Source organism: Aestuariivirga sp., assembly GCF_037139295.1.
Taxonomy (GTDB): Bacteria; Pseudomonadota; Alphaproteobacteria; order Rhizobiales; family Aestuariivirgaceae; genus Aestuariivirga.
Window position 1 is genome coordinate 1 of the sequence record NZ_JBAXGR010000005.1, and the last position, 112,415, is coordinate 112,415.

Consider the following 112,415-nt stretch of genomic DNA (forward strand, 5'->3'; position numbering starts at 1 on the left):
GAGAAAATGGTGGGTGGTACAGGGATCGAACCTGTGACCCCTACCATGTCAAGGTAGTGCTCTACCGCTGAGCTAACCACCCACGTCCGACGCGGTGGCGACCCTATAGCGGGGGCGGCCGGGCCGCGCAACCCCTAAACTCAGGCCGCCATCAGGCGTTCGACCTCGTTCACGAGATCACGAAGGTGGAAGGGCTTGGACAGCACCTTGGCATCCTTTGGCGCCTTGGAATCCGGGTGAAGTGCCACGGCCGCAAACCCCGTGATGAACATGATTTTCATTGTGGGATCGAGTTCCGCGGCGCGACGGGCCAATTCAATGCCATCCATCTCAGGCATCACGATGTCCGTCAGGAGCAGGTCGAAGCTACTGTGCTTGATTTCTTCGAAGGCGCTCAGGCCCTCTCCGAAGCTGGTCACCTCGTGGCCAGCCTTCTGCAGCGCCTTCACCAGAAAGTTCCGCATGTCGTCATCATCTTCCGCGAGGAGAATCTTGGCCATGGTCTTCATCGTCACAAATCGTCCTGAACCCCGAGCGCCACCATCGGAACGCCTTCTTAGCTTTCTAGCCTTGTGCCGGTAAACGGTGAATGAAGCCTTGCCGCCTACCGCCCCGTAGCGAATAATGGTCCGCGACCGCCAATGGAATGCCTGACCTGAATGCCGGACGCACGCCCGCCTTTCGAAATTCTGTCCCCCGAGGAATGGACGGCTCCCGCTGTCTTCAATTCCCCCCATAGCGGCCGGGACTTTCCGGAGGATTTCCTGCGCCAATCCCGCCTGGTCAAGCATACCCTTCGAAAGTCCGAGGATTGCTACGTTGACGAGTTGTTCATGTCCTGCGTAGCCCATGGGGCGCCCATGCTGCGAGCACGCATACCCCGGAGCTACATCGACCTGAACCGTGAACCCTACGAACTTGACCCCCGCATGTTCGTCGGCGAGTTGCCGGGCTATGCCAATACCAGTTCGCCCCGCGTGGCGGGAGGCCTGGGCACCATTCCGCGCATCGTGTCTGAGGGTGAAGAAATCTATCGTGGCCGTATCGATTTCGCAGAGGCGCGCAATCGGATTGAGCAGATCTACCTGCCCTATCACCGCACGCTCTCGGCCCTCACCAACGCCGTCCTTTCAAAAGCAGGCGAAGTTTTACTCATCGATTGCCATTCCATGCCAGCCAGCGCCAGCGCGCACGTGGCGCCGCAAGTGGCCGGTGCTGTGGATATCGTGTTGGGCGACCGTTTTGGCGCATCTTGCGCGGAGGATATTTCTGGTTTTGTGGAGGACGAGCTCAATCGCCATGGCCTTCGGGTGCTCCGCAACAAGCCATATGCCGGGGGGTTCATTACTCAAAACCATGGTTCACCCCACCGCGGCCAGCACGCACTGCAAATCGAGATCAACCGCAGCCTCTACATGAACGAAACCACGCTTGAGAAAAGCAGCGGATTTGAAGATCTGAGGTCCGTCCTGGCGAAACTTTCGAGCACCCTGCTGCCCTACCTCGAGCAGCGCTTTGCGCCACAACAGCTCGCGGCAGAGTAGGCCAGTCGCTGAAGTCCCTGACCATGCCCTATCAACGAAGTCCTAAGTAAAACAGTTATGGCGGAGCTGCCTGTGGGTCGCCCCTTATTTGAAACTCGCACAACAAAGCACAAAATGCGCTTTTAAGTCGCAGTTTGCTGCGGTATTCTATAAAGATTTTCAGTGTCAAATTTTTAACATTTCTCGACGTAAGAATTCTGTAGCGTCAAACGGGATTTTACTTAGTTGAGTTCTTCGCCCACATTTCGGCGGCTCTCGTTTATCGGGCTGGTTGCACTGGCGAGTGGCATTGTCTGGCTTGCGTCCTGGCAACTCGCACAACCGCTCTTGCATTTTATACAAGTAAAGGCGGGAATAACGCTTCTCTACATCCCGGCGGGCATTCGTCTCGTCATATTGCTGATCTCTGGGCTCTGGGGTGCTCTCGACATTGTCTTGGCTTTCCCATTTGCACTGGTCCAGCAGTTCCCCAATGCAACATGGCTTGAAATTTTCGTCTATTCCTGCATCGCGGGTATCGTTCCCTATGGCACTGTCCTGTGGACCTGCCAAACAGCCAAGGTTTCCCGGGACCTCGGCAGTCTGCGCGCCATTCACCTTCCACTTCTGGCCGCAACCGTATCTGTCACGGGGGCGCTCGCCTACTCTCTGGCGTTGATGGCATTCGGTCGCTTTGAGCGAGGGACATTTCTGCAGGACTTCACCGCCATGGCCGCAGGTGATTTTCTTGGCTGCTTCGCCGTGGTTCTGCTGGTCAGGCTGGGCGAAAGAGCAGAAACTGAGTTACTTGGCCCGGAGGGCACGCGACGCCTGCGAGGACATTCTTCCGAACACTTTTCTCGCATTCTCGGTCAGGCAAAGTCGCCTCGCCCGGGCGTCATCCTTGTCCTGTCGGCGTTCAATCCATCCGTCTGACTCGAGCGCGTTCAGCGCGCTGTAGACCGTAGGTGCCGTCCCCATATTGCCGGTGCGCGTGAGGTCACCGACGGTCAACGCGGACCCTTCGAAATCCCCATCTGCAATGAGCAGCAAGAGGGCCTTTGCTCTGGCATCCAGTCCGTCCAGACCAGCCTCCTGCTCAACCGCGCGCAATATACGATAGACTAGAAAGATGAAAGCCGATGTCTTCATATAGCGTTCCAATTCGAAACCCGGCGCAATACGGTAACCGCGAGAAAACAACAAGTTGGACAAAAAGGCAACTTTCACTTGCCTGTCGCCACCTAAAACTTTTTTCCTTTAATAATTATAAATCAGCCCCCACAGCGGAATCGGGCAGAGAACCCCGATTCAGCTGCATAACAGCGGAGGCGCATCCGGCCCGTCATCGGCGCAAGAGGCCGAAAACTCTAGCCTCAGGTGATCCAGAGAATTGGGGGCAGAGCAGAGAGGCTGAGACACCAAAGGCTGCTGCACGAGAGTTTTATGGCAGGTCAAGTCGAGTCCATGGACCCATCGAACATCGGGCCGAGCCTATCCCGCCCGGCCCCAAAGTCCGCATCCTGCTAGGCGTGGTTCCCCACCGCGGACCGGTCATCAAACGCCCGCACCCACATAGCGCAGATGCCGGACCGCACCACGTCATCGGTCGAGAATTCCACCACGGGAACTGGCAGATTGCGCTCCTTCACCAGTCGGATGGCGAGATGCAGACCGGAACCATGGGCGAGGTCACACTGGGCGATGTCGCCGTTGATCACGGTTACGCAGCCTTCTCCCGTGCGGGTCAGGAACATCTTGATCTCGGTCTCGGTGGTGTTTTGCGCCTCGTCCAGAAGGACGAAGGCATCGCGCCAGGAGCGACCGCGCATGACTTCGAACGGCACCACTTCGATGTCACCGTTCTTCACGGCGAGTTCGAACACGGCCTTGCCAAGACGATCCCGCATGGCATCGGTCACTGGAACGGTCCATGGCGCGAACTTCGACTCGATAGTACCGGGAAAGAAACCCAGCGAACGGCCGCAGGGTACGTTGGGACGCGTCAGGATGATCTTCTTGATGAGGCCGCTGCGGTAGAGATCGGCCGCATGAGACGCAGCGATCCAAGTCTTGCCGGTTCCTGCCGGGCCTAGCACGAAGACCTGGGGATGGGTCCTGAGGTAGGCGAGATATTCGGCCTGCCGCGCATTCATCGCGACGATCGGCGGCGCCTGTCGTTCCGCCTCGAATTTTCGCTTGAACGGAATGACCGTACCGTCATCCCGATCTTCATATTCACGCACGCGACGCTTTTCTCTGGCCTTCACTTTGGTCTTAGCCTTGCCCATCTGATTCTCCTTGAGGCACTCTAGCTGACGCAAAACTCAATTCGCGGCGCACGCCACTGGCCAACGCCAGACCATGCGTGTTGATTCATCCAGACTGTGTGGGAGGTCGCAGTAAAACCGCCTATGACGGTGAGCGGAACATCTCGCATGTGGCCAAGAGCGCTGATTCTCATGACAGTTTGACAACTGCCGAAGCCAACGAGCACACCGTTCTCGTCGTCCCGCAGTCGGCAAGGCGGGAAAGACCGCCTCATCACGCTGATATATCAAACCGTCGGTTTGGAGCTCAGCCAGCGTTGAGCACCACTCCGCACAGGTGGCGTTTGGTTCACTTCCAGAATTCGTCCTGTCGCTTGAAACTCTTCCACTTCTTCGCGAGATGTGAATCAGCGATCAGGGTGGCGTGGCGATACCAGCCCAGCAGATAGCCTGACGCAAAGTGCACTTCCTCGTCAGGTGGAAGACAAAGAGAGTCAATGAATGCCTTGGCGGTTACCGCGTCATTGTGCGCACCAAGGTCTTCCTGAAGGTCGGCAACCGTCCTGAGGTAGGACCGCAGCTCCCTCGGCTTGCCGAACAGACCGCCGAAGAACTCGACCGCATAGCGCAGGTTCTTGAGGGCGATGCGCAAATCATGGCGCTCCTCATCCGGCATGTCCGGCAGGTGCTTGCCGCGCTTCAGGGCCCGGCGCATCAGCCTCTCGAGAACCTCTGTTGCATATCCCTTGGCTTCTGACATGAGGAGGCCCAGGTTCTCGGGCGCCACCGCCGTGCGCCAGGCGCGGCGAGCAATGAAGCTCTGCACATCGAGCACGAACAGGCTGGTCTGCGGGTCATCGATCAGGCGGCGCACTGCAACATAGCTGTCATGGCGCCGCGTTTCGACGGCATCAAGGAGCGTCCGCGCGCCGCGCTGCCGGTCAGGACCATCGCCGAACGGGCCTGCAAGGGCATTGGCACGAAAGACGTCACTTTCGCGCGCTGGTCCCAGCGCCGAGGCGATGCGCCGCGCCTCAGACCTGATGTCCTCGAGTTCGGGTAACTGCAGCGTCCTTCGGAACACGCCAAGGGCACTGCGCAGCCGGCGCAGCGCCACACGCAGCTGGTGGACCGATTCAGGTGCATCCGATTCGCGTAATGATGCCCAATTGGCCGCGAAGTGGCCCAGTGCATTGGCAATGACAGCGGCCACGAGGTCATCGAAGGTTGCGGTCGGTGATATCTTGAGTGGTGTCGCCTTCTGAGGACGTGGCGCTTCGGACGCTACGAGACGATACCCGCGGCCGGCCTTTGGCTCGAATTGCAGGCTGAGACCGCAGTCACGCACGAGAGAAGCCGCACAACCGAAAAGGTCAGGCAAATTGCCGTTCTTCAGTTCCAGTTCCACCTCGGCTAGCGGCAGGTTGGCCTCTCCGGCAACGACGGCACCCTCATCCAGGGCGAGTTCAATGTCGGAATGACCATGGCGCAGCAGTGCCGTGCGCCGCCTGAATCGTGTTTCGAAGATGGGGGCCAGCGGCCGTCCAGCGACAACCGCCTTGAGCCGCTCCCGGATTACCGGCTCGAACAGGTCGAGGTTGGGGACCCCGTCCGGGCACCGCACTTCGATTTCACCGCGCGCAAAAACCACATCGTCACCGCCATCCCACTTTACCCCCATCAGGGGAATGGTCCGGCTCTTGCGTCTCACCCGCAAGGTCATTCCGGTGCGCTTCAGATCTTGCCCTGGCGTATCGAAATAGGTGGACGCAAGCTCCCGCGCCGCACCCACCGTGACGCCCTTGAGCAGCGGAGAGGACAGAACTGCCTCGATGGCGCGCCCATCTGCCCGGAACTTTACCTCGACCTCGCGAGGGGCCGGCTTCGCCGCCCCCTGAGGCCTGCCCGCAGACGCCGGCACGGACACCGAACTCACATTGCTCTCAGCCATCGACTTCTCCCTTATGCGGCCCACGTGGCGAATCGAACTCATCCGGAAGCAAAAAACGGTTCGCGAAACTGAAATATGACTGACACATGACAGAAATCATGCCGATAATCGCAGCGAATCACGATGAGTGCCTGAGTTCCCATGTATCGCCAGATTGCCGCCCTCCCCGTTCAGTTTACCGCAGATGGCAAACTCCACCTGTATCTGGTGACCAGTCGTGGCAGCGGCCAGTGGATCATACCCAAGGGAAATCCGATTCCGGGCCTCTCGGCGCATGAGGTCGCTGCTCAGGAGGCCCTCGAAGAGGCGGGCCTCGTAGGATCGGTCATGCCGGTATGCGTCGGCACCTTTGAATTCGAGCGCACGCGCCGCCTTTCCGGAAGCACATGCATCGTCGATGTCTATCCTATGCATGTCGAGAAGCAGGTGAGCAAATTCGATGAGCAGCGGCAGCGCAGGGTGCTTCGTTGTGATCTCGAGACAGCGCTTTCGGTCGTGAGTTCGAAGCCCTTGGCCGCCCTGATCGAACGCTACGGAAGGCAATGCGGTTCGACGCGGCGTGCCGTCGGATAGCAGGTCACGGATGCAGTCCACCCGCTCAATCCTCAACAGGTGATGACGTGTCATGATCGTCATCGGCAGGCAATCCTTGCCGGCTGCGCAGCATGTTGATCTTCCGATAGGGCGGCTCGGAGGTGACCTCATGGCCGATCCAGTCAGGAATCGCGATGGGCTGATCGAGGGAATCGAGTTCCACCTCGGCAAGAGATATCCCCTTGAGAAGCCCCTCGTATTCGTCCACTTCCCAAGTCAGGTCAGCTTGCGCAACATAGTGCCTGACCTTCTGGATTACGTCACTGCCGCAAAGGGCAAGTAGCCTTTCGGCGTCGCCGCGCGGGATATCATATTCGAATTCTTCGCGCTGACCGCGAATTCGCTTCGTTTTCACAGTGAGGGTCGACCGCTCACCGATGATCCGGATCCTGATTTTACGCTCGGCATTCAAGGCCAGCAATCCATCCCGGATATGTTCGCTTCGCTCAACCAGCAAGCGCCAGCGTTCAGACGCAAGTAGAAACTTGCGCTCGATTTCGACCTTCATAACAACCCTGTCATAACACCTTTTCAGGGAATATTTCACTCGATTGTCACAATCAACGATAATGAGCATTCCTGCACAATCACTGGTCTTGGTGCTGTTGCAGGGTCTTCGACAGACTTTGCCTCTGCTGACACCGGGACAGTATGGGAGACCGCAAATGAGCGCCGCGCCAACACTTGAAGAAGAATACGTTCGCCAGGACTGGCTCGACAGCCTCGACGAGGAACTCGAGCAGGAACTGGATGACGGTCGGCTCGACGCTTTGGTGGAGGAAGACCCGGACGGTACGCCGGATCTCAACCGCCGCTTCTATTACGAGGAACTCTTCCGCCTGCAGCGCGAACTGATCAAGCTGCAGGACTGGGTGGCCACCACCAAGCAGAAGGTCGTCGTGATCTTCGAGGGCCGTGATGCGGCCGGCAAGGGTGGCGTCATCAAGCGCATCACCCAGCGCCTCAATCCCCGCGTCTGCCGGGTCGTCGCCCTTCCTGCGCCGTCGGAACGCGAACGTGGACAGTGGTACTTTCAGCGCTATGTGCCCCACCTGCCGGGCCAGGGCGAGATCGTGCTGTTCGACCGCTCATGGTACAACCGCGCCGGTGTAGAGCGGGTCATGGGCTTCTGCACAGAAGAGGATGTGGCTGAGTTCTTCCGCAGTTGCCCGGAGTTCGAACGCATGCTGGTGCGCTCCGGCATCACGCTGGTCAAATACTGGTTCTCGATCACCGACAACGAACAGCACAAGCGCTTCCTCATGCGCATCCGCGATCCGTTGAAGCAGTGGAAGTTGAGCCCGATGGACTTGCAGTCCCGCGTGCGTTGGGAGGCCTATACCAAAGCCAAGGAAGCGATGTTGGAGCACACCAACATCAAGGAAGCACCATGGTGGGTGGTTGAGGCCGTCGACAAGAAGCGCGCCCGATTGAACTGCATTGCGCATCTCCTTAGCCAGTTTCCCTATGAGGAAATCGTCAGACCGGAAGTCGTACTGCCGGAGCGGGTGCACAACCCCGACTACCATCGTGGTCCGATCCCCAAGGACATGTACGTTCCCGCCGAATACTGAGATAGCCTAATCGAACGAGATATGGCGTGGCCACCGGAACTCGAGTTCCGGTGAGGGCGCATTGGGGGCACGAAGCGACAGGGTGCGACGGCGCAATTCCTGTGTGACCGCCTGGCGCGAGCCCAAATTCGCGAGCTCCTCTGCGCGTACTAGGGCTCCAATGGCCACCGATACGCTCGTACCCTGGCGGCGCCGCGACTCCCCGAACAACAGGGCCACACGAAGCGCATAATGAATGTGACTGGCAACCTGGAACAGTCGCGAGTTCTGGCCTTGAAAACACATCGGAACCACCGTCACGCTTGGAAGCTGTGCGAGTTTGGCGGCAAAGGAATGCCAAGCTGCATCGACGACCGGTCCCCGCAATGGCGTCGTCGCTGTCGACACGCTGCCCGCCGGAAACATCGCTACGGCATGGCCGTCGCGCAGCCACTCCACGCAGCGCCGCCGCGTCATCGCCGAGGTTTGCACCGCTTCAGCCGTGCCGCCGAAGTCCACCGGGAGCAGAAACTCGCGCGCCTCGGGTATCTGGCACAACAGGCTGTGTGTCATGATCTTCGTGTCCGGTCGCACGCGGGTCGCCAGGTGGCCCAACATGAGTCCGTCGATCACGCCGAAGGGATGGTTGGCAACGAACAGGACAGGCCCTGTGGAGGGCACGCGGGCCAGCGCCGCCTCGTCGACTTCGAGGCCGATGTTCAGCAGGCGCATCGCAGCCGCAAAGAAGTTTTCGCCATCCGGCGGGTTGGCCGCCCAGTCTCGATAGAGCCGCTCCAGACGTGGCAGACCGCTGAGGCGTTCGATGGCGCGGATAATGCTGCGGTTGAGCCAACGCTGCTCCGGGCGCGAATAGGAAAACCGGACGGCGCCGTGCCGCGCACGGTTTCGAAGATCGACATAGTCGAAGGTCTCGGTCATGCGTCCTGCCACAAAATCTTGGATCTTTTGTTTCGGCAAGATGACAGTCGTATGAACCCGTGAAGCCAGGGCAGGTATCTCATGCGCGGTCGAAAGGCAGGTGACACAGCACTGTCATGTGCCGCGCCTAACTCCGCCATGCCGCAGTAATCGGTGTCGCGCGGCGTGGCAACACAACAGGATATGATCATGAAATTCACAACCCGACTGCTGCATTCCACCATGGCTCTCGCCATGCTTGCATCGGTAGTGCCTGCCCATGCCGGCGCGATGGAAGACCTCGTGGCCGCCGCGCAGAAGGAAGGCGAACTGACCGTCATTGCGCTGCCGCATGACTGGTGCGGTTATGGCAAGGTGATTGAAGGCTTCAAGGCCAAGTATGGTCTCAAGGTCAACGAGCTCAACCCTGACGCCGGCTCGGCCGATGAGCTCGAGGCAATCCGCGCCAACAAGGACAATAAGGGCCCGCAGGCTCCTGACGTGATCGACGTCGGCCTCGCCTTTGGCCCGCAAGCCCAGCAGGAAGGACTCCTGCAGCCCTATAAGGTCATGACCTGGGACGAGATCCCGGCTGACGTGAAGGATGCCGACGGCTACTGGTATGGCGACTACTATGGCGTGATGGCCTTCGGCGTGAACAAGGACATCGTGAAGACGACGCCGGCCGACTGGTCAGACCTCCTGAAGTCCGACTACGCCGCGTCCGTCGCTCTGACCGGCGATCCGCGCGCCTCGAACCAGGCCATTCTGGCCATCATGTCGGCTGGCATTTCGCGTGGTGCCAAGCCCGGCACGGAATCGGGCGAGAAGGGCCTCGAGCTGATGGCCGAACTGAACAAGGCGGGCAACTTCGTTCCCGTCACCGGCAAGTCGGGCACCATCGCCCAGGGTCAGACGCCGATCGTCGTCGCCTGGGATTACAACCTGCTCGCCTGGCGTGACAGCCTGAAGGGCAATCCCCCGATGGACGTGGTGATCCCTGCCTCTTCGTCGCTCGCCGGCGTCTACGTGCAGGCGATCTCGGCTTTCGCGCCGCATCCGAACGCAGCCAAGCTGTGGATGGAATACATCTACTCGGATGAGGGCCAGACTGCCTGGCTCGAAGGCTACTGCCACCCGGCCCGCTTCAATGCCATGTCCGCCGCCGGCAAAATCCCGGCTGAGCTCCTGGCGAAGCTGCCCCCGGCAGAAGGCTATGCCAAGGCCGTGTTCCCGACTGTCGATCAGCAAGCAGCCAACAAGGCCGCTGTGACTGGCGGCTGGGACAAGGTCGTCGGCGCCAATGTTCAGTAAGTAGCGGAACGCTCCCTAAACTAGCTCCGTCCCGCACTTCCCGGGACGGAGCCTTCACTTGGAACATCGAACATGACCGCGAATGCCCGCCCGCGGCGCAGCGAAGTGAACCTCCTCAAGTGGTTCGGCGTGGTACCCTTCGCGGTTTTCGCACTTCTGTTCCTCATCCTGCCGACGATCCGAATCGTCATCGCCTCCTTCCAGACGCCTGAGGGGCTCTTCACGCTCGGCAACATTGCAGGGCTCGCCGCTCCGAACATCTTGGACGCGACAATACTGTCGCTGAAGCTTAGTCTCCTTACCGCCTTCTTCGGCTGTCTCATCGGCCTCGGCATCGCCATCGCCGTTACCCGCGGGGGACTCCCGGATTGGCTGCGCGGGGGCATGCTGACTTTCTCGGGGGTTGCCTCCAACTTCGCCGGCGTGCCACTGGCCTTCGCCTTCATCGCCACATTGGGCCGGTTGGGTCTCATCACCGTGTTGCTGCGCGACTGGTTCGGCATCAACCTTGCAGCGCTCGGTTTCAACCTCATCAGCTTCACCGGCCTCGCGCTCACCTATCTCTACTTCCAGATTCCGCTGATGATCCTGATCATTACCCCGGCCATTGACGGTCTCAAGCGTGAATGGAATGAGGCGGCGCAGACGTTGGGAGCCAGTGACCTGCAATACTGGCGCATGGTCGCCCTGCCGGTCTTGTGGCCGGCACTACTTGGCTCCTTCGCGTTGCTCTTCGCCAATGCATTCGGTGCCGTGGCGACTGCCATGGCACTCACGGGCTCTGCGTTGTCGATCGTTCCCATCATTCTGTTCGCCCAGATCCGGGGCGACGTACTGAATGATCCGCACCTCGGCTACGCGCTTGCCTTCGGCATGATCGTCGTCACTGGCATCGCCAATCTCATCTATATCCTGCTGCGCGTGCGGGCTGAAAGGTGGCTCAAGTGAAGTCGGGAAAGCACTGGGCATGGGTTGCCGCCATTTTCGGCATTGTGTATTTTCTGCTTCCGCTGGTCGGCACCTTCGAGTTTTCGCTGCGCGCCAGGCGTGGGGTCTATTCCTTCGATGCCTACAGAAGCGTGCTGTTCGATCCGCAGTTCCAGGAAACCTTCCTCTATTCGGTCGTCATGGCACTTCTGACCATCGTCATGGGTGTTCTGATCGTGACGCCCACCGCCTTTTGGGTGAGGCTCAAGCTTCCCGCAATCCGGCCCATCGTTGAGTTCGTGACACTGCTGCCGCTGGTGATTCCGCCCATCGTGCTCGTCTTCGGCTATATCCGCCTCTATAACACCTCGAGCTTCCTGCCGCTCACCGGCTCAGCCATGGGCACCAACCTGCTGCTGATGCTGGGCTACACAACGCTGGCATTGCCCTATATGTACCGCGCCGTCGACACTGGGCTCCGCACCCTCGATGTTCGCACCATCACGGAAGCAGCCCAGATGCTGGGTGCCGGATGGATCACCATCCTGGGCCGGCTGATCCTGCCCAATGTGCTGGTCGCCGTGCTGTCAGGGGCCTTCCTCACATTCGCGATCGTCATCGGTGAGTATGTGCTGGCTGCCCTCCTCAATCGCCCGGCCTTCGGGCCCTACATGGTGTGGATGGGCTCCAACCGCGCCTATGAACCGGCAGCCCTTGCCGTCATTGCCTTTGCCGTCACCTGGGGCTGTCTGGGGTTGATCCAGCTCGCAACGCGCCTTGCCCCGCATACGAGAGCCAAACGCTAATGTCCTTTATCCAACTCGACCGTCTCGCCAAGCAGTTTGGATCAACGAAGGTGGTCAATGACTTCTCCCTGTCGATCCCGAAGGGCGCATTCGTGTCGCTGTTGGGCCCCTCCGGTTGCGGCAAGACCACCGTGCTGCGCATGCTTGCGGGCCTTGAGACACCGACTGCTGGGTCAATCATCATTGACGGCAAGGACGTAACGAACCTCAAAGCCAACCAACGCCAGATTGGCATGGTGTTCCAGGCCTATGCCCTGTTCCCCAACCTGACGGTCGCCCAGAACGTCGCCTTCGGCTTGCGGGTCGTTAACAAGCCACGCGCCGAGATCGACAAGCGCGTGGCCGAGATGCTGGAACTCATCGGTCTGCCGGACCTCGGTACCCGCTATCCGTTCCAGCTGTCGGGCGGCCAGCAGCAGCGCGTGGCGCTAGCCCGCGCCATCGCACCCCGACCCCGGGTGCTGCTGCTCGACGAGCCGTTATCGGCGCTCGACGCCAAGATTCGTGTTAGCCTACGCAGCGAAATTCGTGCAATCCAGCGCGAACTCGGCATCACCACCGTCTTCGTGACTCATGATCAGGAAGAAGCGCTGAGCATCTCCGATCAAGTGGTGGTCATGTATAAAGGCATCGCCGAGCAGGCCGGAACGCCGTTCGAAATCTACAATGCGCCGAAGACGAAGTTCGTCGCCACCTTCGTAGGTACGCTCAACGTGCTGAACGGCAAGGTCTCCAATGCCGCGCGTGGCGAGGTTGAGGTCGACGGCACTGCGCTTACGCTTTCCACGCCCATTGCGGCAGCAGGTGGGAGCAGCGTGTCATTGGCGATCCGACCCGAGAGCATCCGGCTCAATGGTGCTGAAGCATGTGACACTCACGTAGCAGCCGAGATCGGGGAGGTTTCATTCCTCGGCTCCGTCATTCGGATCAGGGCCAAGATGCTCGGCGCTGATGTGGAATTTGACATGTTCAATCAGCCGGATCTGCCGCCACCACTTCCGGGGTCAAAGGTCACCGTGGGACTCAATCGCCGAGACTTCCTGCTACTCGACACTTGAAAAGCTGGCGATTGCCGCTGACTTCGACCCGGCCACTGCGTCCACTCTTCAGATGATCGCGTCCTGCTGGGACGCCGTTGTGTCCTTCTTCGGCCGTGTGCCGGAGGGAGCCTTCCCATCCACGAGGTAGCAAATGTCCTCGGCGATGTTCGTCGCATGATCACCGATGCGTTCCATGTTCTTCGCAGCGAATAGCAAGTGCGTACACGTGCCAATGGTGCGAGGGTTCTCGAGCATGTAGGTCAGGAGTTGGCGAAACACTGAGTTGTAAAGCTCGTCAAGTTCCTCGTCACGCTCCCATACGGCAAATGCTGCGGCGGAGTCATTGTCGTTGAAGCCTGCCAGGACTTTGCGCAACGCCTCTCTGGCCATGTCCCAGATGGGAAGAACCACATCGGCGAGATACGAATTACGATCTGCCATGGCAGCACTTCGCTTCGCAGTATTCTTCGCCAGGTCCCCAATGCGCTCGAGATCGGCAGCGATCTTGATGGAGGCCATGATCGCACGAAGGTCAGCGGCAACCGGCTGCCGCTTGGCGATCATGCGGATCGCCTTTTCTTCGATGTCTCTGAAAAATTCGTCGACGGTGAGATCCTTCTGGATCGCTTGCTCCGCCTGTCTGGCATCAAACTGATGCAAGGCCTCTCCGGCCAGTTCGACCTGCGCCAACACAACAGCGCCCATGCCGTTGATCAGCGACCGGAGTTCTCCAAGTTCGTCATCATAGGCTCTAACGATATGTTCCGACATGACAACCTACAAGCCAAACGAGGTCACTGTGCCATCCGGGTGGGGCGACAACGATGTTTTCTAGCATTCTTGTCGCACCGCAGCAATGCTGCGAAGCGCTGTCCGAGCGAGCAATTTCTCCATGCGCGGGCTGTCATCCACCTGCAATCTCGCTGTCACGTAGCTGTTGTTGCCTTGGGATTAACGGAACCTCCTGAAGGAAGGGCGCACATGCTCCGTATCGAAAATCTCGGCAAGCGTTTCGGTGGCAAGCCAGCACTTTCGGGCGTTTCTGCCGAAATCATCGATGGTTCCTTTGTTGGCGTCATCGGGCGCTCGGGCGCCGGCAAGTCAACCCTTCTTCGTTGCATCAACCGCCTCGTCGACCCGTCGGAAGGCCGCATCACCTTTCAGGGCAAGGATGTCACCAGCCTGCGCGGCCGGGCGCTGCGCGACTGGCGTTCCTCCTGCGGCATGATCTTCCAGCAGTTTAACCTTGCCGGGCGGCTTGACGTCCTGACCAATGTGCTGATGGGGCGCATCAATCACATCTCACTGGTTCCCGCACTGCTCAAGGCCTGGCCTGATGACGAGAAGCTCCGTGCGCTCCGCGCCCTCGATCGGCTTGATCTCGCCGATCTTGCAGGCCAGCGCGCCGAGAGCCTGTCAGGCGGACAGCAGCAGCGCGTCGCCATCGCCCGCACGCTAGTACAGGACCCGCGCATCATCCTTGCCGACGAACCGGTCGCCTCGCTCGATCCGCGCAACACCAAGATCGTCATGGACTCGCTCAGGAACCTTCACCGCGAGTCTGGCATCACTGTCATGTGCAATCTCCACTCCCTCGATCTGGCGCGCGAATATTGCACGCGGCTCGTGGGCATGAAGGCTGGACGCGTTGTCTTCGACGGAACACCCGCGGCACTCACCGAAGACATCGTCATCGATCTCTACGGCCTTGAAGCAAACGACGTGCTGGACCTCCCGGAGGCGGCAGCACGACAGTCCAACGGGTCCGCGGCGTTATCCAGCGCGGCCTGATCTCGCCTCCCCATTCACGACCAAACAAACAGGAGTTCTACCTATGATGAACCGTCGTCACATCCTGCAGGCCGCTGCAGGCCTCGCCGCCCTGCCGGTCCTTTCCACCGCCGCCCGCGCCGACTGGAAGGCCGATTATCCCGAGCTCGTTTTCGCCACCATCCCGGACGAGAATGCCACCGGCGTCGAGAAGCGCTACGAGCCCTTCATCCAGTACCTGACCAAGCAGCTGGGCGTTCCCGTGAAGCTCCGCATTGCCAATGATTATGCCGCCGTGATCGAGGGCCAGATTGCCGAAAACATCGACATTGCCCTTTACGGTCCGTCGTCCTTCGCCCGCGCTCTGATGAATGGTGCCAAGATCGACGCCTTCGCCATGCAGGTGAACCAGGATGGCACCAAGGCCTATTACTCGGTCATGTATGTAAAGGCCGACGCGCCCTACACCAAGCTTGAAGACCTCAAGGGCAAGAACCTCGGTCTCGTCGATCCGAACTCCACCTCGGGAAACAATGTGCCGCGCTTCGAGATGAACAAGCTGGGCATCAAGCCGGAAGAGTTCTTCTCCAACGTTGTCTACACCGGCAGCCACGAGAACGCGATCATCGCCCTGCAGCAGGGCCAGGTGGACGCCGTGTTCAACGCCTGGAACGACGAAAACGAATCGAACCTGCGCCGCATGGAGCGCAAGGGCATGGCCAAGTACGACGACTTCAAGATCATCTTCAAGTCGGAGCCGATCGTGAACTCGCCCTTCGCCATGCTGACCAAGCTGCCGGCCGAACTGCAGACCGCCATCAAGGACGCCTTCTTCTCGATCGAAAAGAACGATCCGGAAGCTTTCCAGGTGATGACCGACGGCAAGCAGCAGCTGTGGGTGCCCACCAACAACGAAGCCTACGCCGGCATCGTCGAACTGAACAAGTTCGTCGACACGCTTCGCAAGTCGTAAGCAGCGATCAGGGTCCGCGCCTATGCGGCGCGGACCCATCATTCCCCGCAGGAGCGCCGCATGACCGCCTCAGCCGCGACGCCGCCACGCATGTCCGTGGAACAGATGGCTCGCGCCTATGCTGCCGAAGTGGCGCAGAAGCGGCGCCGCTTCTTGTTTGCGGCAATCATCTTCGCGGCCCTCGTGCTGGTTGCGGGCTGGATGGCCGAGATTGACCTGGCCCTGTTCTTTAAGAACATTCACAAGTTTCCCAACTATATCGGTCGTATCTTCCTGCTCGATTCAGGGCCGATGGCCGGGCATTTCGTCCTCTACGACGTCGCAGGCTGGTTCTGGGGCCTGGGCAAGTGGCTCAGGCTCCTCGCCGACACGCTGCTGATCGCCTATGTCGCAACGGTTCTCGGCGCCTTGTTCGGCTTCATTGCCTGCTTCTTCGCGGCAGCCAATCTGGGCGTCTCGCATCCCTTGACCTTTGCCGTCCGCCGCTTCCTCGAGTTCTGCCGCACCGTGCCGGATCTCGTCTTCGCGCTGATCTTCGTCATGGCCTTCGGGCTGGGTCCGATCGCGGGGGTTCTGGCCATCGTCATCCACACCACCGGAGCGCTCGGCAAACTGTTTTACGAAGTGCTCGAGAACGTCGACCAGAAACCTATCGAAGGCCTCACCGCCAGCGGTGCCTCCTGGACGAAGACCATGCGATTTGCGGTGCTGCCGCAGGTCCTGTCGAACTTCCTCAGCTATGCGCTTCTGCGCTTCGAGATCAATGTGCGTGGCGCCTCGGTCATGGGCTTTGTCGGTGCCGGTGGCATCGGTCAGGACCTGATGGAGGCGATCCGAAAGTTCTATTACCCCGACGTCTCGGCCATTCTCGTGCTCATCATCCTCACCGTATCGATTATCGACCTCGTGACAGAGCGGGTGCGGCATCATTTCATCACGCAGGTAGGCTGACATGAGGAGCATGGAAAGCGGCGGCTACAGCGACATCGAGAACGCCGCCCTGCGCGCTCGATGTGCAAAGGTGTTCCAGCCCGCGGGCTGGAGCGGCAAACTGATCGCCGTCGCCGCCCTGGCGCTCCTCGTGTTCGGCCTTTGGCACCTGGGCTTCTCGGCCACGCGATTCTTCAGCGGACTCAGCAGTCTGGGCAAGCTTATCGTTCTGATGTTCCCGCCCGAATGGGGAACCACCACGACGCTCATGCGCTTTTTGAAGTCTCTGGGCGAGACCGTGGCGATCGCCCTGCTCGGCACGCTTCTGGCCGCCGCAATCGCATTGCCGCTCAGCCTCATCGCGGCACGAAACACCACCGTGTCGCAAATCTTGCGGTTCTTCACACGGCGCGGCTTCGACGCCCTGCGCGGCGTCGACACGCTGGTCTGGGCGCTGGTGTGGGTCAACGTGGTGGGCCTCGGCCCTTTCGCCGGTGTGATGGCGATCGCCATTTCCGACATCGGCTCTCTGGGCAAACTGTTCTCCGAAGCCATCGAAGCCTCGGATCAGCGATCGGTAGAAGGTGTCAAGGCATCGGGCGGCGCCAAGCTGCACACAATCCGCTTCGGTCTCTTGCCCCAAGTGGCACCCGTGTTGATCGGGCAGTGCCTGTACTACTTCGAGTCCAACACCCGCTCAGCCACCATCATCGGCATCGTGGGGGCAGGTGGCATCGGCCTTGAACTCTCCGAAATGATCCGAACGCTGGAGTGGCAGAAGGTCTCATTCCTGATCATCCTGATCCTGATCACCGTCACGATCATCGACCGGCTGTCGACCATGCTGCGCAGCGCCATCGCCGGCAACCGGTCAGTACCCGGCTAACGTGACCGATAGACCGGCCGGCCCGCACAAATGGTTGCCACTGGCCGCTCTTCCCGCGCACAGAGGACAACGAGATCTGCCCTGAAGCCCTCCGCGATCTGCCCCCTGTCACCGAGGCCAGCCGCCGCCGCAGGTGCGGCACTGATCAGCTCCCAGGCCTGTTCCAGACGAAGAACGCCACGCTCCACGAGGGCAAGTGCCGCATGCAACTGTGCCGGATAATAGTAATCCGAAGAAAGGATCGCACACTTGCCCTGCCGGATTGCCTCCTCGGCGCCAATGGCGCCTGTGTGGCTTCCACCGCGCACCACGTTGGGCGCACCCAACACGATGAAATCGCCGCCCGCCGCACTGGCATCCAACGCTTCGGCAGTGATCGGGAACTCGGCGATGCGCGCACCGAGATCACGATAGAAGGCCCGCATATCCGCTGTGCGATCATCGTGGGAAAGCATGGGCGCCCCATTCTGACGCGCCGCCTCAGCGACTGCCTGAATTGCCACAGGCACTTCAGCACGGCGTGACAGGACTGACTCATAGAGGGCGAGATAGCGTTCCGGCGGCACCATTGAGCGTTGGGCGTGTCGGCCAATGGCGCCACGAACATCGGCAACCTTCATCAAGGGTGTGGTGTGGTCGTTGAAAGCCAAAAGCGTGGTCTTTGGTCGCGTCAGAAGGGCCAGAACCTCATTCACCTCGTCGAGAGCGAATGTCTCCCAGCGCAAGTGGACACGGTTGTCGGCAAGAAGGGATGGTTCCAGTCGCTCCAGAGCGTCAATGATACGCATCGACTGTTCAAGGCTTCGGAGCCCTGGTTCCCAGGATATGGTGATGCCGTGATAGGCTGTGGTAATGCCGTTGGCCACCAATTGCCGGTCACTGTCACGCATTGCCATGTCGATGGGAAACATGGCACTTGGCCGTGGCATGATCTGGCGCTCGAAGGCATCACCGTGAATGTCGACGATGCCCGGCAGCACGAGACAATCCTCAGCATCGATCAAGGCGTTCCTTGATGATCCCGCGGGGCGGATCTCCGCAATGCAGCCACCGGAACAAACAATGTCCGCCGCAACCAACCCCCTGCCCGGCAGGAGGCAGTGACCGCCGCCGATCACCAACTCCCCGGTGAGCCCGTTCACGGTATAATCAGTGATGCGATGAATTCGTCCGCAACCGGTGCGGGATCGGGCAATTGTGCGCCTGGTTGCAAACCCCTCAGCAGCAGGCAGAATTTCGCGACAGCGTCGGCAAGGAGACCGTCATTGACGATCCGCTCAACGCGCACGCCGGCTGGATAGTCCGGGACCTTGCGGAGCACGCGCTCGCGTGCCTGCTCAGGCGTCTCCCGACCGCGCGCCACGATGCGCGCGACGAGAACGTCCTCAGGTGCGGTGATCTCTGCGACGGCGACGTTGGCAAAACGCGCGCATGCATCTGCAATCGAGGCGCGCGAGCAGTTCACAACCACGGTCGCGCCGGAGTCGAGATGGCTTTCGATGAAGCTCCCGATGCCGTAGGAATTGCCATGCGCTCGCCACCACAATGCGAAGGCGCCCTCGGCCACCGCCAGTTCGAACTCCATCTCCGTCATGGAAATGTGGTCTTCGGCATCAGGATTGCTGAGGCGCGTGACGAAGCGACGCGGGAAGACAACGCTGCTATCTCCCTTGAGCGCTTCCCTTGCGCCCATCATCACGCTGTCCTTGCCGGCCCCGCTTGGGCCAACCACCAGGACAAGATGGCCACTCGCTGCTCCCATCACATCACCCGCATGCCTTCGCGCCATACACGGCGCACGGCAGGGATACGGTCCTTGACGCGAACTTGGATCAGGTCGGCCCGCCGGTGCGGCTCGATGGCACCACGGTCGTCCAGTCCTGCAGCTCGTGCCGGATTGAGGCTGATGGTGCGCATTGCCGCCGGCAGAGTCATGCCCGGCACGGTTTCGGCGAGGCGGAAAGCCGCCGGCAGGAGACTGGAAGGTACATAATCGGAGGACAGCACATCGAGATGGCCGCTCGCCGCCACGTCCGAGGCAGAGATATTGCCGGAGTGGGACTTGCCGCGTACCACATTGGGCGCACCCATCAACACGGCCAGACCATTGCGGTGGGCGGCCTGTGCGGCCTCCCGCGTCGTCGGGAACTCGGCGATCGCCACACCATCGGCAATGGCTTCCTCGACATGCGCCTCGGTCGCATCATCATGGCTCGCAAGGCGCACGCCAAGCCTCGCCGCCATGGCAAGAATCGCCTGCTTGTTGGCACCGGCATGCTTCGCCTGCATCTCCTGGCGCACGGCGATATAGCCGTCCATGTGTTCAGGCAGGATGAGCTTCTTGCCGATGTAATACTCACGAAACTTGTCGATCGATACAAACTGCCGGGCGCCCGGCGTGTGATCCATGATGGAAATGAGATGGAGGGGTCCGGCCTGAGATGTTATCTCCGCTGATTCCGCCGTGTCCGCACAAGGCAGTTCGCAGCGCAGGTGAATGAAGTGCTGTGCCCGAAGGCGACCACTGTTCTGGGCTTCGAAGATCGCCGCGCAAAGCGACATTGCCTCACGTGCCGATCGGTCGCCCGGCTCGAAGCTTCCCGCCCGCAGTGCATCGAAGACGGTCGTGATGCCGGCTGCGGCGATCTGTGCATCATGTGCCATCACCGCCGGTATGGCCGGCCAGGCAACGCCGGGGCGCGGAAGGTAGTGGCTTTCGAGGTGATCGGTGTGCAGCTCCACGAGACCCGGGAGCAGGTAGTCGCCATCAATATCCTCGGCGGGCGCAGCCACATTGCCTTCGATGATTTCAAAGATCTTACCGTCCCGGACAATCACTGTTCCCTCGACGATCTCGTCAGGAAGCACCACGCGGGCGTTGGTAAAGAGGGTCTCGGTCATACGGCAACCTCGGCGGCTGAATGGGGAAAGGGAAAGTGGCGGGTGGCCAGGAACGCAGCACCAGGAGATGGCTCCTCGAACAGCGCGAGCCCGTCGATGAGCACGGGTGCCGACAGCACCGGCGCAAAATGCTCTGACGCCGCAGCTTCAAAGCGCTCCACCTCGGCAGCTGGAAGGCGCTCGGTCAACGTCATGTGAAAGCGGAAGTCTTCGAAGACATAGGGGTAACCCCAATCCGCGAGATGCCTCTCCTGGCGTTCGGTCAGGCCTGCCGACCTGCGGCGTGCGAGTTCGTCGGCTGAGGGCGGGGCGCGGAAGCCATCAAGTTCGCGCACCGCACGGTCGGCGATGCGGTGCAGGGGCTCACAAGGTCCACGCGGCACCAGAGCCAAAAAACGGTCGAGAAGCGCCACCTTCAGCGAGACGCGAAAGCAACGCTCTTCCGCGGCAAGCGCTGCCAGCGCTCGCAGCAAGGACTCAGGGTGCGCCGTGTCGCGCAGCGCGAAGGGCGGCTTCATCGTCGCATGGAAGCCATAGCGGCGCGGCTCACCGGTGACGGCGGCAAGGCCAGCGGTGCTGGGCTGCTCGAGCGCCTCTCCCGTGAACGCATCGCGGCCAAGCCAGCGCGAACCCAACGCGTGAAGCAGCGTGCCGGGCAGCGGTGCGAAATAGATGGCATGGCGCATGCTCATCTCAGTCCAATCCTATGCTGCGAGAACACGCGCGGCGGCGCTCAGCCTCGTCATGGAAGACGGCGAGAATGGCACTGCCCTGCCCGCGCGCCTCGGCGATCAATTCCAGCACGCGGTTACGGTTCTCGGTGTCAAGCGAGGCCGTGGGCTCGTCGAGCAGCAAGATCGGAAAATGTGCCGCAAAGCCACGCGCAATGTTGACGCGCTGCTGCTCGCCGCCTGAAAAGGTCATGGGCGACAGGTGCCAGAGGCGTTTGGGGATGTTGAGCCTGTCGAGCAGCGTGCGGGCCCGGGTCAGCGCCTGCTCCTGCGAGATGCCGCGATCCATCATGGGCTCCGCCACCACCATCTCTGCCGGCACACGCGGAATGACGCGGAGGAACTGCGTGACATAGCCGATGACATCGCGCCGCAGTTCGATCACGTCGCGGGGTGCCGCCGTCACCACATCCGTCCAGCCCACACCGGAAAACACCTGGATTGATCCGGCATTGGCGCGGTAGGTTCCATAGACCAACTTCAGCAGCGAACTCTTGCCGCGACCCGACGGTCCGGTCACTGCCACCGCCTCACCCGCCTTCACTTCGGCGTTGAGCCCGTCAAACACCGGGATACGCACGCCAGCCTGCTGGTGCAGCACGAAGGACTTGGAGAGGCTTTCGATCTTCAGAACCGCGCTCATGGTCACACCTGCAGCACGGAGGAAACGAGAAGCTGAGTATAGGGCGCCTGCGGATCCTCGAGGATCTGGTCAGTCAATCCCTGCTCAATGACACGGCCCTGCTGCATGACCATCATCCGTGATGAAAGAAGGCGCGCCACGGCAAGGTCATGGGTGACGACCACGGCCGCAAGGTCGAGCCGCTTGACGAGGCCCCGGATCAAATCGAGCAGCCGCGCCTGTACCGACACGTCGAGCCCTCCGGTGGGCTCATCCATAAACACAAGGCGCGGCGAGGTAACGAGATTCCGCGCGATCTGCAGGCGCTGGCGCATGCCACCGGAATAGGACCAGGGGCTGTCATCGATTCGGTCCTCCGGAATCTCGACACGCTTCAGCCAGTCGGTTGCCGTGGTACGGATGCGGCCATAATGCCGCTCGCCAACAGCCATCATCCGCTCACCGACATTGGCGCCGGCGGATACGCCCATGCGCAGGCCGTCTCGCGCATCCTGGTGCACGAAGCCCCAGTCGGTCCGCATCAGAAGCCGCCGCTCGGCCTCGCTCATCTCGTCAAGCGCCACGTTGCGGCCATCGCGCATCGAGTAACGCACCTTGCCGGAACTGGCCGGCAGGTGGCCGGAGAGGCAGCGCAACAAGGTGGTCTTGCCGGAGCCTGATTCACCCACGATGGCCAAAACCTCGCCCGGCCACAGATCAAAGGACACGTTCTGGCAGCCGGCGCGAGCGCCATAGAACTTGCTGACACTCTCGGCAGAAAGCAGCGCGGTCATCTTTCACCCCGCTGCCTGGCGCAGAAGTCGGTGTCAGAGCACACAAACATGCGCGTTCCCTGGTCATCCATGACGATTTCGTCGAGGAAGCTGGCCCGCGAACCGCACAGCGCGCAGGGCTCATGCCACGACTGCACCTCGAAGGGATGGTCCTCGAAATCGAGGCTCTTCACCTTCGTGTACGGCGGCACCGCATAGATGCGCTTCTCGCGGCCAGCACCGAACAGCTGCAGCGCCGGGCAATCATCGAGCTTGGGGTTGTCGAACTTCGGAATCGGCGAGGGATCGAAGACATAGCGGTCCGCCACCTTGGCGGGATAGGCATAGGTCGTGGCGATCTCGCCGTACTGCGCGATGTCCTCATAGAGCTTCACATGCATCACGCCATATTCCTCAAGCGCATGCATGGTGCGGGTCTCGGTCTCGCGCGGTTCGAGGAAGCGCAGCGGCTCCGGGATCGGGACCTGGAAGACGAGGATCTGGTCCTCGGTGAGCGGCGCCTCAGGGATACGGTGACGGGTCTGGATGACACTCGCCTCCTCCGTCCGCTCAGTCGTCGCAACGCCCGCCGTCTTGACGAAAAACTTGCGGATGGAGACGGCATTGGTCGTGTCGTCAGCGCCCTGGTCGATGACCTTGAGCGTATCCTCCGGCGTGAGCACGGCTGCCGTCACCTGCACGCCACCCGTTCCCCAGCCATAGGGCATGGGCATCTCACGGCTGGCGAAAGGCACCTGATAACCGGGAACGGCAATCGCCTTGAGGATGGCCCGGCGGATCATCCGCTTGGTCTGCTCGTTAAGATAGGCGAAGTTATAGGCGGGCGCGTTCATTCAGCGGCCTCCAGCCTGTCCTTGGCATTGTCGATCTCGGCGCGCATGCGTCGCAGCAGCACCAGCTCTGACTGGAAGTCGACGTAATGCGGAAGCTTCAGGTGTTCGACAAAGCCAGTCGCCTGCACATTGTCCGAGTGTGACAGAACGAACTCCTCATCCTGAGCCGGGGCCACGCGCTCCTCGCCCAATTCTCCAGCGCGCAGCGACCGGTCGACCAGCGCCATGGACATGACCTTGCGCTCGCATTGGCCGAAACCCAGGCCATACCCACGCGTGAACTGCGGCTTCACCGTCGCCGAACCCTTGAACTGGTTGATCATCTCGCACTCAGTCACGGTGATCTTGCCGATGACGATCGGGAAGCCCAGTTCCTCCGGGATGAAGCTCACTTCAACACTGCCGAGCCTGATCTCGCCCGCAAAGGGATGCGTGCGCCCATAGCCACGTTGGGTCGAATAGGCGAGCGCCAGCAGGAAGCCCTCGTCACCGCGGGCAAGGTTCTGCAGGCGCAGGTCACGCCCGGCAGGAAAGTTCAGGGGGTCCTGCGTCAGGTCGCCCGGCTCACCTGCTTCCGCCGAGGGCTGCTCCATCAGGCCTTCGCTTCCGAGCAGCTCCAGCACACGCGGCATGTCGCTGCGCAACTCGCTGGGCGCACGTGCGGCCTCGGCAGGCTCCACCTCGCCCGCGAGCGAGAAGTCCAGAAGGCGGTGGGTATAGTCGAAGGTGGGGCCAAGGATCTGCCCGCCCGGAATATCCTTGAAGGCGGCGGAGACGCGACGCTTCACCCGCATGGACTGGGTGTCGAGCGGCTCGGCATAGCCGAAGCGGGCGAGCGTCGTGCGCGTGGCACGGATCAGGAAGATCGCCTCGATGAGGTCGCCCCGGGCCTGCTTGATGGCGAGAGACGCAAGCTCACGGTCATAGAGCGAACCTTCGTTCATCACCCGGTCCACCGCCAGCGTCAACTGTTCGGCAATCTGCTCCAGCGTGATCGATGGCACGCTGCGGTCGCCACGGCGCTCTTCGTCGAGCAAGCGGTGCGCGGCATCGATAGCCTGTTCGCCACCTTTGACGGCCACATACATCAGGCGGACTCCAGAAGGCGGATTTCAGTTGAGCGCGGCAGGGCCGCCACCAATCCGGGCGCGGCGAAGATCACGTCGATGCCAACAGGGAAGCGGGCATGATTATCGGCCATTGCCGTCCAGAAGGAAGCGCCTAAGCCCACGACACCGAACGGCTCGCGATCATGAATGCCCGGTCCGGAGAGCTTGACGGCATCCGACGAAAAGCCCGGAACCTGAATGACCAGCGTGGCCGAGCGGTCAGGATACTCGTGGGTTCCCTGCATCAGCAAAGGAAGCGCGGGAGGCATCTGCTCCAGTGTGGCGAAGAGGAACTGCGCCTTGTCTGGTTCCGACGTGATCGGTGCACCAGCATGGAAGCGCAGGTAATGCACCACCTTGTCGATATCCAGATCGGGTGCCAGCCAGATCGGCGTCTGGAAGTCACACAGTGTCAGCGCAACGGCGGCCGTGCTTGCCAGCAGCGGTTCTGGCGCCTCGAGATCGGCGCCGATTTCAAGCACGCGGCCGGGCCGCGCCATGGCCTTCATGATGGCCCGGAATGCGTGAGCGGACTGAACCGCGACGTCGGAAAATCCGCGTTCAGTCATCGCCACGCACCATGGTGAAGAAGTCAACCTTGGTGGCCGCCGCCTTGGTGGACTCCTCCACCTGTGCGGTCTGCAGCTTTGCTTCGAGTGGCGCGATGACCTTCTCGGACAGAGTGGTGTCGCCACCCTGCAACAGCGCATCGCAGAGCGCGGCCAGGCGGGCATGGGCGGCATTGCGCCCCATGACATAGGCATGTCCTTCGGTGCCGTCGCCAAGCCGCACGGCACAGCGCGTCACGGTTGCCTCGCCAAGGTTGAAGGCAGCACCCGTCGCACCCATGCGGCCGCGTAACATCACCAGGCCGGTTTCGGGCACGCGCAGCACATCATGCGGCGTGTCGGCGACGTGCTTTGCACAGGATTCGAGATCACGCCACGCAGACAGCGAGAGAACGCGCATCCACGCCGCGCGCTGGTTCCCGGCGGATGTCGGATATTGTGGTGGCATGGTGCCACTAACCAACCGAATGTAACGGCTGGATGACGGGCATTCGCTCATACCTCTCGAGGAACGCCTCGGCCGATAGCGAGCGGAAATCCGGCAGTGCTGCGCGGATCTCTTCGTGCGGCCAGTCCCACCAGGCGAGCGCCTGCAACCGGTCCGCGACGTCACGGGGATGACGCCACTTGATGAACCGCGCGGGCGCACCTGCGACAACCGCATAGGGCGCCACGTCCTTGGTGACGACCGACTGCGCCCCGATGATGGCGCCGTTGCCGATGGTCACACCTTTCATCACAATCGCACCATGGCCGATCCATGTGTCATGACCGACTCGCACCGGGCGGGAACGTCGCCAGTCGAATACCGCCTGCTCGTCCGGTTCGTCCGGCCAGAAATAGCTCGAGCGGTACATGAAGTGGTGAAGCGATGCGCGATGATAGGGATGTTCACCGGGGTTGAGCCGCGTGAAGGCCGCCACATTCACGAACTTGCCGAGCACCGAATAGGCAATATCCGCGTAGCGCGCGGTGTAGCTGTAATCACCCATGTCCGATTCCAGCACGTTGGAGCCCTCGCCGATTTCAACGAAGGCGCCCAGCCTGCTGTTGCGCACCGTGGCGTTGGCATGAAGGAAGGGCTGGAGCCCGAGTTGCGGCATGATGATTCTCCGAAACCCTCCTCATCGGGGAGTTCGGTGACACGCAGATGAAGGATCAGTGCGCCGGCTTACGAATTGCCGGCAAGTGCCGCAGCTGCCTCCGCAGCGCCCTCGACGATGTTCAGGTGTTCCGTCAGGCTGGCCATCTGCAGCAGTTCCTGGACCGTGCCCTCGCGCGGAGCAATCGTCACGAAGGTAATGCCACGCTGCTTGAACTGCTTGAGAGTGGACACCAGCAGGCGAATTCCCATCGATGACAGGTTGGTGAGGTCCTGCAGGTCGATGATCACCTTGTCGCCCTGCGCGCTCACCGCACCGGCCTTGGCAGAGAACCCGGTTTCCATCTTCGCCACCGCGGCGGTATCGAGGCGGCCTTCGAGCGTCAGTACTTGGATAGTCATATCGATTGCCTCCGGCGACGATTGATGATGCACGGCGGAGTGGCGCTCAGATTACATGACAGTTTTGTGACGAATCTGCTGATATCGCCTAACCCCTGTCCATCAGCTTGAGGTACAGGATCACTGCCCCGGACGAGAGCACACACAGCCCGGTCGCCGCCCAGAAGCCCGAGGGTGAGCCAGTGAACGGAATGCCTTCGAGATTCATACCGAACATGCCGGCCACCAAGGTGGGCGGCAGGAAGGCGGCTGTCAGCGCGGACAGCGTGAACAGCTGGCGGTTGGTCTCCGCCGTCAGCTTGGCGTCGATCTCGTCATGGAAGAAGCGGGCGCGCGCCTCCATGTCGGCAAAGTCCTGGTCGAGGTTGCTGAGCCGCGCCGCGGTGAGCGCAAAGCCCTCCGGTGTGGGAATGCTCGCGCGTTCCGCCGTCTGCAGCGCCCGGCGCATGGCGCGCATGTGGCGGTGCAGCTGGGCGATCTCGCGCCTGGTCAGCATCAGCCGTTTGCGCTCGCCGCGGTGACGCTCGTCGAGCACATGGTCCTCGATGATCTCGAGCTCGTCGGAGAGCCGGTGCAGTGCTGTGTCCACCACGTCGGTATAGAGCGACAGCAGGTGCGACAGCAGGCTGGCCGGATTGGTGAAGCTGTAGCCCGCTCCAATCACTTGCCGCAGCCGCTCCGCCGACTGCACGGCCTTCGCCCGCCCGGTGATCAGGAAGCGCTCGCCCAGCGCGAAATGCATCCAGGCGAACTCGGTCGTGTCGGCATCGAACTCATGGCGGAAATCGGCGAGGTGCCCGAACAGCACGTTCTCCCAGGCACTCACATGCTGCCGCAGCGGCGGGTCGCAGATTTCGTTCACGAGTTCTGCGGGGAAGCCGAAGGTCTGCGCCAACCAGCGACGGCAGCGCCAGTCAGCGAAATTGAGATGGAGCCACAACCACTCGCCGGAGCCCGGAAGCTGGCCGTTTAACTCGTCTTCTGACAAAGCCCGCCCGCGGCCCGATGAATCGAATCCGAACGCACAAATCAGGCCCGGAACCGGGTTGGCACTCAAGAGTGGTATCCGTCGTTGGGAAGCGGAAAAATCACCCGCTACGCCGCGCGTATGACGGTTCCACGACAGCCTCTCGCTGCGAGGGCGGCAGGCCCATCACAACCGGTCGCCGTGACGCCATCACACGCGCACAGCACGATCACAGTGGATGATTTCACATCTTGCGCCTGTCTGTGGGCCGCGTCCTGCGCAGTGGAGCTCAGGGTTCACTGCTCCAATCAGGCAACTGTCACATCACTTTCACGTGATTGCCATAGCCCTTGTGCCGTTGCGCTTGTGCGACAGGAGAAAAACATGTTTGGACTGACCCGCCGCGCCCTGATGGGCGCTCTCGCGATGACCGCCGTGGGCCTCGCCCAACCGGCACTTGCAGATGACGGCCACCCCTATTTCGGCCCCGAGGTCCTCGATCTCACCGTGTTGCTTGTGCCGCCCCCCGCCAAGGACTCGGACGTCACCAAGGCCGAGCTCGCCGAAGTGAAGGCACTGCAGGCATCCGTCAGCGACGCCCGCAAGCAGCAGGCCATTGCCGATGCCGAGGAAGGCTTCAGCCCCTTCGTGGCCACCACGAGCCTTGCCGCCATCGATCCTGCAAAGCTGCCGCTCACGGTGGCGCTCGTCCAGCGCGTGCTCGACACCGAGGACGCGGTGACCACGCCCGCCAAGAAGTTCTTCGACCGTGCGCGCCCCCCGCTGGTCGATGAGGCCATCAAGCCGCTCGCCAAGATGTCGAAGTCCAACGCCTATCCCTCGGGCCACACCTCGAACGGCACGGCGGTCGCCATCGTGCTGTCGGAGATGGCGCCGGAAAAGCGTGCCGAGCTGATGGCGCGTGCCTCTGATTATGCTGAGAGCCGCTTGATCGTCGGTGTGCACTATCGTTCCGATCTCGGTGGCGGCTTCGCCTCGGGCGCGCTGATCGCCAAGGAGCTCGAAGAAAACGCTGACTTCCAGAAGGAAATGGCCCCCGCCAAGGCCGAACTCCGCGCCGCACTCGGCTTGCAGTAAACACCCGAAGCGATCCCCCTCTGCACTGGCATTGCCGCCGCAGAGGGGGCGCGCGCCCGCCTTGGGGCGTCTTTCAGATGCATGAGGAACTGCGGAGAACCATCTCGCTCCGCGCGGCCAGCCGGAGCCGAAATCCAGGCCACCCCAGAAAGAAAAAAGGGCCGATGCACCAAGGTGACCGGCCCAAGTCTAGGGAGGAAACGCCCAGGAAGGGCATACGAAACATCGCTGTTTCGTGAGGCCGATATGGCAGTGCGGCATGATAGAATCAAGAGGGCGACTGGCAAAATTTTGTACAGCCAGTCAAAACCTGCGCTCAGGCGATCACCGGAACTTCAGCAACCATTTGAAATTGATCAAGTTTTTTAAATCTCTCGTCCAGAGCAAGTAGCTATGCGCTTTGCGCATGCCGAACAGAAATTGCTGCATTGCAGCACAAACAGCAGGCTTGAGGGGCACGGTGCGCTCCCATAGGAAGGATCCGTTGGGAGGACGACAAGATGACCACACCGGACTGGGCTGAACTCACGCGCTTTGCAATCCTTCTGGCGGAGACGGCAGCCGACGCGATTCTCCCCTATTTCCGGCAGAACACGAAAGTGGACGTGAAGGATGGCCCGGTGTGGGACCCTGTCACCGAGGGCGACCGGGCAGGCGAGCGCGTCATCCGGCAGTTGATCGAGCGGCATTATCCGGAGCACGGCATTCTCGGCGAGGAATATGGCGTGAAGGACGCCCGCTCGCCCTTCACCTGGGTGCTGGACCCGGTGGACGGCACTCGCGCCTTTGTCAGCGGCATGCCCACCTGGGCCACGCTCATCGGCCTCAGCCATGAAGGCCGCCCGGCCCTGGGCCTGATGAATCAGCCCGTGGTGGGCGACATGTTCTACGGCAATCCGCAGGGCGCATGGCACAGCTACCGCGGCGCCACCTCGGCCATCACAACGCGCAAGGGCGTGCCGCTGTCGCGCGCCACGCTCGGCACCACGGCGCCCGAGCTCTACCGGAGTGCCGAAGACCAGCGCCGTTTCCAGAGCTTGCGGCACAAGGTGCAGCTCGCCCGCTACGGCGGGGATTCCTATTTCTTCTGCCTGATGGCGGCAGGCCACATCGACATCGCCATGGACTGCGGCCTGCAGCCTTATGATATAGCACCCCTTCTCCCCATCGTCACCGGGGCGGGCGGCGTTGCCGCCGAGTGGACCGGCGGCGACATTGCGCGTGGCGGCAATGTCATCACCGCAGGCTCACAGGCCCTGCTCGACGAGGCACTGGCCATCATGGCCTACTGAGCCGATCAAAAAAATACGCGGGACAAGCCCGCGTATCATCGTCCATCCGTGAACGGATGTTTACTGCATCGCCAGCTTGAGGCACTGGCCCGCGGCCATGGCGGCCGGGCGCGCTGCCGACATCGGCAACTTGCCCGACTCGACAAGAGCCTTGGTCGCGGTCGTCACGACGGCCTTGAGGTCGACGCCGGGCGCCACCTGCGGCATGGCGGCATTGAAGATCGTCTGGCCGTTGGCGTCGAGGCCCGAGGCGCAGCTCGTGGCTTCGGCAGCGCCGGCGAAGGCCGGGGCAGCGGAGAGGGCCAGAAGGGCGATGGCGGTGATGATGCGCATGGGAGTGTCCTTTCGAGAATGCGTTCGAGCGAGACTACTAGCCGGGCGCACGAAAATGGGAATCCGTAAATCCCCCCGCACCCGGCCGGAAACGAAAAGGCCGCCCGGCGGCGGCCTCTGTCATTCAGTCATCCCGGTAGACGCGCTCGCGCCGCTCGTGGCGCTCCTGCGCCTCGATCGACAGCGTGGCGATCGGGCGGGCATCCAGCCGCTTGAGGCTGATGGGCTCGCCCGTCTCCTCGCAATAGCCATAGGAGCCATCCTCGATTCGCTTCAGCGCCGCGTCGATCTTGGAGATCAGCTTGCGCTGGCGGTCACGGGTGCGCAGCTCCAGCGAACGATCGGTCTCGGAGGACGCGCGGTCGGCCAGGTCCGGCAGGATGTGGTTCTCATCCTGAAGATGGGCAATGGTTTCCTTGCTTTCCTTCAGGATCTCTTCCTTCCAGGTCAGGAGCTTTACCCGAAAATACTCGCGCTGCCGCTCATTCATGAACGGCTCGTCGTCACTGGGTTTGTAGGCTTCGTCGACTTCTGCAGCCATTTCGAACTCTCTGTGAACCCCTGCTTGGGCGCGGCTTATAGCGTCAGCACGGGCCTTCCACAATAGCCCGGTTGCGGCTTCTGCCGGCCATCCACAACCCCGCTATCGCCATGATATTGCGAAGCTTTTATGACGTTTGCCAGACGGGCTGCAGAATGCCACAAAGACCCCGGTCAGGAACGGGAAGGATCGGGCAGGCATGCGCTTCGAAGGAACGGCAGATTACGTCGCGACCGACGACCTCAAGACGGCCGTCAACGCCGCCATCGTTCTCGAGCGCCCGCTACTGGTGAAGGGTGAGCCTGGCACCGGCAAGACGGTGCTGGCGCACGAGATCGCCTCGGGCCTCGGTGCCCCCATCATCGAGTGGCACATCAAGTCCACCACCAAGGCCCAGCAGGGCCTCTATGAATATGATGCGGTGGCCCGCCTGCGCGATTCACAGCTGGGCGACAAGCGCGTGCACGACATCGCCAACTACATTCGCCGCGGCAAGCTGTGGCAGGCTTTCACCGCGCCAGAGCGCCCTGTGCTGCTCATCGACGAGATCGACAAGGCCGACATCGAATTCCCCAACGACCTCCTGCAGGAGTTGGATCGCATGGAATTCTTCGTCTACGAGACCGGCGAGATGGTGAAGGCGGAGCGCCGCCCCATCGTCATCATCACGTCCAACAACGAGAAGGAACTGCCCGACGCCTTCCTGCGCCGCTGCTTCTTCCACTACATCAAGTTTCCTGACGCAGAGACGATGCAGGCCATCGTCGACGTGCACTTCCCCGGCATCAAGAAGCGGCTGGTGTCGGAAGCGCTCAACATTTTCTTCGAGCTGCGCGATGTGCCGGGCCTCAAGAAGAAGCCCTCGACCTCTGAACTCCTCGACTGGCTCAAGCTCCTGCTCAACGAGGACATCGACGTCGATACCCTGCGCGAACGCGACCCCAGGAAGGTGATACCGCCGCTGCATGGAGCCCTCCTCAAGAACGAACAGGACGTGATGCTGTTCGAGCGCCTCGCCTTCATGGCAAGGCGCGAGGGGCGCTGAGAGACGTCACCTGTCGTTGCGGCTCATCCACTTCAGCGCATGCGGCACGAACCAGGCATTGCCGCGATACCAGAACCTTGTTGGCGGCGCTGTGTCGAACACGCTGTCCCCACCCTCCTGCCCCAGGATGCGCCGCGCGATCTTGATGCCGAACAGCGTTCCCATCGGCACGCCGGCGAAGCAGTAGCCGCTGCCATAGTGAACGCCCTCATGGCAGCCGATGCGGGGCGTGATGTCGAAGGTGCCACCGCATTTTCCCGTCCAGACATTGTCGAACTGGATGCCCTCCATGTCCGGGAAAATTCGCACCAGCCGCTGCTGCAGGCGCTCCGCCATGATGCGCAGGTCGGCATCGACCTCGCCCGTCAGCCCGCCGAACTGAATGCGCGTATCGTCACCCGGTGCGATGCGCATCCAGTCGACGTTGAAGTTCCAGTCGATGAAGGTGCGGTCGCCCGGCAACAAGGCCCTCACCCGGTTCTCGCTCATCGGTGCTGTCACCGCCTGATAGGCATGGAACGGCATGATGCGCCGCTGCAGCCACGGAAACTCCCTGCCGCCATAACCATTGGTGGCGAAGACGAGGTCCCGAGCCTCCACCTTCGCGCCCTTCACGAGCACCGTGAAACCCTCAGTCTCCTTGCGGAAACCATAGACCGGCGTGAAGGCGCAGATCGTGACACCCGCCTCCCGCGCCGCGTCGAGCAGGCCCTGGTGATAGAGCCCGGGATGCAACCCCGCATGGTCCGGAATGCGCACGCCGCCGAAATAATGCTCGGTCGCGATCTCCACGCGCTGTTCAACCCGGCTCACCGTCTGGAACGGCTCGCCCAGATGCTCCTCGCGCAAGCCGAATTCCCGCGCCATGTCGTCATACATCTTGGTCGAAGTCGCCAGCAGCAGCCGCCCCTGCTGCTTGTAGTGGCAGGCGATGTTCTCCCGCTCCACCACGTCCTTCACCGCGATGAAGGCATCCATCAACTCGCCATAGGTCGCCTTGGCCATGTCGAGGCCCTGCCCCTCCATGATCTCGCCGAAGGAATGCTTCAACGTGCGGCCCACATAGCCCGCATTGCGGGTGGAGGCGCCATGGCCCGGTTCCTTCGCCTCGAACACCGTCACCTGCCGCCCGCCGCGGGCGAGGTTGATCGCCGCGTTAAGCCCGGTGATACCGGAGCCGACGATCGCCACGTCGGTGCGCTTGAGCGGGGCAGCGCGGGTTTGATCTTCATGCGGGGCAGCGCGCCACCAATAGGGGTCGAAGGAAGCATTGTTGCTGAGTGCGCTGCTGCCGAAGGCCATGTCAGGCGGCCTTTCCGTAGCGCCGCTCGTCCATCCTGTCCTTCAGTTGCATGTACCAATAACCCGCCTGCACGCACACGCGGCCGAAGGGCCCGCCCGCCCAATCCGGCGCGTAAGGGGCGAAGCGTCGGTACTCGTCATCCTTCGCGCCAATCGCCCGCGCCATCAGGATGCCACCCATCGCCGTGGTGTTCATGCCGTGGCCACCGAAGGCGGTCGCCCACCATTGTCCCTGCCCGTCAGAGCCGATCAGCGGCATGAAGTGCCGCGCATAGCCCATCAGGCCCGCCCAGGCATATTCGATCTTCGGGTTGCCCAGTTCCGGGAACACCGACACCATGTCGCCCTTCATCCGCTCGGCAAGGTGCGCAGGCTCCGAAACGCGCGTGGTGATGGCGCCACCCCAGAGGAGACGCCCCTCATCCACCAGCCGATAATAGTTGCCTGCACGCCGCGTATCCGAAATGGCGCTCCGTGTACGGATGACATCCTGCGTCAGCGGCTCGGTCACCGCCACATAGGTGGCCACCGGCAGCACGGCGCGGCCCGTCGGCTGGTGCAGCGTGCGGTCAAGCGATGAGACGCAATAGACGACATTCGCCGCCCGCACCTCGCCCTTGGCCGTGCGCACAGACCACACCGCGCCTTGCTTCTCCACCGACACCGCGGGTGAGTTCTCGTAAAGCCTTGCCCCCGCCGCTTCCGCTTTCTTCGCAATCATCAGCGCATAGCGCAGCGGGTGCATGTGGAAGGCGGTGGGGTCATAGGACGACTGGAAGTAGCGCTTCGTGTTCACCCGCGCGCGCGTTTCGGCCACGTCGAAGAACTCCATCTCCTGGCCGTAGTCCCTGGTCATCTCGGCCACCGCCGCCTGCTTCCCGGCGGCATTGGAATAGCGGATGCAGCCCTGCCAGCCGTCACCCATCCGGATCGAGGGGTTGGTCTCGGCAATCTCGCGGCGCACGAACTCGGTGCCGTGGCGGGACAGCTGGTACAGCGCCTGCGCGGCGGTGAGCCCCACCCGCTTCGCCACAGCGCCCATGCCCTCGGCAAAACCGTTCGACACGAAGCCGCCGTTCCGCCCGGAAGCCCCCCAGGCGATCCGCTTGGCCTCCAGCAGCACCACGGACTTGCCCCGCCGGGCCAGTTCCAGCGCGGTCGTCAACCCGGCGAGCCCTGCGCCGATCACACAGGCGTCGGCCTCGACCCGGCCCGTCAGGGCGGGGCGGAGCGCCCCCCGGTCCACCGTGGCCTCATACCAGGTCCGTTCGGAATAATTCGCGTCGATCATTCTCAAAGCCTCAAGCAAACGCGCCAGTTGCTCCCGCCCCATGCCTTCCGCTATGGAACGCCTCATGCGCTTCACTTCAGGCAAAGACTTCGCGAACCAGCCGCAGAAGGCGGTCACCATATTCGGCATGTCCGGTGTGGGCAAGACAACGCTCTCGAACCTCCTGCAGGATTCGGGCTGGTATCACTATTCCGTCGATTACCGCATCGGCACCCGCTACATGGGCGAACACATCGTCGACAACTTCAAGCGCGAGGCGATGCGCGTGCCCTTCCTGCGTGACCTTCTGCTGTCGGACTCGATCCACATCCAGTCCAACATCACCTTCGATCACCTGAAGCCGCTGTCGACCTATCTCGGCAAGCCCGGCAACCCGGCGAAGGGCGGCATCTCGTTCGCCGAATACAAGAAGCGCCAGACCCAGCACCGCGCGGCTGAGATCGCGGCCCTGCTCGACGTGCCGACCTTCATCGGCAAGGCGCGTGACATTTATCAGTACGAGAACTTCGTCTGCGACTCCGGCGGCTCGCTGTGCGAGATCGTCGATCCGTCGAACCCGAAGGATCCGGTGCTCGCCTGCCTCGCGGAGAACACGCTGCTTCTCTACATCGAGGGCACGCCCGAACACACCCGCATGCTGGTCGAGCGCTTCCGCAAGGATCCGAAGCCCATGTATTACCAGCCCCAGTTCCTCGAGAAGAAGTGGGCAGAGTACAAGGAGATCAACAAGCTCTCGAACGACGATCAGGTCGATCCGGACGGCTTCGCCGTCTGGGGCTTCGAGCAGCTGCTTCACCACCGCATCCCGCTCTACAAGGCGATTGCCGATAATTTCGGCTACACGGTCCGAATGCGTGACGTACCAAACGTCCAGTCCGAACAGGACTTCACCGCGCTCGTCGCCAACGCCATCGCAAAGTAGATCACATGCCCATCCGCATTCCGAACGACCTTCCCGCCCGCCGCACGCTCGATTCCGAGGGCGTGATGGTGATGACGGAAGCGAGCGCCGCCCGCCAGGACATCCGCCCCCTGAAGATCGGCCTCCTCAACCTGATGCCCAACAAGATCAAGACCGAGACGCAGTTCGCGCGCCTGATTGGTGCAACGCCGCTGCAGGTGGAGCTCACTCTCGTGAAGATCACGTCCCATACCCCGAAGAACGCGAGCCCCGAACACATGCTCGCCTTCTACGAGGACTGGGAGGACGTGAAGCACGAGAAGTTCGACGGCTTCATCGTTACCGGCGCACCCGTGGAGCTTCTCGACTTCGACGACGTCAACTACTGGGACGAGCTGTCGCGGATCTATGACTGGACGCAGACGAACGTGCAGTCGACCTTCAACATCTGCTGGGGCGCGCAGGCCGCCCTCTGGCACTTTCACAAGGTGCCGAAGCACGCGCTGCCCAAAAAGCGCTTCGGCGTCTACACTCACCGCAACCTGAAGCCCAACTCGCCCTATCTGCGCGGCTTCTCCGACGACTTCTCGATCCCCGTCTCGCGCTGGACCGAGAACCACCGCGCTGACATCCCCGAAGACCGCGGCCTCGAACTGCTGATGGAGTCGGACGAGGCGGGCCTTTGCCTCATCAATGATCCGTCAAAGCGCTCGCTCTACATGTTCAACCACATCGAGTACGACACCACCTCGCTGTCGGACGAATACTGGCGGGACCGGAACGCGGGCAAGCCGATCGAGCTTCCCGTCAATTACTTCCCCAAGGATGATCCGGAGCAGCCGCCGGAGAACCGCTGGCGCAGCCACGCGCACCTGCTGTTCGGCAACTGGATCAACGAGCTCTACCAGACGACACCGTTCGACCCCGCGAAGATCGGCGGCTGAAGAAACCCGCTGCCTAGGCAACATTCTCAATTCTCATCATGCCCGGGCTCGTCCCGGGCTTCTTTTTTGGCGGCCAGTAAAAGGATCGCCGGGACAAGCCCGGCGATGATGAGCACGAGGGAAGAGATGGCAGCCCACCGCCCGACACACCTCCGCCCACGCTCCCCCCATGTGGCCACATGCAAGGAACGGGAGGGCCAGACCCCTTCTCCGGGACCTGAGAAAACAGATTCACGATGTCAATCAGCAGCAAGCACGACCAAGCCTTCCACATAGCACACTATAGGACTAAAGTCAAGTTCTAAGAATAGTCTCAATCGCTTTCATTCCGTCAAGGTGCCGGGCTAGCCTCTTCGGTCTCAAATGCGGGATGCCACATGCCGGACCTTCAGCTGCTTCTCCTCCGCCATGCAAAGGCCGTGCTCGGCGAAGGCATGGACGATTTCGACCGCCCGCTCGCGCTGCGTGGCGAACAGGCCGCACAGGCGATCGGCCGCCACATGGCCGCCAATGGTCTCGTGCCGGACCTCGTGCTCTGCTCGCCTGCCCGCCGCACCAGCCAGACATGGGAAATCGCCGCGCGTGAACTCCCCGCAACCGAGGTCCACTTGGTCGAGGCCCTCTACGACTTCGGCGATGGCGAGGCACTGCTGCAGGTGATCCGCGAACAGGGGGGCTCCGCGAAGCGCCTGTTGCTCGTCACCCACAATCCCGCCACCCAGAACCTCGCCCTGGCGCTGGCAGGATCGGGCGACCGCACGCTGCGCCGCCAGATCGTCGAGAAATACCCGACCGCCGGGCTCGCCATCCTCACCCAGACCGGTGGCAGCTGGGCAGAACTCTCGGACGGTCAGTGCAGGCTCGACGGCTTCCTCAAGCCCCGTGATCTGGCAAGCCGCCCGGCATGACGGTTTCCCTTGCCATGCGGCCCCAACCGCACCACTTATTGCCCCATGAAAGGGGTTCCGAAGATCGTCAGTTTCACCGACATCGTTGACGGCACGCGCATCGCCGCGGGCGGCCTTTCCGATTTCGCCACCGGCCTCGTGAACCCCTCGGTGCGCCTGGGCGTCACCGGGCTCTCGCGCGCCGGCAAAACCGTGTTCATCACCGCCCTCGTCAACGCACTGCTGAAAGGCGGCCGCTTTCCCGCTTTCGAGGCGCTGAGCGGCGGCCGCATCACGCGTTGCTATCTGGAGCCGCAGCCGGACGACACGCTGCCGCGCTTCGCTTTCGAGTCCCATACAAGGGCGCTGTCAGGCGAGACCCGCCACTGGCCGGAGAGCACCAGCCGCATCAGCCAGCTGCGCATCACCGCCGAGTATGAGCCGCGCGGCCTCATTGCCCGCAACCTCGGCTCGGGCAAGCTGCACATCGACATCGTGGATTATCCCGGCGAGTGGCTGCTGGATCTGCCGCTGATGCGCATGAGCTATGCCGAATGGTCGGCTGCCACCGTGGCCGCCAGCCGCGTGGCGCCGCGCCTCGCATACGCCAGCGACTGGCACGCGCTGCTGTCGACGCTCGATGCCACCAGGCCCGCTGACGAGCAGGACGCCATCACGGCAGCCGAGGTCTTCACCGCCTATCTCGCACGCTGTCGCAAGGACGACGTGTCGCTCTCCACCCTGCCGCCCGGCCGCTTTCTGATGCCGGGCGACTTCAAGGGCTCGCCGCTGCTCGCCTTCGCGCCCATCGACATTGCTCCGGGTACGGATCTTCCGAAGGGTTCCCTCGGCGCCTTGATGGAGCGGCGCTACCAGGCCTATGTGTCCACCATCGTGAAGCCCTTCTTCTATGGCCACTTCGCCCGGCTCGACCGACAGATCGTGCTGGTCGATGCGCTGACAGCTCTCAATGCAGGTGCCTCTGCGGTCAAGGACCTGCAGCACGCACTGGCCGATATCCTCTCCTGCTTCCGGCAGGGCCAGAACTCGATCCTGTCCAATCTCTTCGGTCGTCGCATCGACAAGGTGCTCTTTGCCGCCACCAAGGCGGACCTGCTGCACCACACCAGCCATGACCGGCTGGAGAAAATCCTCAAGCTCATTGTCGAGCAGGCGATGGAACGCGCCGAATATTCCGGCGCCACCATCGACGTCGCAGCACTCGCCGCCATCCGCGCCACGCGCGAGGCAAGTGTCAAGCAGAAGGGCGAGACGCTGGAATGCATCGTCGGCACGCCCCTCGCCGGCGAGCACGTGGGCGGAACTGAATTCGACGGTACCACCGAAGCCGCGATCTTCCCCGGCGACCTGCCGAAGGATGCGCAGAAGGCGCTCGACGGCTCGCTCGAGGGCAGCCTCAAGTTCGTGCGCTTCCGCCCGCCCTTGCCGAAGGACGGCACATGGCCCGCGATCCGCCTCGACCGCACCATGGAATTCCTGCTGGGAGACCGCTTCCAATGAGCGAGCACAGAAACCCGCAGGCCTTCGTGCTGGATGAGCCCGAAGGGCAGGACCAGCCGCAGAGGAAGCCGCGCGCCATCACCGGCATCACCTTCGAGCCGGAGGTGGACGAGGGCGCGCTCATCGTCAGGCCGCCCGCCGTGGCGCGTCCCGCGCGCTTCCGCTGGGGGGCACTTCTGGCCTCTGCCCTCTTCACGCTCGTCACCATGTGGGCCGGCCTTTCCATCTCCAAGCTGGTGGAGGATTTCTTCGCGCGTTCGCCCATCCTCGGCTGGACGGCGCTGGGCGTTGCCGCCATCGCTGCCTTCGCCGCCCTCGCCATCATCCTGCGCGAGATCTGGGGCTTGGCCCGTCTGCGCCGCATCGAGCACATCCAGGTTGATGCCGCACATGCCATCAACACCGACGACACGGCAGCCGCAAAGCGCGCAGTGGACAATCTCAAGTCGCTCTATGCCAGTCGCTCCGATGCGCAGCTCGGCCTGCGCGAGATGAAGCGCTACGAAGCTGACATCCTCGACGGGCGGGACCGCATCCGCCTCGCCGAGCGCCACCTCGTCGACTGGCGCGATGCCGAAGCGCACCGCATCATCGCCCATGCGGCACGCCGCATCACGTTGCTCACCACCGTGGCGCCGACGGCCGCGCTCGACATCCTGCTGGTCGCCGCACAGAACCTGCGCATGATGCGCGAACTGGCCACACTCTACGGCGGGCGCCCCTCGACGCTTGCCACCCTGCGCCTCGCACGGATGGTGATCAGCCACCTCGCCGTCACCGGTGGCATCGCGCTGTCCGACAATCTCATCCAGCATGTCGTTGGCCGCGGTCTTCTCGGCAAGCTGTCCGCACGCTTCGGCGAGGGCACGGTGAACGGCATCCTCACGGCGCGTGTGGGGCTTGCCGCGCGGGACGTGTGCCGCCCCATCCCGCAGGAAACCTCCGCAAAGGATACGCTCGGCAGCTTGATGAAGGAGCTCGTCTCCGCCGCCCCGCAGGAGAAGGACGCGTGAAGCGCCTCGCCGCCCTGCTCGTTCTGGCCGCGCTGGCAACGCCCGCCGCCGCCGAAAACCGCGGCACGCGAATCGCCATGGCGGTCGCCCTTCTCGACGTCGCGCAGGAGCATTGCGAGGGCCGGTACCAGGTCGACGAGCATGTGAAGACGGTGCTCTTCAACAACTTCCATGAGTACGATATCGCAGGCCTCGCCTCGCTGCTCTCGCATCCGCTCAACAGCTTCTACGAGGACTTCACCTATCAGGCGAAGCAGGGCCGCGACGCCTTCTGCCGCAAGGCCCCGGAGGTGGCGGCAAGCACAGGCTATCCGGTGATCCTGTCAGGCGGAGGCTGATGTTCCTCACCTTCTTCACCGAGCTGAAGGGTGCCGGCGTCCCTGTCTCGCTCAAGGAATACCTCACCCTCATCGAGGCGCTGAACGCAGACCTCGGGCAGTATTCGACCGAGCAGTTCTACTACCTCTCCCGCGCGGCACTCGTGAAGGACGAGCGCAACCTCGACCGCTTTGATCGCGTCTTCGGCTATGTCTTCAAGGGGCTGGAAGCGCCCGCCGATGCGCTCCTCGCGGAAATCCCCGAGGAGTGGCTGAGGAAGCTCGCCGAGAAGCACCTGACCGAGGAGGAGAAGAAGCTCGTCAAGTCGCTCGGCGGCCTCGACAAGATTCTCGAGGAACTGAAGAAACGCCTTGAAGAGCAGAAGGGCCGCCACGAGGGTGGCTCTAAGTGGGTTGGCACCGCTGGCACCTCGCCCTTCGGCGCCCATGGCTACAATCCCGCGGGCGTGCGCATCGGGCAGGACAAGAACCGCAACAACTCCGCCGTCAAGGTGTGGGACATGCGCGAGTTCAAGGACCTCGACGACACGGCGGAACTGGGCACCCGCAACATCAAGGTCGCCCTCCGCCGCCTGCGCAAGTTCGCACGCGAGGGCGCCGCGGAGGAGCTTGACCTGCCCGACACGATCCGCTCCACCGCGCGCCAGGGCTGGCTTGACGTGAAGCTGGTGCCGGAGCGGCGCAACACGGTGAAGGTGCTGATCTTCTTCGATGTGGGCGGCTCGATGGACCCGCATGTCCGCATCTGCGAGGAACTGTTCTCGGCGGCGCGCGCCGAATTCAAGCACCTCGAATATTTCTACTTCCACAACTGCGTCTATGAAGGCGTTTGGAAAAACAACCGCCGCCGCACCGCCGAGCGCATCGACACATGGAAGCTGCTCCACACCTATCCGCATGACTACAAGGTGATCTTCGTGGGCGATGCCTCCATGAGCCCCTTCGAACTCACCCATGAGGGCGGTTCCGTGGAGCACTGGAACGAGGAGCCGGGCCTCACCTGGCTGCAGCGCATCGCCGCGACTTACCCCAAGGCCGTGTGGCTGAACCCCTCGCAAGAAAAATACTGGGGCTACTCGCCCTCGATCAGTCTCGTCGCGCGCAGCTTCGAGGGCCGCATGTTCCCGCTGACGCTGGACGGCATCGATCGCGCCATGCGCGAACTGGTGCGTTGAAAGACCTGACGTTAAGTCAATACGGCTCTTTCGCATGCAGCGACGGAAATGCCGCGCTTATTGCGTCTCTCAATCATCGGAACATAGTGGAGCATCACGATGCGCAATCGAACCAAGATTTTCCTCGGCATTGGTGCCGCAACCATGCTGGCGCTGGGCGGCCTCGCGGGCCTCGCCCAGGCTGACATGGAGGGTGGCATGCATGGCGGCCACTGCGGCATGGGCGGCGGTCATGGCCCCGGCATGATGGGCCAGCAGCTGATGGAACGCTACGACGCCGACAAGGATGGCAAGGTCACCCAGGCCGAAATCGACCAGAACCGCCAGCAGTGGCTGGCCGACGCCGACACCAACAAGGATGGCACGCTGTCGCTCGACGAGTTCAAGGTGCTGTGGCTGAAGTCCCGCAACGAGATGGTGGTGCGCGAGTTCCAGTTCTTCGACCGTGATGGCAATGGCCAGGTGACGATCGAGGAATACAAGGGCCCGATGTCCGATCTCGTGGCCACCCGTGACCAGAACGCTGATGGCTCGCTGGGCAAGGATGACCGGCCCGCAGCTGCAGGCAACGGCGAGCGTCCGCGTTGGCGCCACCTCCACGGCAAGATGGGCCAGGGCATGGGCCACGGCATGATGGGCGGCGGCAAAGGCCCCTGCATGGGTGGCGGCGTTGGCCAGGACCAGCCCGCCGAAAGCCCGGACGATGAGCAGGGCGAAGCCCCCGCAAACCCGTAACCCCGACCAATGACCCGGAGCCCCAAACTCCGGGTCTTTTCTTTTTCGCCCATTGCCGCCATCAAGGGCGCATGGACCAGATTGACGGACACTCCCTCGCAACGGCGTTCACGCCCCTGGCCGGTCTCACCGGCGGCATCTTGATTGGCCTTTCCGCCGTGCTGCTGATGGGCGGGCTCGGCCGCGTGGCCGGCATCACCGGCATTTTCGGCACCCTGCTGGGCCGCTGGAAACCAGACAACGCCTGGCGCGCCCTGTTCATCCTCGGCCTGCTGGCGGGAACGATCCTCACGTCGCTGCTGGGCGGCTTTGATTCGGACAGCATGAAGTTTCCGGGCAATCCGCTGACCACGGTGGTTGGTGGCGTGCTCGTGGGGCTGGGCACGGTGCTGGGCGGCGGCTGCACCTCAGGACATGGCATCTGCGGCATCGCGCGCCTGTCAGTGCGCAGCATCGTGTCGACAGCAGTGTTCATGTTCTTCGCGGTGGCCACCGTCTACATGCTGCGTCACGTGATCGGAGCCTGAGAATGGACAAGCTCACCGCACTTCTCTCCGGCCTGCTGTTCGGCGCAGGCGTCACGCTCTCCGGCATGGTCAACCCCATGAAGGTGCAGAACTTCATGGACATCTTCGGCCGCTGGGACCCGACACTGCTCTTCGTCATGGCCGCAGCACTTGCGATCACCTATGCAGGCTACCAGGTGGTGTTGAAGGCGCCGCGGCCACGCTTTGCCCTCGCCTTCATCATCCCCTCGCTGCAAGGGATCGATGAGCGGCTGATCGGTGGTGCTGTCGTGTTCGGGCTTGGCTGGGGCCTCACGGGCTTTTGCCCAGGCCCCGCCATCGCCTCGCTGGTCTTCGGCTACTGGCCGTCCGTTATCTTCGTCATCGCCATGGCAGTGGGCATGATGCTGGCCCGCCACCTGTTCCTCGGCACCGACGAAACGCAGTCCGACGGCTAGGCCTTCTTCACGCCGCAGGTGTTGACGCCGATGATGGAGTAGAGCGGGCAGTTGCCGATGAGCGCCGTGACCAGCGGAATGGCGCCGAGCCAGCCGATCCAGTTATAGCCCGTCGCAGGCGCAAGCAGCGCATACCACAGCAGCGCCAGCCCGATGATGATGCGCAAGCCGCGATCAATGCTACCCATGTTCGTGGTCATGTGAACCTCCCTCGCCCGGTGCAGCCAGTCCGCACCCCGAAAACTACTTATATCAGATTCGCTGATATTTACGCATCAATTCCATCAGTTCGCCGGCAGGCAGCGCGACGGCGGTGTTGCCGTCGCGGCCGACCATCGTCTCGGCCATCAGCATGGCGTCGATCACCGCCTCTTCCGTTGCCTCCACCGTCGCCATGAACAGCTTGTCGATGTCGCCATTGCCCAGCGCCGCCATGTGCGTCAGGCCGCCGCGTGCCGAAAACGCCTCTTCATTGGCCGTCGAGAAGGCGAGGAAGATGTCACCCGATGAATTGTTGCCCACCGTGCCGGTTCGCGCGAGGCCCAGCGGCACGCGCCGCGCGAGGCGCTTCAGCTGGTGCGCCATCAGCGGCGCGTCAGTGGCGACGATGGCAATCACCGAGCCCTGCTCCTTAGCCCGCAGCTTGCCATCCAGAAGATGGCGCCCCACCGGCACGCCCAGAACCGTGAAGTCTTCCCGCCGCCCGAAGTTCGACTGCACGAAGACACCCAGCGTGTAGCGCTCGCCCGCGATCTCGACGACGCGCGAGGCCGAGCCATTGCCGGCCTTGAAGTCATAGGTCAGCATGCCGGTGCCGCCGCCAACACTGCCCATGGCCACGGGGCCGGAGCGCGCAGAATTCAGTGCTTCGACCGTGTGTTCCGCTGTCACGTGGAATCCGTTGATGTCGTTCAAGTCGCCGTCATAGGTCTCGGCCGCCACCGGCAGTCCCCAGTCCTGCCCCGTGCCCACTCCATGCCCAACGAGCCAGCGGATCGTCGCATCGCGGGTGACGCCGCAGGAATGCGTGTTGGTGATGGTGATCGGCGTCTGCAGCTCACCACACTCTTCGATCCACACCACGCCCGTCATCTCGCCATTGCCGTTGAGCGAATAATATCCGGCAGCGCAGGGCACATGCGCCTTTGCCTTGCCCCTTGGCAAAATGGCGGTGACGCCGGTGCGCACCGGGCCCTGGCCCACCTTCAGGGGCCCTTCGCCCGAAATCAGCGTCACCTGCCCCACCTCGACGCCAGGCACGTCGGTGATGGCGTTCCACTGCCCGGGCACTCCGGGAAACGGCAGGCCCAGTTCCCGGCCACGCATGCGCTTGCTCACGGACATCTCCCTCAATCGGTCAAATTCATGCCAAACCTAGCAAATTTGCTTGCCGCGTCGAGGCCCAGCCTCTTTAACACACTGACCACTGAAGGAGACTGACTTGGCCGGACCGAAGCATGCCCATAACCCGTTGTGGACGATGGCCCTGCCGCTGCTCGCAACAGCACTTGTCATCGCCTATTTCGCCGGTCTGGTGCCGAAGGATCAGCCTCTGTTCTTCGCCATCGAAGCGCTGATCCTTCTGGGGACGGTGTTCGCCGCCGTGCACCATGCGGAAGTGGTCGGCAACCGGGTGGGTGAGCCCTTCGGCTCGATCATCCTCGCGGTCTCGGTCACCATCATCGAAGTGGGCCTCATCGTGGCGCTGATGCTGGCGGCGGATGATGGAGGCCCCACCATCGCGCGCGACACGGTCTATTCCGCCGTGATGCTGGTGCTCACCGGGCTCATCGGCCTCTGCCTCGTGGTCGGCGGCCACAAGCACCATGAGCAGACGATCAAGGTCGCTGGCACGTCGTCATACCTCGCAGTGCTGGGCACGCTCACTGTCACCGCGCTGATCCTGCCGAACTTCACCACTTCCACTGCCGGCCCCACCTACAGCCCGGTGCAGCTTGGCGCCGTGGCGCTGGTCTCCATCATGCTCTACGGGGCCTTCATGTTCGTGCAGACGGTGCGCCACCGCGACTACTTCCTTGCGGCAGCGGATGACTCCGACCTCGAGCATTGCGAATTTCCGACCCGCCGCCAGGCGGGAATCAGCCTTGTCTTCCTGCTCATTTCCCTGGCAGGCGTCGTCCTGCTGGCCAAGATGCTGGCGCCGGCACTCGACGACCTGATCGACATGGCCGGACTGCCGCCGGAGTTCACCGGCGTGGTCATCGCGGCGCTGGTTCTGGCACCCGAGAGCATCGCCGCAGTGCGCGCCTCGCTGGCCAACCGGCCGCAGACCGCCATCAATCTCGCACTGGGCTCGGCGCTTGCGTCGATCGCGCTAACCATCCCCATCATCACTATTCTCGGTGCCTTCGACAATGTCGATCTCGCGCTCGGCGTGCCGCCCTCCAAGATCGTGCTGCTGTCGCTCGCGCTCTTCGTCAGCGCCATTACGCTGCTGCCTGGCCGCACCACGGTGCTGCAGGGCTTCGTGCATCTGGGACTGTTCATCATGTTCGTGGTGGTCGCCGCAGTGCCCTGAGGCAATTTGCGCTTCACATGCCGGCGACGCTGCCCCACACTGTGGCGAGGGGTGAGGCAAGATGCCGTCAGAGACAGCCTTCTACTACAAGGAATTCCTGATCGTCCTCGGCGTGGCGGGGCTTGCCGTGCCGCTGTTCCTCAGGCTTGGCGTCAATGCCGTGCTGGCCTTCCTGATCATGGGCGTGCTGCTGAGCCCCGACATTCTCGGCAACCTTGCGCATTACGTGCCAGTGCTGTCGATGTTCAATATCGCGGATCCTGAAAGCCTCTCCCACATCGCCGATCTCGGCGTCGTCTTCCTGCTCTTCCTCATCGGGCTCGAACTCTCCTTCGAGCGGCTAAACACCATGCGCCGGCTGGTCTTCGGCCTGGGCGGGCTGCAGGTGGTACTGAGCCTCGTCGCCGTCGCTGCAGCGACCCTGCTGCTTGGCTTCGACATGCGCGCAGCCCTCGTTGCGGGCGCCGCCCTGTCGCTCTCATCCACGGCCATCGTCGTGCAGCTCCTGTCGGACTCGAAGCGGCTCGGCTCGCAGACCGGGCGGCTCAGCTTCGCCATCCTGCTGATGCAGGATCTCGCCGTCATCCCCCTGCTGCTGCTGGTTCCCATCCTCGGGCAGCGCAGCGAGGGCAATGTCGCGGTCAGCGTTCTCCTCGCCCTGCTGCAGGCCGGCGTGGCCATCGCCATCATCATCGGCGTCGGCCGCTTTCTGCTGCGCCCTCTGCTGCGGCTGGTGGCTCGCACCGGCAGTTCCGACCTGTTCATGGCCGCCACGCTGCTGATCGCCGTGGGCGCTGCAGCAGCGGCAAGCCTCGCTGGCATCTCCATGACGCTCGGCGCCTTTATTGCCGGGCTGATGCTGGCCGAGACGGAATACCGCCGCGCCATCGAGGCTGTGATCGAGCCCTTCAAGGGGCTGCTGCTCGGCACCTTCTTCCTCGTGATCGGCCTCAAGCTCGATCTCGACACGCTGTTCGCAAGCCCGCTTTACACGCTGGGCATCGCGGCGAGCCTCATCTTCCTCAAGAGTACGATCATCTATGTGCTGGCGCGCCTGTTCCGGGTGAACCGCGGCGCGGCGCTCGAGTCGGCCATGCTGCTTGGCCCCTGCGGCGAGTTCGGCTTCGTCATCGCAGGCACGGCACTGGCTTATGGCCTGATCGATGATCCCACCAGCCGCAACATCATGCTGCTGGTCACGCTGACCATGATTGCCATCCCCTTTCTCGCCAGGATCGGCGCGGCCCTCACCCGCTCGTTGCGCCAGCGGGCTGCAGCGGCGGCCATGCAGACGTTGCTTCCGGAAGACAGCGAGCAGCGGGTCATCATCGCAGGGTTCGGTCGCGTCGGCCATCTCATCGCCTCGATGCTTGATGAGCACAAGATTCCCTATCTCGCCGTCGACGCCGATGCCGACCTCGTGGCGCGCGAAAGCAAGGCCGGAAGCGAGGTCTATTACGGCGATGCCGCGAATGCCGAATTCCTGAAGCGCTGCGGACTGGCGCAGGCGCGTGCGCTTGCCGTCACCATGGACAATCCGGTGCGCGTCGACGAGGTGGTACGCGTGGCCCGCGCGCAGCGTGATGACCTCAAGATCATCGCGCGGGCCCGCGACGAGCGGCACGCGCAAAGGCTCTATGCCGCAGGTGTCACCGAGGCCGTGCCGGAGACGATCGAATCCAGCCTGCAACTGGGCGAGGCACTGCTGGTTGAAACAGGCGTTCCGATGGGCCTCGCCATCGCCTCCGTGCATGAGCGGCGCGACGGGTTCCGCAAGCTTCTGGGCCGGCCGAACCGCAGGCAAGAGCTTGAACTCGCGCGCAAGCGCCTGCGGCGTGAGAAGTCGGCGGAATAGATCAGGCGTCCTGCCGCTGGTTGCGCCAGCGGGTGATGATGCGTCCAACCATGCCCGGATCGTCCTGGGTCTCGTTCCACGACTTGGTGAAGTTCGGATCGTTCGAACTCGGACGGCGCGACTCATCGAGGAAGTCGATTGCAACGCGCACCGGCATGGGAACCGCCTCGCCAAAGACGATGCATTCGCGGTTTCGCAGCGAGGAGATGCCGTTCACCACGCCATGGGCCCAATCGGGAACCGCGCTCTTGATGAAGTGCTGGTCGCGCTCGGTTGTGAGACGGAGCACGAAGAGCGACCCGCACTGCGACAGCACGGATTCGGAAAGATCCGAAGGGCGTTGCGAGATCAGCCCCAGCGAGATGCCGTGCTTGCGGCCTTCCTTGGCAATGCGCTCGAAATTGCGCTGGGCGGCCGATTTCATGTGGCCATCTTCGCGCGGCAGGTAGCGTTGCGCTTCCTCGCAGACCAGCAGAACCGGAACGCTCCGCTCCGCGCGTGACCAGATGGCATAGTCGAACACCAGCCGCGAGATCATCGACACGACGACGTTGACAATCTCCGACGGCATGCCGGAAACGTCGACGATGGTCAGCGGCTTGTTATGAGTGGGAATGCGCAGCAGGGTGGAGAGGAGATCGCCCATCGAATCCGCGATCAGACTGTTGCCGAACATGAAGCCATAGCGCGGGTCGCGCCAAACCTCCTCCATCTTCAGCTTCAGACGAATGTAGCGGGAGGCATCTGCCGACTTCTCCAACCGGCCCGCCTCGAGTTCAAGCTGCTCCAGCAGGTCGGCGATAAAATAGGGAACCGGGCTGTCCGCCGTGACGCGCTCGATGTCGATGTTGAGGTAGTTCTTCTGGCGCACGTGGAGGAGGCACTTGCCGAGAATGTCGCGGTCGCGGTCGCGTGAGGCGCCATCGCTGGTCAGGAAGGCCTCGGCATGTTCCTCGAAGTTCATCAGCCAGAACGGCAGTTTCAGCGACTCGACGTCGAGGTGGATGCTGTTGTCCTTGAAGGCGGCGGCATATTCGCCGTGCGGATCGATGAGAACCACGTGGCCATTGGGCGCCGCATCGAGGATCTTGTGCAGCAAGGCTGCCACGGTGGTGGATTTGCCGACGCCGGTCGAGCCCAGGACGGCGAAGTGCTTGCTCAGCAGCGCGTCGAGATTGAGCGACGCCTTGATGTCGGGCGTTGCATGGATATCCCCGAGCGTGATGGTGGTGGTGCCCTTGATCCGGAAGATCGTTGCCCAGTCTGCGTGCGACGTCAAATAGGCCCGGTCGCCCGGGAACGGGTATTGCGAAACACCGCGACGGAAATCTACCACCTGCCCCGCCTCGGAGAGCGAGCCCTCGCCGATGAGGCTCACCTCCGCATCGAGGAACTCGTCCTGGCTTCCAGACGGGAACACGCAGTCGACCGAGGCGAAGACGATGTTGCGGCCAACACCGATCTTGATCATTGCGCCGACGCCAGCGCTGGATGCGATGTCGTGTCCCGCTGCATCGACGCCAGCGATGGCGGGGTCGCTCAGCCGCACGGTTGCGACCGCACCAGTCACCGAGACTATTCTTCCGAGCAAGATATCAGTTGTCACCTGGACCCGCCGTCATCATGAAACCTGCACTGCCCTGTGCAGATACCCAACGCCAAACGAAGTCAACCGTTCGCAAAAAATCAAGCTGAGTAACGTTAAAGCCGGCAGGTGCCGTCCGGCACAAACGGCAACCCATGCGTTCAGGCGCCCTCTAGGAGACGCCCAGTTTCTTCTGCAGGTTCGAACTCGAAGTTGTGTACTGGAACATCAGCCGCTCGCCGGGGTTCTTCAGCTTGAACACCTTCTGCGCCATCAGCGCCGCCTCGTGGAAGCCTGACAGGATCAGCTTCAGCTTGCCGGGATAGGTGTTGATGTCGCCGATGGCGAAGATGCCCTCGACGGATGTCTCGAACTTCTCGGTGTCCACCGGGATCAGGTTCTCATGCAGGTTGAGGCCCCATTCAGCCACGGGGCCGAGCTTCATGGTCAGCCCGAAGAACGGCAGCATGGCATTGCAGGCAACGTCGAAGCTCTGGCCGTCATTGCCCTTGACGGTAGCTGCCGAAAGGACGCCGACTTCGCCCTTGAGGCCCGTCACCTGGCCGAGCTTGAACGACATCTTTTCGGCCTCGACCAGTTCGCGCATCTTCTTCACCGAATCCGGTGCGGCGCGGAAATCGTCGCGGCGGTGGAGCAGCGTCAGGCTCTTCGCGATGGGCTGCAGGTTGATCGTCCAGTCGAGAGCGGAGTCGCCGCCGCCAATGATCAGCACGTCCTTGTCGCGCAGGGCTTCCATCTTCTTGACTGAGTAGAGGACGGAGCCATTCTCGTAAGCCTCGATGCCGGGGATCGGCGGCTTCTTGGGCTGGAAAGAGCCGCCGCCCGCCGCGATCACGACCACCTTGGAGCGGAACCTGAGGCCGCCATCGGTCTCGACTTCGAAGTCGGCGTCACCGAGCTTCGTCACAGCCGTGACCATGTGGTTGAAGTGGAACTCCGGGTGGAACGGCTTGATCTGCTCGAGCAGCCGCGTGGTGAGTTCGGCTCCCGTCACGATGGGAAGTGCCGGAATGTCGTAGATCGGCTTCTCAGGATAAAGCTCGGCGCACTGGCCGCCGGGACGGTCGAGGATGTCCACCACATGGCAGCGGATGTCGAGCAGGCCCAGCTCGAACACGGCAAAGAGCCCGCAGGGTCCGGCGCCGATGATGACGGCATCCGTGGTGATCACATCCGACATAGGTGCTCGTCCTTCCTCAGAACTGCTTTTCGGGAACCTTCACGCGCAGGCCATCCAGCGCGTCCGACACCTTGATCTGGCAGGAGAGGCGGGAATTGTCGCGCACGTCGAAGGCGAAATCCAGCATGTCCTCTTCCATCGGGTTGCGCGCGCCCACCTTCTCGACCCAGTCGGGCTCGACGTAGACGTGGCAGGTGGCGCAGGCACAGGCCCCGCCGCAGTCGGCATCGATGCCGGCAACCTGGTTCTTCACGGCCGTCTCCATGACGGACATGCCGGGAAGACCGTCCACCGTCTGCTCGGTGCCATTGTGCTGGATGAAGGTGATTTTTGCCATGCGAGACCCACTGAAAGCCGTTCGTTTTTTCGAACGGGTTTCTAGGGGATCATCAGCTGGAACACAACTGCGGGCGCGTCAGGCCACGGGAAGGTGATAGGCGCTGCGGGCCGCCTCGCGGAATTCCGCCGCCGCCGCATTCAGGCCCTGGAGACGGAGCATGCGTAGCTGGGCATCTCCCGGAAAGGTCAGAACTTCCAGGCAGGCAGCCAGGTTCTGCAACTTCTGCGCGCCAACAGCAGCACAGGACCCCTTCAACGTGTGGGCAGCGAACTTCCATTCAGCGATGGTCGCCGCCTCATCCAGAAGCTGCAACGTGGCTGGCAGCTGGGCCAGGAAAAGCCCCAGAACCTCTGCCGCAAGCCTTTGATCATGCATGGTATTATGCTCAAGACCCAGGCGGTCGAACACCGCGCTGTCGGCCTCGGGCTTTCGCTTGGCACTGGCCATGGATTTACACTCCCACACACCCTTGCCAAGAGGCTACGCCGCAAGCCTGAGCAGTTGGTAAAGGGAATGCGTGAAGACCGCATTTTCCACAAATTTTTCAATGCCCCCGCAGCCTTTAACCAATTTTTAAATAATCGTGTGCGGAGGGCCTGTCGCGGGTTCAACCCGCCGTCCTGATGGTCTATGGTAAAGTTTGCGAAGCCGTGTCCTGATGGGATGCGTTTGGAGCAACGCGGCAACCCAAAGGGAGCCGCATGTTTGTAATAGTGCGGGAATTGACACATGGCCAACACGACCGACACGCGCCGTTCCGACCGTCGCCAGGCCGACGCGGATGCCTCGAGGCGCGACACGCCAAGGCTGTCGGGTGAGCCAGTCAAGGGCCGCCCCGCCAACGAGAACGATCCCGGCACTGCCATGCTGCTGGCCAAGATGCGCCGCCGCCCCTCCTTCATGCCCTATGCCGTTGTCTCGGTGATTCTCATCGCCTTGTGGTCCTTCGGCTGGTTCTACGCCAATTCTGCAGCGCTCGGCGGCAATGCCCCGGCCGCTACCGTCTTGCAGGTGCTGGCCTTGCTGCTCGTGCCCGTCGCCGTCATCTGGATTGGCGCCTTCACCCTGTGGCGCGCCGCCGACATGCGCCAGGTCTCGGAAGCCCTGTTCCAGTCCGCCATGCGCCTCGTCCGCCCGCAGGACATTGCAACCGAAGGCCTCACCACCATTGCCCAGGCCGTGCGCTCCGAGGTCGACCTGCTGGTCGGTGGCGTCGAGCACGCGGTGCAGCGCGCTGCCGTGCTGGAAGAGATCGTCCACAAGGAAATCGCCGCCATCGAGCGTGCCTTCGGTGGCAACGAGGAGCGCATCCGCAACCTCGTCGCCGGCATCGAGAACCAGCGCTCCGCCCTGCACCAGGCCGCACTTCTCATCTCGAACGACACCAATCCGCTGATCACCCGCCTCGAGAACAACACCAAGAACCTCGACGGCATCATGATCGCCGCGCAGGACACGCTGGGCCGCCTCGAAGGTGGCCTGCGCGACGTCTCGGGCTCGATCATCCGCGCCGTCGACGACATGACCGACCGCGCCGCCGCCGCCGGCAACGACATGAGCATGCAGACAGCCCACATGGAGGACGTCTCCACCCAGATGCTGGGCCAGTTGCGCGACTTCTCGGACCAGGTCGGTTCGCAAATCGACCAGATGAAGATGGCCTATTCCAACCTCAACTCCGAGACGGTCGACTTCGGCCGCACGGTGCAGGACATGGAAGCGAACATGACCGGCCTGGTGCGCAACGCGGTCGATTCGCTCGCCGCCGTGCACGAGGACATCTCGCGCGTCATCGAACGCTCGAGCATCACATCGTCCGACCAGATCCGCCAGCAGGTGGCCGAACTCGCCGAGGTCGTGCAGACAACCGGCAGCAACCTCGGCTTCCACCTCAAGACCATCGCCGAAGATGTCACCGGCAACCTCGAGCGCGTCAGCGTCGACACCTCGCAGCTCCTCGAGCAGAGCCGCACGCTCGTCACGCAGGGCATGCAGTCGGTGGCCTCCGACTACATCGACCGCGTCGCGCAGTCGCGCGCCGAGCTCATCAACTATCTCGACCAGTCGGCAGCCGGTGTGTCCGCCGCGGTCGACGAAGCCACCGACACGGTGGCCGGCCGCCTCAATGCGGCAGGCTCGCAGTTCCTCACCGGCCTCGACCAGACCTCCTCCGCGCTCCTTGAGGAGCTGGGCTCGATGAGCACCGGCGTCTCGGGCCGCATCGAGCAGACGACGGGCCGCCTGATCGACGAGATCGGCAACCGCGCCGACACCATCATCACCAGGCTCGACGATTCGGCAGGCGGCGTGTTCTCCCGCCTCGACGAGCAGGCCGGCCTCATCTCGACCCGCGTCGAGGAAACCGCCACCCGCCTCCTCTACGCCATCGAGGACCGCACGGCGGCCGCCGCCGCGCGCGTCGGCGAATCCTCGCAGCAGGTGCTCGCAGCACTCGACCAGCAGAACCTCGAATCCGCCCAGCGCGTTATCGATTCCGCCTCGCGCGTCGAAGCGGCGATTGCCCGCGTGACCGACGACTTCACCTCGCGCATCGATGCCACGCATGGCGACGTGATCGGCCGTATCGAAGAGTCCGTGGGCGCGGCACTCGCCCGCATCGAGGACACTTCGGCGGAACTCCGCACCCTGATGAGCCACACCAGTGGCGACGTGCTGGGCCAGCTCGACAGCCGCACCCGCGACATGCTGGACCAGCTCGAGGCTGTCCTCGGCACCGCCAACAGCCGCCTCACCGAGGCTGCCACCACCTTCCATTCCGTCATCAGCCAGACCAGCGACCGGCTGGAAGACCGCATCGGCGTCTCCGGCGAGGCGCTCAATGCCCTCATGGCAACCGCCGTCGAGACCGCGCGCTCGCGCATCGACGATGCATCGGGCCTGTTCCACGACATCGTCGCGCAGGTGACGGGCAACGTCGAGCAGCGCCTTGGCACCTCGACGACGCTCATTGAGGACCAGGTGTCGCGCGCCATCGCCACGGCCTCGGGCCGCCTCGACGACACGACCCGCATGTTCCAGGAACTGATCGGCGGCGCTTCGGAGGAAATCGAGCGCCGCGTGGACGGTGCCGCCGAGCGCTTCTACGGCCAGGTCGAAACCTCGGTCAGCGCGGCCACCGGCTCGCTCGACCAGGCCAACCGCACCTTCCAGGACGTCATCACCGGCACCGCCGGCGCCGTGGTCAGCCAGATCGGCACCGCCACGCGTGACATCATCGGATCGGTCGAGACCACGGTGAACGAAGCTTTTAACCGCTTCGAGAATTCCGCCACCTCCTTCCAGTCGCTCATCTCGGGCTCTGCCGATGATCTTGAACTGAAGGTCGACGGCGCGGCGGAGCGCCTTTACGTGCGCATCGCCGAGACTGCCGAAACGGTGGCGAGCCGCATCGATGATGTGAACCTGCAGCTCGACCAGACTTCAGGCGGCATCAGCTCGAAGCTCGAGAGCGTGGCGCGCGGCGTCAACGACCTGATGGCCTCGACCAGCAACACCGTCGCCTCGCACCTCAAGGACACCGCCGAAATCGTCAACCGCGAGATGGCGGAATCCGGCGTGGCGCTCGCTGAGCGTATCGAGAATTCGGGTGGCCAGGTCACCGACAAGCTGATCACCGTGTCGGACAGCTTCACCCACAACTTGGCGCGGGCCCGCGAGGACCTGCTGACCACGATCACCACCTCCTCCGAGGACGTCACCAAGCGCCTTGCCGACACCACGATGCAGCTCTACAGCAAGCTCGACGGCACAACCTCGTCGATGACCGGGCAACTCGAGACCACGGCGACCAAGCTCTACACCAGGCTCGACCAGGTTTCGGCCCACATGTCGGGCGAGCTGGAAAACACCGCGCAGCGCATCACTGACTACATCAGCACCTCGGCCGGCGATGCCGTCACCAAGGTGGCGTCCGTCACCGACCGCCTCTCCACCCAGCTTGATGCCTCATCCCAGCAGCTGGGCCAGCTGATCGACCACACCTCGGAGCGCCTCGGCAGCCAGCTCGACCAGGCGGCGACCGATCTTTCGGCCCTCTTCGGCAACTCGACCGAGACGCTCACGCGCCGCCTCGACGAAACGTCCTCGCATCTCTCGGAAATCTTCACCACCAACACCGAGATGCTCAACAGCCAGCTCGAGGAAACCTCTCTCAAGCTGTCGGACGTGTTCACCACCAATACCGAGATGCTCAACGGCCAGCTGGAAGACACTTCGCTCAAGCTGTCGGATCTCTTCACCACCAACACCGGCAAGCTCAGCGAAGAGCTGGGCCAGACCTCCGAGCGGATCTCCAGCCTGTTCTCGGTCAACGCCGAGCGCCTCAGCGGCACGCTGGACACCACCTGGAACAGCTTCGCATTACTGTTCAACGACAAGACCGAGGCCCTCACGGAGCAGCTGGACCGCACCTCGGCCGACCTCAACGAACTGTTCATCGCCAACACCCGCATGATGGCGCAGCAGATCGACAAGACCGCCACCGAGATGACCGACAGCTTCTCCGAGACCGCAGTGCGCGTCACCCAGCAGGTGAGCGACGTCAACCGCGTCATGGGGCAGCGCCTGAGCGATGCCTCCTCCGAGGTCACCTCGCAGCTCGATACCGCCGGCACGTCCATGCTCGCCCGCATCGAAAAGACAGCGGAACTCCTGCGCCAGCGCTTCGACAATTCGACGGGCATGCTGGAGCGCGTCACCGACGAGCTCAACACCAAGCTCGACGGCACGGGCATGCGCTTCGCCGACATCCTCGACCAGGCCTCTGGCGCCATCCTCGCCGACCTCGGCAAGGCCAGCCAGGCCCTGTCGCAGGAGATGACCTCCACCGCGGAAGATGTCACCGGCCGCATCGCGCAGGATTCGAGCCAGCTCACCAGCCGTGTGGAGCAGGCTGCACGCGAGCTGGAACAGATTTCCTCCAGCACCGCGATCAAGCTTGATGAGGCCAACCGCAAGTTCTCCAAGCACGTCGAGACCGCGACGAGCTTCCTCGCGGAGCAGCTGGCCAGTGCGGCAAGCACCATGGACGAGCGCCTCGATACCGTTTCGAGCGATCTCACCGGCCGCCTCGAAGGCACCTCGACGCGCGTGTCCGAGCGCCTCGACGACGCAACGGTGCTGGTGCAGCGCTCGATCGAACGTTTCAACGGCGAGATGGAACGCGTCCTGGCAGACCGCAAGCTGGCGCTCGAAGGCCTCGTCTCGGATGCCGCCAAGCAGGCAAGCGAGATCGACAAGGTGATGGGTGGCTACATGACCCTCATCGAGGAGTCACTTGCCGCGTCAGAGACCAAGGCGCGCGAGATCAGTCGCATCGTTGTCGAGCAGTCGGCGCTTGCAACGCGCAACCTCGAGCAGGAAATCGAGCGTCTGCAGGAGACCTCCGGCGGCCAGATCACCCAGGCGGTGCGCGTGCTGCGCGACCAGCATGAGCGCGCCATGTCGGCGATGAACGAGATGCTGTCCTCCACCGCGACCGACTTCCAGCAAACGGCGCAGGACATGCGCCTTACCGCCCAGCAGGTGGTGAAGGACATCGACCTTGCCCGCAATGACCTGATGCGTGCGCTGACGGAACTGCCCGAGGAGACCCGCTCCAACGCCGACGCCATGCGCCGCGTGGTCGCCGACCAGATCGGTGCACTCGCGGCCCTGGCGGACGTCGTGAAGCGCCAGTCCGGTTCGCTGGACGTGTCCGGTCCCGGCACCTCCACCGGCCGCGGCAAGTCGCCGACGAAGAACTAAGAGCGTCGGCGGAAAAGCCATGCGCCTCACCATCGCCGAGGAACGCTGGCCGATCGCCGGCAGCTTCACCATCTCGCGCGGCAGCAAGACCGAGGTCCATGTCGTGACGGTGACGCTCGCGGACGGCGGCCATGTGGGCAATGGCGAATGCGTGCCCTACCCGCGCTACGAGGAAACCGTACCGCAGGTGACGGCCGCGCTCGAGGCTGCCAGCAGCCGCATCGAGGCGGGCGTGTCACACGGTGACATTGCCTCCGTCCTCACGCCGCATGCCGCGCGCAACGCGCTCGACTGCGCGCTGTGGGACTTGCGCGCCAAACAAGCCGGAAAGCCCGTCTGGCAACTCGCCGGTCTGCCGGAGCCGAAGCCCGCGGTCACCGCCTATACGCTGAGCCTCGACACGCCTGAAGCGATGGGCGAGGCCGCAGCGAAAGCATCAGCACGCCCTTTGCTCAAGCTGAAGCTCGGCCGCGGGGGCGATGCCGAGCGGTTGAAGCTCATCCGCCGCAATGCGCCCGCAAGCCGTCTCATCGTCGATGCCAATGAAGGCTGGACGGCGGACAATCTTGCCCAAATGCTCGCCGCCTGCGCCGATGTCGGCGTCGAGCTGGTGGAACAGCCGTTGCCCGCCGGAAATGACGAGGCGTTGCGGACCATCTCGCGTGCTGTCACCGTCTGTGCCGATGAATCGGCCCATGGCCTCGACTCTCTCGCCCAGCTCATCGGCAAGTATGACGCGATCAACATCAAGCTCGACAAGACGGGCGGCCTCACCCCCGCGATAGCACTCGCCCGCGCCGCACAGGAGCGCGGCCTCGGCATCATGGTGGGCTGCATGCTGGCCACCTCGCTGGCGATGGCGCCGGCCTTCCTGCTCACCCCGTTGGCGGACGTGATCGACCTCGATGGCCCGCTGCTGCTGAAGCAGGACCGCGTTCCGGCGATCCGCTTCGACGGCAGCCTCATGCAGCCGCCGCCGCCTGACCTCTGGGGCTGATCGCCTGCAGAACAAGCGCAAGCCCACAGGCCAGCGCCGAGATCGCCGCCATCACGAAGAAGGCGCCGCCACCGAGCCCTGCATAGAGCGCGCCCGAGGCCCACATGGTGCCTGACAGCAACACGCCGCTCGACAGCACCGAATAGAGCCCCTGCGCGGTGTTGCGCATGTTCGCGGGCACGCGCTCGCGGATATAGTGCATGGTGCCCAGGTGCGTCAGGCCGAAGGAACCCGCATGCAGCGTCTGCACCAGGAACAGGATGCCCAGCGGCGGGGCCAGTGCCGTGACCACCCAGCGGAAGCTGGCGATGGCGGTGCCAAGCATGATCAGTCGCGCCGAACCGAAGGCCTTGTAGAAGCGGTTGGAGAAGGCGAACATCAGCACTTCGGCCATCACGCTTGCCGCCCACAGCATGCCGATCACGAATTTTGAATAGCCCAGCGCCTCGAAATAGACCGAGCCGAAGGCATAGAGAAAGCCATGGCTCGCCTGGCCCAGCCCCGCCGCCAGCATGAAGACGATGAAGCTTGCGGTACTCACCAGCGCGAGAAGGCCTGAAAGGCGGATTGGTTCGGCCTTGGTTGCGGCGCGCACGGCCTTGTCCTGCGGCAGCAGCAGCGTGACGAAGGCGCCCAGCGCCTGGGCACAGGCGATCAGCAGGATCACCCATGTCACCGGTATCACCTCGAGCAGTGCGCCCGCACCCAGGCTGCCCGTCAGGAAGCTGAGCGAGGCCCACAGCCGGATGCGACCGTAGTCGAGGCCGTAATGGGCGCTCCCTTCCACCGCCAGTGTTTCCGTCAGCGGCACGATGGGCGCCAGCAGGGCAGCAGCCAGCATGCCGGTCACGAGGATTGGCCAGAAACCCGTCATGACGCTCAGCAGGAAATACGCAGCCGTCGAGCCGAAGGCACAGGCGATGATCACCGCGCGCCGGCGCTGGGTCAGGTCGGCAAGGAAGGTGCCGAAGGGAATGGCAAGGATGCGCACCGCCATCATCAGCGCGACGACCATTGCAACCTGTGAGTCAGGCAAGCCCCGGTCCTTCAGCCACAGCGGCAAAAACGGCAGCTGGATGCCGCTGCCGAGGAACAGCACAGCATTGAACAGCGAAAGCCTGAGGCTGAAATTGCGGGATGGCATGGGGTTGCGGGGCGCCGGCGATCTCGGATTGACCGCGTCTAAACCAAAGATTCACCACTCGCCATGATTATGAGGGGCGGTGGTGCCCTGCGACAGGCGCAGGGGATGGGGCGTGTCAGCCCCGGTGAGTGGAGTTGCGTATGACGCCCAGAGAATTGCCGCCCCGTGCGCGAACCGCGCCGGCAGGCCTTGATCCGGAAGATTTCGATGCCATCCGCGAGGCGGTCATGGAAACCCCGCGCGGCCGCTGGTTCCTCGACGAATTCTCCACGCGGCTGCGCCGGGCAGAGACCTCGAGCCTGCAGGACAGCATGCGGCGGCTCGAAACCGCCATCGCCACCAACCACGACGAAGTCATGTCCCGCCTGTCCAGCGCCCTGCGGGAGGAGGCGGAGGACGAGCCCGCCCCTCACCTTGCCGAACCCCACACACGCCTCGCGCCTCGCCACATGAGGTATTTCCGCGCCGACGAGGACCTCTTCGAACCAGCGCCGGAGGCCACCATTGCCTCCGTGCCGCGCCTCCTCGACATGCTGCCGCCGGAAGCCGAAGCGCCCCCGCGGCGGGGCCGCATCATCATCACCCGCCACAAGCCCGGCGATCAGTTCGACGTGCCGCTGGCGGAGGAGCTTTCCAAGGCTTCGTGAGGTTCAGACTTCGCGGTTCAGGATTCGCGCATAAAGCCCCGGGTCACAATTGCCGCCCGAGGCGATGACGCCGATGGCCTTTCCCTTGGTCTCGATCTTGCCGGACAGCACGGCGGCGAGCGCCACGGCACCACCCGGTTCCAGCACGATCTTCAGCACCTCGAAGGCGAAGCGCACGGCGTCTGCCGCTTCCGCATCCGTGACGGTGAGGCCCTCGCCCAGCAACCGCTTGTTGACGGCGAATGTCATTTCACCCGGCGCCACCGACATCAGCGCATCGCAGATCGAGCCCGAGGGCTTCGGATTCTTCTCGATCCGGCCGCTCTTCAGCGAGCGCGCATAATCATCAAAGCCCGCAGGCTCAACCGAATGCACCTTTGCCTGCGGCTGCAGTGCCTCCATCGCCAGCGCCACACCGGCCGTCAGCCCTCCGCCCGAGCAGCAGACAAGTACATCGTCGAAACGAAGACCGAGCGCTGCAGCCTCTTCCGCAAGTTCCAATCCGGCCGTGCCCTGGCCCGCAATGATGTCGGCATGTTCGAAGGGCGGCACCATTACCGCATGGCGTTCCTTCATATAGTGCTCGGCAATCGCCTCGCGCGATTCCGTGGCGCGGTCATAGGTCACGACTTCGGCGCCATAGGAGCGGGTGTTGTCCTGCTTGATCTTCGGCGTATCGGCCGGCATCACGATTAGCGCCGGCAGGCCCTTGATCTGGGCAGCAGCGGCAACCCCCTGCGCATGGTTGCCGGAGGAATAGGCGACGACCCCGCCCTTCGCCTTCTTGGCGTCGAGCTTCGAAATCATGTTCCACGCGCCGCGAAACTTGAAGGAACCGGTGCGCTGCAGGCATTCCGCCTTGATCAGGATGCGACTGCCGGTGACGGCATTGAGCTTCGGTGATTCGAGGACGGGTGTCCTGACGGCAAATCCCTCGATGCGCCGAGCCGCTTTCTCGATGTCCTTGAATTCCGGCAGCATGTGTCCCCGCAAATGTCGCTTTCAGCCAAGCATAGCCGAGGCGCCCCGGGATTTGCTAGAAGCGGTTGAGCAACCACGGAAAGCCAAGATGACCCGCGATTCCCGCTACGACATCCTCTTCGAGCCCGTCCGCATCGGCCCCGTCACCGCGCGCAACCGCTTCTACCAGGTGCCGCACTGCAACGGCATGGGCTACAAGGACCCTTCCGCACTGGCCGCCATGCGCGGCATGAAGGCGGAAGGCGGCTGGGCCGTGGTCTGCACCGAGATGGTGGAAATCCATCACACGGCAGACGTTGCACCTTACGTCGAACTCCGCCTGTGGAGCGACCAGGACATTCCGATGCTGGCGCGCATTGCCGAGAAGGTGCACGAGCACGGCTCGCTGGCCGGCATCGAGCTCTGCCATTCGGGCTACACCGCCAACAACCTGTGGAGCCGCGAAGTACCCATGGGGGTGAGCCCCATGCCCACCGCGAGCTATTTCAACGACCCCATCCAGGCGCGCGGCATGGACAAGGATGATATCCGCAACCTGCGCCGCGCCCATCGCAAGGCGGCGCTGCGTTCCAAGGAAGCGGGCTTCGACCTCGTCTACGTCTATGCCGGACACGGGCTTGGCATCTTTCAGCATTTCCTGTCGCGCGCCACCAACTTCCGCACCGACGAATATGGCGGCTCGCTGGAAAACCGCGCCCGCCTGCTGCGCGAGGTGATCGAGGATACCAAGGATGCGGTGGGCGACACCTGCGGCGTTCCCGTGCGCATCGCCATGAGCGAGTTCATCGGCTCCGCCGGACTGGAGCCTGCCGAGGTCGAGGACGCCATTGCGATGATGGCGGAACTCCCGGACCTGTGGGACCTGTCGCTCTCCGACTGGTCGAAGGACAGCCAGACCTCGCGCTTCTCCGAGGAAGGCTTTCAGGAGCCCTACATCAAGGGCGTCAAGAAGCTCACGACGAAGCCCGTGGTCGGTGTTGGCCGCTACACCTCGCCCGACACCATGGTGCGCGTGATCAAGCAGGGGATCATGGACATGATCGGCGCGGCGCGGCCGTCAATCGCTGACCCTTATCTGCCCAACAAGATTCGTGACGGCCGGCTCGACGACATCCGCGAATGCATCGGATGCAATGTCTGCGTCACCCACGACTTCACCATGACGCCGCTCCGCTGCACCCAGAACCCCTCGATGGGCGAAGAATGGCGGCGCGGCTGGCACCCGGAAACGATCCGCGCGAAGGAGGAGGACAAGCACATCCTCGTCGTCGGCGCAGGCCCGGCAGGTCTCGAGGCCGCGCGCGCACTGGGCCAGCGCGGTTACCAGGTGACGCTTGCCGACAAGGCATCGGAGGCCGGCGGCCGCGTGGCGCGCGAGAGCCGGCTTCCCGGCCTCGCGGCCTGGGGCCGGGTGCGCGACTGGCGCCTCCTCCAGCTCAACAAGCTTCCCAACGTCTCGATGTATCTCGAAAGCGAGATGACGCCGGACACGGTGGCCGAACTCGGCGCCGATCACATTCTCGTCACCACTGGCTCCGAATGGCTGCGCGACCTGACGGGTCGCCACACCCTGGTACCCTTCCTTCATCCGGCAGCCTCAGACGTGCTGACACCTGATGACCTGATGGCGGGCAAGCGCCCCAGGTCGAAGGACATCGTGCTGTTCGATGACGACCACTACTACATGGGCGGCGTCTGCGCCGAGTTGCTGGCACGGGATAGTCATCAGGTGACGCTCGTCACCCCCGCTGCCGTCGCCTCCTCCTTCACCAAGGCCTCGCTGGAGCAGAAGGCGATCCAGGCGCGTCTCATCACGCATGGCGTCAAGATCATCGCCAACCAGGCGGTGGTGGGCATTGGCGAGGGCCATGTCAGCCTCGAATGCGTCTTCACGGGTGAGGGCTCGCAGCTCGCGGCGGGCTCGGTCGTGCTGGTGACGGCACGGCGCCCGGTGGACGGGTTGTGGCAGGCGCTTTCGGCGGCTGGCCTCCCCGCCAGCCGGGCGGGTGACTGCTATGGCCCCGGCACCATCGCCGCCGCTGTCCATTCCGGCCGCAGGTTTGCCGAAGATTTCGGCAGGCCAGAGCTCGATTTCCTCGAGATACCCTTCCGGCGCGAGGTCACCGCCCTCAGCTGAACGCGCGTCTGCCCCATTCCTGCCGAAGAAGCGCACTAGAGGAGGCACAATCGGCACTGGACTTTGCAGGTTTAAGTCGCCATTTACCCAACGCGTCCAATGTAAGGCGCTAGATTCAAGGGGATTTCTCAGGTGTTGTCGCGTCGCGCCTTCAATCGCAGCCTCCTCGCCATGGGCAGTCTCCTGGCCATGGGAGCGGCCGCCCTTGCCCAGGAGCAGGTTCAGACCGGTTCGCTGACAACCCCCGCACCCGCAAAGATCAAGCCTGCCAAGAACGCCAAGGGCGGTGGCCTCGCGACCCAGACGGAAATCGTCGCGGGCCAGGACCAGCAGCCGATGCTGAGTACCAATTCAGCCTCCGCCATGGAAGGCGCCATCAGCATGTACGAGGAGATCGTCTCCGGCGGCGGCTGGGAGGACCTCCCGGAGCGCACCCTCAAGAAGGGAGCCAAGGGCGAAGCCGTCATCGCGCTGCGCCAGCGCCTCATCCGCGAGAACTACCTGTCCTTCGACTCGCTCTCCTCCGAGACAGCCTCGGTCTATGACCAGGAAATGGTCGATGCGGTGAAGGCCTTCCAGATCAACCACGGCATCCTGCCGTCGGGCACCGTGGCGGAGAAGACGCTTGCGGAGCTGAACGTGCCCGCCGACACCCGCCTCGGCATGCTGCGCGAGAACCTGACGCGCGTCGAGGCCTATGCCCAGGACCTCACGGGCGACTTCGCCATTCTCGTCAACATTCCCGCAGCCCAGCTCGAGACGGTTGAATACGGACACGTCTATTCGCGCCACAACATCGTTGTCGGCAAGCTCGAGCGTCCGTCACCGACGCTCGCCAGCAAGGTGAGCGATATCAACTTCAATCCCTACTGGAAGATCCCGGCCTCCATCGTCGAGAGGGACATCGTTCCGAAATACATGTCGGATCCGAGCTACCTGCAGATGATGAACATCCGCATCTTCGACGGCGTTGAAGGACCAGAGGTGGACCCAGCGCTGATCGACTGGACCACCACGCCGCCCGAGCGCTACTTCTTCCGCCAGGAGCCCGGCCCACACAATTCATTGGGCGCGGTGAAGATCAACTTCCCCAACAAGTTCATGGTCTACATGCACGATACGCCGCACCGCGAGCTGTTCGGCCGCAATGTGCGCTTCGAAAGCTCGGGCTGCGTCCGCATCGACCAGGTCCAGACGGTGGTGAAGTGGGTCCTCGACCGCACGCAGACGCCGCTCGACGAGGCGACATACCAGAGCCTCGTCGATTCCATCGAACAGTACGAGCAGCCGGTCGAGAACGGCCCGGACGTGCGCTGGATGTATCTCACAGCCTGGGCCACCGAAGACGGCCGCGTGAACTTCCGCCCTGACGTCTATGGTCTCGACGGCACCGACTTCGTCTTTGGCCAGCCGCAGCCGAAGACCTATTGATCTCACATCACTTTGACTCTCATCATCGCCGGGCTTGACCCGGCGATCCCTTTTCGTGGCACTGGAAAGGATGCCCGGGTCACGCTCGGGCATGATGGGTTCGAAGCGCTGGGCATTCTCCCAGCTTGCAGGCTGGCCGCGACCGCCCTAGCCTTGCCCGGAACAAGACGGACCCTCCGATGACCCGCAGCTATTACGCCCCGCATGGCGGCCTCCCGCCGCAAACCGAGCTCCTGACCGGCCGCGCCGTGTTCACCGAGGCCTATGCGGTGATCCCCAGGGGCGTGATGCGCGATATCGTGACCAGCGTTCTGCCCTTCTGGAACGAGACGCGCGCCTGGGTGATTGCCCGGCCGCTGTCGGGCTTTGCCGAGACCTTTTCGCAATACATCATGGAAGTGGCGCCTGGTGGTGGCAGCGAAAAGCCGGAGCTTTCGAAGGTAGCCGAAGGCGTGCTGTTCGTCGTCGAGGGTGAGATGGTCCTGACGCTCGATGGCTGGCGGCATGAGCTGAAGCCGGGCGGCTATGCCTATCTCCCACCCGGCGTGCACTGGGCGCTGAAGAACGAGTCCAAGGCGCCCGTGCGTTTCCACTGGGTGCGCAAGGCCTATGAGGCGGTCGAGGGCATCAAGCCGCCGGAAGCCTTCGTCACCTCCGACCAGGAGGTGAAGCCCCACGCCATGCCCGGCACCGACGGCAAATGGGCGACCACCCGCTTCGTTGACCCCGCTGACGTGCGCCACGACATGCATGTCAACATCGTCACTTTCGAGCCGGGTGCGGTCATTCCCTTCGCCGAGACGCATGTGATGGAGCATGGCCTTTATGTACTGGAAGGCAAGGCCGTCTACCGCCTGAACCGTGACTGGGTGGAAGTGGAGGCTGGCGACTTCATGTGGCTCAGGGCCTTCTGCCCGCAGGCCTGTTATGCCGGCGGACCGGGGCGCTTCCGCTACCTGCTCTACAAGGACGTGAACCGCCACATGAAGCTGAAGGGGCCTTTCGCCTAGCTCACATCAGGACAGCAGCTGCAGGATATCGAGCATGACCTTGGCCTCCGGCATCGGGACGATGGCGGTAAGCTTCTCGGGAATGATTGGTTGACCCGGGCCTACGGTGGCGCCTGGCAAACCGAGAGGGCCTCGGAAGCCGTGCGAACTCCAGGCGATCTCCTGCAGCGCGGGGCTGAGCAATGCGCCGATCAGATCGTCGGCGGCGGGTTTCAGGCTGATCAGCGGATGGGCCGAGTAGACCGTCGGAGCAGGATAGAGGAGAACGGGCCTAGCACTGCCTGCCATCACCCTCTGCCAGCGCGCAGCATCTTCAAGCGCCCATTCGATGAGCTGATTCTCATAGAGCACGGCCATGGGATAGACGCCCGGACCGCCGGCGATGTAATCCTCGAACAGGCTTCCCGAGGAATTCGACTTGAAGCCCATGCGATGGAATAGCGCACCCATATCTCCGGAAATAGCCGAAAGCTGGGACTGCTGCGTCACCTCGCCGGTCAGCAGATTGGCCACCAACCCCGCAAACATGAACCCGGAATTGGAGAGGTTCGGATCGGTCGCCACGATGCGCGCCGGCCCGGAAAGTTCTGCAACACCCAAGTCGGTCCAACTCCGGCCGGCCAACACAGCCTTGAGATACTGCGCGAGATCAATGGTCCGCGTGCCATCAGCCTGGCGTTTGACGAGGCCCGCTGCCTCGAGCCCCGCTGCGACTGGCTCCCAGGAATAGACCACGATGGGAGAATTGAGGATGACCTCGGCGCGGCGGATCGGCACGTTGTTCTCCTTGGCGATTTCCACCATCACCGATGAAGACGGCCATAGAAAGTCCGGATCCTGCCGCAAGATCTGTGCCTCGCGAACCATCTCGACCGAGCCCGCCTGTCTGGCGTTCAGTTCGAAGCCGTCGTTGCGCAGCGCCGCGACGGTGGCGGGATTGGCGAGGAAGCCGCGCTTTTCTCCGCCGACAAAGCCGGTGAGAGGTTGCGGCGGGCGAAGATACTTCGTGTCCTTGAGATAGAGGTAGCCACCGGTTGCAACCGCACTGGCGGCAATGAGGCCGATACCGACAGCACGGCGAGTCATGGTCATGGGCGGGTCTCCAGGTCGTCCTTCACCGCGCGTTCAATCAGGCGCAGGTCGACATCGAGACCCGAGAGATCGGACTCGAGCATGGTATCGGCATAATGTCCGAAGGCCTCGTTGAGCTTGCCGAGAACCGACTCGGACTGCTGCAGCCGACCGGCGTCGGGCGAGCGCTGCTGTTCGAGCACGCCATAGCTTTCTGTGAGCTCGGCGGCAGCGGGCAAGTAATAGGTGAGGAAGCGTTGCACCGATATCATGCGCTCCGGATTCTGCTCGATGCGCGCGAAGATGGTTCGAGCCGTCGATGTCAGCTCCGCGGTGCCCTTGCGGATCGCCGGATTGCGGATACGCCGCGAGGCGGCATCGAGGCGCTCAAGCTCCGGCGTCGCCTCCGTCAGCACCTTGCGGACGAGATCGAGCTTGCCCTTGTTGAGGGTCGAGACATCGACCCCTTCGAACAGGCCGCGCGGCGCCAGCAACAGCACCAGACCGAAAAAGGCGGTGAGACCGACGCCGAGCGCCACCAAAAAGGGAAGCTTGATGCCGAAGGCCAGGAGCGGGATGAGGGCGGCGGCCACGATGCCCGCCACTACCCAGTTGAGACCGTTGCGGAAAAGCTGCCCGGTCATTATCAGTTGTAACCACGGGCCGAGCGGAATGCGCCGGTCAGGTCCTTCGTGCCATCGAAGACGCGTCCGCCCGAGGCCTTGGCGAGCGCGTCTAGTTGCTCACGGTCAGCATCGCCGAAGGTAATGCCGAAGATCGGAACATCGCGCTCCCCAGCGGACAAGCTGTTGACGAAGGAGCCAGGATCGCCATCGCTGCGCCCGTCGGTCAGCACATAGATGGCGGGCAGGTAATCTTGCATATTGCCCAATGCCTCCATGCGTCTCAGCCCCTCCATGGCGCAGGCATACATGTTGGTGCCACCATCCGCGTGCAGGCTCCGCACGCCATCCAGGATCTTCGCCTGATCGGCCGGCTGGCCTGTCCCTTCCCAGGCATTGATCACCTGGCCATTGAAGGGAATGACGATGATGCGGTCACGCGGCGACCACTGCACCAGCACCTCTGCCGCACGTTCCGGCGTGAGCAGGAATTCCATGGCACGCTGCAGGGCGCTCTCGCCATCGCCCTGCATGCTGCCGGAGAAGTCGAGGCAGAGCACGCTCAGCGAGGGACGCCGCAGCGCCTCCTGATACAGCACCAGTGCCTTGCTGATGACGTCGGGCTCCGGTAGCGGCACTGCGGTGACCAGCCGCTGGGGATCGAAGTTCCAGTCCGCTTCGGGCTTGGCGGGGGCCGCCCGGTCGGCCGGCACGCGGCGGCCGGTCGCCGCGATCCGCGCCTGAACCGCAGGGGACAGGAGCCAGGCCTGGAGGTCATCGAAGAATTGCTTCACCTCGGGTCCGCGGCCCCGATCGACAAAGCCCAGAGGCGAGTCAGCCATGGCGACGCCGTCGGAGGGATAGACAGCCCAGAGCAGTTCCTTGCCCGCCTGGCGCAGCTTGTCGTTTGTCTCCTTCAGCACGGCTTCGTAGTTCCACATCGCGTCGTAGACCACGCCCTTTTCGGCTGATGAGAGATAGAGATCGGCAAGCCAGCCACTCGAACCCGACGAGCGTTCGACGCCGCGCAGCAGGCGCGCGGCGAGATCCGCCGAGGCGCCCGACAGGTCGGCCTCGGTGATGACCGCCCTGGAACCCAGCGCCGCCGACAGCATGGCGATATAGGCACTGGCGCCGGAGTTGGATTGGGTGGCCGACGTCATCAGGAACTTGAGCTTGCCGGATTCGACAGCGGCCAGGATGTCGGCCATCGCGACCGGACCCTTGGTCCAGCCAAGAGCCTCCGCCTTCGACTGGCGCACCCCGAGCACCACCGGACTTTGGGAGATGGACTTGAGCGCGCTCACCCGGCGGCCACTGTCGAACATCGCGATCCAGATGCCCGAGGCCGGCCATACCGCATCGTACTTGACATCCTGCCCTGGTCTCAAACCCAGCCCAATATCAAGCGAACCCTGATACGTCATCTTGCAGGTGGCACGTCGTTCCTTGCAGAATTCTTGCGCCAGCGTTTCCAACGGCTGGTTTTCCGAGCCGGAGACGATATCGAAGGCCGGCCCCGGCGCTCCGCCGCAACCCGACAGCGCGAACAGCAACCCGAGAATGGCGGCGAGCGATACCGCGTGCCGGAGGCGGGCCATCTCAGGCTCTGGCCTCCGTCAGCACCTTCTTGAGTTCGTCCGTCATGCGTTCCATCTGGCGCTCTGCGACGGCCCTCTTGTCGCGGCCCTCCTCCTGCACCCTCAGCACGCCCTGAATCGTGTCGATGAGGTCGCGGTTGGCCTGTTCCAGCGTATCGATGTCCACGATGCCGCGCTGCGCCTGCTCCTCGATGGCGATGGCCTGGTCCTTCATCATTTCAGAGGCCTGCTTGATCATTGTGTTGGTGGCGTCCGTCACCGTCTTCTGCAGATCAAGTGCCTTCTTTTGACGCGAGAGGCCAAGAAGCAGGATCATCTTCTGCTTCCAGACCGGGATGGTGAGTTCGGAGGTCGCCTGCAGACTTTCAATGAGCGTCTCGTCACCCGCCTGGACGATGCGGATCTGCGGCAGTTGCTGGATGCCGATCTGCCGGGCCTGCTGGAGATAGAAGACACGCTTTTCCAGACGGTCGAGTGCCTGCAGAGCATCCTGATAGGTCTGCGCCTTGAGCAAGCCGTCTGTCTGGTCCTTGTCGGCCTCTGCTTCGCGCTTGAGTGCAGGCAGGTGCTCGGCGCGAAAGGTTTCACCGAACGTCTTGCCTGCCAGAATGTATGCATCGAGAGCTGCGATCGACCGCTTGGTCTCGGCGTGGAGATCGTCGAGGACGGCCAGGTCTCGCTTCAGATTGTCCTTGTGCTGGCCAAGCTCGATGGTCACTCCATCGATTTGGCTCGCCACGTCCTCGAACTGTTCGGTGAAGCGGCGGACGCGCGCCTCGAGCGACGAGAAGATGCGCGACAGGAACCCGCCTTCCTTGATCGAGGCAGGATCGAGACCCTTCGCCTTCTCGAGAATGTCGATCAGCAGCTTGCCCGTTTCGCCCATGTCGCGGTTGCGGGTTTGGGCAAGGATCTTGTCAGCATAGGCAGTGACTGACTGCTGCGCTCTCTCGCCGAAGGTCGAAAGCTCTGCGCGATCACCCAGGTCGATCGATGAGCGGATACGGGCGACTTCGCCCGGATCGGCCATGACGGCGGGAAGTCCTGCCGCATCAGCGGTTGTCTGGATATTCGTCATGGATTTGCCTCCCGCTGATATGGCGACCCGGTCGGATCAGCGGATCCGCCGGCAATGGATTCTGTGCAGCGGTCATTCGGATGGACACAGCGCGCACAATCATGATGTTAGACTGCACTTGAATGTGAACGTCATGTGTCGGTGCCTGACGTCGGCTTGCAGGTGAACAACTTGGAATGGGATCTGGCGTTGAGTGGCATGAATCGTCCGCGTCGCGTCCAGGTCACATAGGGTAAATGCTTCGCTTAGAAGTAGTCACATGAGCGAATCAATTCAAGAGTTCCTGGCGGGGCGGTTGGTGACCAGACCGATCATCTTCTGCCCCGGCGTCGGCTGCCGACAAATCTGCCTCGAACCATGAGACACCACATGATGCTTCATATATCATCATTGACGGCTAGAGCTTGAATATCTAGGTTCTAAACACAATCATCACCGTCAAGTCTCCGCCATGATCACCTCCGCCCAGATCCGCGCCGCCCGTGCCCTGCTCGGCATGGACCAGCGGACCTTGGCTGAAAGGGCAGGCCTTTCCCTTCCCACCATACAGCGCATGGAAGCCAGCGACGGCCAGGTGCGCGGCGTGGTCGACAGCCTCGTCAAGCTCGTGCAGGCGCTTGAAGCGGCGGGCATCGAACTCATCGGCGACAATACCCAGAGCAAAGGCGGCGGACGCGGCGTGCGCTTCCGCGAAGCCAAGACGCCACCCAACACCTGAGACCATCAGCAACGGGGCCATCCCAGATGTCCGTTCAGACCGCTTCGCCCTCCACCCCACCCGCCCCCAAGGGCGCCAGCTTCGCTGAATTGTTCACGCCGAAACTGGTGACGGTGCTGCGCGAAGGCTACACGCTCAAGAACCTGCGCGCCGATGCGCTCGCGGGCCTCACCGTGGCGATCGTGGCACTGCCACTCTCCATGGCCATCGCCATCGCGTCCGGAGCCACGCCCGCACAAGGCCTCTACACGGCCGCCGTGGGTGGCTTCATCGTCTCGCTGCTCGGCGGTTCGCGCTTCCAGATCGGTGGACCTGCGGGTGCCTTCATCGTTCTGGTGGCGGCCACGGTGTCGCAGCACGGCATGGACGGGCTGATCCTTGCCACCTTCCTCTCGGGCATCCTGCTCGCGGCGGTGGGCTTCCTGCGGCTCGGCACCTTCATCAAGTTCATTCCCTTCCCCGTCACGGTTGGCTTCACCGCAGGCATCGCCGTCATCATCTTCGCCAGCCAGATCAAGGATCTTCTCGGCCTCACGCTCAGCGTGCCGGAACCCGGCCCGCTGCTGCAAAAAATTCCCGTGCTGTTGAACGCGCTGCCAACGATCTCGCCCGCCGCATTCGCCCTGTCGCTCGGTACCATCGCGATCATCGTCGGTCTCAAGAGGCTGCGCCCGCACTGGCCCGGCATGCTCATCGCCGTGACGCTCGCCGCGCTCATCACCTGGAAGCTGGGCCTCGACGTCACCACCATCGGCTCCAAGTTCGGCGGTATCCCGAGCACGCTGCCAGCGCCTTCGCTGCCTACGCTGTCAGCCGCCAAGATCATTGAGGTGCTGCCAGCAGCACTGTCCTTCACGCTGCTCGGCGCCATCGAGTCACTGCTTTCCGCCGTCGTGGCCGATGGCATGACCGGCCGCCGCCACCGCTCCAATTGCGAACTCGTTGCACAGGGTGCCGCCAACATCGGCTCCGCGCTGTTCGGTGGCTTCTGCGTTACCGGCACCATCGCGCGCACCGCCACCAACGTGCGCTCCGGCGCTCACAGCCCCGTGTCAGGCATGCTGCATGCGGTGTTCATCCTGATCTTCATGGCGGTGGCTGCACCGCTCGCCGCCTATGTTCCGCTCGCAGCCCTCGCCGGCGTGCTGGCGATCGTCTCTTGGAACATGATCGAGAAGCCGGCCATCGCGGTGCTCGTGCGCTCCGGCTGGGGCGATGTCGCGGTGCTGGCCGCCACCTTCTTCCTCACCATCTTCCGCGACCTCACGGAGGCCATCATCGTCGGCTTTGCGCTGGGCTCGGTCTTGTTCATCCACCGCATGTCGAAGGCCACCGCAGTCGAAACGCACACGCCCTTCGTCGGCGAGGACGTGGCCGATTCCACCCTGCCGCGCGGCGGCTATGACGAGGCGCTCGCCGCCAATCCGGAACTCGTGGTCTATCGCATCACCGGCGCTTTCTTCTTCGGCGCCGCGGCCTCCATCGCTTCAGTGCTCGATCGCATCCAGGATACGCACAAGGCGCTCATCGTCGACTTCGCAGCCGTGCCCTTCCTCGATTCGACCGGCGCCAACGTCATGGAGGGCCTCGCCCACAAGGCGGAGAAGCGCGGCGTGAAGCTGTTCGTGAGTGCTGCCAACGCGGATGTGCGGCGGAGCCTGCTCACCCACGGGGTGAGGCCGCCCGCCGTGCATTTCGCCGCCACCATCGACGACGCCCTGGCGCAGTACCAGGAACTTGCCCCGGCCTGACAGGCCGGACGGAGGACAGCCCGTGCTCCGTCTTGTTCCAGTGGAACGGCCTCGTGAAGAACTGCCACAGGGCCAGCCATGCGGCGAATGACATCAAAATCCAGTAAAGCGGCATGGTGGCGATCGTGAAGTGCCAACCCGCAATGCCTTGTTTGCGCAAGGCACGCCGGGTGAGAACGATCGAGATGGCATAGCCCGACACGAGCACCAGCAGGTTCACGCCCGCGAGCAGGAAGAACACCACGCCAGCATCCTTCGGGAGCGAGGGATACAAAACCCACAGAACTAGCGTGGCCGCCATGCAGAGAGGGTGCAGCAGAACAGACGCGAAGACGCCCAGGGTCAGCACCTGTGCTGCCCAGAAGCCCGATGGCCCCAGCTCGCGCAGCAACAGGGCGGGCTCGCGCATGTGAACGAGCCAGGTGATCAGGAAACCCTTCAGCCAGCGTGCCCGCTGCCGCATCCAGTTGCCGAGCCGCGTGTTCGCCTCTTCGTAGGTGAAGCTGTCGAGCACGCCCGTGTCATAGCCAAGCCGCGCCAGCCTCAGGCCGAGGTCGGCATCCTCCGTCACGTTGTAGGGGTCCCATGCGCCCACGCTGCGCAGCACGTCCATGCGGAAGTGATTGGAGGTTCCACCCAGCGGCAGCGGCAGGTTGTGGTTGGCCAGCACCGGCAGCAGCACGCCAAACAGTGTCGCATATTCCGCCGTGAACTGTCGGGTGAGCCAGTTCTCCTTCTGGTTATAGAAGGTGAGCTGCGCCTGCAGGCAGGCAAGCTCGCGCGGTGCCGCCGCAAAGCGCCGCGCAGCCTTCTCCAGCTGGTCGCGGTCCGGCACATCCTCCGCGTCATAAATCGTCAGCAAGTCGCCACGGCAGAACTGCAGCGCATAGTTCAGCGCGCGCGGCTTGGTCTGCGGCAGGCTGGCGGGCACGACGATCACTTCGACATGCGCCTCGCGTGTGAGGGCCGCGACAGCGCGCTGCATCAGGATGTCTTCTTCCTCGAGGATCAGCTTGATGTCGAGCTTGTCCGCCGGATAATTGAGTTCGCGCAGCGCCGCCATCAGCTGCGGCAGGACCGCAACCTCGCGGAACAGTGGCACCAGCACGGAATAGACCGGCCAGTCACCGGGCGCGATCACACGCTGCTCAGGCGGCGCCCGCTGCAGCGGTGGCAGAATGCACAGGAGGCGCAACGCCACCACGCCGAGGAAGAAGCTGCCACTCGCCGCCGAGACAACGGCGAGGAACAGGTGGCCCGGCAGCAGCAGGCTCGCTGCCACGGCCCCGCTCACCAGCAGCATGAGCGACAACAGCTGCACGGAGGTCATGCTGCCGCGCGCCGAGAACATCGGCCAGCGCCGGGCCAGACCGGACGTCGCCTCGCGCAGCAGCAGGCCGCGATGCACCGCGCGCGCCGCCACCAGGAAATCGGCCGCCTCGCCATAGCCTATGATGCCGAGGCCGCGTGCCCGTGCTTGGCGCAGCGCCGGAAGCCCACAGGCGGCATGGAACACGACACCCGGCAGGCTCACCGCCCGCATGATCTTGCTGCGCAGCGCCTCCTCGAGTTCCTCCTTCGGCAGGCGGCGGAGCAGATCGCAGAGCGCCGGAACGCTCAGACGGGGCAAGACTTCGCCGTCGCCCCCAGCTATGCTGATGGGCGTTGCGGGAGACTCGCCAAATCCCTGGTGATCGTGTTCCGACAGCACTGCCTGCACTTGCCAATGGCTGAGTAATGCGACGTTACGTAAAGTTTTCTACAGCCTGCCGGATGTTTTTCACGCTGCTTCTGCTATCTGAGATTGCAGTTGCGCAGGAAAATCCGCCTGCCTCCTATCAACCGCCCCAGTTCCGCACGGTGGAGGAGCAGGTCCGGCCCAAGCTGCCTGACAACCTGGCCGTCAAGCTCATCGCGGACGAGGACTTCGCACCCTACAGCTTCCGCTCACGCACCGGCTCGCCAGCCGGCATCTCGGTCGAGATCGCCATCGCCGCCTGCGAGCAGGCGCGCCTTGCCTGCACGGTGGAGGTTCTGCCCTTCGCCGAAATCCTGCCTGCGCTCGCGCGTGGGGAAGCCGACGTTGCCGTCACCGGCCCGCGCCTTGATGAGAAGACGCTGGCCGCAGCCCGCATGACCAGACCCTATTTCCGCATCATGGGCCGTTTCGCGGTGGCTGACACCAGTACGCTCGACGCAGCTTCGGCCAGCGCGCTCTATGGCCGCCGCATCGGCGTGGTGAAGGACACGGTGCACGCCCGCTGGCTTGCCGCCTATTATGCCTCCGCCCGCATCACGCCCTATGCCGATCTGGCGGCAGCGGGTGCGGCGCTCAAGTCAGGCGAGGTCGATGCCATCTTCGGCGACAACCTGCAGGTCATCTACTGGGTGGCAGGCGAAGCGGCGGCCAATTGCTGCCGCCTGCTCGGCGGCGCCTACTCCGACTTCGACTATTTCAGCCGCAACCTGTCTTTCCTGGTGCGGCGTGACAGGCCCGAACTGGCGCAGGCCCTCGACTATGGCCTCGACAAGGCACAGGAGATCGGCGCCACCGCCAAGATCCTCCGGACCTACGTTCCGCTCGATCCCTGGTGAGCGAGCGTGGCCGCATCGCGGCCGCGCAAGCTTTCGAGTGAGCCGCCACTGCGCGCCGCTTCAGTTGCAAGGTGGCTGAGGATCGACGTCACCAGCCCAGGCCCCTGATAGACCAGCGCCGAATAGAGCTGCACGAGGCTGGCGCCGGCGCGGATCTTCAGCAGCGCCGAAGCGCCGTCATGCACGCCGCCTGCCCCCACCAGCGGGATCTTGCCCTCGGTCAGCACGAACATGCGCGCCAGCTGCCGCGTGGAAAGGGCGAGCAACGGCAGGCCTGAAAGCCCGCCCTGCTCCTTCGCGTGGCCTGAGCGAAGCCCATCGCGCGACAGCGTGGTGTTGGACACGATGATGCCATCCACCGCGCCGCCGCCGCAGGCCGCCGCGATGTCCTCGAGTTCATCCTCGCGCAGGTCCGGCGCGATCTTGAGCAGCATGGGCGGCTGCCGCTCCTGCCGGGCGCGCTCGTCGTTGATCCGGCCCAGCAGCTGTTCGAGCTCGGCGCGTGACTGCAGCCCGCGCAAGCCCGGCGTGTTGGGCGACGAGATGTTGACAGTGAAATAGGAGGCGACCTGCGCAAAGGCTGCGATGCCCTGCACATAGTCGCCGATGCGGTCCACCGAATCCTTGTTGGCGCCGATGTTGACGCCCACGATTCCGCCGCGCGTCTTGCGCGCCATGAGTCGCCGCAGCGCTGCCCCATGGCCCTCGTTGTTGAAGCCCATGCGGTTGATCACCGCGCGATCCTCCGGAAGGCGGAACAGCCGCGGCCGCGGGTTGCCCACCTGCGGCTTGGGTGTGACCGTGCCGATCTCAGTGAAGCCGAAGCCCAGCGCCAGCATGGCATCCGGCACTTCGGCATTCTTGTCGAAGCCCGCAGCAACGCCCAGCGGGTTGGCGAAGTGCAGCCCGAAGGCCTCGACGGCGAGCCGCCTGTCCGAGGCAGCCGGAGCGCCCGATGGCATCGCTGACAGGGCGCGGATGGTCATACCATGCGCCGCCTCGGCATCGAGCGCGTGCAGCAGCGGCCGGGCGAAGGGAAAGGCCAGCGCGGCGAGGCTCATGCCGCACCCGCGGGAAAACGGTGCACGCCATTCTCCACCGGAAGCGGATCCTGCGAGACGGCGAATGCGGTCTCGATCGCCCCATAGACATGGGGGAACAGGTCACCCCCGCGCGAGGCTTCCCACCTAAGGTTGGGAAGGTCCCCCTCACGGAACCCCACCAGCACCAGCCCGTCCTGGCCGGCAAAATGGCGGGCCGCCGTCTCGCGCATCTGCTCGGCGGTGGAGAGGTGGATGAAGCCATCCTTGATGTCCACGGCAGACCCGGTGAACAGGCCCATGGCCTGCGCCGCATCCCACTGGTCGGCGGAGAGAATTTTGTAAAGGATTCGCATGGGCGCGGACCATAGGCCGCCCATTGCGTCTGGACAATCGCCGCCACACAAGGTATAGCTTCCTACCAATAAGAACTTTTACTCCCCAATCGGAGGGCAACATGCTCACGCACAAGCAGGTCTGGAACGCCATCGACACCATCGCCGAGCGCTATGGCTTCTCGGCCTCGGGCCTCGCCAAGAAGTCGGGCCTCGACCCGACCTCCTTCAATCCCTCGAAGCGCAACGGCCCGGATGGCCGCCCGCGCTGGCCGACCATGGAGTCGATTTCGCGGCTCCTGCAGGCCTCGGGCGCCTCGATGGAGGAGTTCTCCGAACTGCTGATCGGCCGCCGCGGCCAGCCGCCGAAGCTGCGCCAGATCCCGCTCTTGGGCCTCGCCAAGGCGGGCAAGGGCGGCTTCTTCGATGATTCGGGCTTCCCCGCCGGCAATGGCTGGGACGAGATCGAGGTTCCGGGCGTCACCGACCCCAATTCCTATGCGCTGGAGATCACCGGCGACTCGATGCTGCCGGTCTACCGCGAGGGCGACATCATCATCCTCTCGCCGTCGGCCACCGTCCGCAAGGGCGACCGCGTGGCGGTGCGCCTCAATGACGGCCAGGTGATGGCCAAGGTCATGCAGCGCCAGACCTCCAAAAACCTCGAACTCTCCTCCTTCAATCCGAACCATGCCACCAAGACATTGGACATGAAGGACGTCGACTGGATCGCCCGCATCATGTGGGCCAGCCAGTAAGGGATAGTTCCCAGCGAAGCCCCGGCTCACGCCGGGGCCTGCGCGTCATCCACCGATCTCGCCTCCGTCGATCCGCGTGATCGCGACCACCGCGGGCCGGGGCAGGCCATTGGGTGCGAAATCGGGCCAGGTGGTGGACAGCTTGGCGACGCTTTCCGAATCCTCTCCCGGATGCTGCACCGAGAGGAACATCGTCTTGCCGTCGGGTGTGAAGAACGGGCCTGTGGCCTCCGCTCCCGTCGGGCAGGCGAACAGCGCGCGGGACAGGCCGCGGCCCGGCCCCTCGACATCCATGGCGAAGACGCCATCGGCAATACCGAAGTCGTTCTGCCCATCGGTGGCAATCCACAGCCGCCCCTTGGGGTCCATCGCGATATTGTCAGGCGTGGCGAACCAGCCATTGGCCGTCGTCTCCGGGTGGAACGACGCCTTGATCTCCGGCTTCGCGGTGTCGCCCGCCAGCACCAGCAGCGACCAGGTGAAATTGTCGGCCGCATGATCGGCCTCAGCGCCGCTGCCGGGCGGGATGAGCTCGACGATCTGGCCCCACAGATTGGCGGCGCGCGGGTTGGCGGCGTCGACCTGCTCCGGTTTGCGCTTCTTGTTCTTGGTCATCACCGCATAGACGCGGCCGGTGACGGGCGAGACTTCCATGTCCTCCGGCCGGTCCATCTTGGTGGCGCCCAGCCTGTCGGCGGCGGCGCGGGCATTGATCAGCACGGTGGCCTGGTCGGGGAAGCCGTTCTCGGCCGTGAGCGGGCCTGTGCCCTGCACCAGCGGCATCCACTGCAGCGTGCCGTCGGCATTGAGTTTCGCCACCGACAGCACGCCCTCGTCAAGCAGCTTGAGATTCGCCGCGCGGTCCGCCGGATTGAAGGCATTTGTCGAGACGAAGCGGTAGATATATTCGAAATAGTCGTCATCGCCCATGTAGACGACGGCGCGCCCGTCCTTGTTGAGCGCCACGGCCGCACCTTCATGGCCGAAGCGGCCGAGTGCGGTGCGCTTCACCGGTGCGGCTGACGCGTCATAGGGATCGACCTCGACCACCCACTGGAAGCGGTTCAGCTCATTCGGCTCCTTTTCCACGTTGAAACGATCATAGAAGCGCGCAAGACCATAATAGTCCTCGCTCGCCATGCCGATGCGCTCCAGCGCCTCGCGCGTCTGGGTCTTGGCCGGGTCGCCGCCGAAGAAGGAGACCGACCATTCCTCGCAGGACAGCACGGTGCCCCATGGCGTGTGGCCGCCGGCGCAATTGGTGGAGGTGCCGATCACCTTGGTTCCTGTCGGATCTTCCGAGGTTTTCATCAGGTCATGGCCCGCCGCCGGGCCGGAAATGGCGAATTCGGTGAAGCCGGTGATGCGCCGCGCCAGCGGCGAGCCCTCGACCACCCGCCACGCGCCATCCTTCTTCTCCACCTCGACGATGGTAAGGCCCACCGAGGCAAGCCCGATGTCGGCCTGATCCTTGCTCACCGCCTTGCCGGCATCATCCTCAGAGGTGATCAGCCCGGGGAACATGATCTGGAAATCGGGATATTCGTTGTTGATCGCCAGGATGCCGCGCTCGGAATTCTGCGAGCCCATGGGCAGCGGGAAATAGGCCATATGATCGTTGTTGTAGCCCGCCTGCTTCGACTGGCTGTCCGCCGTCTGGGCCGCGGGGTCGAAGGCCGGCGCATCGGCCGTCACCTTGTCGCCCCAGCGCAGCACCACATCCGCCTTGTAGCCATCGGCCACATGATGCGTCTGATCATAGATGCGCGGCAGCTCGGTGAAGGTGAGGGTCGAGATGGGTGCTACCGCCCGCGCCGGGCGCGGCAGAAGAGCCAGCGGCGAGGCGGCGGCCAGCGCAATGGCGCCCACGCCCGCCTTCAAGAGGTTGCGGCGCGAAAGTGTGGAAACCGGCGCGCTGCCGCCATCAATCCTGTTCATGTGTTTTCTCCCGGTTGGCGTGATTTCACCCGGAACTCGAACACCGGTACATGACAGCCGCTTGAAGGCGCAGCTCCTGTGGATTGCGGGCGCGGACTGCTGGGTCCTGCCGGGCTTGCCCGCTTCCGCACAGCCTGTGCGGCCCCCTGGCAAGAAGCGGCAAGGACCGGTGATGGCGGCGGTGAAGCGGATATCACCACATTCAAGTCTTCGATCACCACCTGAGGACACCATGCGCGACATGACATCCCACACGAGCCCTGCCCTCAAAATCGCCCTGCTGAACCCACCGCACCGCGCGATTGGCAGCCGCGTGCCGGGCGAGCTGCTGCCGCCGCTCGGCCTGCTGATGGTCGGCGGGCCGCTGATCGATGCCGGCCACCATGTGCGGCTGATCAACGCTGACATCGCGCCGATGAGCACAGCGGAGATTCTGGCCGACCTCAGCAGCGATGTGCCCGATGCGCTGCTCATCGGCCATTCGGGTTCGACCTCGGCCCACCCCGTGGTGCTGGAGATCTGCGCCGCCGTGCGCGCGGCGTGGCCGGACGTCACCATCGCCTATGGTGGTGTCCACCCCACCTATCACTGGCAAAGCATCCTGCGCGAAGCGCCGCAGATCGACATCATCGTGCGCGGCGAGGGCGAGGTGACGGCCCCGGCGCTGATGGCGGCGCTGGCCGCAGGCCGCCCGCTGGTCACCGTCCCGGGCCTCGCCTTCCGCTGGGCCGGCGAACCCTTCGCCACGAAGCCCGCAGCCATGCTCACCGACCTCGATCAGGCGCGGATCGGCTGGGAGTTGATCGACTTCACGCAGCACTCCTATTGGGGCGGCAAACGCGCAGTGGTGATGCAGTTCTCGCGCGGCTGCCCGCATCTCTGCACCTATTGCGGCCAGCGCGGCTTCTGGACCAAGTGGCGCCACCGCGACCCTGTGGCCTTCGCCAGGGAAATCGCGCGCCTGCACCGGGAGAAGGGCATCGATCTCGTCAATCTCGCCGATGAGAACCCCACCTCCTCGCGTGTGGCGTGGAAGGCTTTCCTGGAGGCGATGATCGCCGAGAGCGTGCCGGTTCTCATCATCGGTTCGACGCGCGCCGATGACATCGTGCGCGATGCCGACCTGCTGACGCTGTACAAGAAGGCGGGTTGCCTGCGCTTCCTGCTCGGCATCGAGGCTACTGACGAAGCCACCCTCAGCACCCTACGCAAGGGCGGAACCACGGCGAAGGACCGTCAGGCGATCCAGCTGCTGCGCGCCCATGGCATGATCGGTCTCTGCACCTTCGCCGTTGGCTTCGAGGAAGAGACCGACGCGGATTACTGGAGGCTGCTGCGCAACCTCCTCTCCTATGATCCGGATCAGGTGATCTCGCTGTTCGCCACGCCGCATCGCTGGACTCCCTTTCACCGGCAGAGTGCGCGCCGCCGCGTCATCCAGCGCGACCTGCGCTTGTGGGATTACAAGCACCAGGTGCTGGAAACCCCGCGCGTTCCGGCCTGGCGCGTATTCCTGTGGGTGAAGCTCATTGAAGCTGTGCTGCAGGCGCGGCCCAGAGCGCTGTGGCGCGCCTACCTGCAGCCCGATCCTGTGCTCCGCCATGCCCAGCGGTGGTACACCCGCATGGGACGCCGGGTGTGGCTGCGCGAATTCCGCGACTTCTTCCTGTTTCCCAGCCGCCCAGGCCCGACCGTCGCCGAATTCTCCGGCGAGGAGCAATTGCCGGAGCAGGCGCTGGCTCGCCACCCAAGGATTGCCGCCGAATGAACGCTGCGGAAACACTCGCCCGCCGCTCAACCTTGCCCCGGCCAGCGGAATCGGGAATGGTTCCGCCATGTCAGAAACAGGCCCCTCACCGGACGGCCAGCGGCCGGCCGCTCAGATCATCCGTGACGAGCTGGCGCGCCGCCGACTGTCGCGCGCGCAGCTTGCGGCGATGGCGAAGGTGAGCCTGTCGTCGCTGGAAAAACTCCTCTCCGGGCAAAGGACACCCACGGAACAGATCTTGATCCGGCTCGAGCAGGCGCTGGACATCAAGCTCCGCCACGACTCGGCAATGCCGGGGCAGATCGCGCCTGAGTGGCTGGGCTCTTACAGCCGGGCCGCGGTGCAGTGGATGGAGGGCGCCTATCTGACGCTCCGCCCCTTGTCCTCCGGCGGCGGCAGCATCTATGCCTATGTCACCGAGGTGCAATGGGACGCCGCGCAATGCTGCCTCGCCTTCCGCGAAAGAGAGCGGCTGGACGGCGACTATGCCCAGTCCGGCGCCGTGTCCGTGCCGCACCAGACGGGCCACGTCTACCTGGTGACGAACCGCCATGGACAGTATCGCATGGCCATCCTGTCGCGCCCGCTCATCCGCGGAGAGATGTTCGGCATTCTGGCCACACTGCAAACCGGCCGCGGCTCGCAGCTGCTTCCCGTGGCAGCGCCTCTCGCGCTTGTGCCGCTCGCTGGCGGCGAGAAGCTCGGCCGCATCGCCGAGGACATGGCGGAGCATGACGCCTATGCCAGAATTCTGAAGAGGGCCGTGGAAGAGGACTTCGCCCGGCTGCTTACGCAGGCCCAGCCAGTTCACCCCTGACCGCCCGCCCGATGAGGGCGCGGGTGTTGTCCAGCCCATAGAGCGCCACAAAGCTGCCGAAGCGCGGGCCCTTCTCCTCGCCCAAGAGCACCTGGTAGAGCATGTTGAACCAGCCCTGCCCGACGCCGACGGAGCCATCCTTCTGCGTCGTCTTGTAAGGGTCGCGGCGGCCCACGTCATAGACCTTCTGCTGGATTTCATCGGGTGCCGCATGCGCGGGCAAAGTCGCAAGCGCGGCAGAAAGCTCGTTCAGCGCCTGAACTTCTTCCTCCGTAGGCAGACGATACTGCTTCTTTGGCTTTACGAAGTCGTCGAAGTATCGCAGCGCGTGCTTCGCCAGAAGGTCGAGGCGCGGGTGCGTTCCCGGTGTGAGGGCGGGCTGGTAACGCTGGATGAAGCCCCACAGTGCGGACTTGTCATGGGCGTTGGCCACTGCCGCAAGGTTCAGCAGCAGCGCGAAGGAAATGCCGCCCTCTTCCGGCAACGGCGGGTTGCCCTCATGGATGTGCCACACCGGGTTCATCAGCCGGTCGACGGGCTTGTCCGCCTGGCGCTGATAGGCCGAGAGGAAAGCACCGTAATCATCCACCGCACGCGGGATCACGTCGAAGTAGAGGCGCTTTGCCTCGCGCGGCTTGTTGAACATGAACAAGGAGAGTGATTCCGGATCGGCATAGGTCAGCCATTCGTCAATCGTCAGGCCATTGCCCTTCGACTTCGAAATCTTCTGGCCCACATCGTCGAGGAACAGCTCGTAGACGTAATGCTCGGGGGCTTCCGCACCGAGAATCCGGCAGATGCTGTCATAGACCGGCGCGTTGGTCTGGTGATCCTTGCCGAACATCTCGAAGTCGACGCCGAGTGCGGCCCAGCGCATGCCGAAGTCCGGCTTCCACTGCAGCTTGGTGCGGCCGCCGGTGACCAGCATGGTGACGTCGGTGCCGTCTTCATCAGTGAAGGTGATGGTGCCGGCCTGTGGGTCCACCTTCTTCATCGGCACATAGAGCACGCGGCCCGAGATGGGCGAGATCGGCAGGAAGGGCGAATAGGTCGCCTGACGTTCCTCGCCCAGCGTGGGCAGCATGACGCCCATGATGTCGTCGAACTTCTCGAGTGCGCGCAGCAACATCGCATCGAACTTGCCCGACTTGTAATACTCGGTGGCGGAGGCAAACTCGTACTGGAAGCCGAAGGTATCGAGGAAGCGGCGGAGCATGGCGTTGTTATGGTCGCCGAAGCTCTTGTACTCGCCGCCGAACGGGTCCGGCACGGAGGTGAGCGGCATGTGGAGATAGGGCTTCAGCGCGGTAGGGTCCGGCACGGTCTCCGGAATCTTGCGCATGCCGTCCATGTCATCCGAGAAGCACAGAAGACGGGTGGGCACGTCGCACAGCAGCTCGAAGGCGCGCCGCACCATGGTGGTGCGCGCCACCTCGCCGAAGGTGCCGATGTGGGGAAGGCCTGAGGGGCCGTAGCCTGTCTCGAACAGCACGTCCTGCTTGCCGGTCCGTTTGATCCGCGCCACCAGCTTGCGGGCTTCCTCGAAAGGCCAGGCCTTGCTGGTCTCTGCGGCGGCGCGAAGGGCGGGATCGGCGGGCATTTCAGGGCTTTCCATGTGTAACTGCGGGTGTTTAGGAAGCCACCGGCGGGCGGTCAATCAAATCCGTTGAAACCCATGGGGAAAGGAGCGATATTGCTGCGCATGAGCCGAAAGTCGCCCTCCAAGACCTCACGAATTGCCGCCACTGGCCAATTTGTTGACCGGGGGGTAGCGGGCATTACGGCCGACGGTGTAGCAATCCGCAAGTCGCCGGGCCGCGCAACGCATTTCACTCAGCGGGAGGTCGAAAAAGCGGTCGCCGCGGTGCTTTCAGGAAGGTTCCAGAAGCCAGATGGCGCGAAGAAAGCCCAGCACAAAGAAGGGTGACGACAGCAGTTATTCATCAACTGTCCCTTTTCACAAGACTATCTGGAAATCTTTCGCGCAATCGTCTTCTCCGTTATACGGTCCGGCTTCGAGCCACGCTGTGCACTCGAAGCGGATAATGGCGCCGAAAACCGCCTTCTGAAGATATGCAGCATTATCGGCCAATGCAGCCTCGCGATCCACGACATCTCAAAAACTGAATTGGACGCAGGGTCTGGCCTGCCGCGCTTCAACATGCCGCTGGAACTCGGCCTGTTCCTCGGAGCGAGGCAGTTCGGCGTCGGAAGGCACAAGGCAAAACGCTGCATTATTCTCGATCGTGAGCGCTACCGGTATCAGAAGTTCATCTCTGACATTGCCGGGCAAGATATCCATTCTTACGGCACGACAGCTGCGGGAATGATCGAAGAGGTATCGTCATGGCTGCGCCACGAAACCACATTGGCGCCTGTACCCGGCGGCAAGGCCATCGCGCGGGAATTCCAAGCTTTCCAGCATAACCTCCCCAACATCTGCGGGGCGATGCAACTCGCCCCTGAGGAGTTGACCTTTCAGGATTATCGCAAAATGGCCATCGAGTGGATTGTTCAGGCGGCTAGAGCATGATCCGCAAGAGTGGAACTCACTTTTGCGACAAGATCATGCTCAAGCTTATGATCTGGCGAATGTTCTGATCGATCAGGCGATTTCGCCTGACCGGAACATGCGATAGGAATGGTCGGGGAGCCTGAGACTGAACCGCCCCCAAAAACCTAGCCCAAATTCGTCTTCAGAAACCCAACCGTCCGCCCCCAGGCGAGATCCGCCGCCTCTTTGTTGTACCTTGCCGCATTGGTGTCGTTGTTGAAGGCGTGGTTCACGCCGTCATAGACGAAGGCCTCGAACACCTTGCCATCTGCCGTCAGCGCCACCTCATAGTCCTTGATGCCGGCATTGATGCGCTCGTCGAGGCTGGCATAGTGCAGCATGAGCGGTGCCGTGATGCCCGGCACCTCGGCCGCCTTGGGCTGCATGCCGTAGTAGGCCACACCAGCCTTGAGGTTCGGGTCGCCCGTGACCGCCAGCGCATTGACGGCACCTCCGCCCCAGCAGAAGCCCACCGCACCCACCTTGCCGTTGCCGCCCTGGATCTTGGCCAGCGCGTCGACGGCCGCCGTGCTGAAGGCCACCACCGCTTCCGGCTTCAGCTCCTTGAACATCTCGCGGGCCTTTTCCTCGTCGGCGGGGGTTCCGCCCAGCGGCGTGAGGTAGTCCGCCCCGAAGGCGATGAAGCCCTCCTTGGCCACGCGCCGCGTCACGTCCTTGATGTGTGGGTTGAGGCCGCGGTTCTCATGGATCACGAGGACGGCGGGATAGGTTCCCGCCGCCTTGGGCCGCACCATGTAGCCCTTGATGCCCGGCGCGATCTCAGTCATCTCGGCCACAATGTCAGGATCGTTCTCGGGAACGACCTCAGCAAAGGCAAAATTGTTCTCAAGCGCCGGCAGCAGTGCCGTTGCGGCAGCGGTGGATCCGGCCAGCAGCGTCAAGCGCTCCAGAAAATCGCGCCGGTTCAGGCCGCCATGCGTGTAGCGGTCGAAGAGATCGATGATTTTCTGTTCCATGGGCTCCGTTCCTCTTCCGTTCAACTGCTTCAGTCTCTAACGTGGGCTCTGGTCATCAGGATGACAATGGATTCGAACCTTCGCACCGCCGTGGCGTCCGGCATGGGCGCCGTGATCGGCGGTGAACCCATGGAGCCCGCCCATGCCTTGGCCGCACTGGCCGCCACGCCCCACCTGATCTGCCATTCGGCCTTCTTCATCGAACGTCTGGGCGTTGCCGCTCAGGCGCCGCGCGCCACGGTGCGGGCCGCACGCGAGCAGCGCCACTTCGACGTGGCTGAACTCTTCGCCTTCGTCTGCCCTGCCCGCTTCGCTACGCCAACACCGGTGGGCTTCGCTCGCTCGCTGGCGCTCGACCCCGGCGAGGACGACGAGGAGACCGTGCGCCTCATCGCCGAAGACCTCCTCAATCGCCTGTCAAACAAGCATTATCCGCTGCTGCGTGAGACCGCCGAGAACGCCACCTTCCTCGCCCGCGCCAAGTGGCCCTGGGCCGAAAGCGTGATGCGCGCACTGATGACGGCCAACCCGAAAATGGACGTTGGCTCCTTCGCAACCGGCCTCAACGCCTGGGACCGCATCGATGAATGGGAAGAAGACGGCGGCCGCCCGCCGGGTCGGCAGGACGCGATCCTGCCCGAGGAGGCGCAGCGCTTCCTGCGCGAGGTGCTGGGTTCGGAGTCAGAGCAGCGCGCTTCGCAGGCCGCCTATGCGGGCTCCGCCACCTTCGCCTTCCAGCCGCGCCAGTCAAAAGAGATCAACAATATTTTACTCGCGGAAGCGGGCACGGGCCTCGGCAAGACGCTTGGTTATCTCTCACCCGCCTATCTCTGGGCCAAGAAGAACAACGCTCCCGTGTGGGTCTCGACCTACACCAAGAACCTGCAGCGCCAGCTCGACCAGGAAACCTCCCGCCTCATCGAGAACCCGGAGGAGCGGAGCGCCAAGATCGTCATCCGCAAGGGCCGCGAGAATTACGTCTGCCTGCTCAACATGCAGGAGGTGTTTGGCCGCCTCACCTCGGCCAATCCGCGCACCGCATTGCTGGCAGCCCTCATCTCGCGCTGGGCACGCTTCACGCGCGACGGCGACATGGTGGGCGGCGACTTTCCCAGCTGGATCCTGTCGCTGTTCAACGACCTCTCGCTGGACGGTGAATCGCGCGGCGTGACGGCGCAGTCGCTGGGACTCACCGACCGGCGCGGCGAGTGCCTCTATTCCGCCTGCCCGCATTACCGCCGCTGCTTCATCGAGCGCTCCGTGCGCGCCGGGCGCAATGCCTCGATCGTCATCGCCAACCACGCGCTCGTGCTGCACCAGGCCGCCGTGGACCATGCACTCGGCGTGGCCACCACCGAGGAAGAGGAAGCAGCCCCCGGCGGCATCCGCCGCATCGTCTTCGACGAGGGGCACCATCTTTTCGACGCTGCTGACTCCGCCTTCTCCGGCCACTTGACCGCACTCGAGACTGCTGAACTGCGCCGTTGGATTCGCGGACCAGAAGCAGAGCGCCGCCGGGGGCGCGGATTGTCGGACCGCATCGGCGATCTCCTGGGCGAGGATGAGAATGGCCAGAAGCTTTTGCAGCAGGTGCTGCGCGCCGCGATGGCGCTGCCCGGCCCGGGCTGGACGAGACGCGTGCAGGCAGGGCAACCCGACGGCCTGGCCGAGAATTTCCTCTCCCTCGTCCGTCAGCAGGTTTTGGCGCGGGCCGAGCAGAATGCAGGCTCCGGCCACACCATCGAGACTGATTGCCTGCCGCTGATCGACGGCCTCTCCGACGCGGCGGAAGAACTGATGGGGGCACTCCTCGACCTGAAGAAGCCGATGTCGGCGCTGGCCAATGCGCTGGCCAAGAAGCTCGATGCCGAGGCCGAGGATCTTTCCACCAATGACCGCGGCCGCATCGAGGCCATCTCGCGCTCGCTGAAGCGGCGCGGCGAGCTCATGGTGGGCTCCTGGGTCGACATGCTGAAACGGCTGCTCGAAGAAAAGAACCCGCTGTTCGTCGAATGGTTCGACATCGAGCAGGCCTTCGGCCGCGAGCACGACGTGGGGCTGCATTCACACTGGCTGGACCCGACGGAGCCGATGGCACTCGCCGTGCTGCGCCAGGCCGACGGCATCGTCATCACCTCCGCCACGCTGAAGGACCGTCCGCCGGACGTGCCCGACGACTGGGCCAATGCCGAGATGCGCACAGGTGCGGTCCACCTGCCCTACCCCGTGAAGCGCGAGAGCTGGGATTCGCCCTTCGACTATCCGGGGTCGAGCCGCGTCATCGTGGTGACGGATGTGAACCGCGAGGACATGGACCAGGTGGCCGCCGCCTATCGCGAGCTCTTCCTCGCTGCAGGCGGCGGGGGCCTTGGCCTCTTCACTGCCATCTCGCGCCTGCGCGCCGTGCACAAGAAGCTGGTGAAGCCCTTGGCCGATGCCGGACTGCCGCTTTACGCGCAGCATGTGGACCCAATGGACACCGGAACCCTGGTCGACATGTTCCGCGCCGAGCGTGATGCCTGCCTGCTCGGCACCGATGCGGTGCGCGATGGCGTCGACGTGCCCGGCGACTCGCTCCGTCTCATCGTGCTTGACCGCGTGCCATGGGGTACGCCCACCATTCTCGAACGCGCCCGCAAGGAGGCCTTCGGCGGCAATGCCTATACCGACATGGTGGTGCGGCTGCGACTTCGGCAGGCCTTCGGCCGCTTGATCCGCCGTGCCGGCGACCGCGGCCACTTCGTGATCCTCGACCCGCGGCTGGCCTCGCGCTTTCTCACGGCGTTTCCGCCGGGGGTTGCCGTCTCACGGCTGGGGCTGGTCGATGCCATCGACGCGGTGCGCGGCCAACTGGACAATTTGCGCTCCAGCACCTAACTGTCAGCGCACAGGAGAACCACAATGCCCGGCACCATCTCGACTGAACAGGCGCTCATCTACACCATGGTCACCATGTCCGGGGTGGAGGGCAAGATCAACGCCATCGAAATCGCCGAAATCCGCCAGCTGGTGCAGACCCTGCCGATCTTCCGCGACTTTGACGAGCACCGCCTGATGGGCGTGGCGCACGAGGCCGGTGAAATTTTGCAGGATGCCGAAGGCCTGAAGGCCATCCTCGGCCTCATCAAGGACGCGCTGAAACCGAAGCTGCGCGAGACGGCCTATGCGCTGGCTGTCGAGGTCGCGGCCGCGGACCTTGCGGTGGGCAAGGAGGAACTCCGCTTCCTCGCCATGCTGCGCGATACGCTGGGCCTGGACAAGCTGGTGACGGCGGCGCTGGAGCGCTCGGCGATTGCCAGGTACCAGACGGAATAGGCTCTCGTTCCCACTCCTTACCTTTCATCATGGCCGGGCTTGACCCGGCCATGATGAAGATCAGAGAGCGCCAAGACGAACATGAGAGAGTTCTGTATTAGGAAAATACTTCTTGATTTTAATCCTACGATGTGCTATGTCAGCAGCTTCGTGCCTGCTGCTGATTGACATCGTGAATCACTATCCAAACGCCCGCCGCTCCAGCGACGGCATGCGGGTGGCGAAGGTTATTCCGCGGGCGATGAAGAAGATGTCCAGCGCCGCCCAGAGCCCGTGGTTCCCGTAAGGCCTTTCGAGCATCCACCACGCCAGCAGGAACACGCCCAGCGACAGGATCATCATGTTGCGCATGTCCTTCGTCGCCATCGCTCCGGTGAAGATGCCGTCGAACTGGAAGCAGATTACGCCAAGCACGGGAGCGACGGCTGCCCAGGGGAGATAGGTCCGCGCCGTCTCCTGCACATCGGGGCTCAAGGTCATCAGGTCGACCAGTGCCGGACCGAAGACCCAGATGACAGCTGAGCAGATGACGCCCAGCACCATGGCCCAGACGCTGGTGAGCCATACCGCCGCCCGGAAGCGCTGCCGGTTCCGCGCGCCCACTGACTGGCCGACGAGGGCTTCCGAGGCATAGGCGAAGCCGTCGATCAGATAGGCAGACACTTCGAAGAGGTTGAGGAGGACGGCATTGGCCGCAACGACCACGTCCCCCGCCCTGGCCCCGCGCGCCGTGAAGAAGGTGAAGGCGAAGACAAGGCAGAGCGTGCGGATCATCACGTCGCCGTTCATCAGCAGGGTACGCTTGAAGCGGACGGGATCGAGGATGCGCGGCCATGAGATGTGAGCACCCATGCCGTGGAGGATCACCGCCGCCAGCACCAAGGCCAGGGTGACCGCCGACCACTCGGCAATCAGCGCCGCAAGGCCCACGCCGTCCGACGTCATGCCGAGGCCCAGGACGAAGAAGGCCGAGAGCGCCATGTTGGTGAGGTTGAGGAACAACTGCACCACGAAGGCCAGTTTCGCCCGCGACTGGCCGATGAACCAGCCCATGACGCAGTAATTCGACAATGCCGCTGGTGCGGCGAAGATGCGGTAGTTGAAATAGGTCTCGCCATGACTGCGGATTTCCGCCGAGCCACCGACGAGGTTGAAGGCCGCATCGCGGATCAGCGGCGACAGCAGGACGAGACCGATGCCTGCTGCAAGCCCGATCATCAGCGCGCGAATGAGAACGGCGACGAGTTCCGTGCGGTCGCCCGCCCCCAGCGCCTGTGCCGAGAGGCCGCCAGTGGAAAGGCGCAGGAAGCCGAAGCCCCAGAAGAGGAACGAAAAGATCAGCGCGCCCACGGCAATGGCGCCGATGTAATAGGGCTCCTTCAGCTGGCCGATCACGGCGGTGTTGACCACACCGATCAGGGGCTCCGAGACGTTGGAGAGCATGATCGGAACTGCCACCACCAGAACAGAACGGTGCGTCACCCTTGATTGCGGATCAAACGACATGGGCTGGTGTTGCTTCTCCCGCCGCCCCAAGTCAAGTTGAGGCGCATATGAGCCTGCCGCAACGCTTCCTCGACTGGTTTGCCGCGCGTGGCTGGTCGCCGCGCGCGCACCAGCTTCGCGTGCTAGACCATGCCGAGCGCCGTGAAAGCTTGCTGCTGATCTCGCCCACCGGCGGCGGCAAGACCCTGGCGGGCTTCCTGCCGAGCCTGGCGGAGATCACCGCGCGCGGCTCCGGCGAAGGCATCCACACCCTCTACATCTCGCCGTTGAAGGCGCTGGCGGTGGACATTGCACGCAACCTCGAGGCGCCGATTGCCGAGATGGGGCTTCCGGTGATCGTCGAGACACGGACGGGCGACACGCCGCATTCCAAACGCGTGCGGCAGCGGCAGAAGCCGCCCGACATCCTGATCACCACGCCAGAGCAGGTCTCCCTGCTGGTTGCCGACCCGCATGCGGCACACCTGCTGAAGGGCTTGCGCACGGTGATTCTCGACGAATTGCACTCGATGGTGACGTCGAAGCGCGGCGTGCTGCTGTCGCTTGCGCTCAGCCGCGTTCAGGCACTGGCGCCCGAGGCCATTCGCATCGGGCTTTCGGCAACGGTGGCGGACCCCGATGCGCTGCGGGCCTGGCTGGTGCCCACGGGTGCCGAACCAGCACCGCTGGTGCTGGGGCAGCCGGGCGCGAAGCCGGAAATCCGCATCCTGTCATCGGTCGAGCGCGTGCCGTGGTCGGGGCATTCGTCAATCTATGCTATTCCGGAAGTCTATGAGGAGATCAGACGCGCGAAGATGACGCTCGTCTTCGTCAACACGCGTTCTCAGGCCGAGCTGGTGTTCCAGGCGCTGTGGGAGGCGAACGACGACAATCTGCCGATTGCGCTCCATCACGGTTCATTGGACGTCGGGCAGCGGCGCAAGGTGGAAGCCGCGATGGGCGAAGGCCGGTTGCGCGCCGTAGTTTGCACCTCCACCCTCGAACTTGGCATCGACTGGGGCGACGTGGACCTCGTGGTGCATGTGGGCGCACCCAAGGGATCGAGCCGGTTGCTGCAGCGGATCGGCCGCTCCAATCATAAGCTCGACCTGCCATCGCAGGCGCTGCTCGTTCCGTCCAACCGCTTCGAGGTGCTGGAATGCCAGGCGGCACTGCAGGCGGCGGAGGTGAATGCGCAGGACACCGAATATCCGATGGTGCTGAAGATGGACGTGCTGGCGCAGCATATTTTGTGCCGGGCCTGCGCGGGGCCATTCCATCCGGATGAGTTGTTCGCGGAAGTCTCAAGCGCCTGGACCTATCGCAAGCTGTCGCGCGAGGAGTTCGACAAGGCCGTCGACTACGTGGCGACCGGCGGCTACGCGCTGCGCGCCTATGAGCGCTACGCGAAGCTGAAGCCTCAGGCGGACGGGACGCTGCGGCTGGCACATCCGCGGCTTGCCATGGCCTATCGCCTCAACATGGGCACCATCGTCGAGGACGAGATGCTGAAGGTGCGGCTGGCCCATGTGAAGCGGCGGCTGGGCAAGCGCGTGGTAGTTGGGGGCCGCGTGCTGGGCGAGGTGGAGGAATGGTTCCTCAGCCAGCTGACGGTTGGCCAGACCTTCGTCTTCGCCGGCGAGGTGCTGCGCTTCGAAGGGCTCGACGAGTTCGGCGCACTCGCCTCGCGCTCGAATGACCGCGAACCCATGGTGCCGTCCTATCAGGGCGGCAAGTTTCCGCTGTCGACCTACCTTGCCGAGCGCGTGCGGCAGATGCTGGCGGACCCATCTTCGTGGAACAGCCTGCCGCCGCAGGTCAAGGCTTGGCTGTCATTGCAGCACTTCCGCTCCGTCGTGCCGAAGGCGGGCGAGATGCTGGTCGAAACCTTCCCGCGCGCCGACAAGCATTACATGGTGTGCTACCCCTTCGAGGGCCGCCTCGCCCACCAGACTCTGGGCATGCTGCTGACGCGGCGGCTGGAGCGTTCAGGCATGCAGCCATTGGGCTTCGTCGCCTCCGAATATGCCCTGGTGATCTGGATGGTGCGCGACCTCTCACTCGCGGTCTCGTCAGGCCGCACCTCGCTTGGGAGGCTGTTCGACGAGGACATGATGGGCGACGACCTCGAGGCGTGGATGGCGGAGTCAGCCCTGATGAAGCGCACCTTCCGCAATGCGGCGATCATCGCCGGGCTGATCGAGCGGCGGCAGCCAGGCAAGGAGAAGACGGCGCGGCAGATGACCGTGAACACCGACCTGATCTACGACGTGCTGCGCACCCACCAGCCGGACCACCTGCTGCTGCGCGCCGCCTGGGACGACGCGGCGGAAGGGCTGATCGACGCCTATCGGCTGGGTGCCATGCTGAGGCGCATCAAGGGGCAGATCCTGCACAAGCCGCTCGACACGGTGTCGCCGCTGTCGGTGCCCATCCTCTTGGATATCGGCCGCGAATCGGTTTACGGCGAAGGCCATGATGCCCTTCTCGCCGAAGCCGCGAACGCCCTCATCGACGAGGCCATGCGGCTTGTCTAGGTCCCATCGCATCACGCTGTCCGGTCTCGACTTCATCCCTGACCTGTCGGGGGCACTCTTCGTGCCGGAATTCAAGGCGCTGCTGGTGGCGGATCTGCACCTCGAGAAGGGCACGAGCCTTGCCCGGCGCGGCGTGCACCTGCCGCCCTACGACACGCGCGAGTCGTTGTTGCAGTTACAGGCGGCTGTCGAGGCCACGAAGCCACGGCGGCTGATCTTTCTTGGCGACAGTTTCCATGATGGCGATGCGCGCGAGCGCATCGATACTTCGGACCTGGCTCTGCTGCGCGCCATCACGGCCAGGGCCGAGACGGTGTGGATCACCGGCAATCATGATCCGGAACCGCCTGAGGACGTGGGCGGCATCATCATCGCGGAGATGGCGCTGGGGCCTGTCACGCTGCGCCACCAGCCGAAGCTGTTGCGCGAGGATGAGGCGGAAATCTCAGGTCACCTGCACCCAGCAGCGGCCATTCATGCGCGCGGCCACCGCATCCGCTGCCGCTGCTTCATCGCCGATCACCGGCGGCTGATCATGCCGGCCTTCGGCAGTTACACCGGTGCTCTCAGCGTGCGCTCGGAAGCTTTCGAAGGGCTGTTTGGCGATTTCCATGTGTGGATGATCGGCGACAAGGCCGTCCATTGCTTCCCGGCATCCCAGGTCAGGTAACGAGCACCGCAAGAAGGGCCGCGACCAGCGAGACCACCGCGCCACCGGTAAGGATCATGCGCAGGCGGCCGAACCAGCCGGGGAGCCGGCCCGCATCAACGCTCATCACGTCCCACAGGCCTTGCATGAGAAAGCCCGCGATGAGCAGGGCGAGAGCCGGGATGGCAGGCAGGAAGGCGGCGGCGAGGCCCGCGAGTGAGCCCAGCACGCTGGCCGAGAACTCCAGCGTCTGGCGCCCGGAGTCGTAGGGCCCGATGGCGGTGCCCCAGCGGATGCCGCCCAAGAAGGACAGGATGATCGCGCCATAGATGATCGCAAGCTTGAGGCCCGTCTCCGGCGGCAGCAACGGGATGTTGGCCCACAGCGAGGCAGCACCCGCCACGAAGGGAATGAGGCCTGCGAGGCCGAGCCAGAGGGCGGGGCCGGGAATCTTGCCGGTCAGGGAACGGTCGTTCATCCACCCGTTTTGGCGCGGCGGGACCCGCGAGGCAAGAGCTAGGACGGCTGCTTGATCTTCCGGCCGTCGTTCCAGCTCGGGTCGACGACCGTAACCACATTGGCGCTGTCGTCTGACGGCGTGGGCGTCCAGCTGGCGAGGCGGACGTTGGCGGCCTTGAGGTCTGGCTCAGGCATGCCCTTGGCCAGTGTAGCGGCGCGCTGGCCCGAGTCCGGATCGCCCTGCTTCGCAGAAAGCGAATACCAGAGATAGGCCTCCTCCACGCTCGGTGGCGTGCCGAGGCCGCGTTCATAGAGGATGGCGAGGTTGAACTGACTGTCGGCGAAGCCACGCTCGGCCGCCGCCTTGAACCAGCGGAAGGCGCGATCATAATCGGTGGCGCCGGCCTTGTTGCCCGCCAGCAGCACGGCGGCGTTGTGCATGGCCTTGACGTTGCCGCCCAGAGCCGCGCGCTCATACCAGGCGAGTGCCTGCTTCGGATCGGCATCGGTGCCCTTGCCGAGTTCGTAAAGTGTCGCAAGACGGTATTGCGCCGGAGCGAGGCCACGGGTGGCCGCCTGCTGATACCAGGACAGGGCCTTGGCGAAATCCTTCACCACGCCCTGCCCGTCGAGATAGCGGCCGGCGATGATGAACTGGGCGCGCGGGTCGCCGTTGGCAGCAGCACTGCGCAGCGCCTCGGTGCCGGTTTCAGGCGGCGGCATTTCAAGCTTCGTCGCGACAGGGCTCGAAATTGTCTTGGCCAGAGGTTCAGGCGGCAGCGAGCCGGTGACAATTGGGTCGGGTGGCGCAACGAGCAGGCCGCCCTTGGCAGAGGCGACGGCGGGCGGAGGAGCCACGGTCGGAACTGCAGGCATGGCAGGGACCGATGCGACGACGGCAGGACGCGCCGGCGCTTCGATACGGCCCGACTGCTGGACGGCGGGCGGGGACGCGGAGAATGTGCGGTAGGTGAACAAGGCTGCGGCGGCGACGAGCACCACGAAGCCGGCAAGGATCAGCGTGCGACGTGCACCTGCGGGCTGAGCAGTGGGCGTGGCGGCCTGTGCTGCAGGCTCTGCCTTTGGAGCCGCTTCGACGCGGCGACCGCGCAAGCGTTGCAGGAAAGACAACTTCGAGGGCTTCTGCTCCGCCGCAGGCTGGGTGAGAACTGCATATTCGGCGCGCAGGGCAGATGGCCGCGTGGCGGCGGCCTGCGCTGCACGTCGCGCGGCGGCGATGAAGTCATCACCCCCCAAAGGAGGTTCCTGCATGCTGGCATCTTCAGCCAGTGACGGGCCACTGACTTGCGCTTCAGCTTGCGGTTCAGGTTGCGGCGGCTCCGCAGCGGGGGCCTTCGCCTGCACAGGAGCGGCGCGCGCGGTGGACTCGAGTTCGGCGATCTTCTCGACGATCTCGGCCAGCGTCTCATGCACGGCTTCGAATGTATCCTGGTGGCGGCGCTCCGACGCGCTGGCGCCTTCGCGGATGGCGCGCAGGCCGTCTTCCAACGCCTGAAGCTCCATCGACGGGCCGGCAAAACTCTGTGGCGGCTGATAGCGCTCAAGCGCGCGAGTGGCGGCGGCCTCCGCCGCCTCGCCCACCGAGACGCGCGTTTGTTCGAGCGAGTCATAGAGCTGGCGGATCGCCTGCTCCATTGTTTCAAGATGGCCGAGTTGCGCTTCCGTCTGCTCGACGCGGGCGCTGACAGCGGCGATGCTGTCTTCCAAGCGACCAAGGGCCTGCTGGTCGCCCTGCAGACGGATCGCCTCGGCCAGGCGATGATCGAGTTCGGCGATGCGTTGTTCCAGCGCGCCCACCTGCGGCTCGTCACGGCTGGCGGCAGCGGCCTGCTCGAGGCGGCGGTTGATATCGCCCAGCCTGCGATCCATGTCGGCGAGCGGGCGAAGGTCTGGCTCCTGCGCGACACGGGCCGAAATCTGCTCGATCGCGGCGCGCAGCGACTGCATGTCACGATCACTGGCGGCACCCGCCTTTACGTCATCGAGGCGGCGGGCGAGGCCTGCCATGTCGCCATGGAGCTTGGCGATCTCGGTGGCGACCATCGAGGGCGCGTTGGCAGCGGCGGCCTGCGCCTCCTTGAGCGAGGCGAGCATGCGCGTTTCGACCTCGCGCAATTCACCGCGCAGTGCGGTGACGGCGGAGGCCTGCGCCTGGTTGGCCATCTGCTGGGCGGTGGAACGCACGCTTTCGACGCGCTCCGTCATCAGCCCTTCGGAGCGCTGGATGCGGTTCACCATGTCGGCGAGGCGGCTTTCGAGACCGGAGAGGACCGGCGCGGCGCGCAGCAGGTCTTCGCCATTGGGCGCGCCATGGCGCTCCGAAACATCGGCAAGCCTGTCCTGCATGGATCTGAGCGAATCCCGCGTACGCTTCTCACTGACCTCGATGTGCTCGACGACCGAGCGGATGGCAGATTCAAGCGCGGAATAACCTGGCACGTCCTCTGGCCGTTCAAGGCCTGCCGGACGGCCCAGCTGCGCGATCTGTCGGCCGAGCAGCGACAGGCGGTCGTTGACGGCGGTCAGCGCCTCCACCGTCTGGCGCTCGTTCTCGTCGATGCGCTCGACGACGCGCTCGAATTCATCGTGGTCGATGCGGGCGCGCTCGGGCGCGGGCGGCGGAGCGGTATGACGCTCGCGCTGCGCGAGATCAGCGAGCTGCTGGGCGATGTCCTGTAGGCGCAGGGCGTTGTCGTCCCGGCGCTCAGCCTTCTGGGACGGCTGACGCGCAACGTATTCGGGCTGGGATGGTTCGAAGGGTGGCGGCGCAGAGGACACGAAGTTTTCCCGTGGGTGAGAATCAGCCAATCCCGCAACATTATGCGCGCTTTGGTCGAAAATCACGCTATTTAACCACTCCCCCAGCGTGAGCCCGGCCTTGCGGGCAGCGAGCTTCGCTGCCTCGCGGGCCTCAGGTTCGATGCCCTTGACGCTCCAGGGGATGCCCGGTTTCATTCTGCTTTCGTCTTCCCGTTGCACGCGCCGACAGGTTTGATCATCAAATGACCATGAAAGCGGCGCGGGATTACCCACAACGAAGGTTAAGGAATTCGGTAAATATTCGGTTAAGCGGTTGTTCTTTTGTGCGATTTTGAAGCGCGCCGCGTTCCGGGGATTGTAAACTTAACCGTTTGGATGGGGATTGAAGCTAAAATTGACGCAGGGGGATACACAACGCACTCCCGCAGGTTTATATGAACGTCAACGGCCCCAGCGACTCGATTTACCGGAGCGAAACACCATGAGTGTTACTGACATCAACGAGCGGTCAAAACGCGACCGCACCTATTCGATTACCGAGCTGTGCCGTGAATTCGACGTGACGCCCCGCACCCTGCGCTTTTATGAGCAGAAGGGTTTGCTGCATCCCGCGCGCCGCGGCTGGACCCGCCTGTTCAGCTACCGTGACCGGGCCCGCCTGCAGCTGATCCTGCGTGGCAAGAAGGTCGGCTTCGCGCTCGAAGAGATCAAGGAGATGCTCGATCTCTACAATCTGCGCGACGGCCAGCTGACGCAGCTGCGCATTGCATCCACCAAGATGCGCGAGCGCCTTGAGGCACTTCGGCAGCAGCGCGTGGAACTGGAAGACGCCATTGGCGATCTTGAGCGAACGGTCGTCGTCGTCGACGGCATGCTGAAGGAGCGCGAGGCCACGCAGCCTAAGGCTGCCAACAGCTAAGCCTTACGCCAATCGCTTGCAGAGTTCAGGCATCCGGGTGAAAACCCGGGTGCTTTTTGTTTGGATCGGACCCCTGCCTCATGTCGCTCGCCTATGTGCTGAACCCGCTCGATCGCCGCGCCAATGACCGGCCGAATGCCAAATGGATATCGCAACAGCGCGTCCGCGCGGATGCGAAGCTGATCCGCATCGCGGGTGACGCGGCACTGCTGGACGACGGCAGGCTGGTGACGGCGAACGATGCTGCGGTGGAACCCACCGTTTTTCTCGGCCTCGATGCGCAGGGCACGCCGTGGTTTGCCTGCCCCACGAACGTTGCAGAGGGCATGCGCGACCTGCGCAGCCTTGCAATGGAAGAGGCGCTGCCGCCGGAGCAACTCGGCATGCTGGCGCAGGCACGCTCGCTGCTGCAGTGGCATGAGCGTCGGACATACTGCTCGAACTGCGCGGCAAAGCTGGAGATGACCGATGCCGGTTACCGTCGTCATTGCCCCGGCTGCGGCATGGACCATTTTCCACGCACCGACCCGGTGGCGATCATGGTGGTGCGGCATGAAGGAAGCATCCTGCTCGGCCGCCAGTCATCATGGAAGCACGGCATGTATTCAGCCCTGGCCGGCTTCGTGGAACCAGGGGAGACCATCGAGGACGCCGCACGACGCGAGGTGTTCGAGGAGTCGGGCGTGAAGGTTGGCGCTGTCAGATATGTGACAAGCCAGCCCTGGCCATTCCTTTCAAACCTGATGATCGGGCTGATCGGCGATGCGGTATCCGCCGGGATCACGCTCGACGAGAAGGAACTTGAAGATGCGCGGTGGTTCTCGGCGAGCGAGGCACGCATGATGATGGACCGTACGCACCCCGACGGGCTCTACGCCGCCAACCCCTATGCCATTGCGCATGAGTTGGTGAGGGTGGCGCTGGAGCAGTAGTTACCCCAACTCACCACTCATCATTCCAGGGCTTGACCCGGGCATCCTTTGCATGGCCGCCAAAGGGATCGCCGGGTCAAGCCCAGCGATGATGATTGACGGAGGGAGATGTCGGCAGGCGCGAGGATATTAATCCTTCTCGAACCGCTTCGCGATCTCGGCGCGGTGCGGCGAGGCCTTGTAGATGCCGAGCACGCGAAGGTAGCTGGTGAAGAACTCGAGTTCCTCCATGGCCAGCCGCACGTTGCGCTCGGAAGGATGCCCCTCGATATCGGCATAGAACTGTGTTGCCGAGAACTGTCCCTCGATCTGGTAGGACTCGAGCTTCGTCATGTTGACGCCGTTCGTTGCGAAGCCACCCATCGCCTTGTAGAGCGCAGCGGGAACGTTCCGTACACGGAAGACGAAGGTGGTGATGACCGGAATATCCTCTGGCTCCGCATCCTGCGGGGTGGCGGAGAGCACGACGAAGCGCGTGGTGTTGTGGCTCTCGTCCTCGATGTCCTCGCGGATCACCTCGAGGCCATAGATCTCGGCGGCGAGCTTTGAGGCAATGGCGGCCTGCGACAGATCGTGTGACTCCGAGAGTTCGCGCGCAGCACCTGCCGTGTCGGCAGCGACGACGGGCTTCAGGCCCAGCTCCCTCATCACCTTTCGACACTGTCCCAGTGCGTGGATATGGCTCCTCACGATCTTGATCCCGGAGCGGTCGGCGCCCGGCACGATCATCAGCTGGTGATGCACAGGTAGGAAGTGCTCGCCGATGATGTAGAGGTTGGTGCGCGGCAGCAGATGGTGAATGTCAGCCACGCGGCCCGCCACCGAATTGTCGATGGGTATCATCGCAAGCGCGGCCTCGCCATCGGCCACCGCCTGGAAGGCGTCCTCGAAGGTGCCGCTGGGCATGGGCTCGTAGGTGGGATAGGCTTCGATGCAGGCAATGTGTGAATTGGCACCGGGTTCGCCCTGGTAGGCGATCTTCAGGGGCATCAGGCTTTCCTCAGCATGCGGCGGGCGGTTTCGAGTTCGGTGGGCGTATCGACGCCGAGCGGCACCGTGTCAACCCGCACGACCACGATGCGCATGCCATTGTCCATGGCGCGCATCTGCTCGAGCTTGCGCTCTGCCTCGCGCTCGCTGACGGGGAGCGACACGAAACGCTCCAGCACATCGCGCTTGTAGGCATAGACGCCGATATGATGCCAGTAAGGCGGCTTGTGCTCCGGGCCGACCTTGCGCAGGAAGTCGCGCGCGAAGGCCACTTCGCGCTCATCACTCAGGGGTGCGATGGCCTTGACGATGTTGGGGTTGGCCACGTCCTCGTCATGCTCGATCCTGGCAGCGATGGTCGAGATGTCGGCCAACTCGTTGGTGAGGCCCGCGAGGCAGCGCTGGATCGACAGGGAATCGATTGTCGGCAGATCGCCCTGCAGGTTCACCACATATTCGAAGCGGCGCTGGGGGTCCCGGAGCGCCAATGCCTCTGCGATGCGATCAGAACCCGAGGGCAGCGCCGGGTTAGTGACGATGGCGTCTCCGCCTTGGGCGCGCACGGCATCGGCAATCTCCACCTCGGCGGCAGCGACCAGTACCTGGCCGATGTTGGCCTCGACCGCGCGCTTCCAGCACTGGACGATCATCGGGAGGCCGTTGATGTCGGCCAAGGGCTTTCCGGGAAGCCTATTGGACGCCATCCGGGCGGGTATGAGTACGATGGTATTCCGGTTATCGATCATGTAGTTAGCCAGAGGCGCGGCAAATTGGTGCAAACCCCCCTTACACTATTGCGGCGGCGCGGAGAAAGCACTAGTTTCCGCGCCCGACGACGGCTCAAGGGGTTTCTACCTTCATGGACAGCTTTGAATTCAACAAGATCGCGGGCGCGGTGCTGGGTACAGCACTGCTGGTGTTCGGCCTGAACGAGTTGAGCAAGATCATCTATCACGCACCCGAGCCGGAGAAGCAGGGCTTCGCCGTCGAGGTCGCCGAAGCGGCGGCCACGGGCGAAGCAGCCGCCGATGCCGCTCCCGCGGCACCTGCCGAATCGCTGGGCACGATGCTGGCCTCGGCCGACGCCACCAAGGGCCAGGCCGTGTTCAAGGCATGTGCGGCCTGCCATGACGGCTCAAAGGGCGGTCCCAACAAGGTGGGCCCGAACCTGTGGGGCATCGTCGGCCGCAACCACGGGGTTCACGAAGGCTTCGCCTATTCGGACGCCATGGCGGCCCTGAAGGACAAGCCCTGGGACTATGAGGCTCTGAACACCTTCATCGCCAATCCGAAGGGCGCCATCAAGGGTACCAAGATGGGCTACGGCGGCCTCAAGAAGGACGCCGACCGCGCCAACCTCTTGGCCTACCTGCAGACCCTGTCGGACAGCCCGGTGCCTTTCCCGGCCCCGTAAAGGCCACAAATCTCACTGAAATTTAACACCGGCAAGCTGCTTGCCGGTGTTTTCTTTTGGGGCCCGGCTTGCTTATCTTCACCCCCACGTTCTGCCTGGAGTTTCCAAGCCATGACCATCACCCGCCGCACCCTGTTGAAGCTCGCCTCGCTGGCGCCGGCCGCCAAGCTGGTGGGCATCCAGATGGCCCACGCCGAGGACCGTGACTTCCGCCACGCGCTGACGTTGTTCAACGACATCAAGTATCCGCCGGACTTCAAGCACTTCGGCTACGTGAACCCGGATGCGCCGAAGGGCGGGCGGGTGCGCTTCGGGCTGGTCGGCTCGTTCGACAACCTGAACCCCTATACCTTCAAGGGTGAGACGGGCAGCGCGGTTCAGAACGACACCCTGCTGACCTCGGCCCTCGACGAACCCTCCACCGAATACGGCCTCGTTGCCAGCAGCGTCTGGCACCCAGAGGACCGCTCCATGGTGGTCTACCGCCTGCGGCCCGAGGCGCGCTTCAACGACGGCACGCCAATGATGCCCGACGACGTGATCTGGTCAATGCAGGCACTGCGCGATGCCAACCCCTTCTACAATGCCTATTACAAGAACATCTCCAAGGCAGAGCAGACGGGCGAGCATGAGGTGACCTTCACCTTCAACCAGAAGGGCAACCGCGAACTGCCGCTCATCACCGGCCAGCTTCCCGTGCTCTCCAAGGCGTGGTGGACGGGCAAGGACGACAAGGGCAAGCAGCGCAACATCCAGGAAACGAGCTTCGAGGTGCCCTTGGGCTCCGGCGCCTATGTGGCCGACGACGTGAAGCTTGGCACCTCGATCCGCATGAAGCGCGTGGCCGATTATTGGGGCAAGGACCTGCCCGTGAACATCGGCCAGAACAACTTCGACACCATCGAATACGTCTATTTCCGCGACGCCAACGTGGCCTTCGAGGCCTTCAAGGGCGACCAGTATGACTGGCGCACCGAGTCATCTTCCAAGATGTGGGCGACAGGCTATGACTTCCCGGCAGTCAAGAACGGCAGGGTGATCCTCGAGAAGATCAAGCTGCGCCAGGTGGCGGGCATGCAGGGCTGGGCGCTGAACCTGCGCCGCAACAAGTTCCAGGATGCGCGGGTGCGCCAGGCGCTGAACCTCGCCTTCGACTTCGAGTGGGCGAACCAGAACCTGTTCTATGGCCAGTACACGCGCTCGCGCAGCTACTTCAACAATTCCGAGATGGAGGCGAAGGGCCTGCCCTCCGAACAGGAACTCGCCCTGCTCAATCCGCTGAAGGACCAGTTGCCAGCGGAGGTCTTTACCACGGAATTCGCGAACCCGCTGAACGACACGCCGCAGAACAAGCGCAAGAACCTGCGCCAGGCCGCAAAACTGTTGACGGATGCCGGCTGGGCGATCACCCAGGACGGCGGCAGGAATGTGCTGAAGAACGACAAGGGTGAACAGCTGACCGTCGCGTTCCTGCTCGACTCGCCGCTGTTCGAGCGCATCGCGCTGCCCTACCAGCAGAGCCTCGAACTGCTCGGCATTGGCGTCAGCATCAAGACCGTGGACAGCGCGCAATATGAGCGACAGTTGCAGAACTTCGACTACGACATCGTTGTCGGCAATTGGGGGCAATCGTTGTCACCTGGCAATGAGCAACGTGAGTTCTGGGGCAGCGAAGCCGCAAAACGCACGGGCAGCCGCAATTACGTGGGCATCTCCGACCCGGCCATCGACAAGCTGGTGGAGACACTGATCTTCGCGCCGGACCGCGAAAGTCTGGTCACCGCCTCCAAGGCGCTCGACAGGGCGCTGATCTGGAACCATTATGTCGTTCCCATGTGGTACATCGACTATGATCGCACTGCGCGGTGGGACCGTTTCGGTCGTCCGGAAAAGCTTCCTGACCTCTCGACCGGCTTCCCCAGCATCTGGTGGTGGGACGAGGAGAAGGCAAAGAAAGTGGCAGCGAAGTGAGGCATTTCGCTGCCGCGGTGATCGCTCTGTGCCTCGGTGCGGCTTCGGCAGAAGCGGCGCCGCGCCATGGCATCTCCACCTTCGGCGACCTCAAGTATCCTGCCGACTTCACGCATTTCGATTACGTGAACCCTGATGCGCCGAAAGGCGGAAGGATCGCCACCATCGGCACTGCGGCCATGGACACTTTCGACAGCTTCAACGCCTACATCCTGAAAGGCGATGCGGCGCAGGGACTCGAGATGCTGTTCGACACGCTCATGGTGCGCGCGATGGACGAGCCTGATGCCGTCTATGGTCTCGTTGCCAAGAATTCGGACATTGCCGATGATCGCAAGAGCGTCACCTTCACCTTGCGGCCGGAAGCGAAATTCTCCGACGGCTCGCCCGTCACCGCCGAGGATGTCTGCAACAGCTTCCGCCTGCTCTCGACGCAAGGCCACGAGCGCATCCGCATCACCATCCGCGACGTCGAGGCCTGTGACATCATAGGTCCGCATACGGTGCGCTACCGCTTCAAGGGAGAGCGCACGCGCGATCTTCCCCTCACCGTCGCCGGACTTCCGATCCTGTCAAAGGCCTATTACGCCAAGGCGGATTTCTCGAAGTCGACGCTCGAGGCTCCACTCGGTTCCGGCCCCTATGTGATCAAGTCCTTCAAGCCGGGCGAATACGTGACCTACGGACGGCGTGACGATTACTGGGCGAAGGACCTGCCCGTGAACAAGGGCCGCTATAACTTCAACGAAGTCCGCTATGATTACTTCCGCGAGCGCATCGCTGGCTTCGAGGCGCTGAAGGCGGGCGCCATCGACCTGCGGGAGGAATTCACCTCCAAGGACTGGGCGACCGGCTATGACTTCGCGGCTGTGAAGGATGGGCGCGTCATCCGCATGGAGATGCCCGACGACACGCCGTCGGGCGCGCAGGGCTGGTTCTTCAACCTGCGGCGCCCACAATTCCAGGACATCCGTGTGCGCGAGGCGATCAACTTCGCCTTCGATTTCGAGTGGACCAACAGGAACCTGTTCTTCGGTCTCTATGACCGGACGCAGAGCTTTTTCCAGCGCTCGCCGCTGCAGGCCGACGGCACGCCGAAGCCGGACGAACTCGCCTTGCTCGACCCGCTGAAACCTTCGCTGCGGCCCGAGATGTTCGGACCGGCCGTGCTTGCGCCTGTCTCCAATGGGTCCGGGCAGGACCGAGCGCTGCTGCGCAGGGCCTCGGCACTGCTCGACGAGGCCGGCTGGAAGACAGACGGGACGCTGCGGCGCAATGCGGCCGGCCAGACTCTCGACCTCGAGTTCCTGATCGAGAGCCCGGTGTTCGAGCGGGTACTCGGTCCCTATCTGAAAAACCTGAGGCTCATCGGCGTCAATGCCACGATCCGCACCGTCGATGATGCGCAATACCTGAAGCGCACCAAGGAATTCGACTTCGACGTGGTCGGTAGCCGCTTCTCGACCAGCCAGACCCCGGGTGACGAGCTGAGGGTCTTCTTCGGCTCGCAATCGGCCAAGACGCCAGGCACCTACAATCTCTCGGGCGTTGCCTCTCCCGCCATCGACGCGCTGTTGGACAAGGTGGTCGAGGCCCAGTCCCGCGAGGAGCTGAACACCACTGGGCAGGCCCTGGACCGGGTCCTGCGGGCCGAGCAGTTCTGGGTGCCCAACTGGTACAAAGGCACCAATTGGCTGGCCTTCTGGGACAAGTTCGGAAGGCCCCCGACCAAGCCGAAATACGACCGTGGCATCGTGGATACCTGGTGGTATGACGAGGCCAAGGCCACGCGAATCGCCAACGGAAACTGACCTCGCTCCATGGGCGCCTACATCCTGAAACGCATCCTGCTGATGATCCCGACACTGATCGGGATCATGCTGATGACATTCGCTGTCATCCAGTTCGTGCCGGGCGGGCCCGTCGAGCAGGTGATCGCCAAGATGCAGGGCAACGACACGGACTCGACCGGGCGCATCAGTGGCAACACCGGCAACGAGGCTGGCGGCCAGCAACAGATGCAGCCGGGCGGCGACGCGGCGAACGTCAAGTACCGTGGCGCGCAGGGCCTCGACCCTGAATTCATCAAGAGCCTCGAGAAGCAGTTCGGCTTCGACAAGCCGGCGCCCGAGCGCTTCCTGATGATGATGAAGGACTACCTCACCTTCAACTTCGGGCAGAGCTATTTCCGTGACCGCTCGGTCATCAGCCTGATCCTCGAGAAAATGCCGGTGTCGGTGTCGCTCGGCCTGTGGCTTACACTGATTCAGTATCTGGTATCGATTCCGCTCGGCATCCGGAAGGCCGTCAAGGATGGCTCCACCTTCGACGTGTGGACCTCCGGCGTCATCATCATCGGTTATGCGATCCCGAGCTTCATCTTCGCCATCATGCTGATCGTGGTGTTCGCCGGCGGCAGCTATTTCAGCTGGTTCCCGCTGCGCGGACTGACGTCGGACAACTTCGAGCAGCTGAGCTTTCTGGGCAAGCTTGGCGACTATGCCTGGCACCTGACGCTGCCCCTCTTCGCCATGGCCATCGGCAGCTTCGCCACCATGACGATGCTGACCAAGAACTCCTTCCTCGACGAGATCAGGAAGCAATATGTCACCACGGCGCGCGCCAAGGGCCTGAGCGAGAACCAGGTGCTCTATGGCCACGTGTTCCGCAACGCCATGCTGCTGGTGATCGCGGGTTTCCCCGGCGCCTTCATCGGAGCCTTCTTCGCCAGTTCGCTGCTGATCGAGACCATCTTCTCGCTCGACGGCCTGGGCTATCTCTTCTTCAAGGCAACGCTCGACCGCGACTATCCGATCGTGTTTGCCAGCCTCTACATCTTCACGTTGATGGGACTCGTCGTGCAGCTCATCTCGGACCTCACCTACACCTGGATCGATCCGCGGATCGATTTCGAGAAGAGGGACGTCTGAGCCATGGCGATCCGCATGACACCCCTCAACAAGCGCCGTTGGCAACTGTTCCGCCAGAACAAGCGCGGCTTCTGGTCGTTCTGGCTGTTCATGGTGCTGTTCCTGATCTCGGTCTTCGCACCCTTTATCGCCAATGACCGGCCGATCCTCGTGTCCTACAAGGGCCAGTGGTCTTACCCGACCTTCTTCGATTATCCGGAGACAAAGTTCGGCGGAAGTTTCGCTAATACCGACTTCCGCGACCCCTTCATCCAGGATGAAATTGCCGCCAATGGCTGGATGATCTGGCCGCCGATCCGGTATTCATACAATAGCGTGAACTACCAGATCCCCATGCCGGCGCCCTCGACACCGGCCTTCCAGCTCACCCGCGAACAGGCCTGTGCCAAATATCCGCTGGGCGTGAACGACTCCAACTGCGTGTTCGGCAACCTCAACTGGCTCGGCACCGATGACCAGGGGCGCGATGTGACGGCGCGGCTGATCTATGGTTTCCGCATCTCGGTGGCCTTCGGCCTGATCCTCACCCTCATCTCATCGCTCATCGGCATGGGTGCAGGTGCCGTGCAGGGCTATTTCGGTGGCTGGACGGACCTGCTGTTCCAGCGTTTCATTGAAATCTGGACGTCGATGCCGGGCCTCTACCTGCTCATCATCCTCGCGGCCTTCATCACGCCGACCTTCTGGATATTGCTGTTCATCCAGATCCTGTTTTCCTGGACGTCGATCGTCGGGTTGGTGCGCGCCGAATTCCTGCGCGCCCGCAACTTCGAATATGTGCGCGCGGCACGCGCACTCGGGCTGTCGGACGCGCGGATCATGTTCAAGCACCTGCTGCCCAATGCGGTGGTCTCCACCATCACCTTCATGCCCTTCATCCTGGCTGGCTCAGTGACGGTGCTGACGTCGCTCGACTTCCTCGGCTTTGGCCTGCCGCCCGGTTCACCCTCGCTCGGAGAGCTGATCGCCCAGGGCAAGAACAACCTGCAGGCACCGTGGCTTGGGCTTACCGGCTTCCTGATCGTCTCCCTCATGCTGTCGCTGCTCGTCTTCATCGGCGAGGCCGTGCGTGATGCGCTTGATCCGCGAAAGACCTTCGCATGAGTGAAAAGCTGCTCGAGGTGAAAGATCTGTCGGTTGCCTTCGCGCAGGGCCAGCGGACCACGCTCGCCGTTGACAAGGTGTCGTTCTCGATCGCCAAGGGCGAGACGCTGGCACTGGTGGGTGAGTCGGGCTCTGGAAAATCGGTTTCCGCCCTCTCCATCCTCAAGCTTCTGCCTTATCCATCCGCCTCGCATCCTTCAGGCTCCGTTCGTTTCAAGGGCCAGGAGCTGCTCGATGCCGACGAGAGCGACCTGCGCCGGGTGCGCGGCAATGACATCACCATGGTGTTCCAGGAGCCGATGACCTCGCTCAATCCGCTGCACACAGTGGAGCGGCAAATCGGTGAAATTCTTGAGGTCCACCAGAACATCAAGGGAGATGCGGCGCGTGCCCGCATCGTGGATCTGCTGGCCAAGGTTGGCATCCGCGATCCCGAGACACGCCTTCTCGACTATCCGCACCAGCTGTCCGGCGGCCAGCGTCAGCGCGTGATGATCGCCATGGCGCTTGCCAACAACCCCGACCTTCTGATCGCCGACGAACCGACGACGGCGCTGGACGTGACCGTGCAGGCGCAGATCCTGAAGCTGCTGAAGGAGCTTCAGGCCGAGTTCGGCATGGCGCTGCTGCTCATCACCCATGACCTCGGTATCGTTCGCAAGATGGCTGACAATGTCGTGGTCATGCAGCACGGCAAGGCGGTGGAGAGCGGGGATGCAAAGGAAGTCTTCGCCAATCCGCAGCACGCCTATACGAAAATGCTGCTCACCGCCGAACCCAAGGGCGCACCCCCACCGAGCGATCCTTCGGCACCCACGGTGCTTGAGACCAAGGGTCTCAAGGTCTGGTTCCCGATCAAACGCGGCTTCTTCCGCAAGACGGTGGGGTACATTAAGGCGGTTGATGGCGTGGATGCCATCGTCCGCGGCGGGCAGACACTCGGTGTGGTGGGCGAGTCGGGTTCGGGCAAGACGACGCTGGGCCTCGCCCTTCTCCGGTTGATCCGCTCCGAAGGCCCGATCGTCTACATGGGCCAGAACATCGACGGCTATAACACCGCCATGATGCGACCGCTGCGCAAGGACATGCAGATTGTTTTCCAGGATCCGTTCGGCTCACTGTCGCCGCGGCTCTCGATCCAGCAGATCGTCGAGGAAGGCCTGACGGTGCAGGGCCGCAACCTGGGCTATGAGCAGCGGCGCGAGATCGTGGCGCGCGCGCTGACAGAGGTCGGGCTCGATCCTTCGACCATGGATCGCTACCCGCATGAATTTTCCGGCGGCCAGCGCCAGCGCATCGCCATTGCGCGCGCCCTGGCGCTGGAACCTAAGTTCATCATGCTGGACGAGCCGACTTCCGCCCTCGACATGTCTGTCCAGGCGCAGATCGTGGACCTTCTGCGCGAGTTGCAGCAGAAGCATAATCTCGCCTATCTGTTCATCAGCCACGACCTAAGGGTAGTGCGCGCGCTCGCCAACGAGGTGATTGTCATGCGCAATGGCGTGACGGTGGAGAGTGGGCCTACGGCGGAGGTCTTCTCAAATCCGAAGACGGACTATACAAAGGCGCTGATCGCGGCTGCCCTTAACCTGAAGGCCGCGCCGGAAGGGGTGGTGAATCAATAATGGCATTCCTGTTCATTCTGCCGACATGGCCAGTCGAGGTTTGGACCGCGGCCATGAAGAAGGTTGCCCCCGATCTCGACGTGCGCGTATGGCCAGATCAGATGGGCAACGTCGCTGACATCGAATACTGTGCCGCATGGCTGCCGCCGCCCGGCGTGGTGAAGAGCCTGCCAAACCTCAAGGTCATTATGTCTCTGGGGGCTGGCGTCGACGCCATCCTCAAGGATCCGACGCTTCCCCACGATATCCCCATCGTGCGCGTCAACGACCCGGACCTGACGGGTCGCATGACCGAATACATCGTTCTGCATGTGCTGATGCACCACCGCCAGCAGCGCCGCATCGACGATAACCAGCGGAACAAGATCTGGGACTCCTTCCCAACCCATGCCGCAAGGGAACTGAGTGTCGGCATCATGGGACTTGGCGTGATGGGCGTGGACTCGGCCATCAAGCTGCGTGACATCGGCTTCCGCGTAGCCGGGTGGAGCCGCAGTCTCAAAGACATTCCCGGCGTCGAAAGCTTCGCTGGCGCGGAAGAATTCGATGCCTTCCTGGCGCGCACCGACGTTCTCGTCTCGCTGCTGCCGGCGACGCGGGATACCGACGGCATCATCAATCGCGCGACGATCCGCAAGCTCTCCCGCAAGGGGCCCTTCGGTGCGCCTATCGTCATCAACGCGGGCCGTGGCCGTCAGCAGGTGTCGGACGACATTCTCGCGGCTCTCGATGCAGGCGAACTCCATGCGGCGACACTTGATGTCTTCGTGCCCGAACCCCTTCCACCATACAGCCCGCTTTGGACGCATCCGCGCGTGACGGTGACGCCGCATTGCGCCGCCGACAGCGACCCGGAGACGATCTGCGCCTATGTTGCGGCGAACATTGCCAAGCACCAACGCGGCGAAAAGCTGAAAAACCTGGTGGACCGGGCGCGGGGATATTGATTCCCCTTGGGCGTCAGCCCCGGAAGCGCCTCACGCACGTCAGCTGTCCATAGCGAGCAGCGATGCGGTCAACCGCCTCCTTCAGCGGCTCTGCCACCACCATCATGTGGTGGCCGTTGGCATGAAGCAGTGTCTTCTCATCCGTCATGATGCCAACGTGGCCATCCCAGAAGACGAGGTCACCGCGCCTTAGGGCATCAAGGTCGTTGACCATCAGCCTCTCGCCCAGCGTCGCCTCCTGCATGTCGCTGTCGCGCAGTGCCGTCTTGCCGCTGGCCTCGAGCGACAGCTGCACGAGGCCCGAGCAATCAAGGCCATGAACCGACTTGCCGCCCCAGTAGTAGGGGACGTGGCGGAACATTTCCGCGACGGCGACGAAATCCGCCTCGACATCGTCGACGCGCTTCAGATGCGCGGTGAACACGAAGCGACCGTTTGAAAGCTGCGAATAGGCGCCGTTTTCCACTTTCACAGTCACCTGTGCATTGAGTGTGAGGGAAATGGCGGGTTGCGTCTTAAGGCTCGCCTCAGGGTACATGAAGGTCGAGGGCACGGCCACGCGGTGTGTAGACGCTGAGATCGGCGATGACAGCGCATTGCCGTTCACATAACCGACATAGCCATCTCGCACGAGTTGCACCCAGGCCCAGCCCTCTTCCTCGTGGAAAAGCTTCACTGTCTCGCCGAACAGCGCCTGGGTGAGTTGCATCGCGTCGAAGCGCGGCGCCTTGTGCATGGTGATGACGGGCTCGATGACCTGCACCAACCGCGGTCCCACGAAGTTCTGCGCCTCCACCTCGCCCACAAGTGCGATGTCGGCGAGGTCTGGGCGATATGCATGAAGGCGCGGGTCGAGCTTTTTCATGCTCGCTCCCTAGAGGCTTTTTGCGTGATTGCCAATCGTGTCCGCCAGACGCTCGAGATAGAGAGCGCCCTTCACGGTGCGCTGGACAAGCACGTTGCGCCTGTCCTTCTCATCACGCCTGCGGCTCACGAGTTCGAGCTTGCCCATGGTGTCCAGCGCGCGGGTGATGACCGGCTTGGTGACACCGAGCTTCTTAGCCAGGTCTCGCACCGTGTGGGGTGGGGCCTCGAGATAGATGGTGAGAAGGATGCAGACTTGGCGCACTGACAAGTCGGGCTCGTCGTCCCGCACAAGGGCGAGGGCGACATCGTGCCAGAGAGTGAGGGCTTGGGCGGTGGACAACGCAACGGACATAAGCAGCCTTCTCGCAACCGATATGGTTGTTTCGGGTCCGTTACAGTCTGGCCGCAAATGAATGCGGTTGCAAGCCGCTATGTGGCGCGTCGGCGGATGACCTCAAACAGCGTTCGCATCGCCTGCGCCTCGCCGCCCTTGGGCCGACCGGGGCGTGGCACCGGCGTCCATGCGAAGATATCGAAATGAACATAGGACTTCGCCTTCTCGACAAAGCGCTTGAGGAACAGCGCTGCGGTAATGGAACCCGCAAAGCCTGAGTCGCCGGCATTGTTCATATCCGCCACGGAGGATTCGAACAGGCGATTGTAGGGTTGCCAGAACGGCAGGCGCCACACCGGGTCATTCGCCTCCCTGCCCGCCTTGGCGATGGCTTCGGCCAGCGCCTCGTCATCCGTGTAAAAAGGCGGCAGGTCGGGGCCCAGAGCCACGCGGGCAGCACCGGTCAGCGTTGCCATATCGATGAGCAGGTCGGGCTTCTCCTCATCCGCGAGCGCCAGTGCATCGCCCAGCACCAGGCGTCCCTCGGCGTCGGTGTTGCCAATCTCGACCGTAATGCCCTTTCGACTCTTCAGCACGTCACCGGGGCGGAAAGCATTGCCGGCGATCGAATTCTCGACGGCGGGAATGAGAACCCGCAGCCGGACTTTCAGGTTGGCGGCCATGATCATCTGGGCAAGGCCCAGCACATTGGCGGCACCGCCCATATCCTTCTTCATCAACGCCATGCCGGAGGCAGGCTTGATGTCGAGGCCGCCGGTGTCGAAGCACACGCCCTTGCCGACCAGCGTGACCTTTGGCGCCCGTGCGGGACCCCAGGTGAAGTCAATGAGGCGGGGGCTGCGCGGGCTGGCCTTGCCCACGGCGTGAATCATTGGGAAGTCCTTTTCAAGCGTTCTTCCGGAGATGACCCTCAGCTTCGCCTTATGAGCGCGGGCAACGGCACGAGCCGCCTGCTCCAGCTCGTCCGGCCCCATGTCGGCGGCCGGCGTGTTGACGAGGTCACGCACCATCCAGCTGGCGCGCGCGGCGCGCAACACCCCCTCACGATCGACGCCTTTCGGGCAGACCAATTGCGCCACGGGCTGCAACGCCTTGCCATAGCGACCGAAGCCATATGCTTCGAGGCACCAGCCAAGCGACAGCAGCTCCGGTTGTGGCACTGCTCCGTTCACAGAATAAGCACCCGGCGGGAGGTTGCGAGCCAGCCTTCCCATGGCGAAGGGATCACCAGCGTCTGCACCCGCCAACACCTGCTTCAGCTCGCTCCTCTGTCCCGGAACAGCGAGTACACGCCCCGGCTGGGCCTTGAAACCGTTCGCATCTGCCCAGGTCCGAATTTCCACCGTCAAATCCTGGCGCTTCCGTTCCCATTCCTTGCCTTCAATGAGGGTGACAGGAATGCCGCGCGCGGCGGGCGCAAGGAGAATGTCTGCAACGTCGATCATGGCGAACTCCGGGTTTGGCCTCCCATATCGCGAAACCCTCTTATGGTTAATCAAATATTGACCGTTGCGCGCCAAGGTAGCTGAATAAACCGGACTGGAGTTTCGCAATGCCGAGGGGCAGGCCCCGTGCCACTATTCTTTTGATGCTGGCTGCCGCCGTGATCCTCACGGGATGCAACAAGACGACCGGCCAGCTCGGGTCATCAAGCAGCCTTTCGACCGCGTCGACGACGCCCGTCTCGCTGGAGGCGCTGGCCGACCTCGGCGACAAATGGCAAGCCAACCCGAAAGACGTCAACAAGGGCCTCGCCTATGCCAACGGCCTCGAAAGCCTTGGACAAAAGGATGAAGCGCTGAGCGTCTACAAGAAGATCGCCGAGGAGGACCCATCGAACGCCAAGGTTGCAGGTCTCTATGGTCGCAAACTGGTAGCCGCCGGAAAGACTGAACAGGCTATACCCATCCTCGAAGGCGCCGAAAGAGGTGGCGACACGGACTGGCGTGTGATGTCCGCGCTCGGCAGTGCCTACGACCAGCAGGGTCTGTACAAGAAGGCGCGTGAACAATACTCGCGGGCGCTGGCCAGCGACCCGCAAAACCTTGTGGTCATGAACAATCTCGCCATGTCCTACGCACTTGAAGGCAACCTGAAGCAGGCAGAGACCGAGTTGCAAGCAGCGGATGCCCTTCCCCGGTCGAAAAGCGAACCACGCATCCGACAGAATCTCGCCCTCGTCATCGGGTTGCAGGGCCGCTTTGACGAAGCCACGAAGCTTGCACAGGAGGATCTTCCCCCCGAGCAAGTGCAGGAGAACATGGCTTATCTGAAGAAAATGCTCTCCCAGCCGAATACCTGGCAGCAGATCAGCGACGGCAACGTGAAGGGATGAACCTTGCCTGGCTAAAAGAGGAGCTTGGATACGGTCAAGAAAACCGGACCCATGATGATCACAAAAATGACCGGCATGAAGAAAAGCATCATCGGCACGGTGAGTCGTGGCGGCAAAGCCGCCGCCTTGCGCTCTGCTTCCGACATGCGCATGTCACGGTTTTCCTGTGCCAAAACACGCAGGGCCGTTCCTAGCGGCGTTCCATAACGCTCCGACTGAATAAGGCTCGTTACAACCGACTTCACCTGAGCAAGGCCGGTGCGCTTTCCAAGATTTTCAAATGCCTTGCGTCGTTCTTGCAGGAATGACAACTCGGCCACCGTCAATGTCATTTCCTCTGCGAGCGGAACCGAGATTGCGCCAATTTCGCGGGCCACCCGTTGCATGGCAGGTTCGATTGCCATGCCGGCCTCAACGCAGATCAGCATCAGATCAAGGGAGTCCGGCCAGGCACGGCGAATCGACGCCTGTCGCCGCGTGACCAGATTGCGTAACAATAGGTATGGAAGGTAGTTTCCTGCGATCAAACCGAAGGCTGTTGCAGCAATGAGCATCTGGGGCGATGCGGTATCGGCATAAATGATCGACACATAGCCGAATGCAAGAAGACCCATTCCAATCGGAAACCCCACCCGGGCAACGAGATAGAGAATCAGGTGACGTTCGCTGCGCAAGCCC

105 protein-coding genes and 1 tRNA gene (1 of these 106 running past the window's edge) are annotated in these 112,415 nt (G+C 63.3%); 55 read left to right on the top strand and 51 right to left on the bottom strand.

Features of this window, described 5'->3' with window-relative positions; all coding sequences use genetic code 11:
• Nucleotides 1-7 precede the first annotated feature (7 nt).
• Both WCJ41_RS02735 and WCJ41_RS02740 read right to left on the bottom strand, forming a co-directional pair.
• Nucleotides 8-82, bottom strand: a tRNA-Val gene (locus tag WCJ41_RS02735).
• Between the two features lie 58 nt (nt 83-140).
• The gene (locus WCJ41_RS02740; protein WP_336904292.1) at nt 141-500 is read right to left on the bottom strand and encodes a response regulator; all 360 of its coding nucleotides are present in this window, start codon (nt 498-500) and stop codon (nt 141-143) included.
• A gap of 159 nt (nt 501-659) precedes the next feature.
• On the opposite strand from WCJ41_RS02740, the gene WCJ41_RS02745 reads away from it, so the two are divergent.
• Entirely contained in the window at nt 660-1,544 is an 885-nt protein-coding gene (locus WCJ41_RS02745) for an N-formylglutamate amidohydrolase (RefSeq protein WP_336904293.1), read from the top strand.
• A gap of 225 nt (nt 1,545-1,769) precedes the next feature.
• Nucleotides 1,770-2,459, top strand: coding sequence for a hypothetical protein (locus tag WCJ41_RS02750; RefSeq protein WP_336904294.1), 690 nt, complete (start codon nt 1,770-1,772; stop codon nt 2,457-2,459).
• Between the two features lie 590 nt (nt 2,460-3,049).
• Here WCJ41_RS02750 and WCJ41_RS02755 read toward each other — a convergent pair.
• Both WCJ41_RS02755 and WCJ41_RS02760 read right to left on the bottom strand, forming a co-directional pair.
• Entirely contained in the window at nt 3,050-3,679 is a 630-nt protein-coding gene (locus WCJ41_RS02755; RefSeq protein ID WP_336904403.1) for a PhoH family protein, read from the bottom strand.
• Between the two features lie 463 nt (nt 3,680-4,142).
• Nucleotides 4,143-5,744: a CHAD domain-containing protein gene (locus WCJ41_RS02760; RefSeq protein ID WP_336904295.1), complete on the bottom strand. Its 1,602-nt coding sequence runs from the start codon at nt 5,742-5,744 to the stop codon at nt 4,143-4,145.
• 141 nt (nt 5,745-5,885) lie between these two features.
• Between WCJ41_RS02760 and WCJ41_RS02765 the strand changes: the two genes are divergently transcribed.
• Entirely contained in the window at nt 5,886-6,317 is a 432-nt protein-coding gene (locus WCJ41_RS02765; protein WP_336904296.1) for an NUDIX hydrolase, read from the top strand.
• A 25-nt stretch (nt 6,318-6,342) separates the two neighbouring features.
• Here WCJ41_RS02765 and WCJ41_RS02770 read toward each other — a convergent pair whose 3' ends face one another.
• Nucleotides 6,343-6,846: a CYTH domain-containing protein gene (locus WCJ41_RS02770; RefSeq protein WP_336904297.1), complete on the bottom strand. Its 504-nt coding sequence runs from the start codon at nt 6,844-6,846 to the stop codon at nt 6,343-6,345.
• 157 nt (nt 6,847-7,003) lie between these two features.
• Here WCJ41_RS02770 and ppk2 point away from each other — a divergent pair, with 157 nt between their 5' ends.
• A complete protein-coding gene (ppk2, locus tag WCJ41_RS02775) occupies nt 7,004-7,912 on the top strand; it encodes a polyphosphate kinase 2 (RefSeq protein WP_336904298.1) in 909 nt (302 codons plus the stop codon).
• A gap of 6 nt (nt 7,913-7,918) precedes the next feature.
• Here ppk2 and WCJ41_RS02780 read toward each other — a convergent pair whose 3' ends face one another.
• Nucleotides 7,919-8,830: a lysophospholipid acyltransferase family protein gene (locus tag WCJ41_RS02780; RefSeq protein WP_336904299.1), complete on the bottom strand. Its 912-nt coding sequence runs from the start codon at nt 8,828-8,830 to the stop codon at nt 7,919-7,921.
• A gap of 183 nt (nt 8,831-9,013) precedes the next feature.
• On the opposite strand from WCJ41_RS02780, the gene WCJ41_RS02785 reads away from it, so the two are divergent.
• The 4 genes from WCJ41_RS02785 to WCJ41_RS02800 all read left to right on the top strand — a co-directional run bounded on the left by WCJ41_RS02785 (nt 9,014) and on the right by WCJ41_RS02800 (nt 12,914).
• Nucleotides 9,014-10,123 carry an ABC transporter substrate-binding protein gene (locus WCJ41_RS02785; RefSeq protein WP_336904300.1) on the top strand — a complete coding sequence of 370 codons (1,110 nt, stop codon included), beginning with the start codon at nt 9,014-9,016 and terminating at the stop codon, nt 10,121-10,123.
• A 72-nt stretch (nt 10,124-10,195) separates the two neighbouring features.
• Entirely contained in the window at nt 10,196-11,071 is an 876-nt protein-coding gene (locus WCJ41_RS02790) for an ABC transporter permease subunit (protein ID WP_336904301.1), read from the top strand.
• Entirely contained in the window at nt 11,068-11,856 is a 789-nt protein-coding gene (locus WCJ41_RS02795) for an ABC transporter permease (RefSeq protein WP_336904302.1), read from the top strand. Before WCJ41_RS02790 ends, WCJ41_RS02795 begins: the two co-directional genes overlap by 4 nt.
• Nucleotides 11,856-12,914, top strand: coding sequence for an ABC transporter ATP-binding protein (locus tag WCJ41_RS02800; RefSeq protein WP_336904303.1), 1,059 nt, complete (start codon nt 11,856-11,858; stop codon nt 12,912-12,914). Before WCJ41_RS02795 ends, WCJ41_RS02800 begins: the two co-directional genes overlap by 1 nt.
• Nucleotides 12,915-12,962: 48 nt before the next feature.
• Here the strand turns inward: WCJ41_RS02800 and phoU are convergent, their stop codons facing one another.
• Nucleotides 12,963-13,667 (bottom strand): phosphate signaling complex protein PhoU, encoded by a 705-nt coding sequence (gene phoU, locus WCJ41_RS02805; protein WP_336904304.1) that lies wholly within the window; start codon nt 13,665-13,667, stop codon nt 12,963-12,965.
• A 210-nt stretch (nt 13,668-13,877) separates the two neighbouring features.
• Between phoU and phnC the strand changes: the two genes are divergently transcribed.
• Genes phnC through phnE (WCJ41_RS02825) form a run of 4 tightly spaced genes read left to right on the top strand, consistent with a single transcriptional unit; the run spans nt 13,878 to nt 17,455 of the window.
• On the top strand, nt 13,878-14,687 hold the full coding sequence (gene phnC / locus WCJ41_RS02810) for a phosphonate ABC transporter ATP-binding protein (protein ID WP_336904305.1): 810 nt from the start codon (nt 13,878-13,880) through the stop codon (nt 14,685-14,687).
• Between the two features lie 43 nt (nt 14,688-14,730).
• Nucleotides 14,731-15,639: a phosphonate ABC transporter substrate-binding protein gene (gene phnD / locus WCJ41_RS02815; protein WP_336904306.1), complete on the top strand. Its 909-nt coding sequence runs from the start codon at nt 14,731-14,733 to the stop codon at nt 15,637-15,639.
• Nucleotides 15,640-15,699: 60 nt separating this feature from the next.
• Entirely contained in the window at nt 15,700-16,590 is an 891-nt protein-coding gene (gene phnE / locus WCJ41_RS02820) for a phosphonate ABC transporter, permease protein PhnE (protein ID WP_336904307.1), read from the top strand.
• 1 nt (nt 16,591) lies between these two features.
• A complete protein-coding gene (gene phnE, locus WCJ41_RS02825) occupies nt 16,592-17,455 on the top strand; it encodes a phosphonate ABC transporter, permease protein PhnE (protein ID WP_336904308.1) in 864 nt (287 codons plus the stop codon).
• On the opposite strand, the gene WCJ41_RS02830 is transcribed toward phnE (WCJ41_RS02825), so the two are convergent.
• The 13 genes from WCJ41_RS02830 to WCJ41_RS02890 all read right to left on the bottom strand — a co-directional run bounded on the left by WCJ41_RS02830 (nt 17,452) and on the right by WCJ41_RS02890 (nt 27,458).
• The gene (locus tag WCJ41_RS02830) at nt 17,452-18,597 is read right to left on the bottom strand and encodes an alpha-D-ribose 1-methylphosphonate 5-triphosphate diphosphatase (RefSeq protein ID WP_336904309.1); all 1,146 of its coding nucleotides are present in this window, start codon (nt 18,595-18,597) and stop codon (nt 17,452-17,454) included. The two genes, phnE (WCJ41_RS02825) and WCJ41_RS02830, sit on opposite strands and share 4 nt — an antisense overlap.
• Nucleotides 18,594-19,244 (bottom strand): phosphonate metabolism protein/1,5-bisphosphokinase (PRPP-forming) PhnN, encoded by a 651-nt coding sequence (phnN, locus tag WCJ41_RS02835; protein ID WP_336904310.1) that lies wholly within the window; start codon nt 19,242-19,244, stop codon nt 18,594-18,596. Before phnN ends, WCJ41_RS02830 begins: the two co-directional genes overlap by 4 nt.
• Nucleotides 19,217-20,356: an alpha-D-ribose 1-methylphosphonate 5-triphosphate diphosphatase gene (locus WCJ41_RS02840; protein WP_336904311.1), complete on the bottom strand. Its 1,140-nt coding sequence runs from the start codon at nt 20,354-20,356 to the stop codon at nt 19,217-19,219. Before WCJ41_RS02840 ends, phnN begins: the two co-directional genes overlap by 28 nt.
• On the bottom strand, nt 20,353-21,048 hold the full coding sequence (locus tag WCJ41_RS02845) for a DUF1045 domain-containing protein (RefSeq protein ID WP_336904312.1): 696 nt from the start codon (nt 21,046-21,048) through the stop codon (nt 20,353-20,355). Before WCJ41_RS02845 ends, WCJ41_RS02840 begins: the two co-directional genes overlap by 4 nt.
• A 1-nt stretch (nt 21,049) precedes the next feature.
• A complete protein-coding gene (phnL, locus tag WCJ41_RS02850; RefSeq protein ID WP_336904313.1) occupies nt 21,050-21,730 on the bottom strand; it encodes a phosphonate C-P lyase system protein PhnL in 681 nt (226 codons plus the stop codon).
• A 2-nt stretch (nt 21,731-21,732) separates the two neighbouring features.
• On the bottom strand, nt 21,733-22,503 hold the full coding sequence (phnK, locus tag WCJ41_RS02855) for a phosphonate C-P lyase system protein PhnK (RefSeq protein WP_336904314.1): 771 nt from the start codon (nt 22,501-22,503) through the stop codon (nt 21,733-21,735).
• Nucleotides 22,500-23,336 carry an alpha-D-ribose 1-methylphosphonate 5-phosphate C-P-lyase PhnJ gene (locus WCJ41_RS02860; RefSeq protein ID WP_336904315.1) on the bottom strand — a complete coding sequence of 279 codons (837 nt, stop codon included), beginning with the start codon at nt 23,334-23,336 and terminating at the stop codon, nt 22,500-22,502. Before WCJ41_RS02860 ends, phnK begins: the two co-directional genes overlap by 4 nt.
• Nucleotides 23,333-24,424 carry a carbon-phosphorus lyase complex subunit PhnI gene (locus WCJ41_RS02865; protein ID WP_336904316.1) on the bottom strand — a complete coding sequence of 364 codons (1,092 nt, stop codon included), beginning with the start codon at nt 24,422-24,424 and terminating at the stop codon, nt 23,333-23,335. Before WCJ41_RS02865 ends, WCJ41_RS02860 begins: the two co-directional genes overlap by 4 nt.
• Complete coding sequence (phnH, locus tag WCJ41_RS02870; RefSeq protein ID WP_336904317.1) at nt 24,424-25,014, bottom strand: phosphonate C-P lyase system protein PhnH; 591 nt, start codon at nt 25,012-25,014, stop codon at nt 24,424-24,426. The genes WCJ41_RS02865 and phnH overlap by 1 nt, the downstream gene beginning before the upstream one ends.
• Complete coding sequence (phnG, locus tag WCJ41_RS02875; RefSeq protein WP_336904318.1) at nt 25,007-25,462, bottom strand: phosphonate C-P lyase system protein PhnG; 456 nt, start codon at nt 25,460-25,462, stop codon at nt 25,007-25,009. Before phnG ends, phnH begins: the two co-directional genes overlap by 8 nt.
• A gap of 7 nt (nt 25,463-25,469) precedes the next feature.
• Nucleotides 25,470-26,117, bottom strand: coding sequence for a DapH/DapD/GlmU-related protein (locus WCJ41_RS02880; RefSeq protein ID WP_336904319.1), 648 nt, complete (start codon nt 26,115-26,117; stop codon nt 25,470-25,472).
• A 68-nt stretch (nt 26,118-26,185) separates the two neighbouring features.
• Nucleotides 26,186-26,518, bottom strand: a complete 333-nt coding sequence (locus WCJ41_RS02885; RefSeq protein WP_336904320.1) for an STAS domain-containing protein — start codon at nt 26,516-26,518, stop codon at nt 26,186-26,188.
• Nucleotides 26,519-26,606: 88 nt separating this feature from the next.
• A complete protein-coding gene (locus tag WCJ41_RS02890; RefSeq protein WP_336904321.1) occupies nt 26,607-27,458 on the bottom strand; it encodes a CorA family divalent cation transporter in 852 nt (283 codons plus the stop codon).
• A gap of 411 nt (nt 27,459-27,869) precedes the next feature.
• On the opposite strand from WCJ41_RS02890, the gene WCJ41_RS02895 reads away from it, so the two are divergent.
• Nucleotides 27,870-28,583, top strand: coding sequence for a phosphatase PAP2 family protein (locus WCJ41_RS02895; protein ID WP_336904322.1), 714 nt, complete (start codon nt 27,870-27,872; stop codon nt 28,581-28,583).
• A gap of 500 nt (nt 28,584-29,083) precedes the next feature.
• The gene (locus WCJ41_RS02900) at nt 29,084-29,875 is read left to right on the top strand and encodes an inositol monophosphatase family protein (RefSeq protein ID WP_336904323.1); all 792 of its coding nucleotides are present in this window, start codon (nt 29,084-29,086) and stop codon (nt 29,873-29,875) included.
• A 60-nt stretch (nt 29,876-29,935) separates the two neighbouring features.
• On the opposite strand, the gene WCJ41_RS02905 is transcribed toward WCJ41_RS02900, so the two are convergent.
• A complete protein-coding gene (locus tag WCJ41_RS02905) occupies nt 29,936-30,208 on the bottom strand; it encodes a hypothetical protein (protein ID WP_336904324.1) in 273 nt (90 codons plus the stop codon).
• Nucleotides 30,209-30,332: 124 nt separating this feature from the next.
• Nucleotides 30,333-30,749 (bottom strand): RNA polymerase-binding protein DksA, encoded by a 417-nt coding sequence (gene dksA, locus WCJ41_RS02910; protein WP_336904325.1) that lies wholly within the window; start codon nt 30,747-30,749, stop codon nt 30,333-30,335.
• 199 nt (nt 30,750-30,948) lie between these two features.
• Between dksA and WCJ41_RS02915 the strand changes: the two genes are divergently transcribed.
• Nucleotides 30,949-31,794, top strand: coding sequence for a MoxR family ATPase (locus WCJ41_RS02915; protein ID WP_336904326.1), 846 nt, complete (start codon nt 30,949-30,951; stop codon nt 31,792-31,794).
• A gap of 6 nt (nt 31,795-31,800) precedes the next feature.
• Here WCJ41_RS02915 and WCJ41_RS02920 read toward each other — a convergent pair whose 3' ends face one another.
• Both WCJ41_RS02920 and WCJ41_RS02925 read right to left on the bottom strand, forming a co-directional pair.
• Entirely contained in the window at nt 31,801-33,096 is a 1,296-nt protein-coding gene (locus WCJ41_RS02920; protein ID WP_336904327.1) for an FAD-binding oxidoreductase, read from the bottom strand.
• Between the two features lies 1 nt (nt 33,097).
• Nucleotides 33,098-34,387, bottom strand: a complete 1,290-nt coding sequence (locus WCJ41_RS02925) for an FAD-binding oxidoreductase (RefSeq protein WP_336904328.1) — start codon at nt 34,385-34,387, stop codon at nt 33,098-33,100.
• Between the two features lie 64 nt (nt 34,388-34,451).
• Here WCJ41_RS02925 and WCJ41_RS02930 point away from each other — a divergent pair, with 64 nt between their 5' ends.
• The 10 genes from WCJ41_RS02930 (at nt 34,452) to WCJ41_RS02975 (ending at nt 42,865) form a co-directional block, all read left to right on the top strand.
• Nucleotides 34,452-35,309, top strand: coding sequence for an ATPase (locus WCJ41_RS02930; protein ID WP_336904329.1), 858 nt, complete (start codon nt 34,452-34,454; stop codon nt 35,307-35,309).
• Nucleotides 35,310-35,314: 5 nt separating this feature from the next.
• Nucleotides 35,315-36,232, top strand: a complete 918-nt coding sequence (metA, locus tag WCJ41_RS02935) for a homoserine O-succinyltransferase (RefSeq protein WP_336904330.1) — start codon at nt 35,315-35,317, stop codon at nt 36,230-36,232.
• 377 nt (nt 36,233-36,609) lie between these two features.
• Nucleotides 36,610-37,140, top strand: coding sequence for a histidine phosphatase family protein (locus tag WCJ41_RS02940; RefSeq protein WP_336904331.1), 531 nt, complete (start codon nt 36,610-36,612; stop codon nt 37,138-37,140).
• Nucleotides 37,141-37,185: 45 nt separating this feature from the next.
• Nucleotides 37,186-38,640, top strand: coding sequence for a YcjX family protein (locus WCJ41_RS02945; RefSeq protein WP_336904332.1), 1,455 nt, complete (start codon nt 37,186-37,188; stop codon nt 38,638-38,640).
• A complete protein-coding gene (locus tag WCJ41_RS02950; protein ID WP_336904333.1) occupies nt 38,637-39,653 on the top strand; it encodes a TIGR01620 family protein in 1,017 nt (338 codons plus the stop codon). Before WCJ41_RS02945 ends, WCJ41_RS02950 begins: the two co-directional genes overlap by 4 nt.
• Nucleotides 39,650-39,991 (top strand): hypothetical protein, encoded by a 342-nt coding sequence (locus WCJ41_RS02955; protein ID WP_336904334.1) that lies wholly within the window; start codon nt 39,650-39,652, stop codon nt 39,989-39,991. Before WCJ41_RS02950 ends, WCJ41_RS02955 begins: the two co-directional genes overlap by 4 nt.
• Nucleotides 39,991-41,166: a VWA domain-containing protein gene (locus WCJ41_RS02960; RefSeq protein ID WP_336904335.1), complete on the top strand. Its 1,176-nt coding sequence runs from the start codon at nt 39,991-39,993 to the stop codon at nt 41,164-41,166. The genes WCJ41_RS02955 and WCJ41_RS02960 overlap by 1 nt, the downstream gene beginning before the upstream one ends.
• 99 nt (nt 41,167-41,265) lie before the next feature.
• Entirely contained in the window at nt 41,266-41,901 is a 636-nt protein-coding gene (locus WCJ41_RS02965) for an EF-hand domain-containing protein (protein ID WP_336904336.1), read from the top strand.
• Nucleotides 41,902-41,972: 71 nt separating this feature from the next.
• A complete protein-coding gene (locus tag WCJ41_RS02970) occupies nt 41,973-42,428 on the top strand; it encodes a YeeE/YedE thiosulfate transporter family protein (protein ID WP_336904337.1) in 456 nt (151 codons plus the stop codon).
• A 2-nt stretch (nt 42,429-42,430) separates the two neighbouring features.
• Nucleotides 42,431-42,865, top strand: a complete 435-nt coding sequence (locus tag WCJ41_RS02975; RefSeq protein ID WP_336904338.1) for a DUF6691 family protein — start codon at nt 42,431-42,433, stop codon at nt 42,863-42,865.
• Here WCJ41_RS02975 and WCJ41_RS02980 read toward each other — a convergent pair.
• Entirely contained in the window at nt 42,862-43,065 is a 204-nt protein-coding gene (locus tag WCJ41_RS02980; RefSeq protein ID WP_336904339.1) for a DUF2892 domain-containing protein, read from the bottom strand. The genes WCJ41_RS02975 and WCJ41_RS02980 overlap by 4 nt on opposite strands.
• 52 nt (nt 43,066-43,117) lie before the next feature.
• Nucleotides 43,118-44,203, bottom strand: coding sequence for a P1 family peptidase (locus WCJ41_RS02985; protein WP_336904340.1), 1,086 nt, complete (start codon nt 44,201-44,203; stop codon nt 43,118-43,120).
• 103 nt (nt 44,204-44,306) lie between these two features.
• Between WCJ41_RS02985 and WCJ41_RS02990 the strand changes: the two genes are divergently transcribed.
• The gene (locus WCJ41_RS02990; RefSeq protein WP_336904341.1) at nt 44,307-45,404 is read left to right on the top strand and encodes an ionic transporter y4hA; all 1,098 of its coding nucleotides are present in this window, start codon (nt 44,307-44,309) and stop codon (nt 45,402-45,404) included.
• A 61-nt stretch (nt 45,405-45,465) separates the two neighbouring features.
• Nucleotides 45,466-47,259, top strand: coding sequence for a cation:proton antiporter (locus WCJ41_RS02995; RefSeq protein ID WP_336904342.1), 1,794 nt, complete (start codon nt 45,466-45,468; stop codon nt 47,257-47,259).
• Between the two features lies 1 nt (nt 47,260).
• Here the strand turns inward: WCJ41_RS02995 and WCJ41_RS03000 are convergent, their stop codons facing one another.
• From WCJ41_RS03000 to WCJ41_RS03015, 4 genes are all read right to left on the bottom strand, one after another.
• Entirely contained in the window at nt 47,261-48,829 is a 1,569-nt protein-coding gene (locus tag WCJ41_RS03000; protein WP_336904343.1) for a DUF87 domain-containing protein, read from the bottom strand.
• Between the two features lie 187 nt (nt 48,830-49,016).
• The gene (locus WCJ41_RS03005; RefSeq protein WP_336904344.1) at nt 49,017-50,045 is read right to left on the bottom strand and encodes an NAD(P)/FAD-dependent oxidoreductase; all 1,029 of its coding nucleotides are present in this window, start codon (nt 50,043-50,045) and stop codon (nt 49,017-49,019) included.
• A gap of 16 nt (nt 50,046-50,061) precedes the next feature.
• Entirely contained in the window at nt 50,062-50,382 is a 321-nt protein-coding gene (locus tag WCJ41_RS03010) for a 2Fe-2S iron-sulfur cluster-binding protein (protein WP_336904345.1), read from the bottom strand.
• Nucleotides 50,383-50,460: 78 nt separating this feature from the next.
• The gene (locus tag WCJ41_RS03015) at nt 50,461-50,832 is read right to left on the bottom strand and encodes an Hpt domain-containing protein (RefSeq protein ID WP_336904346.1); all 372 of its coding nucleotides are present in this window, start codon (nt 50,830-50,832) and stop codon (nt 50,461-50,463) included.
• A gap of 282 nt (nt 50,833-51,114) precedes the next feature.
• Here WCJ41_RS03015 and WCJ41_RS03020 point away from each other — a divergent pair, with 282 nt between their 5' ends.
• Together WCJ41_RS03020 and dgcA are read left to right on the top strand one after the other, a co-directional pair.
• Complete coding sequence (locus tag WCJ41_RS03020; RefSeq protein ID WP_336904347.1) at nt 51,115-56,151, top strand: hypothetical protein; 5,037 nt, start codon at nt 51,115-51,117, stop codon at nt 56,149-56,151.
• A 19-nt stretch (nt 56,152-56,170) separates the two neighbouring features.
• Nucleotides 56,171-57,148, top strand: coding sequence for an N-acetyl-D-Glu racemase DgcA (dgcA, locus tag WCJ41_RS03025; protein ID WP_336904348.1), 978 nt, complete (start codon nt 56,171-56,173; stop codon nt 57,146-57,148).
• On the opposite strand, the gene WCJ41_RS03030 is transcribed toward dgcA, so the two are convergent.
• Nucleotides 57,114-58,292 carry an MFS transporter gene (locus WCJ41_RS03030; RefSeq protein ID WP_336904349.1) on the bottom strand — a complete coding sequence of 393 codons (1,179 nt, stop codon included), beginning with the start codon at nt 58,290-58,292 and terminating at the stop codon, nt 57,114-57,116. The genes dgcA and WCJ41_RS03030 overlap by 35 nt on opposite strands.
• 140 nt (nt 58,293-58,432) lie before the next feature.
• Between WCJ41_RS03030 and WCJ41_RS03035 the strand changes: the two genes are divergently transcribed.
• Nucleotides 58,433-58,939, top strand: a complete 507-nt coding sequence (locus WCJ41_RS03035; protein WP_336904350.1) for a hypothetical protein — start codon at nt 58,433-58,435, stop codon at nt 58,937-58,939.
• 3 nt (nt 58,940-58,942) lie between these two features.
• On the opposite strand, the gene WCJ41_RS03040 is transcribed toward WCJ41_RS03035, so the two are convergent.
• On the bottom strand, nt 58,943-59,920 hold the full coding sequence (locus WCJ41_RS03040; RefSeq protein ID WP_336904351.1) for a threonine/serine dehydratase: 978 nt from the start codon (nt 59,918-59,920) through the stop codon (nt 58,943-58,945).
• Nucleotides 59,921-60,008: 88 nt separating this feature from the next.
• Here WCJ41_RS03040 and WCJ41_RS03045 point away from each other — a divergent pair, with 88 nt between their 5' ends.
• From WCJ41_RS03045 to WCJ41_RS03055, 3 genes are all read left to right on the top strand, one after another.
• A complete protein-coding gene (locus WCJ41_RS03045; protein WP_336904352.1) occupies nt 60,009-62,057 on the top strand; it encodes an NAD(P)-binding protein in 2,049 nt (682 codons plus the stop codon).
• Between the two features lie 132 nt (nt 62,058-62,189).
• Nucleotides 62,190-63,488 carry a L,D-transpeptidase family protein gene (locus tag WCJ41_RS03050; RefSeq protein WP_336904353.1) on the top strand — a complete coding sequence of 433 codons (1,299 nt, stop codon included), beginning with the start codon at nt 62,190-62,192 and terminating at the stop codon, nt 63,486-63,488.
• A gap of 179 nt (nt 63,489-63,667) precedes the next feature.
• Nucleotides 63,668-64,498: a bifunctional allantoicase/(S)-ureidoglycine aminohydrolase gene (locus tag WCJ41_RS03055; RefSeq protein ID WP_336904354.1), complete on the top strand. Its 831-nt coding sequence runs from the start codon at nt 63,668-63,670 to the stop codon at nt 64,496-64,498.
• Between the two features lie 6 nt (nt 64,499-64,504).
• Here WCJ41_RS03055 and WCJ41_RS03060 read toward each other — a convergent pair whose 3' ends face one another.
• The 4 genes from WCJ41_RS03060 to WCJ41_RS03075 are packed head-to-tail and all read right to left on the bottom strand — an operon-like array spanning nt 64,505 to nt 68,871.
• Complete coding sequence (locus WCJ41_RS03060; RefSeq protein WP_336904355.1) at nt 64,505-65,590, bottom strand: hypothetical protein; 1,086 nt, start codon at nt 65,588-65,590, stop codon at nt 64,505-64,507.
• Nucleotides 65,587-66,213, bottom strand: coding sequence for a 5-bromo-4-chloroindolyl phosphate hydrolysis family protein (locus tag WCJ41_RS03065; protein WP_336904356.1), 627 nt, complete (start codon nt 66,211-66,213; stop codon nt 65,587-65,589). The genes WCJ41_RS03060 and WCJ41_RS03065 overlap by 4 nt, the downstream gene beginning before the upstream one ends.
• Nucleotides 66,214-66,215: 2 nt before the next feature.
• Nucleotides 66,216-67,793, bottom strand: coding sequence for a VWA domain-containing protein (locus WCJ41_RS03070; protein ID WP_336904357.1), 1,578 nt, complete (start codon nt 67,791-67,793; stop codon nt 66,216-66,218).
• 1 nt (nt 67,794) lies between these two features.
• Nucleotides 67,795-68,871 (bottom strand): toxic anion resistance protein, encoded by a 1,077-nt coding sequence (locus tag WCJ41_RS03075; RefSeq protein ID WP_336904358.1) that lies wholly within the window; start codon nt 68,869-68,871, stop codon nt 67,795-67,797.
• 451 nt (nt 68,872-69,322) lie between these two features.
• On the opposite strand from WCJ41_RS03075, the gene WCJ41_RS03080 reads away from it, so the two are divergent.
• Both WCJ41_RS03080 and WCJ41_RS03085 read left to right on the top strand, forming a co-directional pair.
• Complete coding sequence (locus tag WCJ41_RS03080) at nt 69,323-69,589, top strand: helix-turn-helix transcriptional regulator (RefSeq protein ID WP_336904359.1); 267 nt, start codon at nt 69,323-69,325, stop codon at nt 69,587-69,589.
• 26 nt (nt 69,590-69,615) lie between these two features.
• Nucleotides 69,616-71,340 (top strand): SulP family inorganic anion transporter, encoded by a 1,725-nt coding sequence (locus tag WCJ41_RS03085; RefSeq protein ID WP_336904360.1) that lies wholly within the window; start codon nt 69,616-69,618, stop codon nt 71,338-71,340.
• On the opposite strand, the gene WCJ41_RS03090 is transcribed toward WCJ41_RS03085, so the two are convergent.
• Nucleotides 71,252-72,970 carry a glycosyltransferase family 2 protein gene (locus tag WCJ41_RS03090; RefSeq protein WP_336904361.1) on the bottom strand — a complete coding sequence of 573 codons (1,719 nt, stop codon included), beginning with the start codon at nt 72,968-72,970 and terminating at the stop codon, nt 71,252-71,254. The two genes, WCJ41_RS03085 and WCJ41_RS03090, sit on opposite strands and share 89 nt — an antisense overlap.
• 143 nt (nt 72,971-73,113) lie before the next feature.
• Between WCJ41_RS03090 and WCJ41_RS03095 the strand changes: the two genes are divergently transcribed.
• On the top strand, nt 73,114-73,935 hold the full coding sequence (locus tag WCJ41_RS03095) for a transporter substrate-binding domain-containing protein (RefSeq protein ID WP_336904362.1): 822 nt from the start codon (nt 73,114-73,116) through the stop codon (nt 73,933-73,935).
• Here the strand turns inward: WCJ41_RS03095 and WCJ41_RS03100 are convergent.
• Both WCJ41_RS03100 and WCJ41_RS03105 read right to left on the bottom strand, forming a co-directional pair.
• Nucleotides 73,911-74,996 (bottom strand): quinone-dependent dihydroorotate dehydrogenase, encoded by a 1,086-nt coding sequence (locus WCJ41_RS03100; protein WP_336904363.1) that lies wholly within the window; start codon nt 74,994-74,996, stop codon nt 73,911-73,913. The two genes, WCJ41_RS03095 and WCJ41_RS03100, sit on opposite strands and share 25 nt — an antisense overlap.
• The gene (locus WCJ41_RS03105; RefSeq protein ID WP_336904364.1) at nt 74,993-75,331 is read right to left on the bottom strand and encodes a DUF952 domain-containing protein; all 339 of its coding nucleotides are present in this window, start codon (nt 75,329-75,331) and stop codon (nt 74,993-74,995) included. Before WCJ41_RS03105 ends, WCJ41_RS03100 begins: the two co-directional genes overlap by 4 nt.
• Before the next feature lie 101 nt (nt 75,332-75,432).
• Here WCJ41_RS03105 and WCJ41_RS03110 point away from each other — a divergent pair, with 101 nt between their 5' ends.
• Nucleotides 75,433-76,068 carry a helix-turn-helix transcriptional regulator gene (locus WCJ41_RS03110; RefSeq protein WP_336904365.1) on the top strand — a complete coding sequence of 212 codons (636 nt, stop codon included), beginning with the start codon at nt 75,433-75,435 and terminating at the stop codon, nt 76,066-76,068.
• Between the two features lie 45 nt (nt 76,069-76,113).
• Here the strand turns inward: WCJ41_RS03110 and WCJ41_RS03115 are convergent, their stop codons facing one another.
• A complete protein-coding gene (locus WCJ41_RS03115) occupies nt 76,114-78,006 on the bottom strand; it encodes a PhoX family phosphatase (RefSeq protein ID WP_336904366.1) in 1,893 nt (630 codons plus the stop codon).
• Between the two features lie 232 nt (nt 78,007-78,238).
• Between WCJ41_RS03115 and bchE the strand changes: the two genes are divergently transcribed.
• On the top strand, nt 78,239-79,774 hold the full coding sequence (gene bchE / locus WCJ41_RS03120; RefSeq protein WP_336904367.1) for a magnesium-protoporphyrin IX monomethyl ester anaerobic oxidative cyclase: 1,536 nt from the start codon (nt 78,239-78,241) through the stop codon (nt 79,772-79,774).
• 67 nt (nt 79,775-79,841) lie between these two features.
• Nucleotides 79,842-80,591 (top strand): helix-turn-helix domain-containing protein, encoded by a 750-nt coding sequence (locus WCJ41_RS03125; RefSeq protein ID WP_336904368.1) that lies wholly within the window; start codon nt 79,842-79,844, stop codon nt 80,589-80,591.
• Here WCJ41_RS03125 and WCJ41_RS03130 read toward each other — a convergent pair.
• Nucleotides 80,563-82,206: a lysine--tRNA ligase gene (locus WCJ41_RS03130; RefSeq protein WP_336904369.1), complete on the bottom strand. Its 1,644-nt coding sequence runs from the start codon at nt 82,204-82,206 to the stop codon at nt 80,563-80,565. The genes WCJ41_RS03125 and WCJ41_RS03130 overlap by 29 nt on opposite strands.
• Before the next feature lie 87 nt (nt 82,207-82,293).
• Between WCJ41_RS03130 and WCJ41_RS03135 the strand changes: the two genes are divergently transcribed.
• Nucleotides 82,294-82,518: a hypothetical protein gene (locus tag WCJ41_RS03135; RefSeq protein ID WP_336904370.1), complete on the top strand. Its 225-nt coding sequence runs from the start codon at nt 82,294-82,296 to the stop codon at nt 82,516-82,518.
• A 234-nt stretch (nt 82,519-82,752) separates the two neighbouring features.
• Nucleotides 82,753-83,124, top strand: a complete 372-nt coding sequence (locus WCJ41_RS03140) for a hypothetical protein (RefSeq protein WP_336904371.1) — start codon at nt 82,753-82,755, stop codon at nt 83,122-83,124.
• A gap of 146 nt (nt 83,125-83,270) precedes the next feature.
• Here WCJ41_RS03140 and WCJ41_RS03145 read toward each other — a convergent pair whose 3' ends face one another.
• On the bottom strand, nt 83,271-84,122 hold the full coding sequence (locus WCJ41_RS03145) for a dienelactone hydrolase family protein (RefSeq protein ID WP_336904372.1): 852 nt from the start codon (nt 84,120-84,122) through the stop codon (nt 83,271-83,273).
• A 66-nt stretch (nt 84,123-84,188) separates the two neighbouring features.
• Here WCJ41_RS03145 and WCJ41_RS03150 point away from each other — a divergent pair, with 66 nt between their 5' ends.
• Both WCJ41_RS03150 and WCJ41_RS03155 read left to right on the top strand, forming a co-directional pair.
• A complete protein-coding gene (locus WCJ41_RS03150; RefSeq protein WP_336904373.1) occupies nt 84,189-86,999 on the top strand; it encodes an ATP-dependent DNA helicase in 2,811 nt (936 codons plus the stop codon).
• Between the two features lie 24 nt (nt 87,000-87,023).
• Nucleotides 87,024-87,437: a tellurite resistance TerB family protein gene (locus tag WCJ41_RS03155; protein ID WP_336904374.1), complete on the top strand. Its 414-nt coding sequence runs from the start codon at nt 87,024-87,026 to the stop codon at nt 87,435-87,437.
• A gap of 180 nt (nt 87,438-87,617) precedes the next feature.
• Here WCJ41_RS03155 and WCJ41_RS03160 read toward each other — a convergent pair whose 3' ends face one another.
• Nucleotides 87,618-88,919: an MATE family efflux transporter gene (locus WCJ41_RS03160; RefSeq protein ID WP_336904375.1), complete on the bottom strand. Its 1,302-nt coding sequence runs from the start codon at nt 88,917-88,919 to the stop codon at nt 87,618-87,620.
• Between the two features lie 71 nt (nt 88,920-88,990).
• Between WCJ41_RS03160 and WCJ41_RS03165 the strand changes: the two genes are divergently transcribed.
• Together WCJ41_RS03165 and pdeM are read left to right on the top strand one after the other, a co-directional pair.
• The gene (locus WCJ41_RS03165) at nt 88,991-91,459 is read left to right on the top strand and encodes a ligase-associated DNA damage response DEXH box helicase (RefSeq protein ID WP_336904376.1); all 2,469 of its coding nucleotides are present in this window, start codon (nt 88,991-88,993) and stop codon (nt 91,457-91,459) included.
• On the top strand, nt 91,452-92,129 hold the full coding sequence (pdeM, locus tag WCJ41_RS03170) for a ligase-associated DNA damage response endonuclease PdeM (RefSeq protein ID WP_336904377.1): 678 nt from the start codon (nt 91,452-91,454) through the stop codon (nt 92,127-92,129). The genes WCJ41_RS03165 and pdeM overlap by 8 nt, the downstream gene beginning before the upstream one ends.
• On the opposite strand, the gene WCJ41_RS03175 is transcribed toward pdeM, so the two are convergent.
• Both WCJ41_RS03175 and WCJ41_RS03180 read right to left on the bottom strand, forming a co-directional pair.
• The gene (locus tag WCJ41_RS03175; protein ID WP_336904378.1) at nt 92,122-92,586 is read right to left on the bottom strand and encodes a DUF3429 domain-containing protein; all 465 of its coding nucleotides are present in this window, start codon (nt 92,584-92,586) and stop codon (nt 92,122-92,124) included. The two genes, pdeM and WCJ41_RS03175, sit on opposite strands and share 8 nt — an antisense overlap.
• Nucleotides 92,587-92,624: 38 nt before the next feature.
• Nucleotides 92,625-95,543 carry a hypothetical protein gene (locus WCJ41_RS03180; RefSeq protein ID WP_336904379.1) on the bottom strand — a complete coding sequence of 973 codons (2,919 nt, stop codon included), beginning with the start codon at nt 95,541-95,543 and terminating at the stop codon, nt 92,625-92,627.
• Nucleotides 95,544-95,829: 286 nt separating this feature from the next.
• Here WCJ41_RS03180 and WCJ41_RS03185 point away from each other — a divergent pair, with 286 nt between their 5' ends.
• Both WCJ41_RS03185 and nudC read left to right on the top strand, forming a co-directional pair.
• A complete protein-coding gene (locus tag WCJ41_RS03185) occupies nt 95,830-96,267 on the top strand; it encodes a MerR family DNA-binding transcriptional regulator (RefSeq protein ID WP_336904380.1) in 438 nt (145 codons plus the stop codon).
• 80 nt (nt 96,268-96,347) lie between these two features.
• On the top strand, nt 96,348-97,199 hold the full coding sequence (nudC, locus tag WCJ41_RS03190) for an NAD(+) diphosphatase (protein ID WP_336904381.1): 852 nt from the start codon (nt 96,348-96,350) through the stop codon (nt 97,197-97,199).
• A gap of 129 nt (nt 97,200-97,328) precedes the next feature.
• On the opposite strand, the gene WCJ41_RS03195 is transcribed toward nudC, so the two are convergent.
• Together WCJ41_RS03195 and WCJ41_RS03200 are read right to left on the bottom strand one after the other, a co-directional pair.
• Nucleotides 97,329-98,189 (bottom strand): prephenate dehydratase, encoded by an 861-nt coding sequence (locus WCJ41_RS03195; RefSeq protein ID WP_336904382.1) that lies wholly within the window; start codon nt 98,187-98,189, stop codon nt 97,329-97,331.
• A complete protein-coding gene (locus WCJ41_RS03200) occupies nt 98,189-98,935 on the bottom strand; it encodes a 3-deoxy-manno-octulosonate cytidylyltransferase (protein WP_336904383.1) in 747 nt (248 codons plus the stop codon). Before WCJ41_RS03200 ends, WCJ41_RS03195 begins: the two co-directional genes overlap by 1 nt.
• A gap of 113 nt (nt 98,936-99,048) precedes the next feature.
• Here WCJ41_RS03200 and WCJ41_RS03205 point away from each other — a divergent pair, with 113 nt between their 5' ends.
• From WCJ41_RS03205 to WCJ41_RS03235, 7 genes are all read left to right on the top strand, one after another.
• Nucleotides 99,049-99,603: a cytochrome c family protein gene (locus WCJ41_RS03205; RefSeq protein ID WP_336904384.1), complete on the top strand. Its 555-nt coding sequence runs from the start codon at nt 99,049-99,051 to the stop codon at nt 99,601-99,603.
• Nucleotides 99,604-99,714: 111 nt separating this feature from the next.
• Nucleotides 99,715-101,574 carry an extracellular solute-binding protein gene (locus WCJ41_RS03210; RefSeq protein WP_336904385.1) on the top strand — a complete coding sequence of 620 codons (1,860 nt, stop codon included), beginning with the start codon at nt 99,715-99,717 and terminating at the stop codon, nt 101,572-101,574.
• Nucleotides 101,571-103,385 carry an extracellular solute-binding protein gene (locus WCJ41_RS03215; RefSeq protein ID WP_336904386.1) on the top strand — a complete coding sequence of 605 codons (1,815 nt, stop codon included), beginning with the start codon at nt 101,571-101,573 and terminating at the stop codon, nt 103,383-103,385. Before WCJ41_RS03210 ends, WCJ41_RS03215 begins: the two co-directional genes overlap by 4 nt.
• A gap of 9 nt (nt 103,386-103,394) precedes the next feature.
• A complete protein-coding gene (locus WCJ41_RS03220) occupies nt 103,395-104,504 on the top strand; it encodes a microcin C ABC transporter permease YejB (RefSeq protein WP_336904387.1) in 1,110 nt (369 codons plus the stop codon).
• Between the two features lie 3 nt (nt 104,505-104,507).
• The gene (locus WCJ41_RS03225; RefSeq protein ID WP_336904388.1) at nt 104,508-105,608 is read left to right on the top strand and encodes an ABC transporter permease; all 1,101 of its coding nucleotides are present in this window, start codon (nt 104,508-104,510) and stop codon (nt 105,606-105,608) included.
• A complete protein-coding gene (locus WCJ41_RS03230; RefSeq protein ID WP_336904389.1) occupies nt 105,605-107,233 on the top strand; it encodes an ABC transporter ATP-binding protein in 1,629 nt (542 codons plus the stop codon). Before WCJ41_RS03225 ends, WCJ41_RS03230 begins: the two co-directional genes overlap by 4 nt.
• Nucleotides 107,234-107,286: 53 nt before the next feature.
• Nucleotides 107,287-108,180 (top strand): glyoxylate/hydroxypyruvate reductase A, encoded by an 894-nt coding sequence (locus WCJ41_RS03235; RefSeq protein WP_336904390.1) that lies wholly within the window; start codon nt 107,287-107,289, stop codon nt 108,178-108,180.
• A 13-nt stretch (nt 108,181-108,193) separates the two neighbouring features.
• Here the strand turns inward: WCJ41_RS03235 and WCJ41_RS03240 are convergent, their stop codons facing one another.
• The 3 genes from WCJ41_RS03240 to WCJ41_RS03250 form a co-directional block, all read right to left on the bottom strand.
• Complete coding sequence (locus WCJ41_RS03240) at nt 108,194-109,045, bottom strand: NlpC/P60 family protein (RefSeq protein ID WP_336904391.1); 852 nt, start codon at nt 109,043-109,045, stop codon at nt 108,194-108,196.
• A gap of 9 nt (nt 109,046-109,054) precedes the next feature.
• Nucleotides 109,055-109,399: a MarR family transcriptional regulator gene (locus WCJ41_RS03245; protein ID WP_336904392.1), complete on the bottom strand. Its 345-nt coding sequence runs from the start codon at nt 109,397-109,399 to the stop codon at nt 109,055-109,057.
• Nucleotides 109,400-109,476: 77 nt separating this feature from the next.
• On the bottom strand, nt 109,477-110,847 hold the full coding sequence (locus tag WCJ41_RS03250; protein WP_336904393.1) for a leucyl aminopeptidase family protein: 1,371 nt from the start codon (nt 110,845-110,847) through the stop codon (nt 109,477-109,479).
• Between the two features lie 143 nt (nt 110,848-110,990).
• Between WCJ41_RS03250 and WCJ41_RS03255 the strand changes: the two genes are divergently transcribed.
• Nucleotides 110,991-111,737 (top strand): tetratricopeptide repeat protein, encoded by a 747-nt coding sequence (locus WCJ41_RS03255; RefSeq protein WP_336904394.1) that lies wholly within the window; start codon nt 110,991-110,993, stop codon nt 111,735-111,737.
• An 11-nt stretch (nt 111,738-111,748) separates the two neighbouring features.
• On the opposite strand, the gene WCJ41_RS03260 is transcribed toward WCJ41_RS03255, so the two are convergent.
• On the bottom strand, nt 111,749-112,415 hold the 3' portion of the coding sequence (locus tag WCJ41_RS03260; protein WP_336904395.1) for a type II secretion system F family protein. It continues 305 nt past the right edge of the window; the window shows 667 of its 972 coding nt (coding positions 306-972); the start codon falls outside the window, past its right edge; the stop codon is at nt 111,749-111,751.

What these genes read in the sequence shown, in the direction of transcription:
- WCJ41_RS02740 (WP_336904292.1), bottom strand. Translation starts at nt 500, where the DNA reads ATGGCCAAGATTCTCCTCGCGGAAGATGATGACGACATGCGGAACTTT.
- WCJ41_RS02745 (WP_336904293.1), top strand. Translation starts at nt 660, where the DNA reads ATGCCGGACGCACGCCCGCCTTTCGAAATTCTGTCCCCCGAGGAATGG.
- WCJ41_RS02755 (WP_336904403.1), bottom strand. Translation starts at nt 3,679, where the DNA reads ATGAATGCGCGGCAGGCCGAATATCTCGCCTACCTCAGGACCCATCCC.
- WCJ41_RS02760 (WP_336904295.1), bottom strand. Translation starts at nt 5,744, where the DNA reads ATGGCTGAGAGCAATGTGAGTTCGGTGTCCGTGCCGGCGTCTGCGGGC.
- WCJ41_RS02765 (WP_336904296.1), top strand. Translation starts at nt 5,886, where the DNA reads ATGTATCGCCAGATTGCCGCCCTCCCCGTTCAGTTTACCGCAGATGGC.
- WCJ41_RS02770 (WP_336904297.1), bottom strand. Translation starts at nt 6,846, where the DNA reads ATGAAGGTCGAAATCGAGCGCAAGTTTCTACTTGCGTCTGAACGCTGG.
- ppk2 (WP_336904298.1), top strand. Translation starts at nt 7,004, where the DNA reads ATGAGCGCCGCGCCAACACTTGAAGAAGAATACGTTCGCCAGGACTGG.
- WCJ41_RS02780 (WP_336904299.1), bottom strand. Translation starts at nt 8,830, where the DNA reads ATGACCGAGACCTTCGACTATGTCGATCTTCGAAACCGTGCGCGGCAC.
- WCJ41_RS02785 (WP_336904300.1), top strand. Translation starts at nt 9,014, where the DNA reads ATGATCATGAAATTCACAACCCGACTGCTGCATTCCACCATGGCTCTC.
- WCJ41_RS02790 (WP_336904301.1), top strand. Translation starts at nt 10,196, where the DNA reads ATGACCGCGAATGCCCGCCCGCGGCGCAGCGAAGTGAACCTCCTCAAG.
- WCJ41_RS02800 (WP_336904303.1), top strand. Translation starts at nt 11,856, where the DNA reads ATGTCCTTTATCCAACTCGACCGTCTCGCCAAGCAGTTTGGATCAACG.
- phoU (WP_336904304.1), bottom strand. Translation starts at nt 13,667, where the DNA reads ATGTCGGAACATATCGTTAGAGCCTATGATGACGAACTTGGAGAACTC.
- phnC (WP_336904305.1), top strand. Translation starts at nt 13,878, where the DNA reads ATGCTCCGTATCGAAAATCTCGGCAAGCGTTTCGGTGGCAAGCCAGCA.
- phnD (WP_336904306.1), top strand. Translation starts at nt 14,731, where the DNA reads ATGATGAACCGTCGTCACATCCTGCAGGCCGCTGCAGGCCTCGCCGCC.
- phnE (WP_336904307.1), top strand. Translation starts at nt 15,700, where the DNA reads ATGACCGCCTCAGCCGCGACGCCGCCACGCATGTCCGTGGAACAGATG.
- phnE (WP_336904308.1), top strand. Translation starts at nt 16,592, where the DNA reads ATGAGGAGCATGGAAAGCGGCGGCTACAGCGACATCGAGAACGCCGCC.
- phnN (WP_336904310.1), bottom strand. Translation starts at nt 19,244, where the DNA reads ATGGCGCGAAGGCATGCGGGTGATGTGATGGGAGCAGCGAGTGGCCAT.
- WCJ41_RS02840 (WP_336904311.1), bottom strand. Translation starts at nt 20,356, where the DNA reads ATGACCGAGACCCTCTTTACCAACGCCCGCGTGGTGCTTCCTGACGAG.
- WCJ41_RS02845 (WP_336904312.1), bottom strand. Translation starts at nt 21,048, where the DNA reads ATGAGCATGCGCCATGCCATCTATTTCGCACCGCTGCCCGGCACGCTG.
- phnL (WP_336904313.1), bottom strand. Translation starts at nt 21,730, where the DNA reads ATGAGCGCGGTTCTGAAGATCGAAAGCCTCTCCAAGTCCTTCGTGCTG.
- phnK (WP_336904314.1), bottom strand. Translation starts at nt 22,503, where the DNA reads ATGACCGCGCTGCTTTCTGCCGAGAGTGTCAGCAAGTTCTATGGCGCT.
- WCJ41_RS02860 (WP_336904315.1), bottom strand. Translation starts at nt 23,336, where the DNA reads ATGAACGCGCCCGCCTATAACTTCGCCTATCTTAACGAGCAGACCAAG.
- WCJ41_RS02865 (WP_336904316.1), bottom strand. Translation starts at nt 24,424, where the DNA reads ATGTATGTGGCCGTCAAAGGTGGCGAACAGGCTATCGATGCCGCGCAC.
- phnH (WP_336904317.1), bottom strand. Translation starts at nt 25,014, where the DNA reads ATGACTGAACGCGGATTTTCCGACGTCGCGGTTCAGTCCGCTCACGCA.
- phnG (WP_336904318.1), bottom strand. Translation starts at nt 25,462, where the DNA reads ATGCCACCACAATATCCGACATCCGCCGGGAACCAGCGCGCGGCGTGG.
- WCJ41_RS02880 (WP_336904319.1), bottom strand. Translation starts at nt 26,117, where the DNA reads ATGCCGCAACTCGGGCTCCAGCCCTTCCTTCATGCCAACGCCACGGTG.
- WCJ41_RS02885 (WP_336904320.1), bottom strand. Translation starts at nt 26,518, where the DNA reads ATGACTATCCAAGTACTGACGCTCGAAGGCCGCCTCGATACCGCCGCG.
- WCJ41_RS02895 (WP_336904322.1), top strand. Translation starts at nt 27,870, where the DNA reads ATGTTTGGACTGACCCGCCGCGCCCTGATGGGCGCTCTCGCGATGACC.
- WCJ41_RS02900 (WP_336904323.1), top strand. Translation starts at nt 29,084, where the DNA reads ATGACCACACCGGACTGGGCTGAACTCACGCGCTTTGCAATCCTTCTG.
- WCJ41_RS02905 (WP_336904324.1), bottom strand. Translation starts at nt 30,208, where the DNA reads ATGCGCATCATCACCGCCATCGCCCTTCTGGCCCTCTCCGCTGCCCCG.
- dksA (WP_336904325.1), bottom strand. Translation starts at nt 30,749, where the DNA reads ATGGCTGCAGAAGTCGACGAAGCCTACAAACCCAGTGACGACGAGCCG.
- WCJ41_RS02915 (WP_336904326.1), top strand. Translation starts at nt 30,949, where the DNA reads ATGCGCTTCGAAGGAACGGCAGATTACGTCGCGACCGACGACCTCAAG.
- WCJ41_RS02920 (WP_336904327.1), bottom strand. Translation starts at nt 33,096, where the DNA reads ATGGCCTTCGGCAGCAGCGCACTCAGCAACAATGCTTCCTTCGACCCC.
- WCJ41_RS02925 (WP_336904328.1), bottom strand. Translation starts at nt 34,387, where the DNA reads ATGATCGACGCGAATTATTCCGAACGGACCTGGTATGAGGCCACGGTG.
- WCJ41_RS02930 (WP_336904329.1), top strand. Translation starts at nt 34,452, where the DNA reads ATGCGCTTCACTTCAGGCAAAGACTTCGCGAACCAGCCGCAGAAGGCG.
- metA (WP_336904330.1), top strand. Translation starts at nt 35,315, where the DNA reads ATGCCCATCCGCATTCCGAACGACCTTCCCGCCCGCCGCACGCTCGAT.
- WCJ41_RS02940 (WP_336904331.1), top strand. Translation starts at nt 36,610, where the DNA reads ATGCCGGACCTTCAGCTGCTTCTCCTCCGCCATGCAAAGGCCGTGCTC.
- WCJ41_RS02945 (WP_336904332.1), top strand. Translation starts at nt 37,186, where the DNA reads ATGAAAGGGGTTCCGAAGATCGTCAGTTTCACCGACATCGTTGACGGC.
- WCJ41_RS02950 (WP_336904333.1), top strand. Translation starts at nt 38,637, where the DNA reads ATGAGCGAGCACAGAAACCCGCAGGCCTTCGTGCTGGATGAGCCCGAA.
- WCJ41_RS02960 (WP_336904335.1), top strand. Translation starts at nt 39,991, where the DNA reads ATGTTCCTCACCTTCTTCACCGAGCTGAAGGGTGCCGGCGTCCCTGTC.
- WCJ41_RS02965 (WP_336904336.1), top strand. Translation starts at nt 41,266, where the DNA reads ATGCGCAATCGAACCAAGATTTTCCTCGGCATTGGTGCCGCAACCATG.
- WCJ41_RS02970 (WP_336904337.1), top strand. Translation starts at nt 41,973, where the DNA reads ATGGACCAGATTGACGGACACTCCCTCGCAACGGCGTTCACGCCCCTG.
- WCJ41_RS02975 (WP_336904338.1), top strand. Translation starts at nt 42,431, where the DNA reads ATGGACAAGCTCACCGCACTTCTCTCCGGCCTGCTGTTCGGCGCAGGC.
- WCJ41_RS02980 (WP_336904339.1), bottom strand. Translation starts at nt 43,065, where the DNA reads ATGACCACGAACATGGGTAGCATTGATCGCGGCTTGCGCATCATCATC.
- WCJ41_RS02995 (WP_336904342.1), top strand. Translation starts at nt 45,466, where the DNA reads ATGCCGTCAGAGACAGCCTTCTACTACAAGGAATTCCTGATCGTCCTC.
- WCJ41_RS03005 (WP_336904344.1), bottom strand. Translation starts at nt 50,045, where the DNA reads ATGTCGGATGTGATCACCACGGATGCCGTCATCATCGGCGCCGGACCC.
- WCJ41_RS03010 (WP_336904345.1), bottom strand. Translation starts at nt 50,382, where the DNA reads ATGGCAAAAATCACCTTCATCCAGCACAATGGCACCGAGCAGACGGTG.
- WCJ41_RS03015 (WP_336904346.1), bottom strand. Translation starts at nt 50,832, where the DNA reads ATGGCCAGTGCCAAGCGAAAGCCCGAGGCCGACAGCGCGGTGTTCGAC.
- WCJ41_RS03020 (WP_336904347.1), top strand. Translation starts at nt 51,115, where the DNA reads ATGGCCAACACGACCGACACGCGCCGTTCCGACCGTCGCCAGGCCGAC.
- dgcA (WP_336904348.1), top strand. Translation starts at nt 56,171, where the DNA reads ATGCGCCTCACCATCGCCGAGGAACGCTGGCCGATCGCCGGCAGCTTC.
- WCJ41_RS03030 (WP_336904349.1), bottom strand. Translation starts at nt 58,292, where the DNA reads ATGCCATCCCGCAATTTCAGCCTCAGGCTTTCGCTGTTCAATGCTGTG.
- WCJ41_RS03035 (WP_336904350.1), top strand. Translation starts at nt 58,433, where the DNA reads ATGACGCCCAGAGAATTGCCGCCCCGTGCGCGAACCGCGCCGGCAGGC.
- WCJ41_RS03040 (WP_336904351.1), bottom strand. Translation starts at nt 59,920, where the DNA reads ATGCTGCCGGAATTCAAGGACATCGAGAAAGCGGCTCGGCGCATCGAG.
- WCJ41_RS03045 (WP_336904352.1), top strand. Translation starts at nt 60,009, where the DNA reads ATGACCCGCGATTCCCGCTACGACATCCTCTTCGAGCCCGTCCGCATC.
- WCJ41_RS03055 (WP_336904354.1), top strand. Translation starts at nt 63,668, where the DNA reads ATGACCCGCAGCTATTACGCCCCGCATGGCGGCCTCCCGCCGCAAACC.
- WCJ41_RS03060 (WP_336904355.1), bottom strand. Translation starts at nt 65,590, where the DNA reads ATGACCATGACTCGCCGTGCTGTCGGTATCGGCCTCATTGCCGCCAGT.
- WCJ41_RS03065 (WP_336904356.1), bottom strand. Translation starts at nt 66,213, where the DNA reads ATGACCGGGCAGCTTTTCCGCAACGGTCTCAACTGGGTAGTGGCGGGC.
- WCJ41_RS03070 (WP_336904357.1), bottom strand. Translation starts at nt 67,793, where the DNA reads ATGGCCCGCCTCCGGCACGCGGTATCGCTCGCCGCCATTCTCGGGTTG.
- WCJ41_RS03075 (WP_336904358.1), bottom strand. Translation starts at nt 68,871, where the DNA reads ATGACGAATATCCAGACAACCGCTGATGCGGCAGGACTTCCCGCCGTC.
- WCJ41_RS03080 (WP_336904359.1), top strand. Translation starts at nt 69,323, where the DNA reads ATGATCACCTCCGCCCAGATCCGCGCCGCCCGTGCCCTGCTCGGCATG.
- WCJ41_RS03085 (WP_336904360.1), top strand. Translation starts at nt 69,616, where the DNA reads ATGTCCGTTCAGACCGCTTCGCCCTCCACCCCACCCGCCCCCAAGGGC.
- WCJ41_RS03095 (WP_336904362.1), top strand. Translation starts at nt 73,114, where the DNA reads ATGTTTTTCACGCTGCTTCTGCTATCTGAGATTGCAGTTGCGCAGGAA.
- WCJ41_RS03100 (WP_336904363.1), bottom strand. Translation starts at nt 74,996, where the DNA reads ATGAGCCTCGCCGCGCTGGCCTTTCCCTTCGCCCGGCCGCTGCTGCAC.
- WCJ41_RS03105 (WP_336904364.1), bottom strand. Translation starts at nt 75,331, where the DNA reads ATGCGAATCCTTTACAAAATTCTCTCCGCCGACCAGTGGGATGCGGCG.
- WCJ41_RS03110 (WP_336904365.1), top strand. Translation starts at nt 75,433, where the DNA reads ATGCTCACGCACAAGCAGGTCTGGAACGCCATCGACACCATCGCCGAG.
- WCJ41_RS03115 (WP_336904366.1), bottom strand. Translation starts at nt 78,006, where the DNA reads ATGAACAGGATTGATGGCGGCAGCGCGCCGGTTTCCACACTTTCGCGC.
- bchE (WP_336904367.1), top strand. Translation starts at nt 78,239, where the DNA reads ATGCGCGACATGACATCCCACACGAGCCCTGCCCTCAAAATCGCCCTG.
- WCJ41_RS03125 (WP_336904368.1), top strand. Translation starts at nt 79,842, where the DNA reads ATGTCAGAAACAGGCCCCTCACCGGACGGCCAGCGGCCGGCCGCTCAG.
- WCJ41_RS03130 (WP_336904369.1), bottom strand. Translation starts at nt 82,206, where the DNA reads ATGGAAAGCCCTGAAATGCCCGCCGATCCCGCCCTTCGCGCCGCCGCA.
- WCJ41_RS03135 (WP_336904370.1), top strand. Translation starts at nt 82,294, where the DNA reads ATGAGCCGAAAGTCGCCCTCCAAGACCTCACGAATTGCCGCCACTGGC.
- WCJ41_RS03140 (WP_336904371.1), top strand. Translation starts at nt 82,753, where the DNA reads ATGCCGCTGGAACTCGGCCTGTTCCTCGGAGCGAGGCAGTTCGGCGTC.
- WCJ41_RS03145 (WP_336904372.1), bottom strand. Translation starts at nt 84,122, where the DNA reads ATGGAACAGAAAATCATCGATCTCTTCGACCGCTACACGCATGGCGGC.
- WCJ41_RS03150 (WP_336904373.1), top strand. Translation starts at nt 84,189, where the DNA reads ATGGATTCGAACCTTCGCACCGCCGTGGCGTCCGGCATGGGCGCCGTG.
- WCJ41_RS03155 (WP_336904374.1), top strand. Translation starts at nt 87,024, where the DNA reads ATGCCCGGCACCATCTCGACTGAACAGGCGCTCATCTACACCATGGTC.
- WCJ41_RS03165 (WP_336904376.1), top strand. Translation starts at nt 88,991, where the DNA reads ATGAGCCTGCCGCAACGCTTCCTCGACTGGTTTGCCGCGCGTGGCTGG.
- WCJ41_RS03175 (WP_336904378.1), bottom strand. Translation starts at nt 92,586, where the DNA reads ATGAACGACCGTTCCCTGACCGGCAAGATTCCCGGCCCCGCCCTCTGG.
- WCJ41_RS03180 (WP_336904379.1), bottom strand. Translation starts at nt 95,543, where the DNA reads ATGAAACCGGGCATCCCCTGGAGCGTCAAGGGCATCGAACCTGAGGCC.
- WCJ41_RS03185 (WP_336904380.1), top strand. Translation starts at nt 95,830, where the DNA reads ATGAGTGTTACTGACATCAACGAGCGGTCAAAACGCGACCGCACCTAT.
- nudC (WP_336904381.1), top strand. Translation starts at nt 96,348, where the DNA reads ATGTCGCTCGCCTATGTGCTGAACCCGCTCGATCGCCGCGCCAATGAC.
- WCJ41_RS03195 (WP_336904382.1), bottom strand. Translation starts at nt 98,189, where the DNA reads ATGCCCCTGAAGATCGCCTACCAGGGCGAACCCGGTGCCAATTCACAC.
- WCJ41_RS03200 (WP_336904383.1), bottom strand. Translation starts at nt 98,935, where the DNA reads ATGATCGATAACCGGAATACCATCGTACTCATACCCGCCCGGATGGCG.
- WCJ41_RS03205 (WP_336904384.1), top strand. Translation starts at nt 99,049, where the DNA reads ATGGACAGCTTTGAATTCAACAAGATCGCGGGCGCGGTGCTGGGTACA.
- WCJ41_RS03210 (WP_336904385.1), top strand. Translation starts at nt 99,715, where the DNA reads ATGACCATCACCCGCCGCACCCTGTTGAAGCTCGCCTCGCTGGCGCCG.
- WCJ41_RS03220 (WP_336904387.1), top strand. Translation starts at nt 103,395, where the DNA reads ATGGGCGCCTACATCCTGAAACGCATCCTGCTGATGATCCCGACACTG.
- WCJ41_RS03225 (WP_336904388.1), top strand. Translation starts at nt 104,508, where the DNA reads ATGGCGATCCGCATGACACCCCTCAACAAGCGCCGTTGGCAACTGTTC.
- WCJ41_RS03230 (WP_336904389.1), top strand. Translation starts at nt 105,605, where the DNA reads ATGAGTGAAAAGCTGCTCGAGGTGAAAGATCTGTCGGTTGCCTTCGCG.
- WCJ41_RS03235 (WP_336904390.1), top strand. Translation starts at nt 107,287, where the DNA reads ATGAAGAAGGTTGCCCCCGATCTCGACGTGCGCGTATGGCCAGATCAG.
- WCJ41_RS03240 (WP_336904391.1), bottom strand. Translation starts at nt 109,045, where the DNA reads ATGAAAAAGCTCGACCCGCGCCTTCATGCATATCGCCCAGACCTCGCC.
- WCJ41_RS03245 (WP_336904392.1), bottom strand. Translation starts at nt 109,399, where the DNA reads ATGTCCGTTGCGTTGTCCACCGCCCAAGCCCTCACTCTCTGGCACGAT.
- WCJ41_RS03250 (WP_336904393.1), bottom strand. Translation starts at nt 110,847, where the DNA reads ATGATCGACGTTGCAGACATTCTCCTTGCGCCCGCCGCGCGCGGCATT.
- WCJ41_RS03255 (WP_336904394.1), top strand. Translation starts at nt 110,991, where the DNA reads ATGCTGGCTGCCGCCGTGATCCTCACGGGATGCAACAAGACGACCGGC.